This is a genomic window from Altericista sp. CCNU0014, assembly GCF_044923475.1.
Lineage (GTDB): Bacteria > Cyanobacteriota > Cyanobacteriia > Thermosynechococcales > Thermosynechococcaceae > JAAURS01.
Map to the genome: position 1 here is coordinate 3997006 of NZ_CP137338.1, position 115343 is coordinate 4112348.

General features: G+C 53.2%; 108 protein-coding genes, 1 tRNA gene, 1 pseudogene and 1 riboswitch (1 of these 111 running past the window's edge). Of the genes and pseudogenes, 51 read left to right on the plus strand and 59 right to left on the minus strand.

Annotation, left to right across the window (positions count from 1 at the left end; translation table 11 throughout):
• Window positions 1-101 precede the first annotated feature (101 nt).
• From R6H26_RS19110 to R6H26_RS19125, 4 genes are all read left to right on the plus strand, one after another.
• Window positions 102-893, plus strand: coding sequence for a PspA/IM30 family protein (locus R6H26_RS19110; RefSeq protein WP_404784672.1), 792 nt, complete (start codon window positions 102-104; stop codon window positions 891-893).
• Window positions 894-1015: 122 nt separating this feature from the next.
• Window positions 1016-2185, plus strand: coding sequence for an LL-diaminopimelate aminotransferase (locus R6H26_RS19115; protein ID WP_404791376.1), 1170 nt, complete (start codon window positions 1016-1018; stop codon window positions 2183-2185).
• A 160-nt stretch (window positions 2186-2345) separates the two neighbouring features.
• Entirely contained in the window at window positions 2346-2918 is a 573-nt protein-coding gene (locus R6H26_RS19120; protein ID WP_404784674.1) for an alpha/beta hydrolase, read from the plus strand.
• A gap of 294 nt (window positions 2919-3212) precedes the next feature.
• Complete coding sequence (locus R6H26_RS19125; protein ID WP_404784676.1) at window positions 3213-3959, plus strand: 2-phosphosulfolactate phosphatase family protein; 747 nt, start codon at window positions 3213-3215, stop codon at window positions 3957-3959.
• A 138-nt stretch (window positions 3960-4097) separates the two neighbouring features.
• Here R6H26_RS19125 and R6H26_RS19130 read toward each other — a convergent pair whose 3' ends face one another.
• Window positions 4098-5528 (minus strand): S-layer homology domain-containing protein, encoded by a 1431-nt coding sequence (locus R6H26_RS19130; protein WP_404784678.1) that lies wholly within the window; start codon window positions 5526-5528, stop codon window positions 4098-4100.
• Window positions 5529-5819: 291 nt separating this feature from the next.
• On the opposite strand from R6H26_RS19130, the gene R6H26_RS19135 reads away from it, so the two are divergent.
• Together R6H26_RS19135 and R6H26_RS19140 are read left to right on the plus strand one after the other, a co-directional pair.
• Window positions 5820-6467 (plus strand): YcxB family protein, encoded by a 648-nt coding sequence (locus tag R6H26_RS19135; protein WP_404784679.1) that lies wholly within the window; start codon window positions 5820-5822, stop codon window positions 6465-6467.
• Window positions 6464-7036: a YcxB family protein gene (locus R6H26_RS19140; protein WP_404784680.1), complete on the plus strand. Its 573-nt coding sequence runs from the start codon at window positions 6464-6466 to the stop codon at window positions 7034-7036. Before R6H26_RS19135 ends, R6H26_RS19140 begins: the two co-directional genes overlap by 4 nt.
• 109 nt (window positions 7037-7145) lie before the next feature.
• On the opposite strand, the gene R6H26_RS19145 is transcribed toward R6H26_RS19140, so the two are convergent.
• Window positions 7146-7679 (minus strand): Spy/CpxP family protein refolding chaperone, encoded by a 534-nt coding sequence (locus R6H26_RS19145; protein ID WP_404784681.1) that lies wholly within the window; start codon window positions 7677-7679, stop codon window positions 7146-7148.
• Window positions 7680-7923: 244 nt separating this feature from the next.
• On the opposite strand from R6H26_RS19145, the gene R6H26_RS19150 reads away from it, so the two are divergent.
• Together R6H26_RS19150 and R6H26_RS19155 are read left to right on the plus strand one after the other, a co-directional pair.
• Entirely contained in the window at window positions 7924-9225 is a 1302-nt protein-coding gene (locus R6H26_RS19150) for a sensor histidine kinase (protein ID WP_404784683.1), read from the plus strand.
• Window positions 9222-9857, plus strand: a complete 636-nt coding sequence (locus tag R6H26_RS19155; protein ID WP_404784684.1) for a response regulator — start codon at window positions 9222-9224, stop codon at window positions 9855-9857. The genes R6H26_RS19150 and R6H26_RS19155 overlap by 4 nt, the downstream gene beginning before the upstream one ends.
• Here the strand turns inward: R6H26_RS19155 and R6H26_RS19160 are convergent.
• Entirely contained in the window at window positions 9854-11440 is a 1587-nt protein-coding gene (locus R6H26_RS19160) for a B12-binding domain-containing radical SAM protein (protein WP_404784686.1), read from the minus strand. The two genes, R6H26_RS19155 and R6H26_RS19160, sit on opposite strands and share 4 nt — an antisense overlap.
• A gap of 355 nt (window positions 11441-11795) precedes the next feature.
• Between R6H26_RS19160 and R6H26_RS19165 the strand changes: the two genes are divergently transcribed.
• Window positions 11796-12758 carry a protochlorophyllide reductase gene (locus R6H26_RS19165; RefSeq protein ID WP_404784687.1) on the plus strand — a complete coding sequence of 321 codons (963 nt, stop codon included), beginning with the start codon at window positions 11796-11798 and terminating at the stop codon, window positions 12756-12758.
• Between the two features lie 45 nt (window positions 12759-12803).
• On the opposite strand, the gene R6H26_RS19170 is transcribed toward R6H26_RS19165, so the two are convergent.
• The 3 genes from R6H26_RS19170 to R6H26_RS19180 all read right to left on the minus strand — a co-directional run bounded on the left by R6H26_RS19170 (window position 12804) and on the right by R6H26_RS19180 (window position 19115).
• Window positions 12804-14447 (minus strand): response regulator, encoded by a 1644-nt coding sequence (locus R6H26_RS19170; RefSeq protein WP_404784689.1) that lies wholly within the window; start codon window positions 14445-14447, stop codon window positions 12804-12806.
• 7 nt (window positions 14448-14454) lie between these two features.
• Window positions 14455-17475, minus strand: a complete 3021-nt coding sequence (locus R6H26_RS19175) for a GAF domain-containing protein (RefSeq protein WP_404784691.1) — start codon at window positions 17473-17475, stop codon at window positions 14455-14457.
• Between the two features lie 125 nt (window positions 17476-17600).
• Window positions 17601-19115: a GUN4 domain-containing protein gene (locus R6H26_RS19180; RefSeq protein WP_404784693.1), complete on the minus strand. Its 1515-nt coding sequence runs from the start codon at window positions 19113-19115 to the stop codon at window positions 17601-17603.
• Between the two features lie 391 nt (window positions 19116-19506).
• Here R6H26_RS19180 and R6H26_RS19185 point away from each other — a divergent pair, with 391 nt between their 5' ends.
• The 3 genes from R6H26_RS19185 to R6H26_RS19195 all read left to right on the plus strand — a co-directional run bounded on the left by R6H26_RS19185 (window position 19507) and on the right by R6H26_RS19195 (window position 26905).
• The gene (locus tag R6H26_RS19185) at window positions 19507-23313 is read left to right on the plus strand and encodes a hypothetical protein (RefSeq protein WP_404784694.1); all 3807 of its coding nucleotides are present in this window, start codon (window positions 19507-19509) and stop codon (window positions 23311-23313) included.
• Window positions 23314-23493: 180 nt separating this feature from the next.
• The gene (locus R6H26_RS19190; protein WP_404784696.1) at window positions 23494-25860 is read left to right on the plus strand and encodes an endonuclease MutS2; all 2367 of its coding nucleotides are present in this window, start codon (window positions 23494-23496) and stop codon (window positions 25858-25860) included.
• A 286-nt stretch (window positions 25861-26146) separates the two neighbouring features.
• Window positions 26147-26905: an ABC transporter ATP-binding protein gene (locus R6H26_RS19195; protein ID WP_404784698.1), complete on the plus strand. Its 759-nt coding sequence runs from the start codon at window positions 26147-26149 to the stop codon at window positions 26903-26905.
• Window positions 26906-27011: 106 nt separating this feature from the next.
• Here the strand turns inward: R6H26_RS19195 and R6H26_RS19200 are convergent, their stop codons facing one another.
• Window positions 27012-27476: a hypothetical protein gene (locus R6H26_RS19200; RefSeq protein WP_404784699.1), complete on the minus strand. Its 465-nt coding sequence runs from the start codon at window positions 27474-27476 to the stop codon at window positions 27012-27014.
• Window positions 27477-27708: 232 nt separating this feature from the next.
• Between R6H26_RS19200 and R6H26_RS19205 the strand changes: the two genes are divergently transcribed.
• The 3 genes and pseudogenes from R6H26_RS19205 to R6H26_RS19215 form a co-directional block, all read left to right on the plus strand.
• On the plus strand, window positions 27709-28236 hold the full coding sequence (locus R6H26_RS19205) for a HEAT repeat domain-containing protein (protein ID WP_404784701.1): 528 nt from the start codon (window positions 27709-27711) through the stop codon (window positions 28234-28236).
• The gene (locus R6H26_RS19210) at window positions 28223-28840 is read left to right on the plus strand and encodes a HEAT repeat domain-containing protein (RefSeq protein WP_404784702.1); all 618 of its coding nucleotides are present in this window, start codon (window positions 28223-28225) and stop codon (window positions 28838-28840) included. Before R6H26_RS19205 ends, R6H26_RS19210 begins: the two co-directional genes overlap by 14 nt.
• Before the next feature lie 92 nt (window positions 28841-28932).
• Window positions 28933-29442, plus strand: a pseudogene (locus R6H26_RS19215) (ABC transporter permease); the annotation flags it as partial.
• A 345-nt stretch (window positions 29443-29787) separates the two neighbouring features.
• Here the strand turns inward: R6H26_RS19215 and R6H26_RS19220 are convergent.
• Window positions 29788-30671 (minus strand): IS630 family transposase gene (locus R6H26_RS19220; protein WP_404783577.1). Its coding sequence is split into 2 segments (ribosomal slippage): window positions 29788-30342 and window positions 30345-30671, totalling 882 coding nucleotides; the frame shifts between segments, so codons are not numbered across the junction.
• Between the two features lie 61 nt (window positions 30672-30732).
• Between R6H26_RS19220 and R6H26_RS19225 the strand changes: the two genes are divergently transcribed.
• Together R6H26_RS19225 and R6H26_RS19230 are read left to right on the plus strand one after the other, a co-directional pair.
• On the plus strand, window positions 30733-32247 hold the full coding sequence (locus R6H26_RS19225) for an ABC transporter permease (protein WP_404791377.1): 1515 nt from the start codon (window positions 30733-30735) through the stop codon (window positions 32245-32247).
• 3 nt (window positions 32248-32250) lie between these two features.
• Window positions 32251-33675, plus strand: a complete 1425-nt coding sequence (locus R6H26_RS19230; RefSeq protein ID WP_404784704.1) for an efflux RND transporter periplasmic adaptor subunit — start codon at window positions 32251-32253, stop codon at window positions 33673-33675.
• Window positions 33676-34298: 623 nt separating this feature from the next.
• Here R6H26_RS19230 and R6H26_RS19235 read toward each other — a convergent pair.
• Window positions 34299-35429, minus strand: a complete 1131-nt coding sequence (locus tag R6H26_RS19235) for an ABC transporter permease (protein WP_404784706.1) — start codon at window positions 35427-35429, stop codon at window positions 34299-34301.
• Between the two features lie 145 nt (window positions 35430-35574).
• Entirely contained in the window at window positions 35575-36306 is a 732-nt protein-coding gene (rpaB, locus tag R6H26_RS19240) for a response regulator transcription factor RpaB (protein ID WP_404784707.1), read from the minus strand.
• Between the two features lie 157 nt (window positions 36307-36463).
• Between rpaB and radA the strand changes: the two genes are divergently transcribed.
• On the plus strand, window positions 36464-37918 hold the full coding sequence (radA, locus tag R6H26_RS19245) for a DNA repair protein RadA (RefSeq protein WP_404784709.1): 1455 nt from the start codon (window positions 36464-36466) through the stop codon (window positions 37916-37918).
• A 92-nt stretch (window positions 37919-38010) separates the two neighbouring features.
• On the opposite strand, the gene R6H26_RS19250 is transcribed toward radA, so the two are convergent.
• The 6 genes from R6H26_RS19250 to moaC all read right to left on the minus strand — a co-directional run bounded on the left by R6H26_RS19250 (window position 38011) and on the right by moaC (window position 44203).
• Window positions 38011-39696, minus strand: coding sequence for an ATP-binding protein (locus R6H26_RS19250; RefSeq protein ID WP_404784710.1), 1686 nt, complete (start codon window positions 39694-39696; stop codon window positions 38011-38013).
• A gap of 65 nt (window positions 39697-39761) precedes the next feature.
• Window positions 39762-40661: a tetratricopeptide repeat protein gene (locus R6H26_RS19255; protein ID WP_404784711.1), complete on the minus strand. Its 900-nt coding sequence runs from the start codon at window positions 40659-40661 to the stop codon at window positions 39762-39764.
• Between the two features lie 10 nt (window positions 40662-40671).
• Complete coding sequence (locus R6H26_RS19260; protein WP_404784713.1) at window positions 40672-41361, minus strand: molecular chaperone DnaJ; 690 nt, start codon at window positions 41359-41361, stop codon at window positions 40672-40674.
• Window positions 41362-41393: 32 nt separating this feature from the next.
• Window positions 41394-42299, minus strand: coding sequence for a lysophospholipid acyltransferase family protein (locus R6H26_RS19265; protein WP_404784715.1), 906 nt, complete (start codon window positions 42297-42299; stop codon window positions 41394-41396).
• A 76-nt stretch (window positions 42300-42375) separates the two neighbouring features.
• Window positions 42376-43698, minus strand: coding sequence for a DnaJ domain-containing protein (locus tag R6H26_RS19270; RefSeq protein ID WP_404784717.1), 1323 nt, complete (start codon window positions 43696-43698; stop codon window positions 42376-42378).
• Window positions 43699-43702: 4 nt separating this feature from the next.
• Window positions 43703-44203 carry a cyclic pyranopterin monophosphate synthase MoaC gene (gene moaC / locus R6H26_RS19275; RefSeq protein WP_404784718.1) on the minus strand — a complete coding sequence of 167 codons (501 nt, stop codon included), beginning with the start codon at window positions 44201-44203 and terminating at the stop codon, window positions 43703-43705.
• A 34-nt stretch (window positions 44204-44237) separates the two neighbouring features.
• On the opposite strand from moaC, the gene R6H26_RS19280 reads away from it, so the two are divergent.
• Window positions 44238-44311: transfer RNA gene (locus R6H26_RS19280), tRNA-Arg, on the plus strand.
• Between the two features lie 202 nt (window positions 44312-44513).
• Here the strand turns inward: R6H26_RS19280 and R6H26_RS19285 are convergent.
• The gene (locus R6H26_RS19285; RefSeq protein WP_404784720.1) at window positions 44514-44849 is read right to left on the minus strand and encodes an ArsR/SmtB family transcription factor; all 336 of its coding nucleotides are present in this window, start codon (window positions 44847-44849) and stop codon (window positions 44514-44516) included.
• An 84-nt stretch (window positions 44850-44933) separates the two neighbouring features.
• Entirely contained in the window at window positions 44934-45752 is an 819-nt protein-coding gene (locus R6H26_RS19290; protein ID WP_404784722.1) for a SirB1 family protein, read from the minus strand.
• 250 nt (window positions 45753-46002) lie between these two features.
• On the opposite strand from R6H26_RS19290, the gene R6H26_RS19295 reads away from it, so the two are divergent.
• The 6 genes from R6H26_RS19295 to R6H26_RS19320 all read left to right on the plus strand — a co-directional run bounded on the left by R6H26_RS19295 (window position 46003) and on the right by R6H26_RS19320 (window position 50990).
• The gene (locus tag R6H26_RS19295; RefSeq protein WP_404784723.1) at window positions 46003-46569 is read left to right on the plus strand and encodes a hypothetical protein; all 567 of its coding nucleotides are present in this window, start codon (window positions 46003-46005) and stop codon (window positions 46567-46569) included.
• Between the two features lie 60 nt (window positions 46570-46629).
• Window positions 46630-47742 carry an S-(hydroxymethyl)glutathione dehydrogenase/class III alcohol dehydrogenase gene (locus tag R6H26_RS19300; protein ID WP_404784725.1) on the plus strand — a complete coding sequence of 371 codons (1113 nt, stop codon included), beginning with the start codon at window positions 46630-46632 and terminating at the stop codon, window positions 47740-47742.
• A 47-nt stretch (window positions 47743-47789) separates the two neighbouring features.
• Window positions 47790-48458, plus strand: coding sequence for a TVP38/TMEM64 family protein (locus R6H26_RS19305; RefSeq protein WP_404784727.1), 669 nt, complete (start codon window positions 47790-47792; stop codon window positions 48456-48458).
• Window positions 48459-48492: 34 nt separating this feature from the next.
• A complete protein-coding gene (locus R6H26_RS19310) occupies window positions 48493-49923 on the plus strand; it encodes a CHAT domain-containing protein (RefSeq protein WP_404784729.1) in 1431 nt (476 codons plus the stop codon).
• A gap of 154 nt (window positions 49924-50077) precedes the next feature.
• Window positions 50078-50863: an HAD family hydrolase gene (locus tag R6H26_RS19315; protein ID WP_404784731.1), complete on the plus strand. Its 786-nt coding sequence runs from the start codon at window positions 50078-50080 to the stop codon at window positions 50861-50863.
• Window positions 50853-50990 (plus strand): hypothetical protein, encoded by a 138-nt coding sequence (locus tag R6H26_RS19320; protein ID WP_404784732.1) that lies wholly within the window; start codon window positions 50853-50855, stop codon window positions 50988-50990. The genes R6H26_RS19315 and R6H26_RS19320 overlap by 11 nt, the downstream gene beginning before the upstream one ends.
• Window positions 50991-50998: 8 nt before the next feature.
• Here the strand turns inward: R6H26_RS19320 and ald are convergent, their stop codons facing one another.
• Together ald and R6H26_RS19330 are read right to left on the minus strand one after the other, a co-directional pair.
• Window positions 50999-52093 carry an alanine dehydrogenase gene (gene ald / locus R6H26_RS19325; RefSeq protein WP_404784734.1) on the minus strand — a complete coding sequence of 365 codons (1095 nt, stop codon included), beginning with the start codon at window positions 52091-52093 and terminating at the stop codon, window positions 50999-51001.
• Between the two features lie 22 nt (window positions 52094-52115).
• Window positions 52116-52520: a DUF2358 domain-containing protein gene (locus R6H26_RS19330; protein WP_404784735.1), complete on the minus strand. Its 405-nt coding sequence runs from the start codon at window positions 52518-52520 to the stop codon at window positions 52116-52118.
• A 66-nt stretch (window positions 52521-52586) separates the two neighbouring features.
• Here R6H26_RS19330 and R6H26_RS19335 point away from each other — a divergent pair, with 66 nt between their 5' ends.
• From R6H26_RS19335 to R6H26_RS19345, 3 genes are all read left to right on the plus strand, one after another.
• Window positions 52587-53861, plus strand: a complete 1275-nt coding sequence (locus tag R6H26_RS19335; RefSeq protein WP_404784737.1) for an FGGY-family carbohydrate kinase — start codon at window positions 52587-52589, stop codon at window positions 53859-53861.
• Window positions 53862-53956: 95 nt separating this feature from the next.
• Window positions 53957-55186 carry an ABC transporter substrate-binding protein gene (locus R6H26_RS19340; RefSeq protein WP_404784738.1) on the plus strand — a complete coding sequence of 410 codons (1230 nt, stop codon included), beginning with the start codon at window positions 53957-53959 and terminating at the stop codon, window positions 55184-55186.
• 111 nt (window positions 55187-55297) lie between these two features.
• On the plus strand, window positions 55298-56248 hold the full coding sequence (locus tag R6H26_RS19345) for a branched-chain amino acid ABC transporter permease (protein WP_404784740.1): 951 nt from the start codon (window positions 55298-55300) through the stop codon (window positions 56246-56248).
• A 413-nt stretch (window positions 56249-56661) separates the two neighbouring features.
• Here R6H26_RS19345 and R6H26_RS19350 read toward each other — a convergent pair whose 3' ends face one another.
• From R6H26_RS19350 to R6H26_RS19365, 4 genes are all read right to left on the minus strand, one after another.
• The gene (locus tag R6H26_RS19350) at window positions 56662-56913 is read right to left on the minus strand and encodes a hypothetical protein (RefSeq protein WP_404784741.1); all 252 of its coding nucleotides are present in this window, start codon (window positions 56911-56913) and stop codon (window positions 56662-56664) included.
• On the minus strand, window positions 56897-57172 hold the full coding sequence (locus R6H26_RS19355) for a BrnT family toxin (RefSeq protein WP_404784743.1): 276 nt from the start codon (window positions 57170-57172) through the stop codon (window positions 56897-56899). The genes R6H26_RS19350 and R6H26_RS19355 overlap by 17 nt, the downstream gene beginning before the upstream one ends.
• A 45-nt stretch (window positions 57173-57217) precedes the next feature.
• The gene (locus R6H26_RS19360) at window positions 57218-57460 is read right to left on the minus strand and encodes a hypothetical protein (RefSeq protein WP_404784745.1); all 243 of its coding nucleotides are present in this window, start codon (window positions 57458-57460) and stop codon (window positions 57218-57220) included.
• Between the two features lie 203 nt (window positions 57461-57663).
• Window positions 57664-58170, minus strand: coding sequence for a hypothetical protein (locus tag R6H26_RS19365; protein WP_404784746.1), 507 nt, complete (start codon window positions 58168-58170; stop codon window positions 57664-57666).
• A 99-nt stretch (window positions 58171-58269) separates the two neighbouring features.
• Between R6H26_RS19365 and R6H26_RS19370 the strand changes: the two genes are divergently transcribed.
• From R6H26_RS19370 to R6H26_RS19385, 4 genes are all read left to right on the plus strand, one after another.
• Window positions 58270-59556 carry a transposase gene (locus R6H26_RS19370; RefSeq protein WP_404784748.1) on the plus strand — a complete coding sequence of 429 codons (1287 nt, stop codon included), beginning with the start codon at window positions 58270-58272 and terminating at the stop codon, window positions 59554-59556.
• A gap of 406 nt (window positions 59557-59962) precedes the next feature.
• Window positions 59963-60901, plus strand: coding sequence for a branched-chain amino acid ABC transporter permease (locus R6H26_RS19375; protein WP_404784749.1), 939 nt, complete (start codon window positions 59963-59965; stop codon window positions 60899-60901).
• Window positions 60901-61656 carry an ABC transporter ATP-binding protein gene (locus R6H26_RS19380; RefSeq protein WP_404784751.1) on the plus strand — a complete coding sequence of 252 codons (756 nt, stop codon included), beginning with the start codon at window positions 60901-60903 and terminating at the stop codon, window positions 61654-61656. Before R6H26_RS19375 ends, R6H26_RS19380 begins: the two co-directional genes overlap by 1 nt.
• A 512-nt stretch (window positions 61657-62168) precedes the next feature.
• Complete coding sequence (locus tag R6H26_RS19385; protein ID WP_404784753.1) at window positions 62169-62630, plus strand: GNAT family N-acetyltransferase; 462 nt, start codon at window positions 62169-62171, stop codon at window positions 62628-62630.
• On the opposite strand, the gene R6H26_RS19390 is transcribed toward R6H26_RS19385, so the two are convergent.
• The 5 genes from R6H26_RS19390 to R6H26_RS19410 all read right to left on the minus strand — a co-directional run bounded on the left by R6H26_RS19390 (window position 62602) and on the right by R6H26_RS19410 (window position 66878).
• Complete coding sequence (locus R6H26_RS19390; RefSeq protein ID WP_404784754.1) at window positions 62602-62736, minus strand: hypothetical protein; 135 nt, start codon at window positions 62734-62736, stop codon at window positions 62602-62604. The genes R6H26_RS19385 and R6H26_RS19390 overlap by 29 nt on opposite strands.
• Window positions 62737-62809: 73 nt before the next feature.
• Window positions 62810-63982 carry a glycosyltransferase family 4 protein gene (locus tag R6H26_RS19395; RefSeq protein ID WP_404784756.1) on the minus strand — a complete coding sequence of 391 codons (1173 nt, stop codon included), beginning with the start codon at window positions 63980-63982 and terminating at the stop codon, window positions 62810-62812.
• A 7-nt stretch (window positions 63983-63989) separates the two neighbouring features.
• Entirely contained in the window at window positions 63990-65525 is a 1536-nt protein-coding gene (locus R6H26_RS19400; RefSeq protein ID WP_404784758.1) for an MFS transporter, read from the minus strand.
• The gene (recO, locus tag R6H26_RS19405; protein ID WP_404784759.1) at window positions 65522-66442 is read right to left on the minus strand and encodes a DNA repair protein RecO; all 921 of its coding nucleotides are present in this window, start codon (window positions 66440-66442) and stop codon (window positions 65522-65524) included. The genes R6H26_RS19400 and recO overlap by 4 nt, the downstream gene beginning before the upstream one ends.
• Window positions 66443-66611: 169 nt before the next feature.
• On the minus strand, window positions 66612-66878 hold the full coding sequence (locus R6H26_RS19410) for a hypothetical protein (protein WP_404784761.1): 267 nt from the start codon (window positions 66876-66878) through the stop codon (window positions 66612-66614).
• A 136-nt stretch (window positions 66879-67014) separates the two neighbouring features.
• Here R6H26_RS19410 and R6H26_RS19415 point away from each other — a divergent pair, with 136 nt between their 5' ends.
• Complete coding sequence (locus R6H26_RS19415; protein WP_404784763.1) at window positions 67015-67251, plus strand: DUF433 domain-containing protein; 237 nt, start codon at window positions 67015-67017, stop codon at window positions 67249-67251.
• Window positions 67252-67557: 306 nt separating this feature from the next.
• Here the strand turns inward: R6H26_RS19415 and R6H26_RS19420 are convergent, their stop codons facing one another.
• The 13 genes from R6H26_RS19420 to R6H26_RS19480 form a co-directional block, all read right to left on the minus strand.
• Window positions 67558-68097, minus strand: coding sequence for a restriction endonuclease subunit S (locus R6H26_RS19420; protein ID WP_404791379.1), 540 nt, complete (start codon window positions 68095-68097; stop codon window positions 67558-67560).
• The gene (locus R6H26_RS19425) at window positions 68087-69238 is read right to left on the minus strand and encodes a transposase (protein WP_404783408.1); all 1152 of its coding nucleotides are present in this window, start codon (window positions 69236-69238) and stop codon (window positions 68087-68089) included. The genes R6H26_RS19420 and R6H26_RS19425 overlap by 11 nt, the downstream gene beginning before the upstream one ends.
• A 23-nt stretch (window positions 69239-69261) precedes the next feature.
• A complete protein-coding gene (locus tag R6H26_RS19430; RefSeq protein ID WP_404784765.1) occupies window positions 69262-70263 on the minus strand; it encodes a restriction endonuclease subunit S in 1002 nt (333 codons plus the stop codon).
• 48 nt (window positions 70264-70311) lie between these two features.
• Window positions 70312-70719: a type II toxin-antitoxin system VapC family toxin gene (locus R6H26_RS19435; protein WP_404784766.1), complete on the minus strand. Its 408-nt coding sequence runs from the start codon at window positions 70717-70719 to the stop codon at window positions 70312-70314.
• Window positions 70720-70721: 2 nt separating this feature from the next.
• Window positions 70722-70982, minus strand: a complete 261-nt coding sequence (locus tag R6H26_RS19440; protein WP_404784768.1) for a hypothetical protein — start codon at window positions 70980-70982, stop codon at window positions 70722-70724.
• Between the two features lie 87 nt (window positions 70983-71069).
• Window positions 71070-71477, minus strand: a complete 408-nt coding sequence (locus R6H26_RS19445) for a type II toxin-antitoxin system VapC family toxin (protein WP_404784770.1) — start codon at window positions 71475-71477, stop codon at window positions 71070-71072.
• Window positions 71474-71764, minus strand: a complete 291-nt coding sequence (locus tag R6H26_RS19450; protein ID WP_404784772.1) for a hypothetical protein — start codon at window positions 71762-71764, stop codon at window positions 71474-71476. Before R6H26_RS19450 ends, R6H26_RS19445 begins: the two co-directional genes overlap by 4 nt.
• Before the next feature lie 29 nt (window positions 71765-71793).
• A complete protein-coding gene (locus tag R6H26_RS19455) occupies window positions 71794-72249 on the minus strand; it encodes an N-6 DNA methylase (RefSeq protein ID WP_404784774.1) in 456 nt (151 codons plus the stop codon).
• Window positions 72250-72322: 73 nt separating this feature from the next.
• Window positions 72323-73357 (minus strand): N-6 DNA methylase, encoded by a 1035-nt coding sequence (locus R6H26_RS19460; RefSeq protein ID WP_404784776.1) that lies wholly within the window; start codon window positions 73355-73357, stop codon window positions 72323-72325.
• A gap of 272 nt (window positions 73358-73629) precedes the next feature.
• Window positions 73630-77010: a type I restriction-modification system endonuclease gene (hsdR, locus tag R6H26_RS19465; protein WP_404784777.1), complete on the minus strand. Its 3381-nt coding sequence runs from the start codon at window positions 77008-77010 to the stop codon at window positions 73630-73632.
• A gap of 209 nt (window positions 77011-77219) precedes the next feature.
• Window positions 77220-81011: a magnesium chelatase subunit H gene (gene bchH, locus R6H26_RS19470; protein WP_404784779.1), complete on the minus strand. Its 3792-nt coding sequence runs from the start codon at window positions 81009-81011 to the stop codon at window positions 77220-77222.
• Window positions 81012-81084: 73 nt separating this feature from the next.
• Window positions 81085-81648, minus strand: coding sequence for a Uma2 family endonuclease (locus R6H26_RS19475; protein ID WP_404784781.1), 564 nt, complete (start codon window positions 81646-81648; stop codon window positions 81085-81087).
• A 102-nt stretch (window positions 81649-81750) separates the two neighbouring features.
• A complete protein-coding gene (locus tag R6H26_RS19480; RefSeq protein WP_404784782.1) occupies window positions 81751-81879 on the minus strand; it encodes a hypothetical protein in 129 nt (42 codons plus the stop codon).
• A 316-nt stretch (window positions 81880-82195) separates the two neighbouring features.
• Between R6H26_RS19480 and R6H26_RS19485 the strand changes: the two genes are divergently transcribed.
• The 5 genes from R6H26_RS19485 to msrB all read left to right on the plus strand — a co-directional run bounded on the left by R6H26_RS19485 (window position 82196) and on the right by msrB (window position 85987).
• Complete coding sequence (locus R6H26_RS19485) at window positions 82196-82399, plus strand: hypothetical protein (protein ID WP_404784783.1); 204 nt, start codon at window positions 82196-82198, stop codon at window positions 82397-82399.
• 9 nt (window positions 82400-82408) lie between these two features.
• On the plus strand, window positions 82409-83044 hold the full coding sequence (locus tag R6H26_RS19490) for a YqiA/YcfP family alpha/beta fold hydrolase (RefSeq protein ID WP_404784785.1): 636 nt from the start codon (window positions 82409-82411) through the stop codon (window positions 83042-83044).
• Window positions 83045-83419: 375 nt separating this feature from the next.
• Window positions 83420-84232 carry a DUF1517 domain-containing protein gene (locus R6H26_RS19495; RefSeq protein ID WP_404784786.1) on the plus strand — a complete coding sequence of 271 codons (813 nt, stop codon included), beginning with the start codon at window positions 83420-83422 and terminating at the stop codon, window positions 84230-84232.
• Between the two features lie 100 nt (window positions 84233-84332).
• Entirely contained in the window at window positions 84333-85274 is a 942-nt protein-coding gene (locus R6H26_RS19500; RefSeq protein WP_404784788.1) for a histone deacetylase, read from the plus strand.
• 296 nt (window positions 85275-85570) lie between these two features.
• A complete protein-coding gene (msrB, locus tag R6H26_RS19505) occupies window positions 85571-85987 on the plus strand; it encodes a peptide-methionine (R)-S-oxide reductase MsrB (protein WP_404784790.1) in 417 nt (138 codons plus the stop codon).
• A 177-nt stretch (window positions 85988-86164) separates the two neighbouring features.
• Here the strand turns inward: msrB and R6H26_RS19510 are convergent, their stop codons facing one another.
• Window positions 86165-86701: a hypothetical protein gene (locus R6H26_RS19510; RefSeq protein WP_404784791.1), complete on the minus strand. Its 537-nt coding sequence runs from the start codon at window positions 86699-86701 to the stop codon at window positions 86165-86167.
• Window positions 86702-86800: 99 nt separating this feature from the next.
• A riboswitch (TPP riboswitch) is annotated at window positions 86801-86897 on the plus strand.
• Between the two features lie 8 nt (window positions 86898-86905).
• Here R6H26_RS19510 and thiC point away from each other — a divergent pair.
• The 4 genes from thiC to R6H26_RS19530 all read left to right on the plus strand — a co-directional run bounded on the left by thiC (window position 86906) and on the right by R6H26_RS19530 (window position 90286).
• Window positions 86906-88297, plus strand: a complete 1392-nt coding sequence (gene thiC / locus R6H26_RS19515) for a phosphomethylpyrimidine synthase (protein ID WP_404784793.1) — start codon at window positions 86906-86908, stop codon at window positions 88295-88297.
• A gap of 182 nt (window positions 88298-88479) precedes the next feature.
• Window positions 88480-89202, plus strand: a complete 723-nt coding sequence (locus R6H26_RS19520) for a pyridoxine 5'-phosphate synthase (protein WP_404784794.1) — start codon at window positions 88480-88482, stop codon at window positions 89200-89202.
• Between the two features lie 102 nt (window positions 89203-89304).
• The gene (gene ndhC / locus R6H26_RS19525; protein WP_404784796.1) at window positions 89305-89667 is read left to right on the plus strand and encodes a photosynthetic/respiratory NAD(P)H-quinone oxidoreductase subunit C; all 363 of its coding nucleotides are present in this window, start codon (window positions 89305-89307) and stop codon (window positions 89665-89667) included.
• Window positions 89668-89734: 67 nt separating this feature from the next.
• On the plus strand, window positions 89735-90286 hold the full coding sequence (locus R6H26_RS19530) for an NAD(P)H-quinone oxidoreductase subunit J (RefSeq protein ID WP_404784798.1): 552 nt from the start codon (window positions 89735-89737) through the stop codon (window positions 90284-90286).
• Between the two features lie 75 nt (window positions 90287-90361).
• Here R6H26_RS19530 and R6H26_RS19535 read toward each other — a convergent pair whose 3' ends face one another.
• The 3 genes from R6H26_RS19535 to gpmI all read right to left on the minus strand — a co-directional run bounded on the left by R6H26_RS19535 (window position 90362) and on the right by gpmI (window position 92823).
• The gene (locus R6H26_RS19535; protein WP_404784800.1) at window positions 90362-90679 is read right to left on the minus strand and encodes a hypothetical protein; all 318 of its coding nucleotides are present in this window, start codon (window positions 90677-90679) and stop codon (window positions 90362-90364) included.
• A gap of 221 nt (window positions 90680-90900) precedes the next feature.
• Entirely contained in the window at window positions 90901-91131 is a 231-nt protein-coding gene (gene secG, locus R6H26_RS19540; protein ID WP_404784802.1) for a preprotein translocase subunit SecG, read from the minus strand.
• Between the two features lie 93 nt (window positions 91132-91224).
• Complete coding sequence (gene gpmI, locus R6H26_RS19545) at window positions 91225-92823, minus strand: 2,3-bisphosphoglycerate-independent phosphoglycerate mutase (RefSeq protein ID WP_404784804.1); 1599 nt, start codon at window positions 92821-92823, stop codon at window positions 91225-91227.
• Window positions 92824-93042: 219 nt separating this feature from the next.
• On the opposite strand from gpmI, the gene R6H26_RS19550 reads away from it, so the two are divergent.
• Window positions 93043-93957, plus strand: a complete 915-nt coding sequence (locus R6H26_RS19550; protein ID WP_404784805.1) for a ChaN family lipoprotein — start codon at window positions 93043-93045, stop codon at window positions 93955-93957.
• Between the two features lie 217 nt (window positions 93958-94174).
• Here the strand turns inward: R6H26_RS19550 and murQ are convergent, their stop codons facing one another.
• Both murQ and R6H26_RS19560 read right to left on the minus strand, forming a co-directional pair.
• On the minus strand, window positions 94175-95107 hold the full coding sequence (gene murQ / locus R6H26_RS19555) for an N-acetylmuramic acid 6-phosphate etherase (RefSeq protein ID WP_404784807.1): 933 nt from the start codon (window positions 95105-95107) through the stop codon (window positions 94175-94177).
• 131 nt (window positions 95108-95238) lie between these two features.
• A complete protein-coding gene (locus R6H26_RS19560) occupies window positions 95239-95553 on the minus strand; it encodes a hypothetical protein (protein ID WP_404784809.1) in 315 nt (104 codons plus the stop codon).
• Between the two features lie 338 nt (window positions 95554-95891).
• On the opposite strand from R6H26_RS19560, the gene R6H26_RS19565 reads away from it, so the two are divergent.
• From R6H26_RS19565 to R6H26_RS19580, 4 genes are all read left to right on the plus strand, one after another.
• Window positions 95892-96782 (plus strand): PRC-barrel domain-containing protein, encoded by an 891-nt coding sequence (locus R6H26_RS19565; protein ID WP_404784811.1) that lies wholly within the window; start codon window positions 95892-95894, stop codon window positions 96780-96782.
• Between the two features lie 22 nt (window positions 96783-96804).
• Entirely contained in the window at window positions 96805-98088 is a 1284-nt protein-coding gene (locus R6H26_RS19570) for a glutamate-5-semialdehyde dehydrogenase (RefSeq protein ID WP_404784812.1), read from the plus strand.
• Between the two features lie 152 nt (window positions 98089-98240).
• The gene (locus R6H26_RS19575; RefSeq protein ID WP_404784814.1) at window positions 98241-98477 is read left to right on the plus strand and encodes a hypothetical protein; all 237 of its coding nucleotides are present in this window, start codon (window positions 98241-98243) and stop codon (window positions 98475-98477) included.
• Between the two features lie 112 nt (window positions 98478-98589).
• A complete protein-coding gene (locus tag R6H26_RS19580; RefSeq protein WP_404784816.1) occupies window positions 98590-98895 on the plus strand; it encodes a hypothetical protein in 306 nt (101 codons plus the stop codon).
• A 16-nt stretch (window positions 98896-98911) separates the two neighbouring features.
• Here R6H26_RS19580 and R6H26_RS19585 read toward each other — a convergent pair whose 3' ends face one another.
• Both R6H26_RS19585 and rdgB read right to left on the minus strand, forming a co-directional pair.
• On the minus strand, window positions 98912-99697 hold the full coding sequence (locus tag R6H26_RS19585; RefSeq protein ID WP_404784817.1) for a phosphoadenylyl-sulfate reductase: 786 nt from the start codon (window positions 99695-99697) through the stop codon (window positions 98912-98914).
• 131 nt (window positions 99698-99828) lie between these two features.
• On the minus strand, window positions 99829-100419 hold the full coding sequence (gene rdgB / locus R6H26_RS19590; protein ID WP_404784819.1) for an RdgB/HAM1 family non-canonical purine NTP pyrophosphatase: 591 nt from the start codon (window positions 100417-100419) through the stop codon (window positions 99829-99831).
• 211 nt (window positions 100420-100630) lie between these two features.
• Here rdgB and R6H26_RS19595 point away from each other — a divergent pair, with 211 nt between their 5' ends.
• Window positions 100631-100810, plus strand: a complete 180-nt coding sequence (locus R6H26_RS19595) for a hypothetical protein (protein ID WP_404784821.1) — start codon at window positions 100631-100633, stop codon at window positions 100808-100810.
• A gap of 34 nt (window positions 100811-100844) precedes the next feature.
• Here R6H26_RS19595 and R6H26_RS19600 read toward each other — a convergent pair whose 3' ends face one another.
• From R6H26_RS19600 to R6H26_RS19610, 3 genes are all read right to left on the minus strand, one after another.
• Complete coding sequence (locus R6H26_RS19600; RefSeq protein ID WP_404784823.1) at window positions 100845-101624, minus strand: ABC transporter ATP-binding protein; 780 nt, start codon at window positions 101622-101624, stop codon at window positions 100845-100847.
• Window positions 101625-101628: 4 nt separating this feature from the next.
• Window positions 101629-102951 carry a branched-chain amino acid ABC transporter permease gene (locus R6H26_RS19605; RefSeq protein WP_404784825.1) on the minus strand — a complete coding sequence of 441 codons (1323 nt, stop codon included), beginning with the start codon at window positions 102949-102951 and terminating at the stop codon, window positions 101629-101631.
• A 68-nt stretch (window positions 102952-103019) separates the two neighbouring features.
• Window positions 103020-104591 (minus strand): B12-binding domain-containing radical SAM protein, encoded by a 1572-nt coding sequence (locus R6H26_RS19610; RefSeq protein ID WP_404784827.1) that lies wholly within the window; start codon window positions 104589-104591, stop codon window positions 103020-103022.
• Window positions 104592-104951: 360 nt separating this feature from the next.
• Between R6H26_RS19610 and R6H26_RS19615 the strand changes: the two genes are divergently transcribed.
• On the plus strand, window positions 104952-105161 hold the full coding sequence (locus tag R6H26_RS19615; protein WP_404784829.1) for a hypothetical protein: 210 nt from the start codon (window positions 104952-104954) through the stop codon (window positions 105159-105161).
• On the opposite strand, the gene R6H26_RS19620 is transcribed toward R6H26_RS19615, so the two are convergent.
• Both R6H26_RS19620 and R6H26_RS19625 read right to left on the minus strand, forming a co-directional pair.
• Window positions 105158-105478: a cupin domain-containing protein gene (locus tag R6H26_RS19620; protein ID WP_404784831.1), complete on the minus strand. Its 321-nt coding sequence runs from the start codon at window positions 105476-105478 to the stop codon at window positions 105158-105160. The genes R6H26_RS19615 and R6H26_RS19620 overlap by 4 nt on opposite strands.
• Window positions 105479-105702: 224 nt before the next feature.
• Entirely contained in the window at window positions 105703-106275 is a 573-nt protein-coding gene (locus tag R6H26_RS19625; protein WP_404784832.1) for a sigma-70 family RNA polymerase sigma factor, read from the minus strand.
• A gap of 215 nt (window positions 106276-106490) precedes the next feature.
• Here R6H26_RS19625 and R6H26_RS19630 point away from each other — a divergent pair, with 215 nt between their 5' ends.
• Window positions 106491-108794, plus strand: a complete 2304-nt coding sequence (locus R6H26_RS19630) for a glycosyltransferase (protein ID WP_404784834.1) — start codon at window positions 106491-106493, stop codon at window positions 108792-108794.
• 78 nt (window positions 108795-108872) lie between these two features.
• Here R6H26_RS19630 and R6H26_RS19635 read toward each other — a convergent pair whose 3' ends face one another.
• From R6H26_RS19635 to R6H26_RS19650, 4 genes are all read right to left on the minus strand, one after another.
• Window positions 108873-109772 carry a UPF0104 family protein gene (locus R6H26_RS19635; RefSeq protein WP_404784836.1) on the minus strand — a complete coding sequence of 300 codons (900 nt, stop codon included), beginning with the start codon at window positions 109770-109772 and terminating at the stop codon, window positions 108873-108875.
• A 308-nt stretch (window positions 109773-110080) separates the two neighbouring features.
• Window positions 110081-111988, minus strand: a complete 1908-nt coding sequence (gene ftsH2 / locus R6H26_RS19640; RefSeq protein ID WP_404784837.1) for an ATP-dependent zinc metalloprotease FtsH2 — start codon at window positions 111986-111988, stop codon at window positions 110081-110083.
• Between the two features lie 477 nt (window positions 111989-112465).
• A complete protein-coding gene (locus R6H26_RS19645) occupies window positions 112466-112864 on the minus strand; it encodes a hypothetical protein (RefSeq protein ID WP_404784839.1) in 399 nt (132 codons plus the stop codon).
• A gap of 62 nt (window positions 112865-112926) precedes the next feature.
• Window positions 112927-114876: a cation:proton antiporter gene (locus R6H26_RS19650; RefSeq protein WP_404784840.1), complete on the minus strand. Its 1950-nt coding sequence runs from the start codon at window positions 114874-114876 to the stop codon at window positions 112927-112929.
• Between the two features lie 101 nt (window positions 114877-114977).
• Between R6H26_RS19650 and R6H26_RS19655 the strand changes: the two genes are divergently transcribed.
• Window positions 114978-115343, plus strand: partial view of a TIGR04283 family arsenosugar biosynthesis glycosyltransferase gene (locus tag R6H26_RS19655; protein ID WP_404784842.1) — the 5' end (the start) only. Its footprint extends 369 nt past the window's final position; the window shows 366 of its 735 coding nt (coding positions 1-366); the start codon lies at window positions 114978-114980; the stop codon falls past the right edge of the window.

The following is a 115343-nucleotide window of genomic DNA, read 5'->3' on the forward strand; positions in this document are numbered from 1 at the left end:
CTAAAATGGTGGCGTGCATCTCGGCTAAAGTATCCCGTCTCAACATTTGGCGCTTAAAAATAGGCTATCGAACATTTTTTTGATGAAGGAAGAGCAACATCATGGGCTTATTTGATCGAATCGGTCGAGTTCTTCGCTCTAATATAAACGCAACGGTCAGCGCGGCTGAAGATCCAGAAAAAATGCTGGAGCAAACCGTGAATGACATGCAGGAAGACTTGGTTAAGCTCCGCCAAGCGGTAGCAGGGGCGATCGCCTCTCAAAAGCGGTTGGAGCAGCAGTACAACCAAGCGCAAACCCAGTCGGACGAGTGGTACCGACGGGCGCAACTGGCCCTGCAAAAAGGGGATGAAAGCCTCGCCCGCGAGGCGCTAACCCGCAAGCAAACCTTTGCGACGACTGCCACAAGCCTCAAGCAGCAGCTCGACCTTTCCACTAACCAAGTGGAAACCATGCGCAAGGGCTTGACGGGCTTGGAAAGCAAGATTGCCGAAGCCAAGACGAAGAAGGATATGCTGAAGGCTAGGGCTAGATCGGCCAAGGCCACCGAGCAGATCACTCAAGCGATGGGCCAAATTGATACGGCCAGCGCTCTGAGCACGTTCGACCGCATGGAAGAGAAAGTCTTAGAAATGGAGGCTCGGTCGGCAGCCGTTGCAGAACTAGCAGGGGATTCCCTCTCCGATAAGTTTGCTGCTTTAGAAGCCGGCGGCGACGTAGATTTCGAACTGGAGCAGCTCAAGGCGAGCTTAGAACCCAAGTCAATTGCAGGGACGCCTCAAGCACAAGGGGCGCTTCCTGCTGCGGATGAGGCTGCGGCCAACATTCCCGCGACGGCCATGGATGCGGAGTTCGAAAAGCTGCGCGCTGAAATCAAGCAGCCTCCGTCTTAGATGGGAGACGTCTTAGATGGGAAGCAATGCTTGAGGCGATTCACCCGAATCCTTTGCAGCTCCGTTGCGAACAGTTCGGGCAAAGGTTCACTCTGAGTTTGGGGCACGAACCCGATATCCGCATGCAGTTATCCAATCGCCTTTTATCCTTCAAGTCCAATGTCTTTGCCGAGATGGATCGAGCAAAACAGTTGGCGCGCGGTAAAGGGCAAGACATTATCGATCTCTCTTTAGGCTCCTCCGACCTGCCCGTTTCGCCTCGAATTCTGGAAGCGATTGGGCGATCGCTCTCTGACCCGAGCACCCACGGCTACCTGCTGTTCCACGGAACGCGCGCCTTTCGCGAAGCGGCAGCAGCTTGGTACGAGAAGAAATTTGGCATCGCCGTAGACCCGGAAACGGAAGTTTTATCCCTGATCGGATCTCAAGAAGGCACTGCCCATTTACCGCTGGCCATTCTGAATCCAGGGGACTACGCGCTGCTCCAAGATCCGGGCTACCCGTCCCATGCGGGAGGGGTCTATTTAGCCGGGGGGCAAGTCTACCCCATGCCGCTGACAGCCGAGCATCGCTTCCTTCCGGTTTTTGAAGATATTCCGCCAGACATCGTGCGGCAAGCGCGGATGATGGTGTTGAGCTATCCCCACAATCCCACCACGGCGATCGCAGACCTCGACTTTTTCCAGCGGGCCGTAGACTTTTGCCAGAGCCATGGCATTGCACTCGTCCACGATTTCCCCTATGCGGACCTGGCCTTTACCGAACGGCCCATGCCTTCAATTCTTCAGGCAGACCGCGATCGCAATTGCTCCATCGAGTTTTTTACCTTTTCCAAGTCCTACAACATGGGTGGGTTTCGGATCGGCTATGCGATCGGCAACGCCAACCTGATTTATGGACTGCGGCAGATTAAAACGATCGTTGACTTTAACCAGTACCAAGGCATCTTGGCCGGAGCCACCGCTGCCTTAACCCTCTGCGATGACGAAGTGCGCCAAACCGTCGCAACCTTCAAAACGCGACGGGATACGTTTATCGACGCGCTGAATGCAATAGGCTGGATGGTTCCCACGCCAGAGGCCACGATGTACGTTTGGGCGCAGCTTCCCGAGCCGTGGCAGCAGAACTCAATTGAATTCTGCAAAGCACTGGTAGCCCAAACCGGAGTTGCGGTTTCCCCTGGCGCTGGATTTGGACCGTGCGGCGAGGGATACGTCCGCTTTGCGCTGGTTCAAGACCCCCCTACTCTGAGCGTTGCGGTTGACCGAATCGCAGGCTTCCTTCATACTTGATGGAAATTTTAGGCGACTAGGAACATCGTTCGGGATTCAAGCATCCATGAGCTATGTCCCATAGCTTAAAATGTCAGCGCTGCACCTTCGGTTTAACCGAACAGTTGTTCCCCGCTTCATTCTCACTTAAAACACATTTCACTCAGAAAACATTCTTACTATGACTAATCTGCGTTCCTTCCGTCGCTTAGTAATTGGTGTTACGTCGGGCTTAGCGTTGTGCGGCATTGGGTCGATGGTCTCAGCCGAGGCCGGGTGGAGTGCCGATAAAATCACGATGAGATACGGGCCAGTTTACCGCTCGATCGCAGTAGCCGATCTCAAGGATTACGCTCAAACGGGGAAACCTTCTGCCGAGCTGGGGTCTTTCTTAGGATTGATCAAGGATAAAGATAGAGAATCTCTGACCAAAACCCTCAACATGAAATTTCCGTTCAATGTGGTGCAGGTCGATAAGCTGCTGAAAACCCCCGCCGCAGATGGACTGCTCTCAGAGGTGGCGGGCGCGACCATACTCCCTGGAGAAACCGAAGTGGTAGCTTTAAGAGGGGCACTTTTAATTGCAGCCTCTTCAAAAGAGGGGTTAGGCACCTTGAGCCTGTTAGAGTCTTACCCTACGCCTACATTGACGGTCGACCTCAAAAAACTTTTGGCTTTGATGAAAAACAGCAAGTCCTTCAAAGGACTGGGTTCCATGATGGGATCCTTTGGTGGCGCATCGGGAAGCAAATAACCCGCGCGTCTGAGAACGGTCCGATCCATCGAACGAGGCCACAGGTAAACGTCTGTGGCCTCTGTTGTCGTACCTACTATTGCTGCAAAATCCCCACTGCTTTACGGTGGTGTTGCTTACTTTTATAGACTGTATAAATTCTTTATTAGCATTTTTTGCTTCTGGAGAACGGTCAGGTTGCTCTGTTAAGAGATACCTTGGGGTATGCTATGCCATGTATCCAGTGCTGTCATGCAGTATTAAAGATATTTCAGTGGCTCTGCGGTCAGTTACGGGAACTTTTATTTATCCACCATGAAATTATTTGTCTATCACACCCCCGAGGCAGTACCCCCAACGGGCCCTTTACCTGACTGCGCGATCGCAGTGGATGTGCTGCGAGCTACTTCGACCATTGCAACGGCTTTAAATGCTGGGGCGGCGGGGGTTCAGGCATTCAGCGATTTGCAAAACCTTCTCGACGCGAGCGAATCTTGGGATCCTAACCACCGCATCCGCATTGGGGAGAGAGGGGGCAAGATGGTAGAGGGGTTTGACTTGGGCAACTCTCCTCTAGACTGCACCCCGGATCGTGTGAAAGGTGCCCGCATTTTCATCAGCACGACCAATGGAACCCGAGCACTTGCCTGCATTCAGTCTGCCAAAACCGTACTGACCGCAGCTTTTATTAATAGAGCGACCGTCGTTCGCTACTTGCTTCAGCAGCAGCCAGAAACAGTGTGGATCGTCGGATCTGGATGGGAAGGCAATTTTTCCCTTGAAGATACGGGGTGTGCTGGTGCGGTGGTTGAAGGGGTCCTAGCGGCAGGAGCGGTCTCCCTCGACGATCTGGCAGGAAATGATGAAGCTGTGGCGGCGGTGATGCTATACCGCAGTTTTCAAAACGATTTGGTATCGCTTCTCAAGCATGCGACTCACGGCCAGCGCCTCCTGGGTTTGAAACTTTACGAAGACTTAGAATACTGCGCCCAAATCGACGCGTTGGGAGTATTGCCGATTCAGCAAGAGCCAGGGATTTTAGTAAAGCACGAAGCGTTTTGAAAGGGTCTAATTGCTAGCGACGGCAGGAGCGGATCGAATAAAATGGCTCGGTAGGGAGCAGGTTTTGCGGAATCTGTACTGGTATATCCAACACGTTTCGGCAAAACCTGCATCGATCGAGTTTTAGGTAAGAATGCTTCAGCGATGCGAGAAGCGCGGAGCGATACTTAGAGCCAAATGACGATTCCCGTTCGATTGACGGGCAACTATCAGGTCGCTTTGCATCTTTAGGGGAAGTTTTGAGGGTTCGACAACCACGACATTACCGCTCTGAGTACTTCCTCCCAGCAATCCGCCTAGGGAATCATTACTACCTCCCAGTAATCCGCCTAGGGAGGAACTATTGCCACCGCCTAAAACGCCACCCAGGATAGAACCTAGATTGATACCACCACCAAAAATGCGTCCTAGCAACAATCTACCTGCAAGGGTAGAAAGACCGCCTCTGACTGAGTTAGGAGATATGGATTCTTTAGGAGTGGGCGCGAGGGGGTCTGACGTAATACTGACTGTATAGGTTTTACCGTCAACGATCAGCCGATCGGCAAAATATTGGCTACCTGCAGTTCCACTGATATTGACCGGCTGAAATCGTCCCTGGATTTGGCTGCCGACTGGGATAAGCGTCGTTCCGCTGGCATTGGCAACACTTTGGGCAACCTCAAGGTTAGTCTGCACGGTTTCGCTTGAAGCCACAATGAGTTTCACATCGTTGCCACCTGGGTATCTTGCCGTCAATGCCGTGCCGCGCGCTACGAGTTTATTGTTTTGAGAGGTGCTCGTGTTTTCAGTGGTGGTACTAGTAGTTGTGCTGTTGGTACTAGTGGGACTGCTCGAGCTGGCAGTTTGATCTTTGGCGGCATAGTTGACGATGTAAGCGACTGTTTTTGACTCCGCAGGTAAGGCAGGCAGGTTTCCTTGTTTGACGAGCGCTTGGTAGACTGCTGCGGCAACGTCTGCTCTGGTCACTTCATCGGTTGGGTTCAAAAAGGAGGTTTTAGGGTAGTTGACGACCAATTTATTTTCTGTAGCAGCAGCAATGCCGACTTTAGAATCTTCTGAAATTTCGGTACTGTCTCGATAGAAAGATAGTGCCTTGCTGACAGATTTTGGTTCGGGAAGCTGCAACCCGTTGGACAAATAAACGAGGGTCTGAGCTTTAGTAATTTTTAGATCTGGCCGGAATGTGTTGTCGGGGTAGCCGGACATAAAACCCGTGGTGTAGGCTTTATCGATGGCAGCCGCAGCCCAGTGTTTGGCGGGCACATCTTTAAAGGTTCGGCTCCTGCGAACTGCATCTTCGCTGAAGGCGTTACGCAAAATGGTCGCAAATTGGGCGCGGGTTACGGTTTGCTCGGGCTTAAAGGTACCGTCGGAATAACCGTTAATAACGCCTTCTCTAACCAATCGTTCGATGAAGGGTTTCGCCCAGTAGGAGTTTGGAACGTCGGAAAAAAATGTTCTTTGGGCGATCGCCGAACTCGGGAATAGGCTCTGTGCAACAAGGCTAGCTCCCAGAACTGTTGCAATGGAGGTATTTAAGGGTGTACGGAATAGAAACATTGTCATTTTTAATATCCTTCGGCTGAGGGGAAATGTCGAACAAATTCAGAAACCCGATGCGATCTGTAAACCATTCACGGCTCCCCCACGGATCGGGTCATTCCCACGCTGAACGTGGATTTTTATATGACTTTAGTCTGTATTGATACTTTATCAAAGGGTTTTTGCCAATCTATGCAGTCTTGGGAGAAATTTAAGAATTCTAACGATCGAGACTGTTCGATCGTTAAATTTTGCTCTCGTCACGTTCTAGGAAGAGAGGCTATAACAGATTGAAATACCGATTTATTTAATATCGTGACGATCCAGTCAGACTATCAAATCACCTTGCCAGAGTATATTGACGGCGGTCAGGCCATAAATAAAGCTAGACTTGCTAACCCTTGGATGTTGTGGGGAGTTTCAAGAGGAGTCCCGATTTTAGGGTTGCTGACCGCATTTTTCAGCTTTTGGATCGGAATTTTTGCCTTGAATCACCCGAGCGGGACTGGAATCGACAATCAGCTCCTCGTTTGGATGCAATTCGATCGACTGTCTGGAAATGATGCAGCCACCTATATTGCTCTTGGCTGCATCAGTCTTGTGGCATCCATAGTTAATTCCGTATGTCTTCACCCAAGTGTTTTCATGCGAGGGCAAAGAAAAAGCTGCGAACGGACGTGGCAAAAGAATCCTTTAATGGGCGAACGCAGGACGCTAACTGCAACAGAAATCGAACTCAGCTTAAATTCAAAATCACTGCAAATTACTTGGGAATGGGCTGCCTTAAATCGCGTTATAGAAAGCCAGATGGTCTTTATCGTCTATTGGTTTACAGGGGAAAGCAAGATGATTTCAAAACAATGTTTTGCCAGTGAGGATGAACTCGATCGGTTTCGCGACCTCGTTCGGCACCGCGTCAAAAATTACATCGATCTCACGCAAGACTCCGTACGATCTGTATGAACAGCCAACCGATCGCGATCCTGAGTTATCAACTATCTGCAAACGACTACCTGCGCGCAGCAGAAATAGCTTCTTCCAATAAAATACTCTCTCTCCTAAGTGTTACTACCTTGACGTATGGTGGGTTGCGCGATCTCTTGCGAGCCGTGCAAATTCTACCAGATGTATCTTATGAAACGATGTCAGCAAGCGATTACTGGCTTTCGAGTTTAGTGTGTCTTCTAAGCTCTTTTCTGTTTTTACACCTAGCCTTCCCGAGGTTTAGCCCTACTAAACGCTGGACTATCGCACGAACTTGGAAACGTACGATCCAGATGCAGCAACCCATTACCTTATCTATCGCTGAAGCGGGAGTAGAGTTTCAAATTCAAGGGTTTCGAGATTTCAGACAATGGCAGCACTATACTGGCTTTCGCGAAACCAAAGAGATGTTTTTACTCTTCTACTCCGGATCGCTCTATCGCATTCTCCCAAAGCGGATATTCAGCAGCCCAGAACAAATGCGCCAGTTCCAGGACTTACTCGATCGGAACGGCGTAGCATCCCAAAAGAATAGCAACATGGATTGAGAAAAGCGCAGTACAGAGCCTTGCTTCCCATGGACGCGAGGCTCTGTAGTAATCGCACAGATAAATTCGTCTAGAAACTAAATCGACGCCCTAACTTCCAGCAAATTCTTTAGAACTCCAAGCTGTTCGACATCATTTCCATTGCCTGTCTGCCACCTCCGCGCCGACGATGGCCGCGATGTTCCTGCATCAGTTGGGCTGCTTTAGCGCGCTGCTCTGGGGTCAGAACCTTCCGGATTTGAAGCATCGTTTCAAAACGGCGATCGCTGGCTTGCTGGCGCAGTGCCTGGATTTCCTTGTATTGCTGGCGAAGCTGCTCGTCGCTCGCGCTACCCGCCATGAGGGACTTTTGCTTTTCGACGGCAGCCCGCATTTGCTCGCGCAGCCCTTCAGAAGCCGATTTTTCCCCATCGCGAATCTTCTGAATTTGCGCCTTTTGATCTGCGCTGAGACCGAGCTGCTCCTGCCACTTATTTCCCCAGCCTCTTTTTCCCCAAGATCCCGGCCTTGGTGAATCCTGAGCCACGACGGCAGGAGATTCTGCCATTGCAGTTTCGTGCAGAACAGCTTGCGTCAGCGCAAATCCACCGATAGGTAACAGGACGGCAGCGCCGCTTGCCAACAATACAGAACGTAGTTTCATTTCATTCACCCAAGTATCTTAAGGAAAAAGCGACCCGTGAAAGGGAGCTGTCTTTACTCGCTCTTTCATTTTAGGAATTGCACCTATCGATCGGCTCGGATCGAAGTTCCCAACCTGGCTGTATCTAAAGACCTAACTGAAATTAGGACTTTGGTACTAGACTCAGCTCGAACAATGCGAAACCTCAGATCCTACTGAGGGTCGAGCGGCCTGGTTTATATTAAAGGCTTTAGAGACTCCTGCTGTGGAAACTGCGACTGCCCTACGACGCTGGCCTTGGCTGAAACATCCGTTTCCGCTCTTGCTTTACCTGGAGTGGGTTCTGCTGGGCATTGCAACATTGACGGCATTACCCACACCTTTTCCAGGCAGAAGGCCTAGGCTGCGGCGAACTCTAGAGGGTGGATGGGGCGGCGAACATCTTCCCCTTGGCGTGTTTCTGTGCATTGCAGCCTTGGGAATTTTAGGTCTGCGGCTCTCTTCCCAGCGATCGCAAACTCAAAAAATCCTGTTTACAGCTTTAGGTTTTGGATTGAGCTGGCTGACGATCCTATGGGGCGGACAAAGAGGGAATAGCTTTCCGGCGTTGCTGCTGGTGGTGGTGGTCCGCGCCTGTCTCTTATTCCCGTGGAAGGGACGATTAGTCACTGCAACCTTGGCCTTCGGTTCTTTTGTATTGAGATTGCTGTTGGGCTTGCGCCGCTTTCTCGACCCCGATCTCGCGCGCCCCGAGCGCATGCCGCGCAATTTATCGCCGGAGCAGGTGCAGGGCGCGGTCTTTAACTTGACCCTCAATTCGGCCCTGCTGTTTGGGTTGGTATTGGTCTTTGTCCTGATGATGGTGAGCGCTATCTTGACCGAACGCCAGAGTCGCGATCGCCTTTCCCTCGCCCATGAAAAACTCCGTCGCTACGCCCTGCTGATTGAAAATCAGGCTACGCTACAGGAACGCAATCGCATCGCCCGCGAAATCCACGACTCCGTCGGCCATTCGCTGACTGCCCAAAGCATTCAGCTTGAGAATGTGGCACTGTGGCTGTCAGAAGATCGGCAACGGGCGGGAGAACACTTACAAAAGGCGCGCAGGTTGGGCAAAGAAGCACTCCAAAACGTCCGGCAGTCCGTCGCAACCCTCCGCCAACCACCCCTTCAAGGGCAATCCTTTCGCGATGCCATCCAAAAGTTAATGCAGGAGTTCGAACGCACGACGGGAATTCAGACCGCGATTCACCTGCCCGCAACTCAGCAACTGCCGACCGAGATTGCGATCGCCCTTTACCGCATCGTGCAAGAAGCCATGACCAACGTCGCCAAACACAGCCAAGCCACCGAGGTTAGCCTTACCTTGACCCAAAGTTCCACCGCATTGGAATTAATCATGGAAGATAACGGTCGAGGGTTTGACCCCACTCAAAATACCACCGGCTTCGGGCTTCAAAGCATGCGGGAGCGGGCTGAGGCGCTGGGCGGATCGTTCGACCTCACCAGCCAGCCCGGTCGCGGATGCCGCCTGCATCTCAACATTCCCCAGGGAGGTTTTCGATGATTCGGCTTTTGCTGGTAGACGATCAGGGCATCATCCGCGAGGGACTTCGCAGCCTGCTAGAAACTAAATCAGACTTGACCGTCGTAGGCGAAGCTGAAAATGGAAAAGCCGCCGTCGAGTTAGCCCTTTCCCTGCAGCCCGATGTGGTGTTAATGGACGTGCGGATGCCGATTATGGATGGGGTTGCGGCCACCCGCGCCTTAACGGAACGAGCGCCCGATATTAAAGTTCTCGTCTTAACCACCTTTGACGACGATGAATACGTGACCCAGGCGCTCCGCTGCGGAGCCAAAGGTTACTTGCTCAAGGACACGCCCTCCGCTGAACTGGCCGATGCGATTCGAGCCATTCACCGCGGCTATACCCAGTTCGGCCCAGGGCTAGTAGAGAAGGCTTTTTCCGGCACTCCCGCTCCAGAAGAACCGCCAGAAGCCTATACGCAGCTGACCCCGCGAGAGCAGGAAGTTTTGCAGCTCATCGCGACCGGATGCAGCAATCGCGAAATTGCCGAGCAGCTCTATATTTCAGAGCGGACGGTCAAAAATCACGTCAACAGTCTGCTGCGACGGCTCCATTTGCGCGATCGCACCCAAGTGGCGATCCTCGCGGCAAAGTGGTCCCTCAGGCATTAGACGGAGACGGGATCGGGACGGGCGACTTCCAAGGGCGGCGCAAAAGCGGCCTGCTGTTTTTCCGCTTTCAGAGCTGCTAATTGGTCGTACAACTGCGCTCTCACTTCATGGCGGTACATGAAAAAGTGTTCCCCTGCGCCTAAGGCCACCAAGTAATCGAACAAGAGTTTGGGTTTGAGAAGGGCGATCGCCATTAGCTGCCCCCAAAACCGAAATCGGGTAGAGCGCAGCACCCCTTGCCGCCAGCAGATTGCGAAGAAAAGCCGAAGTTCCGTCCAAGTTAGCTTGCGACGAGTGCTGCCGCGCCAGCCATTCATGCGCGTAAAGTGACGAAACGTGCGCTTCAAGTAGGGCATCGGCTCGTAAATGTGCCAAAACGCCTCGATATACTCTTCCGTAATGTCCTCCAGAGGGCGGGTCGGAATAAAGTTCATAATAGCTCCCTGATGGAAGGTGCCAAATCCATCCAAAAGCCGACCCTCCCGCTGCAAGCGAGTCCACAGGGCCGTATTCTGAAGGGCGTGGAGCATGCTGAACTGACACTGCGGAATACCAGTTTCTTCAATGAAGGATTGAATCCTCTGTCCCGCTCCTGGCTTTTCGCCATCAAACCCCATAATGAACCCAGACATAATTTGCAGCCCGGCTCGGGTAATTTTATCGCAGGATTCGAGCAGGGACTGGCGCGTATTTTGAAGCTTGTTGATGCCCACCAGACTGTCGGTATCCGGGGTTTCAATGCCCATAAACACCATCGTAAAGCCCGCCTTTACCATCAGCTCGATCAGTTCGTCATCTTCGGCTAGGTTCAGCGAAGCTTCAGTCAGCAAAATAAACGGATAGCGGCGAGCCTCCATCCAAGGAATGAGCTGTTGCAGCAGCAGTTTGGCATTTCGCTTGTTGCCGATGAAGTTATCGTCTACGACAAAGACGTAGCGATTCCATCCCATTTGGTACAGCACCTCCAACTCCGCGAGGAGCTGCTCTGGAGTTTTGGTGCGCGGTTTTCGACCGTAAAGGTTGATGATGTCGCAAAATTCGCACTGAAACGGGCATCCGCGCGAAAACTGAACGGTAATTGCCATATAGGCGCTCAAATCCAGCAGATCGAAGCGCGGGACGGGCGTTTGGGTCACATCCGGTTTCTCTGCCGAGCGAAAGACACCCTTCAACTCGCCTCGACCTAGCGCTTCTAAAAATAAGGGAACGGTCAATTCGCCTTCGTCTAAAATGAGATAGTCAGCTCCACACTCCAGCGCAAAATCGGGAACTGAAGTCGGGAAAGGTCCCCCCACCGCCACCTTTTTTCCGAGCGATTTTCCCTTCTGGATTAAAGCGCGAAAGTCCTCTTTTTGAATGATCATTGCTGAAATAACGACCAAATCGCACCATTGCCAATCCGCTTCAGTTTCGTGACGCACGTTGCGATCTGCAAAGCGGATTTCCCAATCCGAGGGCAGCATAGCAGCGATCGTAATGAGTCCCAGCGGCGGGTTGGTAGAGCGCAGGCCAGCCAGCGCCAGCGTTTCTCGATAGGACCAAAAAGAGTTGGGTAAAAACGGCCACAGTAGCAATGCTTTCATAACTACTCCAGGAAAATTTCGGTAGGGTGTAGCGTTGAGTCGGATTAAATCCCCACGAACAAGCGTTTGATGCTTCAGAATAACGCTTGTTAAAAATTTTTAGGCGTACGTCCTATTTTACGCTGAATTTTAAGTCCGACTTCAATCTTAAGTTTTGCAAAATCAAGACCGCTCTCTAACAACCGAAACCGCTCGATCCGCGTTCGATTTTTGCAGCATTAGACCAAAGCCGTAGCACCTTTTCAGCCCCCCTTTCAATCTCCCCTCTCATCGCGTAAGACACCTTAACAAATAAGGGAGGATGATTCAGAGGTGTAAGATCGTAACAACAGTGAAGCGCTCAATAGAATTTGAAATGGAACAATACCAGAAACCAACTGCCATCATTACGGGTGCCTCTTCAGGGGTCGGTTTGTATACCACTAAAGCGCTTGTCGAAAAGGGATGGCATGTCGTCATGGCCTGCCGCGATCTGCGCAAGGCAGGAGAAGCGGCCCAATCCATCGGACTACCCCAAGGCAGCTTCAGTCTGATGCAGATTGACTTGGGCGACTTAGACAATGTGCGGCGTTTCGTCCGGGAATTTAGCGCTAGCGGCAGACCGCTCGACGCTTTATTGTGCAATGCTGCCATTTACATGCCGCTCATTAAGGAACCCCTCCGCAGTCCTGAGGGCTACGAGCTAACCATGACGACGAATCACCTGGGTCACTTTTTGCTCTGCAATCTCATGCTGGATGAATTCAAAAAATCTACCGCTATCGACAAGCGGATCGTGATTTTAGGCACCGTTACCCATAACCCGGACGAACCAGGGGGTAAGGTCTATCCGCGTCCAAACTTAGGGAATTTTGAAGGTTTTGAAGCGGGCTTTAAGGAGCCTATCTCTATGGTGGATGGCAAAAAGTTTGAGCCTGTCAAAGCTTACAAAGACAGCAAGGTGTGTAACGTCTTGACCATGCGCGAGTTACACCGTCGCTACCACAAGTCAACCAATATCACCTTCACGTCCCTCTATCCGGGCTGCGTGGCCGACACGCCTCTATTCCGCAACCACTATCCGCTCTTTCAGAAGCTATTTCCACTCTTTCAGAAATATATTACGAAGGGCTACGTGTCTCAGGAACTTTCTGGAGAGCGGGTTGCTGCTGTGATGGCAGATCCCGAATACAAGCAGTCTGGAGCCTACTTTAGCTGGGGCAACCGTCAGAAGGAAGGACGCAAGTCGTTCGTTCAGAAGGTATCTCCGCAGGCCCGCGACGATGCGAAAGGCGAGCGCATGTGGGAACTGAGCGCTAAGCTTGTCGGTCTGACGTAGCGGGCGCAATCCTCAGATTCTCCGCCTTCAATCGACAATGTCGAATCAAATATTTTGAATTAAGTGTTTAACCGTCTCTAGCAAGGTGGAGGAATCGTACGGAATGGTGAGATAGTCTGCCGCGCCTAGTTTTCGAGCGAGTTGGCGGTATTCATCGCTAGTGTGGCTGCTTAAAATCAAGACTGGAATCCGACTCCAGCGCTCGTCTTGCAGGCGTTGGCGCAAAAATTCAAAGCCGTTGAGGTTCGACATTTCCAGATCGGAAATGGTGAGGTGGATCTCCGGTTGCTGCTGTAAATGGGCGATCGCCTCCTGGCCATCCTTCGCCTGCATGACTCGATAACCCGCCTCCTGAAGGGTCGCGCTTAAAATCTCGCGCACGGTTTTGGAATCGTCTACGACCAAAATGGTCTTCGGAGTCGTTTTGGCGGGGGGTGCGGCGAAAACCGAGCTGCCTGAAAGCACAGCCCTACGTTCGTATTTTGCAACGAGCGGAACGGCACGGTCGAAATCGATCGCGGGCAGATCTGGGAGCGGACGGGACTGAAGCAAGCCGTTGACATCCACAACTTCGATCCAAGCACCGCCCTCAAGGCAAGTCCAGCCATACCGACATCGGTGGGGCGTAAAGGTAAAGCCATCCGGTTGACCGAGGGGGAGTTCTGGCTCCACGATCAATCGCTCGACTTCTAATGCCAAAGCGAGGGGCTGAGGCTCGTGTCTGAGGACTAAAATCAGTTCCTCCGGCGGCGCGTTTTCTCGTCCTAGAACGGCGGTTCCTCGCGGCGGCCAGAGATCGACAAATCGGTGGAGGACCAGCAGGCGATCTTGCCAGCGAAGGTATTCTTGCCCGTCCCGGTGCAGTCGTTGGTCGGGCTGGGGTAAGACGATTTCCGCGATGCTTTGGGTTGCAACGCAAAAAATAGCATGACGGGCTAGACCTGCTAAATGCTGGCTCAGATCGAGGGCGGCAGCGGACGATCGTTCCAGGAAATCAGTGACTTGCGGTTCGGTCGAGCGCGCCTTAGAGGATTGCGCTAGTTCCGGTTCGGACGCGCTCAACCGCTGGAGCGTCGCACCGTTGGCAACCTGAAAGCCTGCCAGCGCGACGGTCGCGATCGCGTTTGCCGCATGAGGAAACGCGGCGATCGCGCTGAGGGTTGCTTCGGCGATCGTCTTCAGCTCCGCGAGATCGAGCGAGTTGCTCCACCACTGAATCCACTGAATTTGCTGCTGCAAAAGCTGCCGCTGAGTTTTAGCTTGAAGGGGCTGGGCCAAGATCAGCTTGACAATCTCTAGCGCTTTAGGCACCAAGGCATTAAGGACAAACTCTCGTCGATTCGTGCCCTCAACGCGATCGGGCGTGGAGCGATGGACGATCGACGACCACTGGAGGCTATCGCAAAAGTGGTGGAGCAGATCCGAAACGACGGTCTCGCGGTCGGGATCTTCCTCGTAACCTTCCAAAAGCGAACCCAACCCCAGGGCTAAAAGCTGAAGGTCCACCAGCCCGACCTGACCCGCACCCTGATAAATGGCTCGGGCGATCCGGGCAATCTTTTGCAAATCGAGGGGGTTGGTTTCGCGGGTTAAAAGCAGCAGCCCTTCTTCAAATTGCTGGCACAACTCCCCCGCTTCCATTAAAAATAGCGCCGTAGCCTGGTCATCCGTTGGGAGGTCAGAGGTCATGGGCGTCTCAAGCATTCTCGCCGTCGGATAGGGACGAAAGCCGATCTAAAGTGCTGGAAAGAGCGATCGCCTGTTCGGACGCTTGGTTGGCCCGGGAAGCCACGGCCAAAACCACCTGATTGGCTGCTGCGGACGACTCGGATTGGCGTTGCGTCGATTGACGGACGGACGCGAGCAAAGTCTGAATGCGATCGTGGGCCGCAATGACCTGCTCGAAAGTTTGCTTGGTTTGCTCCAGCAGCTGCAAGCCGGGCTGGATTTGCTGTGCTTCTTGCTGCACGGCATCCACCGTCCCAGAGAGATGCGTTTGGAGCGTCCCCAAAACAGTCGTCAAGTCAGCCGTTTTGGTATCCAACTGACGGGCTAAATCCAGCACCTTCTCGCCGATGTTGGCAAAGTCCTGGGCAGAATCTCCCATGCGGGTTGCTTCTAGAGCCGCATTCATGGCCTGAAGCTTCATCTGAGACGCGATCTGATGGATGAATTGCGTCGCCTCCGAGAGCTTCTGGGCTGGGTCGCTGAGCTGCCGAACTTTTTGCGTTGTCGCGTTTAAGCTGTCCTGCGTTGCGGATAAATGCAGCTCCAGGGTTTCGACCAGACGATGCCCTTGCTGGAGCATGTCTTGGGTGCGATCTCCGCGAGCGTCTTGCTGGGCCAGGGAGGACTGTAAGGTTTGGGTTTCGGTCATCATCAGCTTGACGTGCTGGTAGAGCGCCGTCACGCTTTCCATCTGCTGGAGCATTTGAGCCGACAGCTCCTTTACGACGGGGTCGCTGTGCTCGAGCCAGTCCGAAACCTGATGTTGAAGGGCCGCGCGCTGGTGGCGCTGTTCTTCGGAGGCGGTTTCGGCAGTTTGATAAGCTCGCTCCACTTGGTCTAAAAGGCGGGCGTGTTCGAGGGCAAAGCCGACCTGCACCGCGATCTGAGAGAACAAATCGATTTCAGAGGGCTGCCAATCTCGCGGTCCAGAGCACTGATGGGCGATCAGCAGCCCGAAGAGCTGCTCGTCCTTGAGAATCGGCGCGACGAGGTTGGCTTTGACGCCAAACGGTTCGAGTTGACTGAGATGACAGCGCGTTAACCCCTCCGTCTCAATATTGGCAGTCGCCCGCACCCGCCCATCGCGATACTGGTCGACATAGCCCTCCGCAAAGCAGGGGTCTTTGATTTTGGCCCACAATGCCTTGGGGTACCCCGGCACGACCGCCTCCGCCACGACAGTGCCGTACCACTCTTCGTCAAAGCTATACACGATGACGCGATCGGCCAGAAGCACCCGACGCACTTCTGTCACTGCGGTTTTAACGACGTCCTCTTCAACCAAAGAGGTGCGGATTTGGCGCGTGATGTCAGCTAGAGCCTTGGATTGAACGCTTTCGATGCTGACCTGCTCCAACAGCCGCGCGTGGTCGATAGCAAATCCCACCTGCATGGCAATTTGGGAAAACCAATCCACTTCGGCAGGCAACCAATCGCGCGGCGCGGAACATTGGTGGGCGATCAGCAGCCCGAAGAGTTGCTCGTCCTTAAGAATGGGGGCGACGAGGTTGGCCTTGACGGCAAAGGGTTCGAGCTGTTTGAGATGGCATTGGGTCAAGCCCGCGTCGAATATATTTGGGGTCGCCTGCACTCGCCCATCTCGATACCGATCGACATAGCCCTCTGCAAAGCAGGGGTCTTTGATTTTGGCCCACAATGCCTTGGGGTATCCCGGCAGAACCGCCTCTGCAATGACAGTGCCGTACCACTGCGCGTCAAAGCTGTAGACGATGACGCGATCGGCGTTGATGGCTTTGCGCACTTCGCTGACGGTCGCGTTCAGAACGTCGTCGAGGTTGAGGGAGGTGCGAATCCGTCGCGTGACATCGATCGAGAGCTGCGATTGCGTCGCGCGCCGATCGAGGTCTCCCAGCAGTCGCGCGTAGTCTAGGGCAACTCCCACTTGCGATGCTATTTGGGCAAACAGATCGATCTCGACCGCCTGCCAAAACCGAGGCCCAGAACATTGGTTGGCAATGAGCAGCCCGAACAACCGATCGTCCTTAATAATGGGGGCAATTAAGTTGGCTTTGACGGCAAAGCGATCGAGCAGACCGATGTGGCAATCGTTCAGTCCGGCGTTGTGGATATCGTCAATGGATCGGACCCGGCCCTTGCGGTATTGCTCCAGGTAGTCGGCCAGGCAAGGATCGGCTAGGGTCGCCCACAGCATTTTGGGCCATCCCGGCGCGACCGATTCTTCGACGATCGTCCCATCTTCAGCGGAGTCGAACCGGAAGAAGGCGACTCGATCGGTCCGAAACACGTTGCGAATTTCTTCGACCGCGACCCGCAACACCTCTTCTTCAGAACGCGCTTCTCGCAGGCTTCGGGTTATCTCCATTAAGATTTTGAGCCGTTCTGCTTCCGCTTCTTGGCTCGAAAGCAGTTGGGGAAGCTGTTCGTCCAGTAATTTCAAATTGGCGTTCAGGGTTTCCAGCTCGTTTTTAGCACCCGCCCGATCTTGGAGGGAAAGGTCTTCTCGGCGCAGGCGGTTGATGAGAGCGTTAGAGGCGGTGGCGGCGGCCTCGATCTGACGGGTGGCGCGGCTGGCGAGGAAGGTTGCGATCGCCCCGGTCGCAACGGCCAGCCCCATTGCACTCAGACCCAGGGCCGTGCTGTTGCGCTGAATCTCTTTGACGGGAAGGGTTCCTCGAGCGGCGCGATCCTGAAAAGACTGACCGCTCCCGTAGAGAATACCGCCCAAAACCAGCAGCGGCAAGGCCGTCGCGGCAGCAGCGCCCAACGCGACTTGGGTGGAGAAGCTCCAGCCCGCTGCCTGTCGCACGGGCCGATCGCGCGGGCTTAAATCCCGAGCCTCTGAGGTTTCCTCTAGACGACGGGCTGTGTCCGAAGGGTTGGGGGGTTGGGGGTTGTCATTCATTTTTTGCAACAGCTCGTTGAATGCTGGTGTCCCGTTGGAAGATGGCTCCAAGGGCGGGATGGAGGATCGGGTCGTCCGAGGATCTGGAGCAGAGGGCTGATTCATGGCGATCGCCTGATTTCAATAGACTCGGACAGAATGCTATCGACCGTGCGGACTAAACCACTTGGCACATTTGAATCGATCGCATAAAGCCTTAATTTTTATCCACTGTAGCGCCAGTCTGTCCCTTAAGACTGAAAATCGCTCAAACGGGAGCAGGCTTTGAGGCGCTCCATTAAAGTGACAAATCCCAAACGCCACCATCCGCGAACGTCCTGCTCTACCCCCTGGCGATTCAACGCATGGATGCAGCAAGTCGGCAAATGTCCCAATGGCGCTCGATCGGTAAAGGTGAGTTCGGCATAGTTCAGCCAGCGGCGGTCCTCGCACCAGCCGACGCGATTGGCAAAGGTTTGCCATAGGGGAAAGTCAAACTCGGCGGTGCCGCCCAGTTCGCGATAGAGCTGTTGCTGCACGCGCAGGCCGAAGCGTCCCTGGCTGTGGGTCTGCCACAGTCGATCTAATGCATCCAAGACGGAGCAGGGCAGCGTCTCGAGAGCGTCGAGGTTGAGACAGCCCTGGGCGATGCGGTGGGTCAATTGAAGCAACAGCCGCCAGGTTTCACCATCGGCCTCCCGATACTGTCGGGCCGCCAGCAAAGTTTGCAAGTGCGTGTAATCTGGCATCCAGTCTTCGACAGGAGGGCCTGCGCGTCCGGCAAGCGGCACGCGACAAATTTCAGCAGCGGCGGCCAAATCTTCTAACGCAGCTTGGGCCGAAGCATAGCGATGGCTCGCATCGGTCTGGAGCAGGTTCTCAAAGACTACCGCTAACCCATCGCTCAGCCCCTGAATGGCATTGTCCAGACACCACTCCCCCCGATCGTTGAGGAGCGGGTCCGCTCCATACTCGTCGGGAAAGCTCCCAGTCAACAGCCGCAGGCACGTCAACCCCAGACTGAACAAGTCGCTGTTGGGGTAGACCTGTCCTTTCATTTGCTCTGGCGGAGCGTAGCCTGGGGTTGCCGTTTTGGGCGTGCGGCGATCGAAGAGGCGGGTATAGGACTGATGAGAACTCCCAAAATCAATCAGCACGAGCGTTCCATCCACTTTGCGGATGATGTTGCTCGGTTTGATGTCGCGGTGAATGACGCGCTGGTCGTGGATGAATTGCAGCACTGGTAGCAGCGACTTGAGCATTTGGATGATTTCGGCTTCGTCGAAGCATCCCCGCTGCTCGAATTCTCGCCGGAGGCTGCGCCCTTCAATGTATTGTTGGACGATATAGAGGCGACCGTCCTGTTCTAAAAAAGCTTTCAGCTCCGGGATTTGAGGGTGATTGCCCAAGTCCTTCAGCAGGAAGGCTTCTTGGGTAAAGAGGTCGACTGCTTTTTGATAAGTAGGGTTATCTTGCTGCTGGGGTAAAAATTGCTTGATGACGCAAGGGGTTCCCAAGCGGTGCTCGTCAACGGCCTTAAAGGTCGAAGCAAAGCCCCCCACTCCAATGGACTGAACGGCTCGGTACCGTCCCGCCAACCGCAGGTCCGACCCGCAGCGCTGACATTCGTCTAGGTGCCCTGGATTAGAAGCCAGGCAGTTTGGGTCCAAACATTGGCTGAGATTTAAGGCAATCACGTTATCGCGATCTGCGTATAGATCTGTCTTAGCTTCCCCAGCATTAAAATGAATGGGCGTTCGAGTCATACGATCTCCCCCCTAAAAAAGCAAACTGCTTAACGCATTTATCCTACCGTCCTAAATTGGGTTAAATGCAATCTTAATCTCAGCAAATAAACGATAACGAGCAAATTTTATAAGAACCTCGAAAGAAGTTCCTCAAAATCATAGCGGATGGGGAGAAGTAGCACTGTTTGCTATAAGACCTAATTTACAGAGATTAACGGTACTTATCTGAGGTTCATCTGGAGGAAAGAGTCGCGATCGCGCGTCCGAACCCAAGCAGAAGACCCATTATGTCTGCATTGCTAGCGTATTCTCTCGTTCCTAACGCTTTAAAAATTGGCATATCAGCCGCCAACCCAACCGCGACCGCACAGTAGTCTAAAGGATAATTCTGCTTTGAGGTCGGTGTTGCATGACCTATCCCGAACCCGAACGCTATATCCCGGTCCAGCTGCGGTTGCTGGCGAGCCATCCCGCCCTCTTGGAGGGGTTAGACAACTGGCTCAATTTGGGGCTGATCTCGGATCGAGAAGTGCAGGTTCTTTGCCAACGCTATCTCACTTGCGTCCTCTCAGAACGGAAAACTGCCCCATCCACCCCCGCCAGTCGGCCCGCGATCGCCGATGCAGCGACAACCCCAGCGGCGATCGCCGAGCGGCAAGTGGCGATCGCCGCCCCTCAAGCCTCCGCCCCTCCTCCAATCCCCAAATCTCAAGGCTGGGTCAGCCAATTTTTGCAGAGCCTCATCAACGAAGTCAGCGTTATTTGGCTGCTGTGCTTAGGCGTATTTCTGGTCGTGGCATCCTCAGCAGTCCTGGCAGCAAACCAGTGGAACAACCTCTCGCCAGCAGGACAGTACGGAATTCTCTTGACCTACACCTTGGCGTTTGCCGGATCCAGCGTGTGGACTGCGACAAAACCCCAGCTTCAAATCACGGCCCGAATGCTGCAAGTCGCGAGCTTACTCCTCATTCCGGTCAATTTCTGGATGATGGACGGGTTTCGATTGCTGCACGATCCTGGAGGAATCGCAGTCGCGGCGATCGCCGCTGTGGTGCTATCCGCAGCAGTCCTGCTTCTCATGCCGCGACGCCTCCATCCACGTTGGATTGCCGCTAACGTCCTCGGATTGAGCTGGCTGCATTGGGGCTGGGGTTGGGAGGCCGTTCCGGTCGTTGCAACCTATATCGGCTGCGTGGGGACGGCAGCGGTGCTCTTGGGACAGCAGCGGGCAGAGCCGACCGAAGATTCGCAAACGGCTGGGTGGAGCAGAATTTCTGCCGCCAATATCGCGTTGCCCTTTGCCGTATTGCTGCTGCTGTTTCGAGCTTTCGCGATCGCGAAGGTCCCGCTCGCACAATTGGGGTTGGCCTTTGGCCTCTGCGGTTGGCTGCTGTGCCGACAGACCCGATTCCAGCCATCTCAACGGATTTGGGCCTCGATCGGACTGGGGTTACTGGCGATTGGATGGCTGGTCTGCGTTGGGGCGGCGGTGCCTTGGCAGGCGCTGCTGGTCTGCGGGTTGGGGCTGTGGCTGCTGGGCGATCGCCTCCTGCTCCATCGCAACCCTGGGGATCTGATCGGCATTTTTGTCGTAGGGTTGTTGGGCCTGCACAGCCTGGTGGGGCTGAATCCTCTCGTGCTGCGGGAGGCGTTTGTGGCAGTCTGTACGAAATGGGTCGGACCTCAGGGGCTTCCGGCAGCGCTTTGGGGCGTGGGTCTGTTTCCCTATCTCTGGGGATTTTTGAGGCTCGCTGCTGCTCTGCGCCGCGCTCGACAGCCGCACCTCGTGCGGGTAGCTTACGGGCTGAGTTGGGTGCTGGGCGTTTGCCTGGTCGGATTGAGTGCCTTGAATCCCACCTTGCGATCGCTCTCCCTCTGGCTGGCGCTGTTGACCTTGGGCGCGACGGTACGCCGACAGCCCGTTCGCGAGGTTTTGGTCTACGTCAACCATTTGTTAGGGGTTGCAGCCGTTTTCTCGACGCTCGATAATATCGCGCCCCAGCTCGCGATGTACCAGTGGGGCACAGCCGCAGTGGCGGGGGCGATCTTGGAATGGATCGCACTGCTGGCCCTCGCCCGACAGCCGCTTTGGCAGCGGAGTGCCTGGTTTGTCGGACTCGGTTTGGCTGGGTTGGGTTACGTGCTGGCGATCGTATCCGTCGAGCCAGCACCTGGCCTGTGGGGCAGCGCAGCATTGGCGATTCCCACTGCTTTGACCGCGCTGACCTTTTTTCCTCAGTTCGGGTGGCCCCGTCAAGCCATCGGCCTCGGCGCTATCAGCACGATCGCCGTTCAACTTCTGACCTTTGAGACGCTCGTACCGCGCTTGGTCGGACTAGCTTTGGGGATTGTCCTTACAGCCATTCATACGGCCCGCATGCCCAATCCTTTATTCGCGGCGCTGAGCGTGGGCTTTGGTCTGACGTTCGGCTACGCGGTGGGCTGGGAAGTATTGCCCCATACGTTCCAAAACTGGATGTTGCTCTCGGTGGGGTTGTTGTGGAGCGCGATCGCCCTCCGTCACGGGCTATCCTACGGACGCTGGAGTTTCAGCCTGCCGTTTCAACTGGCGCTGGACGGTTGGGCGATCGCCCTCACCGTCTGGATTAGCTTTCCTCTCGCGGCCCTCAGTCTTTGGGTGACGCCAGGTTCGAGCCTGTGGATTGCACCTCAACTCTGGGCCTATCCGCTCTCGGGCGGGCTGATGACAGCCGCTTCCATTTATCGCTACGCGCAGGCACCCGCTCAGGGTTGGTGGGTGGGGATTGCCTGGACGGCGGAAGTGCTTTTACTCAGCGTTCTGAAATATTACTTGCAGTTGCCGTTCTACAGCGTGGCGATCGCCACGCTGGCCTTGGGTTTGCTGAGCGTATTGCTCGGAGAGTTCTGGGTCCGGCGCGCGGGGCAATCTTACCGTTGGAGTTGGAATTTAATTCCCTTGGGTTACGGCGTTGTGGGATGGCTTTTGGGCCATACCGCTTGGACGGCGGAGACAGGTTTTTACACCCTGGCGCTGGCAGCGATCGGGCTGGGCGTGGGTCGCCGACAGCCACCGCTGCTGCCCGTTACGATTTTGGGCGTGTTGGGCGTTTCGCTGGGCGCCTTCGAACTCGTCTTATATCCGCTCCTCCAGGCTCGGGGAGGACAGCCTGGAGATGGCTTGGTCGTTTTGAGCGCTGTGGCGCTGGGACTCGCTTTGGTTTACCGCGTCAGCCATCGATGGGGGGAGCGGTTGCTCAACCTGCCGCCCGGCGGACTCGCAATTTTGGCCCACGTTCATTGGGGTGTGGGGACTTTCCTGGCCACCATCGCCCTGCCGGAGTTGAGCGGGATGGGGGAACGGCTTTGGGGGGCAGAGTTGCTGCTCTTGGGCGGATACGCGCTTTGGCAGGGGAGGCAGCAACCCATCTGGATTTATGCAGGTCTCGTTCAGGTGCTGATGGCTCTGGGTCAGACGCTCTACGATTGTTTGCCATCGGCGCAAGTGCTGCCGTGGGCGGGGGCGATCGCCAGTGCGGTCGCGCTCGGCATCTACAGTTTGCCGTGGCAGCGCTGGGGCTGGGCGCAACCGCCATTTACTCGCGTGGCGATCGCCCTTCCTGCCGCAGTCGCCCTGACGAGCGCGTTCCAAATTAATACCAGCAGCCTGCTCTCGATCGGCGGCTTTTACGGTTGGATTGCATTCGCCACCCAGATCGCGCGACTCAGCTATCTCGGTCTACCAGCCGCCAACTGGGCTGCACTTAAATTGTTGGGAGAACTTCACTTAACGTCCCCGGTCTGGACGGTGGGCTTAGTGGGCCTATCGCTGTTGTTTGTTGCCCAAATCGACCCTGCCTTTCAGGCAACAAGCCGACGAGACGTTCGACATCTTTTGCGCTGCTTTGCCGTCGGATTGGTCAGCGTGACGGCGTTGTACGAGTCGGATGTTTATTTCTGGTCTGGGGTTCTGACGATTGGCTTTAGCTTGGGGCTGGTGCTATTGGGGTTAGTCCTGCGGGTGCGTGCTTTTCTCTACGTGGGCACGCTGACGTTTGTCTTCAAGGTGTTGCGGCTGATCTGGTTGTTTGTGGCTCGCGAATCCCAAACGCTCTGGATTCTGGCTTTTATTCCAGGGCTTCTGATTATTTGGATTGCGATGACGTTTGAGGCGCGGCGATCGCAGGTAACGGCCCTGCTGCAATATTGGGTAACGGCGCTGGAAGAGTGGCAATAATTGTTTTGAGGTTTGCAGTCAATTACGATGGGAGAAGCCCGATTAGTCAAGAAATTTCGTCAATGGGTCAAAGAGCGTGCGACTCCGTAACCCATTTGCAGAAGGGCGGTCAGGAGTCTCAGAGATTGTTAGGATTTGAGGAGAACTGTTTGTGCCTTCAAGCCCTGAGACGCTGTTGTAATGCCCGCAAAAACCCTTGAGCTACTAGAATGGTCTCGACTGACGTATCACGTATCTACCTTTGCGGCCACTAAGCTGGGAAGTTTGGTCGTCCAGCAGCTAGCACCGCCGCTGGAAATGGCAGACAGCCAACGCCTCCTCCAACAAACCCAAGAAATGGTGGAGCTAGAGTCTCGCACGGGGAGCTTGAGTTTCGATGGCGTTCGGGATATTAGCGCGTCCTTGGAACGAGCGGGACGGCACGGCATCTTAAGCGGCATGGAACTGCTCGATATTGCCACTACCCTCGCGGCAGCCCGTCAGCTTCGACGGGTCGTAGACCGCTTTCCTGACTTAGAGACCATTAACGCCCTCGTGTCTGAGCTGCGAACCTTTCCCGAGCTAGAGCAAGAAATTCATCGCTGCATTGACGACCAAGGCGACGTAGAAGACCGCGCTAGCGAAAAGATTGCCGAAATCCGCGATCGCCTGCGGAAGAGCCGCCAGCAGGTGCAACAAATCCTCCAAAGCATTTTGCAGCGCAAGGCAGGCGCCCTTCAGGAACTCTTGATTACCCAGCGCTCCGATCGTTTTGTACTGCCCGTTAAGGCGGCGCAGAAAGATGCTATCCCTGGAATCGTCCACGATTCTTCTGCCAGCGGCGTGACTTTGTACGTCGAACCGCAGTCCACAGTCAATCTCAATAACCAACTGCGTCAGCTCGCCCGTCAAGAACAAGTCGAGTCGGAACGCATCCGACAGGCACTGACGGAGAAGGTGGCAGCAGTTTTGCCAGAGTTAGAGTTGTTGCTGGACATCGTGACTCAGCTCGACTTAGCCGTCGCCCGCGCCCGCTATAGCCTTTGGATTAACGGCAACCCGCCAATCTTCGTCGATCGCACGCGTCAAGCCATCCATCTCCGACAGCTGTACCACCCGCTGCTGCTGTGGCAGCAAAAGCACGAGCAGGGTGCGGAGGTGGTGCCCATTGACGTGACGATTCGGCCCGAAACGACTGTCGTTGCCATTACAGGTCCCAATACTGGCGGAAAAACAGTCACGCTCAAAAATCTGGGTTTGGCGATCCTGATGGCTAAGGCAGGACTGTTCGTCCCTGCCAAAGAACCCGTCGAACTTCCCTGGTTCGATCGAGTATTGGCCGATATCGGAGACGAACAGTCCCTCCAACAAAACCTGTCTACCTTTTCGGGCCATATCCGCCGCATTCAAGCAATGGTGGAAACTCTCACGCCCAGTTCCCTCGTGCTGTTGGATGAAGTGGGCGCCGGAACCGACCCCTCCGAAGGCACTGCCTTGGCGATCGCCCTCCTTCGCTACTTAGCGGACCGCGCCCAACTCACCATTGCCACTACCCACTTCGGCGAACTCAAAACCCTCAAGTACCAAGACCCCCGTTTTGAAAATGCTTCCGTGGAGTTTAACGACGAGACGCTAGCACCCACCTATCGGCTGCTGTGGGGCATACCGGGACGCTCCAATGCCTTGGCGATCGCCCAGCGGTTGGGGTTGCGGGCTGAGATCGTGGAACAGGCCCGAGCTTCGATTCACCATGACAACAGCGATCTCAACGAGGTTATTGCAGACTTAGAACAACAGCGCCGCACTCAGGAAGATAAAAACAAGGCTGCCGGTCATTTACTCAAGCATGCGGAGTCGCTGCATCGAGAACTGGAGCGCAAAACCGCAGAGTTAAAGGCCCGCGAGCGCGATCTCAAGCAGCAGCAGGAACGAGAAGTTCAGGCCGCAATCCAGTCTGCCAAGGCAGAAATCGCCCAGGTGATTCGCACCCTTCAGCGCGGCCCGCAGACGGCTCAGGCTGCGCAGCAAAGTACGCAAAGTTTGGAAGGAATTGCGCAACAGGCGCTACCAAGCGCGGCCAAAAAGGCAGTTGACCCCAAAGGGTATATGCCGAAGGTGGGCGATCGCCTGCGGATTCCCAAGCTAGGCAGTACGGCGGAAGCAATTAGCCCTGTGACGGAAGAGGGGGAACTGACGGTGCGCATGGGCCTGATGAAACTGACGGTGCAGTTGGCGGAAGTAGAGTCTCTATCGGGCGAGAAGGCGGAGCCGATTGCCAAGGTCAAGCCCGCGCCGCCGCCTGCGCCAGAGCCGCCCCCCGTGCAGATCCGCACGTCGCAAAATACCGTGGATATTCGCGGACAGCGGGTGGCAGATGCAGAAGGGATTTTGGAAAATGCGATCGCCAGTACTCAAGGCCCGCTCTGGATTATTCACGGACATGGGACGGGCAAGTTACGGCAGGGGGTGCAGGCGTTTCTGACGAGCCATCCCAGAGTGGAGCGGTTTGAATTTGCGGAGCAGAGCGATGGTGGAACTGGGGTAACGATTGCTTATTGTCGGAGTTAATTTAGCGAGAGGGCGGAAATGGGAGTTATGGGACGATTCGGCGGTTGCCGAAGTAGTTCGCATGTTTTGCAAAGATCACTGTTGATGATGCTTCCTCACAGGTTCCTCAGAGTTAGGCTGTAGCTTAAAGCCAGAGCATTTAGGAACTTATTGTGCCATAAATGTACCAAACAGTTCGTGGAGGAACCTGTGGAACAATTTCCAGGCAAGGTTGTTCCATTTCGCTGAATCGAAAATGAAGACGCAAAAGTGCATGGAGTCTTCGGCATAATAGCAAAAGAGTCCTATGGATAGGGTCAGTTCGTCGACGGCACAACCATTTTTAACACCAGAAACACCGCCTGGAACGGTCTTTTGCGTCCGCAATGTTTCTAAGGTTTATCGGATGGGCGAAGTAGAGGTTCGCGCGCTCAGTTCTGTGGATTTAGAACTGTATGAAAAGGAATTGGTGGTGTTGCTGGGGCCTTCCGGCAGCGGAAAATCGACCCTGCTGAATATTTTAGGTGGATTGGATATTCCTTCGGCTGGACAGGTGTTCTTTCGGGGTCGCGAACTGACGTTTGCAGGGGATGCGGAGTTAACCCGTTTTCGGCGAGATCGTATAGGATTTATCTTTCAGTTTTACAATTTGATCCCAAGCCTGACGGCAAAAGAAAATGTGGCGTTGGTGACGGAGATCGTGCGCCGCCCGATACGTCCTGAAGCCGCTCTAGAACTCGTTGGACTGGGCGATCGCCTCGACCATTTCCCGTCCCAACTTTCCGGCGGCGAACAGCAACGGGTGGCGATCGCGCGTGCCATTGCGAAGCGTCCAGAAGTATTGCTCTGCGATGAACCAACGGGCGCTTTGGACTACTCGACCGGGAAACTGGTATTAGAAGCTCTCGCACAGGTCAATCGGGAGTTGGGAACCATGACGGCAGTGATCACCCATAATGCTGCGATCGCGGGGATGGCGGATCGGGTGGTGACGATGCGCAGCGGCGAAATTGTGCGGGTGGAGCAAAATCGTCGCAAATTGACTCCGGCGGAATTGGAGTGGTGAATGGTCGATGGGTCTGCTGATGAGTTTTGGAGGGGCGATCGCCTATCGTAGACGAAGAATCATTGAGCTTAGTAAGGTATAGATACTGAAATCGATAGTATTCAGACTATTCAGATTGTTTATGCTCAATAATTTTTTGATTCTCAACATTTGCCGCAACGCCAGAGACAGGGGCATTGAAGGTCATTTCAGTTCTAACCTGTGCAGTATTTAATCGTTCAAAAAGTGGCTCATCATCAATCATCCAAATACCTTTGCTGCGAATTGTTACATAGCGAAAGTGAATATCTTGAGCATAGCGCTTGGTTGTAACTTCTCCTTCTTCTTCCATAGGAGCTACAACTCGGACAACATCTGGAATGGAAATTCCTAAGCACTCACCAATAAATTTAGGGGTTACATCAAAGCAGTTGAATCGTTCAGGATGGCGAGCATGATATTGATACAGAATTGCCAGCACTGCTTGTCTTAAAGCGCGATCTGTTGCAGATTTGGCATCAAAGCCATCTATCGAAATGTACTCTTCTTTAGAAATATCCTTGTGAATTGGTCTAAACGATTGATCAATCAACCTTCTGCTGTCAAGCTCAAAAGCCCTAATGCCAGTATTCTAATCGATAAAAATTGGCGATCACTCCCCTAATCTGTTGAAAACTCCAGCAACGTCAAATAACTCAGCCTCAACCCCAGCATCATATTGACCTGAAAATGTCACAATGATATTCGACGGCCCAGTTTACAGAGCAGCCGAAACCAGCCAAGGAGACCAAACTATCCAACCCACCAAATCAGGAATAAACCCAATGACCACCTTAATCACCCTCGAACTATCAGACGATGTCGTCCAGCAGCTTCAAGCCGAAGCGCAGAAACAAAACACAACCCTAGAAAAACTTGCCATTCAGCGCCTCGTCCAACCCCACAACACCCATCCGCAAACCCAAAACTCACCAACCCCCACAGAAGGACATTTGGACCAAGATATCCCCCTCGCCCAGATGTGCAACCGAATTTACGAAGCCAATCAAACCGGACTAGATCGAATCCAAGCAACAGCAACCCCATTAACCCGTCAAATAGCGGACTCACTACTGCGCCAGAAAATCATCGATCGGATTGAGATTGATGAAATCCAAACCGATGTCATGACCTTATATCTGCCAGAGAAACCTTTGCCCACCCCGCAATTTGGCATCAAAAACTATCTCCAGGATTTCCCAACTGACGATCCAGAATTAATCCCCATTCTGCAAAAACTTCAAGACCCCGACCCCAACATTCGCATCCAAGCGATTAACGCATTGGGAGAGCGTTGCCGTGAACTTGCGTGAGAAAAACATTGCACTCTTTGAAAGCATTCTCCGCACCGATCCCGAACCGACAGTCCGAATAACTGCGATTCAAAGTCTCGTTATCCTGTGTTGCTACTATTCTTACAACCCTGAATCTCTCGCAAAAGCCGCCACTACAGACCCAGATCCTCGTGTCCGTAGTGCAGCAATCGAAGCCATTACATCCCTCTGTGTCCCCTCAAGCTCTATATCAGAGAAACCTTTAGCCCAGCCTACAGTTCAAATGACCTTCAACGCCCCAGTCTACGGTGCAGCAGGCAACATCGAAGGCAACCAAATCATCAACGTCTCAGATCAAAACTTTGACGCTCTCCTAAACGACTACAAGCAATTCTTCAACGACCTCCAGCAAAAATATCCTGCCCAAACTCCCGAAGCAGCCCTTCAACCCATTATCGACGCCGAATTCCTAGAAATTAAAAAAACTCACCCCCAACGTTGGAAAAACTTTCTAAACCTCAAACGCCTCTGGAACGGCGGTAAAAAAGCAACTTTCAAAATGGGCGAACACTTTACCGAAGAGAATCTGTGGGGCAAAATGGCGATCGCATTCCTAGAAAGCATCACAGAAGATTCGGAATAACGTCCCTAAACCTCACAGCTTCCTCAAAGTCGCTGTCTACGATCGATTGAGATAGAAACAGCTTCGGCTCCATCCCAATTCGACCTGTAGCCATGCGATCGCTCGACAAAAAACTATGGCGAGACCTCCTGCGACTGTGGGGACAGATTCTGGCGATCGCCCTCATCGTAGCCTGCGGGATTGCCATGTTTGTGGCGATGCAGAGCAATTATGAATCTCTGAAACTCTCCCAGGCCAATTATTACAACCAATATCGGTTTGCCCAAGTCTTTGCCTCCCTTAAACGCGCACCTGAAACGATCGCCGAACAGATTCAAGCGATTCCCGGCGTAGCGCAGGCTCAAACTCGGGTGCAGATGGACGTGACCCTGGATGTGCAGGGGCGATCGGAGCCTGCGATCGGGCGGCTGATTTCGATTCCAGAACAGCAAGCCCCGATGCTGAATGACCTCTATATTCGGCAGGGACGCTACATCGAGGCGAATCGGCGCGATGAAGTTTTAGTCAGCGAAGCCTTTGCCCAAGCCAATCGCCTGCGGTTGGAAGATACCGTGGGCGCGGTAATCAACGGACGCTGGCAGCGGTTGCGGATTGTCGGATTTGCCCTCTCGCCGGAGTATGTTTACGAAATCCGAGGCGGGGATGTTTTCCCGGACAATCAACGGTTCGGGGTGTTCTGGATGGGCAGAGAAGCCCTGGGCAATGCGTTAAATATGGACGGAGCATTTAACGATGTCTCTCTGACCCTACTACCTAAAACTAACCCCGCAGAAGTGATTTTCCGGCTCGATCGATTGCTGAAGCCTTACGGCGGGGTTGGCGCGATCGCACGGGAGGATCAGATTTCCAACCGTTTTCTCTCCGATGAAATTGTCCAGCTCCAAGGTCATGCTAAGATTATCCCCGCCATTTTCCTAGGAATTGGGGCTTTTTTGCTGCATATAGCCCTACGCAAATACGTTAGGACAGTTCTTAAAAGCGGCATCGACACAATCGCGAAAGCAGTCAAATTCATCCCATCGTTGCTTCATCCAGTTTTTGAGTACAAACCACCAATTCTCAATCTTGTTCAAGTCTGGGGAATAGGCAGGTAGATACCAGATCTCGCATCCTGCGGCTGCCACCATATCATCAATCGCTTGAGAGGAATGGAAGCTTGCATTATCAATGATGATGATATCCCCTTGGTTCAATTGTGGGAGCAAACAATCCTCTAGCCACATCTCAAATAAGTCTCGATTGCAGGTTCCATCAAAAGTCATTGGTGCAAAGATATCTTTTTGTCGCAGTGCAGCAATCCAACTGACGCGTTCGGTGCGCTTGCCTGATTTAAGTGCATGGAAACGTGCTCCTACCTCACAATACCCATAAGCGTAGTCTTCTCGATTATCTGTTCCTGCTTCATCGACATAGACGAGCTGTTGAGGCAGTGTGGTCTTTAATCGCTCCTTAAAGGCGTCTCGCTGAAGTTCATCGCGTTCTCGGTACCCGTAAGTCTTTTTTTTCGACTCAATCCAATCTTTCGAAGGGCATCACTGATGTTTTGCTGACTCACGTTGTCTCCCCAGAGCTTTGCCATTTGCGCTTGGGTCTTCTCTCCATGCTGTTTTGCAAATTCACGAAACCGTTCCCAGTCTGTGATTTTATGGCAGCAGCCTTGTTGATAATGGGTAATGGCGTGACAGTGACCCACTTCTTGTTTTCGTTTAAGCCATTGGTCCAGGGTATTTCGACTGATGTTCATCATCCGAGCGACTTTTGTTTTCCCTTCTCCTCGCTCCACCGCAGCGATCACTTTTTGACGAAAATCTTCACTGTAAGGGGATGGCATTAGTGCTCCTGGCTTTGCATTTTCTCCTAAGATACGTCCTTAGACGACCTCGTAGGGCTATATTGTCCTTACCCGCCTGATTAGTACCCAGCGGGATCAGATTGCTGTCCTGAAAGCCTTTGGCTATAGCAACTGGGCGATCGGTCGGCATTTTCTGAAGTTTGTTTTGGCGATTGTCTTGCTAGGGGCAGCGATCGGGACGGGGTTCGGATTGTGGTTGGGAAACTCCCTCACCCAGCTCTACGGTCAGTTCTACCACTTCCCCATCCTGCGCTATCAAGTTGGTTCCGCTACCATTGTGGGGGCGATTGCTATTAGTCTGAGCGCAGCCTTACTGGGAGCCTTCGGAGCCGTCCGACGGGCTGTGACCATGCCCCCCGCCGAAGCCATGCGTCCAGAACCGCCGACTCAGTTTCGCAGAACCTTGATGGAACGCCTGGGATTACAAGTGTTTTTATCCCCCGTAGGGCGGATTATTCTGCGCAATCTGGAGCGCAAACCCCTGCAATCTATTTTCTCGATTATTGGGATTGCCCTGGCGGTAGCGTTGCTGGTCTCAGGACGCTACTCCCAGGATGTGACGCAATATCTGATTGACGTGCAGTTTAACACCATCCAACGGGACGATGCCATGGTGACGTTTATCGAACCGCGTCCCGCCCGCACCCGCTACGAAGTTGCCCAACTTCCCGGCGTATTGTACGCCGAACCCTTTCGGGCAGTTGCGGCCCAATTGCGATTCGGTCATCGCAGCCATAAAGTCGGCATCCTCGGATTGAATCCCGGTGGGGAATTGCGTCATCTGGTCGATCGCCAGTTACAGCCCGTAGATCTCCCGTTGGATGGGATCTTGCTCTCGACCAAACTAGCGGAAATCTTGAAGATTCAGCCTGAACAAACCCTGACCGTTGACGTCTTGGAAGGTAAAAGGCCGTTATTGAAAATTCCAGTTGCCGGATTGGTGGATGAGTTAGTCGGACTCTCAGCCTACATGGATATTCAAGCCCTCAATCGTTTAATGCAGGAAGGCGAAACCATCTCAGGCGCATTTTTGGCGGTCGATGAGTTACAGCTCGATCCGCTGTACAAACAACTCAAACAAACTCCAGCAGTGGCAAGTGTCGCCTTGCGAAAAGCAGCGATCGCCCAGTTCCAGAAGACCATTGCCGAAAGTCAGGGCGTGGTTACGAGCATCCAGGTCATCTTTGCCTGCATTATTGCCTTTGGCGTGGTTTACAACTCTGCCCGGATTTCCCTGTCGGAACGCAGTCGAGAGCTGGCCACCCTGCGCATTATCGGCTTTTCTCGGCCCCAAATTGCGATGATTTTATTAGGAGAACAGGCAGCGCTGACCCTAGCGGCAATCCCCGTGGGCTGCGCCATGGGGTACGGAATTGCGGCCTTACTCTCCAAACTGCTGGATACCGAACTCTACCGATTGCCCTTGGTCGTCAGGAGTGCCAGTTATGGCTTTGCCGTCGTTGTAGTGCTCCTCGCCGCAATGATTTCAGGTGCGATGATTCGGCGAAACCTAAATCGACTTGACTTGGTTGCTGTCTTGAAAACAAGAGAGTAAGTCATGGTTAAACTGCTTCCCCATCTCTCCCATCTCCTCCCTAAACCCTCTCGCGACGGTCAACCCTCTCCGCCACCGGAAGCGCCGGAGCCCCGTCCGCCTCGAAAATTCCCCTGGAAGCCCGTTTTCTATACCCTACTGGGAGCAAGTATCTGCGCTGGATTAATCTGGGTATTTCGTCCGATTCCGATTCCAGTAGACACAGCAACCGTCGAGCAAGGAGAACTTCAGGTGACGGTGAATGCGGAGGGCAAAACCCGCATCCGCGATCGCTTCACCATTGCCGCTCCCATCAATGGCTACCTCGATCGCCTGCGGTGGGATGAAGGAGATTGGGTTCAAGCGGGGACAGTGGTCGCTCGGATTGACCCCATCGCCATGAGTAGTGCGGTCAACGAAGCGTTAAGTCAAATGGCCGAATGGCGCGCGCAACGGGCAGGGGTCGCCACACAGCGCCCTAAGGCCGCTAGCCTAGAACAAGCGCAACTGCGAATCCAGGCAGCCCAAGAAAGTCAACGACAGGCCATAGCCAGAGTCGCCCAAGCCCAAGCCATGCTGGCACAGGCTAAACGAGATCGCCAACGCGCCCAGGAACTCGCGCAAGCCGGAGCCATCCCCCGCCAAAACCGCGAAACGGCTGAATTGACCGAAACTACCCGTGCCAAGGAATTAGAAACCGCCATCCTAGCCGAAAAAACCGCCGCCGCCGAGGTAGACGTTGCGCGGGCCGCCCTGAACATCTTGCAGCAAGAAAGAACGGATCCGGACTACTTGCTTAAGGTCTACGATGCCCGGATTGCAAGTGTAGAAGCCTCCCTCCAAAAACTCAGAGATGAAGCAGGTCGCACCGACATTCGATCGCCTGCCAGCGGTCGGATCTTACGCATTCATCAAAAAAGTTCGCAATTTACGACGGCGGGGACGCCCCTCCTGGAATTGGGCAATCCCAAACAGTTGGAACTGATTATCGATGTGCTGTCTACCGATGCCGAACGGATTCGTCCCGGCGATCGCATCTTCGTCGATCGAGGCATAGAAAACAAACCCCTCCAAGCCAAAGTCAAACGCATCGAACCCTCGGCCTTCACAAAAATTTCTGCCCTTGGGGTGGAAGAGCAGCGCGTTAACGTGATTGGCGAATTCATCGATCCACCTGCATTCTTAGGTGATGCCTACCGGGTCGAAACGCGCACGGTGGTCTGGCAAACCGATCGCGCTTTGAAAATCCCTTTAAGCGCCTTATTCCGGTGCGAGCAACAATGGTGCGTGTTTGGCGTGAGAGCAGGAAAAGCGGTGCAGCACAGGGTGGAGATTGGACAACGGAGCGATCGCGCGGCTCAAATTAAGCAGGGATTAACCAAAGGAGAACAGGTGATTCTGCACCCGACGGAACAAATTACAGAAGGGATAGGAGTCAACCCTCGCTAGGGCCAGAAAACTAGAAATTCAGCACTACCTCAACTGACCGGATCGGAAAATTCTCAGCTCATGCTCTAGATCTGTTGGATTAGAATTAAATCTCACAACCAAACTCAAAGCGATTAATGAATAATCCAATCACAACATCATGCATTACAACTGATTTGGAAATGGCAAGTTGGACAGAGCACAGGTTCTACCACCCTTGGGATTGATGACCTCAGAGGCAGTTTGAAAAGTTTCTTAGACATTACACTCGCCCCCCTAACCCCCCAATGCTGGGGGGAAATAAACCTAGTTGTCGGAAATGACCCTAGTTTTCTGCGTTCTCCCCCCAGCATTGGGGGGCGGGGGGGGCTAATGCAGGGACGAACGAAGCTTTTAAAACAACCTCTCAGATTTTCTGACTATTATCTTCCAATTCCACAGATTTAGAACATGACTAGGTTTCATGAATTGAATGTGGTGATTCTCATGAAACCCTTTCCTGGTATCCTTTTGCAACCTTTTGTCCTGTACTAAGAACTATTGCATGCAAACGGCAATTGTTGAAACCCAACACCGAGCAGCCTGAAGGCTCGACGATCGCGTCTGACGCAGAATTCGACTGCATCCCATTTTCGGCAGTGATATTAGCGCCGCACGCTCCGAGGATCTAGGGCATCTCTGAGGGCATCGCCCAATAGGTTAAAGGACAGCACCGTCAGCACGATTAAAATAGCAGGCGGCCACAGCAGCCAGGGTTGAAATACCAAAATCGAAGCATTGGTGGCCAGAGAGAGCAAATTCCCCCAGGACGGATCGGGTTGCTGAATGCCCAATCCAATCAAACTGAGCACTGACTCCGCCCCAATAAAGCTTGGAATGGAAAGCGTGGCTGAAATAATGACAAAAGTCGCGGTCTGGGGCAAAATGTGGCGCGCGATGATATACAGCGGCTGCCCTCCCACGGCTCTAGCAGCCTGAACGAATTCCCGCTGCTTTAGAGACAGAACTTCGCCTCGGATGACGCGGGCTAGGCTCGTCCAGCTCACCAAGGAAGTAATGAGGACGATCAAGATAAAGCGATCGCTGCTGCTGAGCGTTTCGGGCAACACCTTCGCTAGGGCCACAATTAAGTAAATAGAGGGGATGGTCATCAAGACCTCCACCCCGCGCATCAAAACGCTATCGACGACACCGCCGAAATATCCCGAAATGCCGCCTATCAGCATCCCTAAAGGGAAAGAAATGGCGACGCCCAATAACCCGATGCTGAGGCTGACCCGACCGCCGTATAGCAATCGACTGAACTGATCGCGGGCTTGCTCGTCAGTGCCGAGTAAATTGAGTTTGCCGGAACCAAGAGTGCCAAACAGGTGGCGATCGCCCTTAAAACCGGGAAACACCACGACCTGGTCGATTTTGGGGTCCGACAGCGACCATTGGGTTGGAAGCGGGAGCTGAAGCTGCAAAAAATTGTACGCAGTCCCCTTGACAAACAGCCTGACCGGAGAAGGACGCGTTCGATCTTCCGCGATCGAACGCCTGCCCGTATTGACATCCACAGGACCTTGCGTTGTAGGGTAAACATGCGGTCCTAGGCCCCGCTCCGCAGTCCAGTAAATATGAGTGGGCGGCAACAGCGACCCTTCCAGTTGCGAAGCGTAGGGATCGTAAGGTGCAAAAAAGTCAGCCCCAATCACTGCAATGTAAAAAACCAGCAGCGTTAAAATGCCAAAGCGGGCAAGGGGATTCTTTTTAAGTCTTTGCCACCAAGTCATGCGCTTAAATCTAAAGGAACCGCTATGAAACTTTAAATGGAACGGCAATCCCAAGAATCAGGTTCGTACGCTGAGAGTAGAGCTGCTGAGATTCCTTGCAATGGGAAAAGCTCGTCGATCTGCGAAATCGCACCCGCCGCTCCCATCAATTAGACTCATTGGCATCCAAAATCCGCTGAAACAGATACCCCGTCCCCCGTGCCGTGAGGATCAGCTCGGGGTTGCTGGGATCTTCTTCCAGCTTGGCTCGCAACCGCGAGATGTGAACGTCCACCACGCGCGTATCGACATGGCGCTCTGGCGTATAGCCCCATACCTCTTGCAAAATCTCAGCCCGCGAAAACGCTTCGCCAGAACGGCTCACCAATAGCTCTAGCAGGCTAAACTCCATCCCTGTCAAACGGATGCGCTCGTCCCCTTTATAAACCTGCCGCTTATTGGTATCGATACGGATACTCGTGACCTGAATAACACCAGAGCTAGGAATCCCAGGACTTCCATTTTTAGTGACACGGCGCAGCACGGAGCGAATGCGCGCCTCTAATTCCTTGGGGGAAAAAGGCTTGACCACGTAATCGTCAGCCCCTAGTTCTAGACCCGTGATGCGATCTGCCACATCTCCCAAAGCCGTTAGCATAATGATAGGAACGTCCGATTCCTTGCGCAGCTCTTGACAAACCCCATAGCCATCTAACTTCGGCATCATGACATCTAAGACCACCAAATCCGGCACTTCATGGTGAAAAACTTCGATGGCCTCTTCTCCATCAGCTGCGGTAACGACATCGTAGCCAATCATCGAAAGTCGGGTTTCTAGAATTCGGCGGATACTCGCTTCGTCATCCACCACTAAAATTCTTTCTTTATGGTTTTCCAACTGACTTAACGCTCCTTAAAGTCTCGGCTGTTTTAAAGGCTAATTTTTCGACCTCTATGATTAAGTTACCATGAAGTTTGTTAAGAATAAAAATTCACAAAGCCTTTTGCATAAGAGGTTTGAGGGATAAAGGACTTTAATTTTATTTAAGATTTGCATGGCAAAAACGCGTACGAAATTTGTTTGCAATGAATGCGGAGCCGAATCGGCTCAGTTTTTTGGCAAATGCCCTGCCTGTAATAGTTGGGGTACTTTGGTCGAACAAGCGGTAGCGGCATCCTCGGGAGCGATGGATGGGGGGCGCCTAGGTTCGGCACAGCGGCATTCTAGCCGGAGCGGGTCTGTACCGGAACCGCAAGCCGCATTGACTTTGGCACAAATTGTCGAAGTCTCTACGCAGCGCTTTAATTCTGGCTATTCTGAGTTGGATCGGGTATTGGGTGGCGGTATCGTACCGGGTTCTCTGGTTTTGGTGGGAGGGGACCCCGGCATCGGAAAATCGACATTGCTGTTGCAAATGATGAATAGGCTGGCAACCCAGCACCGCGTGCTCTACGTCTGTGCCGAGGAGTCGGGGCAGCAGGTGAAGCTGAGGGCGCAGCGGCTGGGGACGGCACATTTGATGGCTGCGCCTCTAGCGACACCTCCCCCAGCAGATAAGGCCGATTTATACCTGCTGCCAGAAACCGATCTGGAGGTTATCGTGCAGGAGCTAGACGCGCTCCAGCCTCAGGTGGCGGCGATCGACAGCATTCAGGCCATTTATATGCCCACAATGACGTCTGCTCCTGGCTCTGTGGCCCAAGTGCGCGAATGTACGGCAGCGTTGATGCGATTGGCGAAGCGACAGCATATCACATTATTTATTGTGGGGCACGTCACCAAGGAAGGGGCGATCGCCGGGCCGAAGGTCCTGGAACATCTCGTGGACACGGTTCTGTACTTTGAGGGCGATCGCTTTGCCAGCCATCGGCTCTTGCGCTCGGTCAAGAACCGCTTTGGGGCCACCCACGAGGTGGGCGTGTTTGAGATGAGCGACAAGGGCTTGGAGGAAGTGCTCAACCCCTCGGCGCTGTTTTTAGGCGATCGCGGCGAAGCAACGCCGGGAACCGCGACCATCGTGGCTTGCGAGGGCACCCGTCCCATCGTGGTAGAGCTGCAGGCACTGGTGGCCCCCACGAGCTACGCGTCGCCCCGGCGCTCGACAACGGGGGTAGAATACAATCGCTTTTTGCAAATCTTGGCGGTACTGGAAAAGCGGCTCGGCATTCCGCTCTCGAAGCTGGATGCCTACGTTTCCTCGACGGGAGGGCTTAACGTGAGCGAACCGGCGGCAGATTTAGGCGTGGCGATCGCCGTGGCAGCCAGTTTCCGAGATCGGCTGGTAGATCCCTATACGGCGATCGTGGGCGAGGTAGGATTGGGTGGGCAGGTGCGCTCCGTCTCCCAGCTGGAACTGCGGTTGAAAGAGGCTGCCAAGCTGGGATTTAAGCGAGCCATTATTCCCAAAGGTCAAGCGCTAGCAGATACGGGCCTGGAGTTGATTCCCGTGGGGCGAGTGGCCGATGCGATCGTGGCGGCACTGCCCGCCCAGTCGAGGTCTAGCGATTAGCCTCAATCTTTCAGCCGATTTTTAGACGAAAAGTTACCGTGGGGGCGCAAGGCCTTACGCCCCTATAAAATCGCTGTACGACATCTAGGTTTTTAATCAATGGAAACGCCCCGCACAGTCGTCGGTCGGCGCTGTCCGGCCACTGGGGCTTTAGCGGCAACCCGTTCGCGCTGGCGGTGGCTCAGAAAATGATCTTGCCAGAGCGCTGGCGCATTGAGCGTTTCGCCGCCATGGTCGGTCAACCGCTGGCGGACTTGGCACAGAACGGGAGTATTGACGCAAAGTCCCGAGATAATCACTTGGCCCTTAGTCAAGGCCGGAAGTTCCTTGAGCAAATCGCGTCCAGCCGCTTCTACCCCGTACTTCAGGCTTTCTTGATCCACGGGATTGACGATACGCATAATAAACTGGCTCATGCACTGGGACAGCACGTCGGAATCCAGCTTGCCGGGGCGCTGAGTGATCAACCCCACCCCCAAGCCAAACTTTCGCCCTTCGCTCAAGATGGTGCGGATAACGGCCTTGCAGCGGGAGGGTTCGTGGGCGGGGGCGAAGCGATGGGCTTCTTCCAGCAGCACGAAGACCGGGTAAGGCAGATAATTTTCATCCCCTGGCTCGTGTTTTTCTTTGACCGTATTGACGCGGGCTTGGTTCGTCTGGCGCAAAAGAGCGGCGCAAATCACCTGCTGCTCGTCCTGGCTAATTTCATTCATTTGGAGCACCGTCACCTGTCCGGGCTCAAACAGATCCCTGGGACCGAGGTGCTCGAAGGCATGGAAATAATCTGACAGTTCCAACTTGCTCAGTTTCCAATCCAAGGCATCCGCAGAAGAGCCTTGCTTTTCATTGCCGTTATCGTCCTGCACGATATCGGACTGAAACACCGCATGGCGAAGGTCGTTGATATCCCAGCGATCGCCCTTCTTCGACTTGCGCATCAGGTTAAACGCCTTATTGAGGATCGACTGCTGCCGCTCGCTCATTTCCGGCAGCAAGGCCATGACATCGCCGTAGTCCAGCGACGAATAGCGGATGCGAATGTCTTGAGGGTGCAGAATTTTAACTTTGGGTTCGTAGCCATCCTCGCCCCTGAAGGCAGGATGCCCGCGCATTCCATCCAACGTGCCGTACTCGCCGTGGGGGTCGAAAATCATCACCGCCGCTCGGTTGTGGGGGCGCATCAATTCCTCAATCAGCACCCCTGCCGTATAGGATTTGCCCGATCCGGTGCCCGCCAAAATGGCCATGTGGGTGCTGACGAGCTCTTTTACATCCAGCGAGATCGGCACTGACTGTCCTTCTCTGAGCAGCAAGTGACCGACATGAGCAGAACCCACCGCACCCATGGGCTGCTTGTTGAGGATGCCCGTCAAAAAGCGATCGTCAGCCAAATAAACCCTAGCGCCGGGTTCGGGGGGGCGGCGGGGGTTCATAAAACCCAGGCTGGGATGGAAATAGCCAATCACCTCAACGGCCACTTCGTAGATTTCAGGGCTGGGGTACTTAAATCCAATCAGGGCAGCGATGGTACTGGGGTCTACTTCGCTATCGGCAAAAATGCGATCGGGGAGGTGATCGACTAGGCGGCAGGTCGAGATTTTCCCCAGAATGTTGAGAATTTCATCATCGGCACTGTCTAGGCGATAGTACACGAACTCGCCAATTTTAATGCGATCGGTTTGGGCGGTGATGAAGACGTATTGGTTTCCGCTTTCCCCTGGCCCTTTAACCGTGCCGATGACGTGCAGGATGTCCTTGGGCAGCAGGGTAAGCGTCATGAATTCTCCTCAAGCGGTACGGTAATCGATGTTGCCAGATAGAACGAAATCCCAAAATCCTTCGGTTATCGAACGTCGTAGGGCGTATCGTCTTGGGCCAGACAGTGTTTTAAGAAAGTCTCGTAGCGTTTCGCATACTGCGGATTCCGCTGCTTGGCCTTGCCGATCGCCGCGATCGCCGCAGGGAGGTCGCCCAGTTGGCAGTGGACGTAGCCTAAGCCGTAATAGCTATGGGCATCCCGATCGTCGATCGCGATCGCCCGCTGAAAGGCCGCGATCGCCTTATGATAATCCCGTTGCTGAATCAGCGATAGCCCCATGCCATAGTAGGCAAACGCATCCTTGGGGTCAAGGCGCGCCGCTTTCTGAAAAGACGATACCGCTCCCGCAAAATCTCGGCTACCATACAGCACCGCCCCGAGATTGCTGTAAAGGGTCGACTGAGTGGGCCGCAGCAGAATCGCTGCGTGCAGAGACGCCACTGCATCCTGAAAATTGGCAAGGCGGTACTGCGCGACCGCCAAAGCGTTCATTGCTTCCACGGAATTCGCATCTTTTTGAAGCACCCGTCTGAAGTTCTCGAGCGCGCCCTTAAAATTTTCTTGGTTTAGCTTTAGCAAACCGCGCTGGAGCCAGACCTGCGTCCAAGACCGATCCGAGCCAGATTGTACCAACGTAGTCTTGGAGGACTGAGGCGTTTTGAGGCCGGACGCAGACTGGACGGTCGTGAAGTCTTCCAGGAATTCGTCGCAATCCTGAGGTGGCTGCGACGGCGAACTCGCGGGGTTGGGCGACGGCGGTTCGCTGCCTGCGGGCGCATCGGAATTGTTCGCGCTTTCTAACTGGTTGGCTAAGGCTAAACCCTCCTTAAACAAGTGACTTGCTCCCACTAACGCATTTGGGTCTGAGCTACGCGCGATCGAGTAGAGTAAAGGCTTTTCTGTAATTTGAACTGGATATTTCATCGTTTTTACCTTACCCCGTGCGCGTCTTTAACTCATTTAAGCGATGCTGTGCCCGATGGATTTGTTTGTCCAGTTCGCGAGCCATCTCCATCAAAAGATCCCGTCCCAGTTGTTGACTTCGCTTTGCCTTCATTTGTAACTGAAAAATGTCCGTTTTTTCTAGTCCTTTAATTTTTTGCTCGATATTAGCAAGGCGCTGTTCGCTTTGAGCAATTTTTCGGACAGTACGAATCAGTTCGGCGGCGAGATCTTCTCCTTGAATCGATTCGGGACAATTCAACCACTCAAAGAACAGCTCCTGAAGTCGTTCGAGATCCCCACATTCGTAGGCTCGGTTGGCTTCTGCCATGAATAGCTCGCGTTTTGCGCGCGCTTCCGGCTCGGTGGCCAAGTCAGGGTGAATGGCTTTGGCCAGTTGTCGATAAAGCTGTTTTAACTCATGAGTCGGCTTAAAGGAATGGGCTGAGGCCAGATAATCCATATATTCTTCAATTTGAGCTTCGATGCGCTGCAGTTCTTGCTGCCGCATTCCCACTACCTGTAGGTAAACGCGCTCGAAAATATGGAGTTCGGCCTGAAATGTTGCCAACTCCAGCTCGCGTTCTGCTAAGCGGGTTTCGAGATCCGCTAATTCAGTCCGCTTTTTCTGGAGTTCTCGCTCTTCTGGGCTGGGTTCTCTAACTAAGCCTTCACCTGTCATTGCTCGATTTGCCCGCTCGACCCTCAACTAGTCTATACGCTCAACTCCTTTGCCAGATCGTCCAGTGCGGTTTGCATCGAACGGCGCACGTTTTCGTAGCAGTCATTCACGTAGTCTTCGTCTTGGGCCGCATCGGGTCCATAGCGATCGAACACGATCGGTGGGCAGACCCTAGTATGAATCCTCGCAGGGAGGGGTACATGGGGGAGGGGGCCAACGGCCACTCCCCACGGCAAACCTAAATAAATCGGACATACTTCTGGATCGATGCCGAAGAGCCAAGGGAGTCCGAGTTGCTGCCGCAGCGCCTGAACCTGAGGGTAAATATCGGTCAGGACTAAGAAGGTTTCGTGGGCGCCGCAGGAGATGGCCGGAACGATGGGCACTTCTTCCCGCAGGGCGAGTTTGACAAACCCTTGGCGACCGTTGAGATGGATGTCATGGCGCTGGGGATAGGGCCGAAACACGTCCTGAATGCCACCGGGATAGACCAAGACGCTGGCACCGGAACGCAGGGCGGCGATCGCCGTTTTGGGATGGGCCTGCACGGCACCGCCCTGCACCGCCAGACGGGCCAGCGCGGGCATTACCTGCCAAACCTTAGGATGCATGAGTCCGTAGACGGGCCGCTCTAGACCAAATCGCCAGTACCAGTCCACCATCATCATGAACATATCCGGGGCTGCCATCCCGCCATTATGGGAGCCGACGTACAGGGTTTTATCTCTGGGGGAAACGTGCTCCCAGCCGTCGGTAGAGACGCGAAAGTAGTAGTAATAGAGCCATTCCCACCAGGGCATGAGCTGCTCGATCGTATGGGGGTCGCGATCGGTCAGGGACCATCCCTTCAGTCGGTCTGGTGGAGTCTGTTCTGCTTTGAAATAGAGTTCGGAAACGGTCTTTAGCGCTGGAATGACGGAAAGAAAGGGAGGCCGCATGATTGATGCCAAGACGTAGTAAAGCGCGCGACAAGGATTAAAGGCTTCGCAATCGTAGCACGGTGGCGAGTTTGTCTCAGAGAGCGTTGGCCACCAAGGCTGCGATGCCGAGGCTCGCAACGATCGTGCAGGGCACCGCCGCCATCGCGCGAGGCTCGTCGATGTCGCTGAGCTGGGTGCAACCGACGTACAAAATTAAGACGCTGTAGCAAACGGCAACGATCCTGAGGAGGGCTCCGCCGATTCCCAACTGAAAACTGCTGCCTAGGGCCAAAACGGCCATGGGCAAAGCGGCAACCCCTGCCAAGAAAAAATCGGCTGCAACAGAGCCGCGCCCGCGAGCCAGCCGTCGGACGATCGCGCTAGCCAGAACTAGACCCAGGTAAGCGGCCATCCCGATCGCCCCAACCTTCCATAACTCATCTCTGACATATCCCAAGGGTGTACTCTGCTGACCTCCCCTGCTGAGAACGAGACTTCCCACTGCGCTGAGTCCGTAGAGCAGTCCCGTCCAAGCCGCTGGAGCGGGCGTCAACCTGGCAAAGGTTGGCAGCAGGTTGTCGCTCGGGTTAAAGATGAGGCTAGGGATGCCGCCCAAGGCTAATCTCCAGTAGCTTTTTGCAGGCGGGCTGGAGGCTGAGGGCTTTGGGACAGCAGCGGGGGTGGGTGGTTGTAAATCGCGCATCAGAATCTCCGCTTGCTGAACCTGGGTCCAATTTTGTTGGGCGCCGAACAGCTCGATGGCTTTGAGCAAGTCTGGGTAGGCCAAAGCAGCATCTTTCAGCTCGAGCCGCGCTTGGGCGCGGCGATAGTAAGCTTGGGCGAAAAAGACTTCTAGGGCGATCGCCTTGGTATAGGCTTCCACGGCACTCTGGGGATACCCGAGCCGCAAGCGCGCGTTGCCTTGATAGAGGTACGCCTGGGCTGAATTGGGGTTTCTCTGCAGGATTTGGTAGCAGTCTTCTAACGCCGCCCGATCGTCCTTCAGCGCGTCGTAGGCTTGGCAGCGGCCCAGATAGGCTTCTGTTCCCCCTGGAAACAGCGCGATCGCCTGGGTAAAGTCTGCGATCGCGCCGCGGTAGTCCCGCTGGGAGAGTTTGTCAAGCGCCCGCAAATAAAAGGCTTGAGAGGACTTGGGCTGCGGGGCTGCGGCGGCGGTCTCATCGGGAGGTACGGGTTCGTTGAGTTCCTTGCCGTCGTAACGCGATCGCCGTTGGGGGTCGCCGAGCACTTCGTAGGCTTCGGAGAGCTGCTTGAACTGCGCGGCTGCCGCAGCGTTATTGGGATTTAAGTCGGGGTGCACCTGGCGCGCGAGCCGCCGAAATGCTTTTTTGATTTCGAGTGGCGTGGCGTGTTTGGACACCTGTAAAACTGCGTAATAATCGAGACGTTCCGCCATGGGTTTAAGATTCAGCCTGCCATTTGCCAGATTTGCCGCCAGATTTAGACATCAAGCCAATGGATTCAATGGTAATGGCTTTGTCTAGGGCTTTCGCCATATCGTAGAGCGTCAGGGCAGCCACGGACACCGCCGTCAGCGCCTCCATCTCTACGCCCGTTTCGGCTTTAGTGCGAACTGTGGCCTGAATGGCGTACCCCGGCAGCGTTGGCTCGGAGGCGATCGAGACTTTCACGCCGGTCAAGGGCAATGGGTGACACAGCGGGATGAGGGATGAAGTTTGCTTTGCAGCCATAATGCCCGCCAGCCGAGCAGTACCGAGCACGTCGCCTTTGGGTGCGTTGCCTCGCTCTATGGCGTGGAAGGTCGCCAGACTCATGCGGACTTTGCCCTGGGCAGTCGCTTCTCGCACGGTCGATGGCTTTTCCGAAACATCGACCATATTGGCCTGACCCGTTTCATTGAGATGAGACAGGGATAAATCTCGATCGGAATCTTTTGCCATTGCGAACCAGTATGCTATAGTTTTAATTCTGGATGGGCTTGTAGCTCAGTGGACTAGAGCACGTGGCTACGGACCACGGTGTCGGGGGTTCGAATCCCTCCTAGCCCGTTTTTCCATCCTGCAAAACTATTATCGCACGCGATACCTGCTGCTTGAATGCGTTAGTTTTTTGACGCGTTTGAAAGGCAGGTTTAGTTTTTTGGAAGATCATTAAAGTAGGCTATTCCCGAAATAGAAACGACCAACCATTCTGTAGGGGCGTAAGGGCTTGCGCCCCTACGATTCGGTATTCTCTTTTCTAGAAATTACCTTAGTTGTGGCCTGCTGTTTGGTAGCCTACGGGCGGGCATATTTCGCTGAAACGCCGATAGTTTGAGAGGTATTTTTCGAGGCGAACGAACTGCATGATATTGAGGCTGTAGTAAATCCAACGGCCTTCGTGACGCGCGTTGACCAACTCGGCATCCTTGAGGACTTTGAGGTGAAAGGACAGCTTAGATTGGTTGGTATCGAGGGCCTCGCAGAGTCCTCCCACGCATAGCTCCTGTTGCTGAAGTAACTCTAAAACCTTGACGCGTATGGGATCTGACAGGGCGTGGAAGCCGCTGGAAATTTCATCAACGGGAAGCTCGTAAGTCGTTGCCATTAGTGGAGTATTAAAAACAGCTCTGAATCGATCGGTTTTATAAAAAAGGTTGAGGGCAAACACCCTACTCAGTTGTAACCTGAGTTATAAATTTTGGGTAATGCGCTCCAACAATTGAAAAATTAAAGGTCGGTCTTGAGCCTGAGGGATTTTTCCCAAGTAGTCCTCTAGGTCCTGGCGAGCCTCGACCCAGCGTCCTAATTGATAGTACAACACCCCGCGATCGCGGCGCTCCATCGCGGCGTCCGGGTCGACCAGCAAAATTTGCTCGGAGGCGGCCAAGCACTTGTGGAGATCTCCTCGGTTGAGGTAGATGTGCTTGAGATTGTTCAGCATCCGCACCAAAAACTGCTGGGGAGAGATCGGCTCAAAAAATTCGGGCCGCAGTTCGACAGGCTGCTGGTAGATCGTCTCCAGGCGTTTCTTGCAGTCCTCAGGAAACAAAATCTCGCCCTGATGGAACGGATCTACCCACAGCTCCATGTCTTCCCGGTCGGGCCGAATCAAAAAATGTCCTGGGAAATTAATGCCCGTCATCGGGAACCCAATGCGACGCGCGATTTCGAGGTACACCAAAGACAGGGTAATCGGGATGCCCGTGCGGCGATCGAGCACCTCGTTCAAGAAGCTATTGCGAGGGTCGTAGTAGTCCCGTTCGTTGCCGTAAAATCCGAGGGTTTCGAAGAGATAGCGATCGATCGTCTGCAGAATCTTAAGCGGATACGGATCTGGAGGAAGCTGTCGAGCTACCTCTTCCGCCATCGCGTCCAAGCGCTGGAGATAGGGCTGAATCTCTAAGTCGGGATACTCTTCCAACGCAATATAAAGCGCTGCCTCAGCCAAGCAAAAGGGCGCATCTCGATCGAGTTGGCGAAGGTACTGGCGCGTCTGGGAGAATTGCATGCTTCAGTTACAGCGTTGTAGGGGAAAGCCTGGCGCCACGACAGAATTACCGATGGGATTCATCTCTGAAATGGCTTTAAGCGATTGATGGAGAGGGTTACTCCTATTTTAGCCGCCCTGCGGTATTTCTCTTTTACATCGAATAGATCGAAGGACGATCGGGAGATCGAGCTGCAAAACCCAGGCAAGACGTTTTAAGATCGGCAAAGGTGCTGAAATAGAAGAGTCTCATAGGAGGTGGCGACGTGCCATGGTGATAGACGAAATCGATCCAATCCTCGCCTCTCTTTACAAATCGGGCATACAGGCGATCGAACCTGGACTTTGGCAAGTCGAAACATCTGCGTACCGTCTTTTGGTGCTCTTGTCCGAAGATCGATCCTGGCTGCGAATGATGGTTCCGATCGTGTCGGCAGCCGAGGCAGAACCGTTTTGGAAAGAGCTATTGGAGCATAATTTTGACGATACGGGCGAGGTTCGATACGGGCTGCATCAAGATGCGCTGTGGGCGGTCTTTCAGCATGCCTTTCCCTCGCTGACTGCGGAAGACTTTGTCGCGGCGATCGCCCAGCTCACCAATCTCCAGCAACGCGGACTCAACGACTGCTTCGATCGGTATGCCGACGAGCAGGTCGCGCTCATCGTTCGAGCTGCAAAACAGCAAAAGATGTCCTTAGACGCGACCGTCCAAAACCTAGACCGCTTCTACCAAGAGGGCGTGATGGGCGATCTGGACAGCACGCCTGAGGCTCGGGCCGCAACTTTAGAGGCTTGGCGAAATCGCCTGCAACGGTTGTGGCCTGAAATTGAAGGCTGAGAGACTTGGGATGAAAGACTTTGGATGAGACAACTTTAAAGTGCAGGAGTTTCAGACACCATGGATGTAAAAGCGGCGATCGCCCTAGAAGCAGGGCAGCCCCTCGTCATCGAGACCGTTCGGCTTGAGGGTCCTAAGGCAGGGGAAGTGCTGGTTGAAATCAAGGCCACGGGCGTTTGCCATACGGATGCCTACACCCTCTCTGGAGCAGATCCGGAGGGGTTATTCCCCACCATCTTGGGCCACGAAGGTGCGGGGGTAGTAGTAGAAGTGGGGCCGGAGGTGAAATCTCTAAAGGTCGGCGATCGCGTGATTCCGCTCTATACCCCCGAGTGTCGCTGCTGCGAGTATTGCCTGAGCGGTAAAACCAACCTATGCCAAGCCATCCGCGCAACCCAGGGCAAAGGATTGATGCCCGACGGCACCAGCCGATTTTCACGCAACGGTCAAATGTTGCACCACTATATGGGCACCTCCACCTTTGCCAATTACACCGTCTTGCCAGAAATTGCCGCAGCCAAAATCCGCGAGGACGCCCCCTTCGATAAAGTCTGCCTGATCGGCTGTGGGGTCACGACAGGAATTGGCGCGGTTATCAACACGGCCAAAGTCGAAGCAGGGGCAAGCGTAGTGGTATTTGGATTGGGTGGCATCGGCCTCAATATCATCCAGGCCGCGCGCATGGTTGGGGCGGACCAGATCGTGGGAGTCGATCTCAATCCCGCTAAAAAGGCCCTCGCCGAAAAATTTGGCATGACTCACTTTGTGAATCCAAAGGAAGTTGAAGGGGATTTGGTGCCCTACCTGGTGGATCTGACGAAAGGTGGTGCGGACTATAGTTTTGAGTGCATTGGCAACGTGGACGTGATGCGTCAAGCGCTAGAGTGCTGTCACAAGGGCTGGGGCGTGAGCACGATCGTCGGCGTTGCGGGAGCGGGCCAAGAAATCAGCACGCGTCCGTTTCAGTTGGTGACGGGTCGCGTCTGGAAGGGGACGGCGTTTGGAGGTGCAAAGGGACGCACGGATGTTCCTAAAATTGTGGACTGGTACATGAACGGCAAAATCGACATCGATTCCTTGGTGACCCACACCATGCCCCTCGATCGCATTAACGAAGCCTTCGACCTCATGCACGAAGGGAAGTCTATCCGCAGCGTTGTAACGTTTCCCTAAAGTGACAGAAGAATCCGACAGGACTGAGCTAAGGACAAAAAAGCTGCATGAATAAGGCCGCAAGAAAAGTACTTCAATTCTTTCTAATCGTTGGGACGGTGGCCCTTAGCATCTGGCTTTTACGCACTTATGGCTTTGACGTTGAGACTCTGCGCTTGAAAGTAAAATCCCTAGGGATTCTGGCTCCGCTGGTCTTTTTTGGACTGCGCTTTATCAGCGTTGTGATTCCAATCGTTCCAGGTACGGCTTTTGCCTTTGCCTCAGGGCTGACGCTAGGCTTAACTGAGGGGTTGCTAGTCATTGTATTGGCAGACTTTTTGTCGTGCAGCCTCAGCTTCTATCTATCGCGTCGCTACGGTCGAGGGTTGGTCGAACAGCTGATCGGCCAACGCTTCATGAATCGAGTAGATCGGTTGGGCCAACAGCATCTAGAGCGAAATTTTCCGCTGTTAACGGCCTTTCTGATGACGGGGTTTTTCGATTTTGTAAGTTACGGCGCGGGTCTAACCCAAACGGCTTGGTCGCGGTTTTTAGGGGCGCTCTGCATCAGTATTCCGATCGCCCACACTCCAGCGGTAATCGTGGGAGCAAATCTTTTGGAAAAACGTCAAAGTTACGGGTTGCTGGGCATTGCCCTTGCGATCGCCTTTGGCGTTGCGTTAATTACTGGAATGCTCCAGCGCAAAGGAGCAGCTTCCGACGAGCGATCGCGATAGAATCTGAACTTTTACGGACAGCAGCAGCAACACGATGAAAGCATTGCAGTCACAAAAAATACTCGCTTTATTTTTGGGCATTTTCTTCAGTACGGCCTTTGCCCTCAAGCATCCCGATCTCGTTACGGCAGCAGAGCGTTCTCCCTTAGCAGATGGCGGGGCTGGCACGGCGCGACCGATCGCGGCATCCCCTACAGCGGCCAAACCCGTGGGACTAGATGCGGTTCAGCTGGGGCGATCGCTCGATCGGGGCGATGTTGCTGGAGGCATCCAACAGATCGAGCTGGGCTGGAAGCGACAATTCGAAAATTACTATCAGGGCAAATTGACGAGCCGTCTTCTGAATGTCGAGCAAATCGTTCGAGTGCTAGAAAAAAATCATCGCGAATCAGGCCAAAAGGCAGCACTCATTTACGCAGTGCCAGCGACCAACCATTTAGAACTGATCCTGGTGGCTCCAGGCGGTCCTCCAGTGCATCGACGGGTAACGGCAGCCAATCGAGACGCGCTCGCTGCGATGACCAAGGCTTTCCGCAACGAGGTCGCAAATCCCTCAAATTTCAATGGCGCTTACTTGCCCTCTGCTCGGGCGTTGTATCAGTGGACGATCGCGCCGCTAGAGCCAGATCTCAAAGCTCGCGGCATTAACTCGCTTATTTTTTGCTTGGGTAAGGGGTTGCGGGGCTTGCCGCTAGCGGCGCTGCACGACGGACAGCAGTTTTTGGTCGAAAAATACAGCCTCTCTATTATTCCGGCCTTCAACTTGTTGGACAATCGCGTTTCTAAACTTCAGAATGTTTATGTTTTGGCAATGGGGGCTTCGGAATTTAAGGATAAAAGCGCGCTGCCAGGGGTACCCTTGGAGCTATCGACCATCGTGAATCGATTGGGAAGGGGCGAGCGCTGGCTGAACCAAGACTTTACCCTCGCGAATCTCAAGGCCCGACGCGACATTTATCCGTTTGAGATCGTCCACTTTGCAACCCACGCAAAATTCCTCCCTGGAGACGTCACCCAGTCTTACATTCAGTTTTGGGACGACCAGCTGAGGCAGGATCGGTTCAAATCGCTAGGTCTGCGATCGCCCGCGGTACAGCTTTTAGTCTTAAGTGCCTGCCAAACTGCCTTGGGAGATGCGCAAGCAGAGCTGGGCTTTGCAGGGTTGGCGGTACAGTCCGGCAGCAAAGCCGCCCTTGCCAGTCTCTGGGCTGTCAGCGATACGGGAACGCTCGCGCTCATGTCTGAGTTTTATCGCCAGATCCCCTCCGCATCGATCAAGGCAGATGCGCTGCGCAAGACTCAGATTGCCATGCTCAAAGGCAGATTGAACCTTCGCGGCGCCGCTCAGCCGTCCCCCAGCCGCACCGGACAAGCCCCCACTTCCGCCAACGCCGCTCCTGAGGTGGTTGACTACACGCATCCTTACTATTGGTCTGCCTTTACGCTGGTGGGGAATCCTTGGTAGTCCGCCAATACTTGGAGAAATTTGGGCGCTCGATCGCCTTCCCAAGGGCTTTAGCTACAATCAGTCTTTCTTATAGCCCTGTAAAATCTCCCCAATTTTTACAATAAGTTGTTAATGTAAAGTAACGAAATGTTTCAATCCTTGAGTAAGGGTTATGTCGATCGGGTTTGCCGAGGGTGCCGCTGAGTCATCTAATCCTGTCGGTGCAGGGGGCTATGGGTGTGGGGTATCGATGAATCTAACGGTGTTTTGCGATCTGGATGGACCGTTGATCGACGTTTCGCGCCGCTACTACAAAACGTACCAGTTGGCGATCGCCGAAACGCAAGCCTATTTCCAAGTCCAAGGGCGATCGCTGTTGCTGACACCCCTCAGCGAATCTCAATTCTGGCAGATGAAGCAGGAACGCATGCCAGATGAAGACATTGCGTTCTGCTCCGGGCTTCGCTACGAACAAATCGACCTGTTTTTGTCAAACGTTCTCGAAATCGTCAATCAGCCGATCTTGCTCCAAGAAGATCGGCTTCAACCTGGCGTGCGGCGTTCTTTAGAGCAACTGCGCCAACGCGGAGTGCGGCTGTCGCTGGTGACGCTACGCTGCCAGATGGAGGCGCAACAGCTTTTGCAAGAGCTGAACTTGGCCCATCACTTTGACTATATCTGCGGTGCGGAAGATCGATTTTCAGCCTATCAAAACTATGCGGCGGGGAAACAGGCAATCTTAGAAAACCTCATTCGCAATGCAAACGATGACTCAAGCCAATTTTGGGTGATTGGAGATACGGAAGCGGACGTGCTGGCAGGGCAAGCGCTGGGATTGTCGACTGTAGCGCTAACCTGTGGCATCCGCAGCCATGCCTATCTCCAGCGCCTAGAACCCACGACCGTGTTGCCCGATCTGCCCGCTGCCGTCTGCTACCTATTGGCCAATGCCAAGTAGAGGACAAAACCCCTACACTGGGACTTTCGATCCATCCAAGAGCGGCGATCGCGCCTGTAAAACCCGCTTTTTCACCCTGTCGAATCTTCTGCAAATTTTTCGAGCCGACGCGATCGCGTTTCAGTAATTCTTTTCCTACAGATCTGGAAAGACTTCTTGCACGGCAGGATGAACCAAGCGATGGTTTTTTACATTCAGTCCTTTTGCCAACGCGGCATCCGTGGAAAGCGCTTCGAGACCTTCATTGGCTAACTTCACGACAAAAGGTAACGTGCTGTTATTGAGAGCCTGAGTTGAAGTCCAAGGCACCGCTCCAGGCATATTGGGCACCCCATAATGCAACACGCCCTCTTCTACATAGACCGGGTTAGTGTGAGACGTGGGGCGGAGCGTCTCAATGCAACCGCCTTGATCGACCGCCACATCCACAATGACCGAGCCATTATGCATTTCCCGCACTAGCTTTCGCTTCACGAGGGTGGGCGGGCGCTGACCGGGCACGAGCACCGCACCCACCAACAAATCTGCCGTAGGGACCGCTTCGGCGATCGCGCTCGGATGGCTGTACAGCAGCTCCACCCGCGATCCAAACAGCGCTTCCAATTCCGTCAGACGGTTTACATTTACATCCAGCAGCGCGACTCGAGCGCCCATCCCCACTGCAATCCGCGCCGCTTCGGTACCCACCACGCCGCCGCCTAAAATAACCACTTTGCCGGGTTTTACCCCCGGAATACCGCTGAGCAAAACCCCGCGCCCGCCCTGCTGCCGCTCCAAAAATCGCGCGCCAAATTGAATCGAAAGCCGCCCTGCAATGACGCTCATGGGGGCCAGCAACGGAAACTGGATCCGCCCGCCCGCAGAAACTTCAACAGATTCGTAGGCGATCGCCGTAACCCCAGACTCGATCAACTGTTCCGTCAGCTCGCGATTGGCAGCCAAATGCAGATAAGTAAACAACACCAGATCGCCGCGCAGAAAGCCGTACTCTGCGGCCAGCGGCTCCTTCACCTTAACGACAAGGTCCTGCTGCCAGGCGATCGCCGCATCGGACGCGATCTGCGCGCCCGCTTGGACGTAGTCTGCATCTGTAAACCCAGCACCCAAACCCGCCGTCGTTTCGACCGCCACTTGATGGCCTTGCATGCAGAGCAATCGAACGCTGCTGGGCGTCAAACCCACGCGAAACTCTTGGTCTTTAATTTCTTTAGGAACGCCAATGTTGGTCATATTTTCTCAGCGTGCAGAACGATTAAGGCGATTCTATGGTAGACCGCTGCTTTCTCGAAAACAGTTGCCTCAGAACATCTAGCCGCGAACAGTCCCAGTAATCGAGGTGAGATCGAACCAAGCCCGTATCGTCGAGCGCGAGCTCGCTGCGGCCCGAGATTGCCATCTCCGGCTTCCAGGGCAGGGGAGCGATCCAGCGGAGCGTCCACGTCGTTTCGATGCATCGGTCCATCTCGTGGATGCTATGCAGCTCCATCTTCACCGCATCAAACCATCGCGCAATGAAATGAATCATCTTGCGATAGCGCGCCACGCCCTTAAAAGAAGTCAGCGGGTCTTGAAAAAAAACATCTGCCGCATACAGCTCGTAGGTTTGATCTTCAGGAAACCTGGCATAATCCGCTTTAAGGGCTTCAACGATATCCACTCGCTTATCCTGTTGAACTCTACATCCAGCCGTAACCGCGCTTAACTCTAAGTTAACGAATTTTCGATGAAGGTTTGCGTAGGACTCGATTTTGGTACCTCAGGCGCACGAGCGATCGCCCTTTCCCCCACCGCCCAAATCCTGAACGAACAGGCGATCGCCTACTCCACGCCCCAAGAGGCGCGCGATCCGCTGGTTTGGAAAGCGGCGCTGTTCGAGCTGATCGGCGGCATCCCCCAGGAACTGAAGTCGCAACTTGAGGCGATCGCCATCAACGGCACCTCTTCGACGGTATTGCTGTGCGATGTCCGAGGGCAGCCCCTCCTCCCACCAATGATGTACGGAGACAACGGCGATCGCGCCCTACTCCAACAGCTCGAGACGGTCGCGCCTCCCCACAGTTGCGTCCTCAGTGCCAGCTCGAGCCTGGTAAAGCTTCTAACCTTTCAAACCCAACCAGAGCGGGAAAAAGCTCGATATTTTTTGCATCAAGCTGACTGGTTGGCCTTCCTGCTCCACGGACAATTAGGCATCAGCGACTACCACAACAGCCTAAAACTCGGCTACGACCCAGCGACAGAGTCCTACCCCGCCTGGTTTGCAGCGCCGCTCCTTCAGCCCCTCGCCACCCTGTTGCCGAAGGTACTGCCCCCAGGAAGTCTCATGGGCAGGGTTTCTCCGGCGATCGCCGCGCGACTGGCGCTGCCTTTGAGCTGTCAACTTCGGGCAGGCACCACCGATAGCATTGCAGCCTTCCTTGCCAGCGGAGCCGTAAAACCGGGAGAAGCCGTCACCTCCCTGGGTTCCACACTGGTCCTCAAGCTGCTGAGCCAGCAGCGGGTAGACTGTGCCGAGTACGGCATCTACAGCCATCGACTGGGGCATCTGTGGCTCGCAGGCGGCGCATCCAATACAGGCGGTGCAGTACTCGCTCGCTTTTTCTCGGTGGAAGCCCTGACGCAGCTCAGCCAGAAGATCGACCCCACCCGCGAAAGTTTGCTCCATTACTACCCGCTCCTAACGCCAGGGGAACGATTTCCCGTCAACCAGCCGGACCTGCAGCCACAGTTAGAACCTCGCCCTGCCGACGATGTTGAATTTTTGCAGGGTCTGCTCGACAGCATGGCCCGCATTGAAGCGAAAGGGTACGCTTTGCTAGAGCGGTTGGGCGCATCGCCGCTGCAACAGGTCTTGACGGCAGGCGGTGGCGCTAAAAATGAGATTTGGCGTTTAATGCGGCAGCGGCATCTGAAGGTGCCCGTTTGCGCCTCGCCCCACCAGCAGGCCGCCTACGGAACGGCACTTTTAGCAGCAGGCCAAAGCGCCAGAACGTCAGAATAGGGGGTTGTTGCTAGCTCAACGCGCGGAATAAGGCACATTCGCTTTATTCTTCTGTTATAGACCTATCGGAAACGATCTAGATTCTTCATAGCATTATGCGCAAAACATATCCTTGCATTGCGTTTGTAGCACCCTGTGTTTTCGCCCTTGCAGCTTGTACTGGCAGCGGCCCTCAATCTGGGGGAAACAGCAGCCCTGGCGAAAGCGGCTCGACGGGGAAGGGCAGCGCAACGGCGATCGCCATTGGAGTTGGAGTCGCTCAAACCAGCAACGTCGCCCTCCTCGGCCAAGAGCAAGTCACGGGAGCCAAACTTGCGGAAAAGTATTTCAACGAAAAAGGCGGTATCAACGGCACCCCCATTAAACTCGTCTTTCAAGACACGGGCGGGGACGAAGCGGGCGCGATCAATGCCTTTCAAAGTCTGATCGGCAAGGATAAAGTGGTGGGGATTGTGGGACCGACGCTATCCCAGCAAGCCTTCAGTGCCAACCCCATTGCCGATCGCGCGAAGGTACCCGTTCTCGGCCCTTCCAACACGGCTAAAGGCATTCCGCAGATCGGGGAATTTGTCGCCCGCGTTTCCGCTCCGGTTTCGATCGTGGCTCCCAATGCTGTAAAAGCGGCGCTCGAGCTCGATCCCAAGATTAAAAAGGTAGCGGTCTTTTTTGCCCAAAACGATGCCTTCAGTAAGTCCGAAACGGAGATTTTTCAGAAAACCGTAAAGGAGCAGAAACTGGACTTGGCGACCGTACAGAAATTCCAAACCACAGACACCGATTTCCAAACCCAGGCGACCGCTGCCTTGAACCTCAAACCGGATTTAGCCATTATCTCGGGGCTGGCAGCAGACGGCGGTAACCTCGTGCGCCAACTGCGCGAGTTGGGTTACAAGGGCACTATTATCGGCGGCAACGGCCTCAATACCTCCAACGTACTGCCCGTATGTAAGGCCCTGTGCGACGGCGTGCTGATCGCCCAAGCCTACAATCCAGAGTATGCCAGCTCCATCAATCAGGCCTTTCGGAAGGCTTACCAAGCGCAATCTAAGAAAGAGCCGCCCCAGTTTAGCGCTCAAGCATTTACAGGGGTGCAGGTATTTGTAGAGGCGCTCAAGGCGATCGACGGGCAAAGTAAGGTCAGCCAAAAACCGCTAGCGGAACTGCGAGTCGCGCTCAACCAGCAGATCCTCAAAGGCAAGTACGATACGCCCTTAGGCGAAATTTCCTTTACCCCAGAAGGCGAGATCGTCCAGAAAGACTTTTACGTGGCCCAGATTAAAATGGATGCCAATGGCACCAACGGTAAGTTTGCCTTTTTGAAATAATTAAACTTTCCAGGCGGGGTTCGGCTTCGCTCACCCCTCAAACCTCGGGTTGGCGAGGGGTGAGCGAAGCCGAACCCCGCCGCACTAGTTCATCACGATCGATCTTTTCAAATGACTCTTACGCTGTTTCTCCAAAATATTCTCAATGGTCTGTCCGTCGGGAGCGTTTACGCCATCTTTGCCCTGGGTTACACCCTCGTGTTTTCCATTCTGGGCATCATTAACTTCGCTCACGGCGCGGTGTTTACCCTGGGCGCGTACTTTACCTACATCCTGATGGGCGGTGCCTTTGGGTTTAATGGATTGCTCGCTAATCTGAAACTGCCCCTAGAGCTGCCCTTTGCCTTAGCAGTCGCCATCAGCGGCACGCTCTCCGGCCTGGTCTGCATCGCGATCGAGCGTTTCGCCTTTCGTCCCTTGCGACGCCGGGGTTCGGACCCTCTCTTGACCGTGGTTTCAAGCTTGGGCGTGGCGTTTGTCATTGTCAACTCGATCCAATACCTGGTCGGGGCTGAAACCTATACATTTCCAGCCAATACCTACGGCAGCCTTCCGGCAGCGGTGAATTTCGGCACTGCCGAGAACCCCATCCCCATCCGCACGGTGCAGATTATTATTTTTGCCGTGTCTGCGGTCATTCTGACGGGGCTGACCTATTGGGTCAACGCGACGAAGTACGGCAAAGCGATGCAAGCGGTAGCGGAAGATCCGGTAACGGCCAGTTTGCTAGGCATCAACACCGATCGCTTTATCGTATTCACATTTTTTGCGAGCGGTTTTTTGGGCGCTCTAGCCGGAACGCTGGTGGGTTCTAGTGTCAGCATTGCGGGACCTTACTTTGGCATTGGCTTTGGTCTCAAGGGGCTTGCGGTGATCGTGCTGGGCGGGTTGGGGAGCATTCCGGGGGCTGTGGTGGGGGGCCTAGCGATCGGTATTGTTGAAGCCTTTGTGCCGGGCGATTTTTCTGCCTACAAGGACGCGATCGCCTTTGGGATTTTGTTTATCATGCTGTTGGTCAGGCCCCAGGGCTTGTTGGGGCGATCGCAGGTTCAGAAAGTGTAGCGCGCAGTGCCCGAGAGCAGGGCAGTATAATTGCCTTACAGTACAGCGAGCGATTATAGCTTGCGGAAGCGAACGATGACCCCTGCAAAAGCCAGCCTCTACAGCACAGATCGGCTTTTGAACGAAGATTTTTTGCCATGACATTTTGCCGTGTCAGTTAGCTAGAGAAATAGAAAGAACTCGTACTCTGGGCATCCTAAATAACGGCCTGGAGTTGAGCCGACGCAGATAGACTCTGGAACCTGGTTGACTGACAAAGGTTTGGCTTAGATCGATTAGAAGTCTTTTATAGCAAGGGTTACAGCTTTTGTTCGTCAACTTTATGTTTCTGCCGCTTGAAGTCTATGTCAGGCAACGGTTTCAGGGCCTTGGATTCATGTTTTGTCAGTCAACCAGCTCTGGAACTCAGCCGATTACTTTAATACGTTCGGCTCCAACGACTGGTTAGCTGACTGGCGCTGAGCAACCTGCATCAATAGTCGTAATGCCTCGTTTACAGAGTCTTCCGTAGGAAAAGCTTGAGCTACGTCAGAATCAAGAAGAACTAGATTTGTACCTGCTCGATAACGTTCAACATATTTTCCCCTTACGCCCCCACTAAGATGAGAGAAGTCATACTCAGGACGTAACTCATCTTCCATTTCGGCATCAATTTCCCTGTTCATAGAACCTCCTTTCTGGTCGAGTCGCTTTTCGGGCACTAATAATTCGTATTGTTTCTCCTCGGTCAGTATGAGCAACCATTAGAAGCTGTCCAAACCTAGATACACCAATAATAACGTAACGGCTCTCTCCTATCGAATGATCTGGGTCGGGAAAGGCTACTGATAGCGAATCGTTAAATACAGTCGCCGCTTCTTCAAAGGAAACACCATGTTTCCCAAAGTTTGACTCAGCCTTGTCTGGGTTCCACTCAAATTCCATGCGAAACCGTTCACTAATCCACCAACTAAGTCTACCAACTAATTTTTAGTCATAATCAAGATAAATTTCATCTTTACGCAAAACTCTTACAAAGCACCCTGAAACACGATCTAGCAAAACATCAAATTCGCTGTTTGGTATTCTCAGATCGAATGGAATCATATAAATTGGGAGTTCTGTTTGCCTTCCACCGTCTGCTAATCCAATACCAGCACAAAGAATAACTGTAATCTCTCCATTTCGCAGGCATCCTAGAACTCTTGCTGGATAACGCCAATATTCAGACATTTCTGATATCAAGAGAGCACCAAATGCAAGTAGAAAACTTCTGACTTAAAAAAAACTTCAAGCCATCAACCTAACTCCTGGAAGGAAGCCAGCTAACGGCCTGCGCGTCACCGGACGGCAGCACACTTTGTATCATAACCGATAGCGTATACCTCCGTTCCTGTGCACGTGCTGGTTAGGCATTTAAACTTTTCAGCAACTTCTCATGACATTGTCCTTCCACCATCTTGGTTCCGATCAAACCATACATCAGCAGACAGTTTAGTTGCAGGCTTAGAGCCATCATAGTAATTCACATCAACTGTCTCTCCCAAAAGACGAAAGCGCACTCGATTACCATCAACCTCAACAACCTCAATTATATTTTTATCTGTTCCTTCATGTTCACAGTAGTAAAAATTGGTAATCCAGCCATCTCTGCTTTCATCATAGGATTCTGGAATGACTGCCGTAAAACCTGGTTTTATTAATTCCACCTGCAAACCCTGTTCTACTAAATTGAGTTCCCAGTTCGGCTTGGCATGTAAAGGTTCTGTATCTTTCTGCTGCTTGATAGCTAGTCCCATAGATAAAGCAATCCACAGATTCATCATGCCATTTTCTTTGTCTTTGTAAAGATTCCATTCAGCAAGTTCTACTGGGTATATTTCAATCCCATTGAATCTTTCAAGAATGAGAACTGGATTTTCAGGCGATGATGCTAGCTTCATAACCGTTCTTTAGTCTTTTGCGGTTAGTGTCCTGAGTTTTTCGCCATAGAGGCCAAAGCGTGAAAAGGTCTGAGGATAAGAGATTCAGGCCAACAGAGAATGGATATCGTCACACGCAAAGCCCAAATACTGCGGGTTCAAACCCAAAATCCATATCCAGAGTTGAACGAAGTCCTACAGGAAAAACTGAATACAGAGGTTCTGGGGGTTACGCAAAGCGTCTTAGAAGCAGCTCTGTGCGAAGAATTACAAGAGCATCTCAATCAGCTTGCGGGAGAACGACCTCGTCGGTCTGGCTACTTCAAGCGAGTCCTTGATAGCGAATACGGGCGCATCGAATCCTTGTCGGTACCCAAGCTGCGCCATGGGAACAGAGACCGAGACTGGCAAATCTTGGGGCGCTATCAACGGGGCCTTGGCAGTCTATTAAACTTTTGTCTAAGTCTGTATGTCATGGGCCTGTCCTTGCGAGACTTGCAAGAAGCGCTCTATCCATTACTCGGGGCTGTATTATCGGTCAATGCCATCAACCGAATCACAGAAGCCGCTCAACAGCAGATGAATCAACGGCGCACGGCAAAAATTACCACTGCTGTACCCATTTTGCTTGTCGATGGTGTTTGGGTGAGAATTCAATATGCAAGCGGGGAAACCTTTGAAGACCAAGCTGGACATGTGCGCGCCTTGCGTCAAGCCGAAGAACGGGTTGTTTTAGTGGCAATGGCCATTTATCCAGATGGCACTCGTGAAATCTTGCACTATGAGATTGCCGAGAGTGAATCTCAATTCGCCTGGGAGTCTTTTTTCAAGGGTTTACAGGAGCGTGGATTGAAGCTTGATGGGGTTGAGGTTGTCGTCAGTGATGGGACCAATGGATTGCCCGCTGTGCTCAAAGCCTGGGTACCTCAGGCCCAGCATCAACTGTGCATCACTCATAAAATCAGGGCAATGCTGCGTCATCTGGGCTATGAGAATTTATCCATCCAAGATGCGCAAGGTCAGACCCTAGACCTTCCAGAAGCAAAGAAGCTTCGCTATACCCAGATTAAGACTGACGCCTATGACATCTATAAAACCGATGATTGGATGGAAGCCATTGAGCGATTGGTGGTCTTTGTCGGGACTTGGCAGTCTGTTGAACCTAATGCCATCCGCTCCTTTTTGAGAGATATTGTTTTGACCTTTAATTTCTATGATTTGAACCCATCCTTATATCCACTCGTCCGAACCACTAATGCGCTCGAACGATTGTTTCGAGAGTTTAGGAACAAGTCCGATGAAATTGGTGCGTTCCCCAATGAAGACAGTTGTTTGACCATTTTCTTCTTGGTCTTACAGCGTGACCATACCAAGCATGACCGTCTCAAATCTGTGGCGAAAAACTAGGGACACTAACTTTGCGCCAGTCAGAGTATCTAGAAATTGCAGTTTTCTACAAAATGTATGCCTAACTATTTATTCAACCGCGTACAGCGGTCTAACACACGTAGGTGACATGTTATCCTGCATATTGCAATCTAACTCCAAAATGCAGGATTTATACAGCTTTTGCAATCTAACTCCACGTCCAACGGAGTTAGATTGGACTTTTATCAATAAACCATAACCTCACTGGGTCAAAATCCTGCCAAACAGGGAATTCTCGAGCGCAGCGGTTTAACATTCCTCCATAGCGTATTATCTATAGTCAGTCACTTCATCTGAGTTCGATATTTGACGCACAAAAAATGCACGATCGAGAGAGACAAGGCATGAGAAGCTCAAATGAACACTCATACAGCAACTTCAATTGATGGCTGACTTTATTGCCACTTACGGCGCTCTTCTGATTTCAATGCTGCTGGGAGCAATGTTGGGTTTGTCCCTATACCTACCGCTAATGGCGGGCCAGCTTTCCCTCGCCAGCCCCGGCTTCTATGCTTTGGGGGGCTACGTTGCCGCCATTTTCTCCACCAGAGTGCCCCAACCCGCCACAGGCGAACTGTTTCCGCTGTACTGGCTATTCCTGGAAATGGCGATCGCCGCCATCCTCTGCGGCATCCTAGGCATTCTCGTAGGGGTTCCGGCCCTGCGGCTCAAAGGGATTTACTTGGCGATCGCCACCATCGCCTTTGTCGAAATTCTGCGCATCCTGTCGCTGAATCTAGACATAACAGGCGGAGCCGTAGGCATCTTCGGGATTCCGCAACCTTTTAACAGCGCCATTGAATACCTGTGGGTCGTGTTGCCCCTGTTGCTGCTGAGCGTAGCCTTTGTCTATCGCCTCGAAAAAATCCGCGTGGGTCGCGCCTTTGTCGCCCTGCGCGAAGACGAGCTGGCCGCCGATGCGATGGGCATTAATCCTACTTACTATAAGGTCTTGGCCTTTACCCTAGGCGCAATTTTGGCGGGCGTAGCCGGAGCCGTGAGCGCCCATTTCCTAAACACCTGGAACGCCCGTCAAGGCACCTTCGATGCCAGTATTATTTACCTAACCTTTGTCCTCATTGGCGGCTCCCGCACCTATCTAGGGCCAGTTTTAGGCGGAATGCTGTTTACAGCACTGCCGGAAATCTTGAGGGCGGTGGGCGATGTGCCGGGGCTGCCTTTATGGTTAGGGCAATTTCTAAAGGAGGGACGACTGATCGTGTTTGGACTGCTGATCGTGTTGGGTACAATTTTCTTCCCCCAAGGATTGGTTACGCCCGGACTATTTCAACGCCCCAAGCTCGAGCGGGAGCGGCAAAAATAATGTTGGAAGTACAGCAGCTCACGCGACGGTTTGGCGGATTGGTCGCGGTCAACCAGGTCTCTTTTAGCATCCAGTCAGGGGAAATTTTTGGGTTGATCGGGCCGAATGGCGCGGGTAAAACGACGCTCTTTAATTTGGTCACGGGCTTAATTCCACCGACAAGCGGTCGAATCATGTTTGATGGCGTGCCGTTGGATCGACAACAGCCCTACCAAATTGCCGCCAAAGGCATTGCCCGCACCTTTCAAAATATCCGCCTTTTCAAAGATCTCTCCGCTCAGGAAAACGTCTCGATCGCCCAACACGTCCACACGCGCAGCGGCGTACTGACAGGTGTTTTAGGGCTGTCCCCCGCCCCGCAGGAGGAGCGCGAGATCCGCATCAAGGCGACTGAATTATTGGAACTGGTGGGGTTGCAGGATCGCGCCCAAGAGAAGGCGCAAAACCTATGCTACGGCGATCAGCGTCGACTCGAAATCGCACGCGCCCTGGCGCTTCAGCCCAAGCTGCTGCTCCTAGACGAACCCGCTGCTGGCATGAATCCCAACGAAAAACAGTCCCTTAGCGCCTTTATCCGCGATCTCAGAGATCGGTTTGACCTGACGGTATTGTTGATCGAGCATCACGTGCCGCTGGTGATGGGCCTGTGCGATCGCATTGCAGTCCTCGATTTCGGGCAGATCATCGCCCTCGGAGAACCCGCTCGAGTTAAAAACGATCCTGCCGTAATTGCAGCTTATTTGGGAAATGAATAAACTCTCATCTTGACCTCCGAGAGACTCCCGACCACAGCGCGGTAGCGCTTGGCGGGAGAGGGATACTTCGACAGGCTCAGTAACAAGGAGCGGCAATGTAGCGAAGCGGAATTGCCAAACTCTTGCTGTATAATAACTTTGGTCGTTGACCCACCCGCGACAACGGAGACATAAAGCCTAACACCAAAGTTTTTCTGCACCCGCAGAAAACGGCGAGGAAAAGTTGGTAGACCGGGAAAAGATTGACGGGCAATGGTAATACATCCCCGATTGACGCAAAATCCATAAACATTTGTTTGTGACTCAATAAAACCGCAGGGCTTGCGGGGCTAGTCTGTGGAGCGAACATAAGACCAAAACTCCTAGAGGGTAGAGGCAGTTGCGATGAAGCAGAAACTCAAATCGTGAGGTTTGGGAATCCCCCACCACACCGTTAGGTTGGTGGCGGGAGGATGTCAATGTCTGGGTTATTCAGTCCGTGAAAACACTCAAACGATTCGGGTTGTTTCTGCGTGGTCGCATTACAAACTCAACTCAAGTCAATCGCGTACGGGAGCGATGCGTATCGACAAGCGGCTCGGATTCGATATCGCTTGTTTTATCAAGCGCACGACATTTCGTTTGAATCGATTTTTGACGCGCCGGAAGATCGAGATCTACATCTCGCGATCGTCGAACGTTCGAGCAATTGCGTTTTGGCCTACGGTCGGTTAAGGCAGCACAGTTTTAACGAATTCCAGATTTACCAAATGGTTGTCTTGCCAGAGTTCCAAGGGCAAGGACTGGGAGCGCGCATCCTTCAAGGCTTGACCGCAGCCGCAATCGATCGGGGAGCCGCGCTTTTGCGGCTCGACGCCAGAGTGGAGAAAGTACCGTTTTATCAAAAGTTTGGGTTTGAGTCTTTTGGCAACGTGTTTCCCTCATCTATGACGGGCGTACCGCACATTAGAATGCAGAAGAAGATTGCCCAGTAGCTTTTTTCACAGAATAATCCAGCTTGTGTGCAGCATAGATAAGCGCTACTTTGAGCTCGTCCATCTCCACGTCTGGTATTTCCTCTAGAATTTGCTCAGCACTCAAACCTGCGGCAAATAAGTCTCTAAGACATCGGAAACTCGAAAAGATCCGAGCCTAGCTAGCAGAAACGAGCAACCTAGCGTTCGATCGGTACTGCCTTCGGGACCTGAAAAAGCTGCGCGTAAAATCGCTCCAGACGATCGATATTGGTCGTCAGCGAATACCGATCTAACACTCGAGCGCGCGCCTTTTTGCCGAGTAACTCGGACATTTCGGGCTGGTGGGCAAATAAGGGGAGCAGCGTCTGAAGCTCGCTCCGCGCCCGCTGCGGGTTTAAAACGATTCCAGCCCCGCCGCTTAAGACCTCGCCATCGGCACCCACATCCGTTGCCATGCAGGCCACACCGCATCCCATAGCCTCCAAGAGCGACAGGGATAGCCCTTCCACAAAGGATGGCAAAATAAATACATCGGCGCCGCGCAAAATATCGATGCGGCGCTGTTCGTCTAGAATATTGCCCATCCACAAAATATTGTGCTCGGGGCCGTAAGCGGGCATGAGAGAGGTGAGTAAAGAACCATCCCCTACCAGCACTAGCTTGCAGTCGTCGGGCATTGCTGCCTGCCGCCACGCCCTCAGCAAAGCTTCGACATTTTTTTCGACGGCAATTCTCCCTTGATAGACAAAGACGCGGTTCGCATTGATTTCATCGCTAAACCGAGATGGCCCTGGGGAATACTTCTGGACATCGACTCCATTTGGAATGACGATCAGCCGTTCTAGGGGCACTCCCAAACGGTGCAACAGCTCTTTCTGCGCTTCGCAAAAGATAATAACCGCGTCGTAGTTGGCTAAAAAGGGCGCGTAGAGCTGGTACATAAACTGCTGCGTCCCCGAAGACAAGTTGCGATGCTTGTGGCTGAAGGGCGGGTGAAACGTCGCAACCAACGGCACCCCTAGCTCCTCGCAAATTTCCGGCAGGACAAAATCGAGGGGAGAGAGGGTGAGAGAGGCGTGCACCAAGTCTGGCTTTAGGTCCTGAAGGGACTGGGCCAACACTTTACTGGAGCGCAGGCTGGGGATGGTATAAATTTGAGACTTATAAATAAATGGCAGCGTCACTTCTTGACACTCTGCTTGTAAGGAACGAGGCGTGGGATCGTTCCCGGAAAATTCAACCTCTTCTTCTTGAGCAAAGTGAAGGAAACTGACTTGATAGCCCCGATCTAAAAGGGCATTCGTGACTTCTCGACTGTAGGTGACATTGCCGCAGGCAGGCGACCGTTTTCCAATCCAAGCAATATGCATTTAAACCTTAAGCAGATTCGCGGGAGGTTAATTCAGCCGTACCGGAAATATACCAGGTTAAGAGACCCCCTGTCACAACCAGCGCAGCTAAGCTAAGCAGCACCCACTGGAGGCCAAAGAAGGTTTCGGCAACGCCTGCCAGGGCTAGGGGTAAGCTGAGGGCAATGTTGACGGCATTGTTCTGAATTCCAAAAACTTTACCCCGCAATTCTTCTGGGGTTTGCTCTTGCATGGTGGTTTGCATGGGTACGCCCACCAGTGCGGCAAAAACGCCAATGGCGGATAGAAGCTCTAAAGAAAACCAGAGGTGCTGGGTTGTAAAAGCCAGCCCGAAGAATGCCGCTCCCATGCCTAGGGATCCGCAGAAACTCAAGATGCGGTACGAAACGCGATGGACGATCCGGTTGAGTACGGTGATGCCTACCACCATCCCAACGCCTCCTGCGGCCAGCAATATCCCAAAGTTTGTCGGATCTTCGAGTAAAACTTCAGCCATCCGCACGACCAGCACGGCGAGTGCGGCAAAAATTGAAAACAAGATGACGAGTTGGATCAGTGCGGCTTTGATGCGGCGGTGGGCGTTAATAAACCTCAGTCCATCTTTAATGTCAGCCCAGACCTGACTCATCTCCGTGACTTGGGGACGGCTGACTTCATTAGTGGACAAAAACACGAGCAGCAGTCCGGCGATCGCATAACTCCCCCCCACGACTAATTCGCGGCTGAAGGATCCCAGCCAGGGCAGATGGCCCAGCAGGGCTGTCGAAACCTCAAGCAGCGGATCGCCTGCCGCAAATCCCACGACCACCGCCAACATCATCGTAAAGGTATAGAGCGAATTGGCGCTCAGGAGCTGCGGTTTATCCACGATGAGCGGAATCGTAGACTGCTCTGCTGGGGCAAAAAACTGCGTCAGGGTAGACACCAAAAACGTGACCCCTAAAACCATCCAAAAGCCAAGGGGGACCTGTAAAAAGTTACCGTAGGACTTGACAGTCCACAGCAGCAAGGGCAGCACCAGCACCAGCCCGCCCCTGAGGACATTGGTGAGAATCATGGTCCATTTTTTAGACCAGCGATCGACCAGCACCCCGGCAAAGGATCCGAATAGGACTGCCGGAATGGTAAATGCCACCATTACAGACGAAACCCAGCCGCTTACGGTCTGGCCTTCTGCCTGAAACTGGGTTGTAATCAGCGCGATCATGAGGACGAGGTAGACTTTATCGGCGAGCTGGGAGAAGACTTGCCCCGCCCACAAAAATAAAAAGTTGCGGTTTTGGAGGACTTTCCAAAAACTGGGCTGAACCTCGCCGAAGGCAGCGTCTAAAATTGTATCCATAGGCGATTCAGAATTATGTCCGACCTCGCTGAGTTCTGCTTTGGTTGCGTTGCCGATCGTGCTCCTATTTGTATCGCTCGAGCCAGTTAGGGGAGGCCGGGACGCACCTGGAGCGCCATTGGGCGATCGCTGCGCCCCTGGAGTCCGCAGTGGCGAGTTGAGGGTATCTTGCTGGGAAGACGAGTCGGGCGCACGAGTCATGGGCAAGCAGCAGCAACGGTAATGGAGTCAGACTGAACCGAAAACGAGCGATTGGGGGAAGGCGGAAAACAGCTCTCCAGTAAGGCTGCCGAACGAATGGGGCGATCGGTGTGGTACTGCACGTAGTGTCGCAGTGCCTGTTCTACCTTAAGCCATTCTCGAGGAGAGTCTGCGAGGGCGAGGAGTTCGGGGGGAGGGGTATGGGCTTGAGGTAAGGCTTCCCGCACCCGAAAGAGTTGCTGCAGGAGCATCAGTTCCGGTGCTGAAAGGGTGAGGGCGCTACGCTGGGACGATGGCTGCCCGTAGGCTGAGGGTTGCTCTTGGGCGTTGAAGCTTCGAGCGGGTAAGACCTCATCCGTGGGCAGGACGACGCCCCCCGATAAGGGGCTAAAAACTACCCTACCACTCCCAATTGCTCCAGGATCGACAATCTGACCGGATAGGCAGCATCGATCGACTTGGGGCAGAATGCCACCCAAATGGAGCAGTTGGACGATGCCGTATAAGAGATGAACGAGGGGGGCTTGACCGGGTTCGCTGGCCGCCAGATCGGCGAGGCGCTGGCACAGCCAGTCGAATACTTCTCCGGTGGTGTCGTGGCTGGAGGTTTGGTTCAGGATCGTTTCGGCCCAGTATTGCCCGACCGTCAGTTTTGCTAAGTTGCGGCTTAGGGCAGGATAGGACTCGATGGTTTCTGCTTGGGCAATTCGATCGAGCGATCGCCCTTTGCTCAGCATCAAATGGTTTACCACAAACAGCTCGCCCCGCCCGCCTAGTTTAGACTTAGGCTTGCGAGCGCCGGAGGCCACTGCCCGAACCAATCCAAATTCGCGGGTGAGGATGGTCAAGATCCGGTCGGCTTCGCCTAGGGGAACGCTTTTGAGGTTTATACCTGTAGCTTTGTAGGTTTGACTCATGCCGAGATAGGGCTAACCTGCAGTTTGAGAATTTAGAGTTCGCGGTACTGTCCGCGATAGACGCAGAACCGAGGTTCGGATCGGCTCTCTCTAGTGTAGGTTAGGACTTACGCAAGCAGGTTTGTCTCGATCGATCTCTGAGCTGGGCTGAGCTCGAAGAGACGCCATATCAAAGATTGGCGAGTGGAGCGAGTTTAAGATTTTTCAATAAAAGCCGAGATATTTTGACGGGACACCCGCGCTCTAGCTGTCCCCAGATGAGCCGGGCTAGCTCGCTGAAATTGGTCAGCAATTGCCCCCCTTGCGTTTGCTCGGGCAAGGCGATCGCGGTTGCATCGATACGGGACCGAGTCCGGTTGGCGATCGCACTTCCTTTACTTTTGATAAAAAGGTTTTTGCTCGACCTTTCGGTTTGTGGCAGCGATCGACCCAACACCGCCTAGTCTTGCGTTCTGGAGCGAATCGTTTGCCGGGATTATTATCCACGAGGATATAGCTATGCTTGAGGTGCGCTCATATACTACATCGCTCAAAATTCTTGGATCGCTAATTGATTAAATTAGCAAAGATTTATGACTGAGCCATTATTACAGAGAATTTCAATTAGCCCAGATATCTGTCATGGGAAGCCTTGTATTCGAGGCTTACGATATCCAGTTGAGTTTATTCTGGAGCTTCTTAGTTCTGGGATGACCCATGAAGAGATTTTGGCGGACTATGACGACTTAGAGGAAGCGGACATTTTAGCAACCTTATTGTTTGCAGCTCGTCTTAGCCAAGTCAAGAGTGTTTATCGATTGGCATCATGAAGTTTCTTATTGATGCTCAACGCAACGGCTCCCTTCTCCTTGATTTAGAGTAAGTGGAGGTAGCTTAATGAACCCGATTCAGTTTCGGAGGTTACTAACAGGCTCAGTAGATCGAAAATTACGGCTTTCCCAGAAGATTGTTACACTCGATCCCCCTCAATCCCCTTAACTTCAAGCACTTTGAAGCAATCCCATAATACGGGAATCCCCTGAACTCAGAATGCAAGCACGGGCGACAGCCGACCGTTCTTTATCTGCTTGCAGCATCTCTCGAATGGCTGATCTGCCAGGAGTTGGTCTGCTTTTTTAAGAAGCTGTTTTACGTCGTTTGGGCTTGGTCTGCTTGGCTTCTGCGTTGGTACGCAAGCTTTTGATTCGCTCTAGCAAGACGGATGCGGGTTCGTCGTTAGGGTCTTGGGGGACTAGTTCGCCCTGAAAGGCTTTTTCTAATAGTGCTGGGGTGAGTCGATCGCATTTGGCACGAGCTTTTTGATAGCGGGATTCTAGGCGATCGGCGAAGGCAAAGAGTTTTTCGACACGGTGGACAATTTCCTTTTGTTCTTCAAGGGGAGGGACAGCCAAAGGATAAGGATTAAGGATTTCAAGTTTTATATTTGGCTGTCCGCCACCAGCGTATGAAATTTGCCGTAAATCTTCTTTTCGATGGCGCAGAAAAAACTCAATGTATCGATTGCTAATTTCATTACCAGTTTCAATGCCTACCATACTATCGGTAAAGCACATATCGTAAGCCAAAAGACCTGTGTTACCAATTGTGGCTCCTACGATAGCAATAACACTTAGTGGTGCAGAAAACTCAAAGGAGCTGAAAGCTTTAGAAGACAGTCACCTTGGCAAACTCAATGCGAGTGTTCATCGCATCTCGCTTCTTGAGAGAGGCATAAGCAGGTGGTGGATTACATCGTGGCAAATATCTCAAGGGTGGCAGCGGTAATCTTTGATAGCACAACTGATTAATCCGTCTTAGCCCGATTTGCAGAAAACTCAATCCCCTGTGAGCATGCCAATCAATGGACTTTAGTGCGCCTTGAGCGATCGTTTCAATGGCAACGCAAATGGCAATAATGGTCGCAGCCGCCAGTAACATCAGCAGTCGGCTTAAAGCATGGGCATCTCTGAGTTTAGAACGAGGCAGTTCAAAGGCGGCAGACTTGTAATCCTTGAAATGGGGTTCAATGCCACCAAAACGTTGACCATATAGCGCGAAGGTTTGCACAGAAGGCGATTTATCTGTAATCACAGCCCAAGCCTCCTGGGCGATGGATAATCGAGCGGTCGCCAAATGACAGTGGATATCTTCAAGAATCGTGACATCAGAAAATAGAAAAGCTTGTTCAGGCTCTGGCAGCAGGTCAGCAACCGACTCGGTTTGAGCATTAGACAACGTGACCCTCAAATCGGATTTAGCGCGAATTGCCCAAGACCATTGATGGCTCCGTAGCCAACGAATTAACTCACCATGCTCAAAGCCTCGGTCAGCCAATAGTGTGATTTGACAATCAGCGGGTAAGACCGTCTCAGCCACATCCAGCACTGAGCAATAGTCCGCAAAAGCGACCGTAGCACTGCCATGCTTGAGCACCTTTTGAGCCAAAGGAAAAGAGCGCCCTCCCCAGGTCAGACAGACCTCTATCAGGCAATACTCATCCCACAGCATGCTTGTATCCAGGGTCAATGTCGTCGCCATGCCCGCCCACGCTTGAAGAAATTGAAGCAGTAATGGAACATAGAATGTTTCTGAGGTGATCTTGGGATTATGAACGAAGTAGCTCAGTCGTTCCATGTGAGAGCGGGCTTTACAACGACGATGACTCAAATAAGTCAGCCAATGGCTTAAGCTGCCACTTTGGGCTTGGAGGATTGCAGCGATGTTTTCAGCAAACACAGTAAGGTGACGTTTATCTTTGGGTGTGACCCATTGACTCAGTTGAGTTTGCAGTTGACGATAGAGTTGAGGGGTTGACATAGGATTGCTCTGAGTTTGGGAACTTAAGCATCACATTGAATGCCCCTCTCTGTCACCTTTGACAGATTTGAATATTGCCTGCTGGTAAGGTCTTCATGACTTTTCTGCACCATCAAGGCAATAACAACTGTAGCTTTAGGAAATTTCTTGCTTACAGTTAGCCCTTTTTCATTAAGCGTCTGCTTGTGAGCATCGATCCATCCACCTTCGCTAGGAAGATCACCGATTTGAATGAATGGGTGTTTACCGTTGAAATAAGCCGGATCATTTCGAGGTCGGACAGAAAATCTTCCTCTTGAACATTGAGCGTAATTTCCAAGTGCGTCCCACTTCCAGGTTTCTGGTAATAACTGCAAGTTTTCGTCTGAATCAGCTATTTTGAATCTTTTCTCTTTGATTAAACTTTTTTCAGGCTCTACAACAGAATATTTTTCTCGCCAGTCCTCGGTCAGTTCTCCTGATGTTGCTGCGGCGAGGACAGATTGGCGGAAGCGTTTGAGGAGGAGGGGAATGCGATCGCATCTCTCCCGACAAGCATCTACCTTTGCTAACAGGCGATCGAGCTTATCCGCAATCCGTTTCTGTTCGTTGAGGGGGGCGAGGGGAATTTGGAATTTAGATATTTGTCCCAAATTCAAATTCTGAAGCCCCATCCCTCTCCGAATTGCTTGAATATTCTTTTCAATTAATGGAGAAGATAAAAAATGAGCAATATATTTTGGTAAAATTGGTGGAATAAGTCGAATGATGGATATTGCTTGATTAGTGTTAGAAGGAAGATCATTTTCATATACAATCGCTACTCTTCCTAATGTTCCAGCAATAGAGAAAAGTACATCATTTTCTTGAAGACGAGATCTTGATAAAGCCTCATCCGCATTTTTGTCAATAAATCCACAAAGTTTGTGATTAATGCGTTGAGCAGATAAACTTTCGACCTTGACAAATAAAATACCTTTAGTGGTAAATTTAAATCCCAAGTGATGTAGGCGTTGTTCCTTTTGTAATGCGATAAGTGATTTCATCAAGGAAAACTTCTTGCCAACCCTGAGGTAATTCTATAAATTCTTCTATCACGCTTCAATCTCCCAATCTTCAAGCTGCAAGCCCTCAACACGAATAAATTCTCTGGTGTTGTGGGTTATGAGGGTGAGATTATGGGTGAGGGCAATGGCGGCAATTTGCAGATCATTGGGGCCAATCGGAGTCCCTTTTGTCGCTAAATCTGCACGGATCTGTCCATAGGCGATCGCGGCTTCGTCATCAAAAGGCAAAGAAGTAAAACAATGGAAGAAACCTTGTTGTCTTTCTAAATTGCGAGTAGGATTTTTGCTTCGCATTGCACCATAAAAAAGTTCTGCTTTGACAACAGAACATACCGCCATCTCATCAGTTGGAGTAGCGAGGACACGATCTCTAATTCGCTCAGAGTGACCGTTAATATACATCACACAAACATTTGTATCTAGCAAGTAGAGCATTGCTAATCAAAAGCCCCTTCCATATCGTCATCCAGGGCCGAGCAAACCCCTCCATGATTGATCGCAAATTTGTCATCAACAACAATTGGATCATCTGCACAAATGCCATAGAAATCTGCTAATGATCGTTCAGTTTTTTGGGATGTCTGTACAGATTTGTAAGTCACCATCGCTTCTACTTCGCTCTCTAAAATTCCGATGGGAATATCGAGATGCAGAATCCCATCTGCCCCAACATGCTGACGCACCTTAATACTTTGCATCGTTTTACTCCTTACCATAATTGCTGAACAGGGTAATTCTCAAATTTGCCATCTGCATAAAAATCCATTCACTACATATACTAAACATCAATCATCCTGAATTGAGGTTACTTTAATATCAGATACTCGGTGCATTGGCTTGGTTCGTCGTTCAGTCGTCACCAATTCTTCAGCGCCCATAAGCAATGCTGCCGCAACATGCAGCGCATCTACCGCCGATAAACCATACTGGCTAGCAATTTGATACCCATCCTGAACCAGTTTTTCAAGGTCATTCGCCCAATACTGAACCGAATCAAAAAAGCTTTGATAAAACTCAACTTCATCATTCTTTTTGTAGCAAATAGCCTTTGGCAACACCTCCAAACGCACAAAAATGCTAGAAGCAAATTCCCTTGATTCATCTTCAAGAATAGTCAAAGCTCTTTCTGAATATAAGTCCGTACCTCGTGCAGCAGACACCAAAATTCCTGAATCGACAAACGTTCGAGTCACGTCTCAACTTCCTTGAATCGATTGCGTTGTTCGTCAATTTCCCTGTCAATATCTTCAGCCGTCAAAAGCGGCTCTCCAGACGCAACTATTTTTGCCCGCAGTTCTCGTAATCTCTTGCCCAAAGGAGTTTTGGGAACAGAAGACACTGACTCTACTTGAGAAGGGTTACTCGCTACGCTTGGTGTCAAAATAATCTGGTCACGATCTCGCCGAATTTCAACTGCTTGGATCCCAGTCAAAAATTCTTTAGGGATAATTAATCCTTGCTCAGTCACATTTACTTTCATACCTTTTCTCCTATGTTCTCGATTCTTGCTTATAAAATGATTTCCTCGCCCAATTCTGCCAAAATGCCCTGGAGTTCTGCGATCGCCGCCTCCAGTTCAATCACCGCCTCCTGAGCTAATGCTGTAGGTTCCGGCAACTCCTCAGATCCATTCTCGCTCTCATCCCGGAGCCAAGCAATGTCTAGGTTCTCATTGCGATCGGCAATCCAATCGCGCTTAAAACACCGGAATCGGCCTTGATCCCCCGTATCTTGGCGCTTGGCCAGACTGGCAGAGCGTCCCAGCGAATCGTCCCCAAACGCAGCCTCAAACTCTGCAAAATGTTGACGGGTCAATTGCGTGCGCTTGCCAAACTGCGGCATATTCGCCCGCAGGTCATACACCCAAACCTCTTTTGTATTGCCCCTTTCCGTCTCGCCACGGGTAAAAAACAACACATTAGTTTTAACGCCCTGAGCATAGAAAATCCCCGTCGGCAGCCGCAAAATCGTATGCAGATTGCACTTATAGCACTACGGATTTTGCTTAGGACGCACTGCTTAATCAAATCCTTACTGCTCAAAGCGGGCTATTTACAAACGTCTTAACATGCTCTCGTAGGGCTATATCCATCAAATCAGCGCGGATCTGTTTGCCCACATTGCCCTCAAACAGCACATTGTCCGGCAATACCACCGCAGCCCGTCCCCCAGGCTTCAAACCTCGATAAATATGTTGCAAAAAACAAAACTGCTTATTGCTCGTTGGAAACGTAAAATCTGTGCGAGTGGGCAACCCGCCGCCCTTTTTTGTCCCAAAGGGCGGATTTGTCAACATCAGCGTCGCACCAATCTCGCTCAGCGCTTCGCCATCAGAACCCAAGGTATCGCCATAGCGGATACCGGAAGCCTTCGGGTCAGAATCCAACCCATGTAGCATCAAATTCATCAACGCCAAACGGTGCGTATCTTGCACATGCTCCATCCCGTAGAACATACCGCGACGATACTTCCGTTGTTGAGCTTCCGTCCAGCTATCCGAGTCGCTGTGTTCGCGAATATAGCGATTCGCCGCAATCAAAAAGCCACCCGTCCCCGCCGCCGGATCTTGAATGATATCTTCTAGCGTCGGGCGCATCACCGCCACCATGCTATCGATTAAGGGACGCGGCGTGAAATACTGCCCCGCACCAGATTTCTTTTCATTAGCATTCTTCTCCAACAACCCTTCATACAGATCGCCCATACCTTCTTGACGGGCGCTGTACCAATCCAGCTTGTCAATTTCCGACACCAACGTCGAGAGCGTAGCGGGTTTGCGAATAAAAGAACTGGCATTGGCAAAAATTTCCTTAACCAACCTAGAGCCAGCACTGCCCAAGTGAATCAGCAGAATTTTGTAAAACTCCATCCGATCCGGTGCCGCTTTAATTTCTAAATCATTCCAGCGGTAGCCTTCGGGAATCTGATCCTCTGTCCCCGTCTCCTTTGCCATCTTCAAAAACAGCAGGTACGTGAGTTCGGTCACATACTGGTGATAGGTCACCCCGTCATCCTTGAGGATGTTGCAGAGGTTCCAGAGCTTAGCAACAATGTCGTGAGTGGTGGTACTCATGCAAACAGTAGGTATTGAGGACTTAAACTTCGGTCATGAGCCATACCTCGGAGATCCCCCTAAATCCCCCTTAAAAAGGGGGACTTTGAGTCTATTTCCCCCCTTTTTAAGGGGGGCTAGGGGGGATCTCCGAGACTTTGCGACATATAAAATCTATTTCAAACAGACTCTTAGAGAAATGCATCCAAACCCTCTGTCGGTTAATTGATCGAGCACAGCACACCTCCAGAACGAGTAAGGCATCTCACTCTATCGTTATCGCTGACCCTATTTCAAGCCGCAGGCGTTTGCCATAGCGAATCGTTAAAGGTTTCCAGTACCTGCTGGAGCTGACCGTCAAACATCCGATCCAGCCGCGTAAAACCGCCCCCCTCGCGCCGAAACACCAAATCAGGGTCATCCAACGCCTCCCGATCCACCACCAAATTCGCCTTTGTTTGAGCTGCAATTTTTTGCAACCACTGCCGCTGGGGTGTCGTCCAGGTTCTAGACGAGAGCATTCTTTGCAAAGCGCGATCGACCCTCTGTTCATAAGGCTCCAGTGCATCTCCGATCGCCGCCTGCCGAATATAGCCCACAATCCGCGCCGCGATATCCTGATTCGTCATCTCCCGCCAAGCCGTAGCCAAGTTGGTTTCCGTAAACCCCCGCTTATCCAACTCCAAAGCCAGTTCGCGCAATTGTTTTCGGGTCAAGTCTCTGGGACGGGTCAACACCGTCATCAACGCAGGCAGGGTATTGCTGTTACTGCGGATAAACTCAGTAAACTCCTGAAGGTAATCTTCCGGCTTTTTAGCCGTCCCATACCCCCGCTCGATACTGTGTAACGCATCCTCGTGGTCAGAAATAAAGATCATCGGAGCAGTCCCCTCGCCCTTACGATCTAAAATCTCGCCAAGGTTAGGATTCTGGGTAAACCAGGCGGCAATATTCGCCAAAGGCATCTGACGCAATTCCCGGATAAAGGCATCAGGCGGCATCCCTGCTACGGTTTCAAAGTCGTTCAGAGCCGTTTCGCTCAAGTACCGCTTCTTTCGCTGGAGCTTCGCAATGAACTGATCCCGCACCAGCGATCGCGCTTGGTCTCCAATCGCATCCGTCATCTCCCGTGCCAGTTGAGTAAACGAGATCTTAGGATCCACCACTACAGGCTGCATGGCAGTTACAGACTGAAGCGCCTCGTAGAGCTGCACGGCATCGAAAATACGAAATGCCTCCTTGCCGATGGATTCGCATAATCGAGTTGCGCGACCTAACATCTGGTCGTACAAAATACGGCTGTTGATGCGTCTCAAAAACACCAGATTGCAGATTTCCGGTACGTCAATCCCCGTCGTCAACAGATCTACCGTCACCGCAACATTGGGATTCCGTTCATTTTTGTAGCGCCGAATCAGTTGTAAAGGCTTGTCGGTATTACCCGTAATCTTAATCACGGCATCGTCGTCAACGCTTCCATACAGCGATTGGAACGCTTGCTTCATCAATGCGACGACTAAATCGGCATGGGCATCGTTGACACAAAAAATCAGCGTTTTCTGACGCGAACTCGGATCCAATTCCTGTGCCAAATGCTCGCAGACCACGCGATTAAAGGATTCCGTAATCACCTTGCGGTTAAAGGCTTCAACCTCAATCTGAATCTCGTCTGGCGTTGTAAACAAATCAAGCTGATTTTTCTGAACGTTGTAGACCTTCACCGCTTCACCAACCCGCCAATTGATGCCGCTGGTGGAGAGTTCAGTATGAATCCTGACGGGCGGCTCATGATCTACCAAATAGCCGTCAATCACTGCTTCCCGATAGCTATAGGTATAGACAGGAGCGCCGAAGACTTGCGACGTATGCAGTGCAGGAGTTGCAGTCAGGCCAATCTTAACGGCATCGAAGTAATCCAACACCCGTCGGTACTTGGAAATGTAATCATCAAAGCTACGGAAGGTCAGTTCTGCATCGCCCAGCTCGCGATCCAACAAATATCCGCGATGGCATTCATCGACAATAATGCAATCGTACCGATCGATGGGCGGCGGTGCTGTGTCCTCCCCAGCATAGAGAATGCGCTGAACCATGCCCTGCACCGTAGCGATATGAACGGCAGTTTCAGTATCTGGGGTTTGCTCCTCCAGTTCTTTGATTCCAAAAATATCGGCGAAGGTCTGTAAATTCTCCATCCGCGTATCTTTGAACGCATTTGCCGCCTGCTCGCCCAGCGCTGAGCGATCGACCAGAAAGAGTACCCGTCGAAATCGCTGCGCCTTCAACAATCGGTAAATCAGGGCAATGCAGGTTTTGGTCTTGCCCGTCCCCGTCGCCATCGCCACCAAAAGCTCGCGCCGATTTTCTGCAATTCCGGCCTCAATGGCACGAATGGCCGCCTGCTGGTAAGGTCGCAGTTGCAGGATATAGTCAAACCCCTGAGACGAGAGCGACTGGTGTGCCACCACCACATCTCGCTTCAGCAAAGAAACCAAACCCTCTGGGGTATACCAACCATCCAGGGCATAGGATAGATTTTCAGAACGGCGGACATCGCAGAACCAAATACCGCTATGGGTTTCGAGCTGCCGCAGATAAGGTCTGCCATTGGCAGAAAACGTAAACGGGATTTTATAATCGCCCCAAGTACCGCCAGGACTCTGATGTTCAGCCTCTAAGCGAAAATCTCGGCTGTAACGTTTTGCCTGCTGAAGCGCCCCGGATACGTTTGCATTTTGTCGCTTGGCTTCAACCGTCGCCACAGGCATCAACCCCACAAACAACACATAATCCGCAGGCCCGCTGCTCGTCGGCCACTCGGCGATCGCCTGATTTTTTCCCTTTTCCGGTCGAATCCCTTTTCTGTAGTTCAAAGTTACAGAATCGGCCTCCCACCCCGCTTGCTCTAACTGTTCGTCAATCAGTTCTCTCGTACTCGCCTCATCAAGCTGAACAGATTCCGCAGCTTGGTTTGCCGCCTGGATGTAGTTTTTTAATGATTTTCCGGGTTGGGATGCTGCAACAGTTTGCTGCTCCGCAAGACGCCGTTCGAGCTGAGTCTTAGCCTGCTCCGCTTCAGCAGCCATCTGCTCCCAAAATAGCTGTTCTTCCTGAGTGGTCTTAAGGGTGGCCTCCGTCTTGGTAAGGCGCTGTACCGTATCCTCATGGGTCGATTGATAATCCGCTAGAGTCTGAGCCAGACGAGCAAGCTCCATACGCAACTCTACACTTTCGTCTTTCGGCGCGGTAGGCGGAATAAAGGGACTAGACTTAAACGCCGGATTCTTAAAAGTACGGTGAAACCAAAGTCCAATCTGCCAAGCAATTTTGAGATTACCAAGGGCTATTCGGTGGTCGCCCATCAGGGCATGGTTAGCCGCATTTCCAGAACGCCGAATTTCCCCAAACAATTGAGCCACTTCACGTGGGAGAATGCCTCGATCCTGCAAACGGCGCAGCAGATCGTACTGAGATTCTTCTGCCGAAACAAACAAACCCACCCGCGAAGCCACAAGCTGCGCCAGAAGTTCGGCAAGCTGACGCAGTTTTAGCAGGCATGTGTTTGGATCTTCAGCAAAGTACTTTTCCGCCAGCATGCCAAGACGCAGAAGCTGTTCATCATGCTCTTGCAGATGGGCAAAGTTTGTTAGGGGAAGAGCTGGTTGCGATGACATTGGCTCAAATAACATTCTGAGTTTATTATTCCCGGTTTATCCCATCCCAACCCGCAAAGCAGTCGCCAATGTAGAGGAAAGCAGAGCTGCGAAGCGCAAGCGCAACAAAGCCTCGCATCCTCGCTTCTCTGCAACAGCATCCTGACCAGAACTGCAACCAATTCGTCAGAAAAGCTGGCGATCCTGGGCTTGTATAATGCGATTGAGTTTTAGCGATGAACACCTTCTAGCTGCTCATCTGCCACATCGTACAACGATCGCAGCTCCCTCAACTTCTCTTCATCGGGCTGCCAGAACCCGCGCCCATTGGCTTCCAGTATTCGCCCCACAATATTGCGAAACGCTTCGGGGTTGGCTTTCCTTAATTTTTCGGCCATTTCAGCATCTAAGGCATAAGTGTCTGCAGCTTGGTCGTAAACCCAGTTTTCATGGAACTTAGTAGTCCCGCTCCAGCCAATCAGGGCGGTCATGCGCTGGGAAATTTCGTAGGCTCCGCCGGAGCCTTGGGCGGCCATTGCGTCGGCCCATTTGGGATTGAGGAGTTTGGTGCGGTACTCCATCCGCAAGAGTTCTTCGAGTTTGCGCGGGGTGATGTCCTTTGAGAAACTTTCGACAAAGCTGGCGGTGACGGTTTTGTTTTGCGTTTGCTCGGCAGCGTTTTTGAGCGCTCCGGTATTGGCGTAGTATTCCTGGATGTCAGTGAGACCGTACTCCACAGAATCGATCTGCTGCACGATGCGTCCGGTACTTTTGAGAAGGGTGTCTAGGATTTCGGGGCGGAGTGTGCCTTTTTCGTTGCGTCCGTAGCTGAAGGCGTTGCGGCTTTTCCATGTGCCTCCTAACTCATCCCCAGTTTCCCAGCTAGAATCCGTAACGCGATCGTTCACCAGGGAGCCGAACTCGCCCGATGGATTGGAGAACAGTCGGGCGGAGGGGTTTTCGACGCCTTGGGCTTGGAGGGCGATCGCATGTTTGCGCACAAAATTCAGCTCCTCTGGCTCATCGGCGGCGGCAGCCCGTTGGAACAGATCGTCCAGTAGCTCGATGATATTGACAAAACTATCGCGGAAAATGCCGGAGAGGTTGGCGAGGATATCGATGCGGGGACGACCCAGTTCGGCAAGGGGTTTTAGCTCGTACCGCACGATGCGTCCGGTACCTTCTTTAATGGGTTCGGCTCCCACTAGCTCTAGTAAAATGCCGAGGGATTCGCCCTTGGTTTTGATGGCATCGAGTCCCCAAATCATGACAGCCATTGTTTCCGGGTAGGTACCGTGTTCTTGGAGGTGTTGGGCGATGAGCTGTTGCGCGATCTGGCGACCGCGTTCGTAGGCGGCGGGGGAGGGCATTCGGTAAGGGTCGAGGGCATGGATGTTGCGTCCGGTGGGCAATACGCCGGGACCATCGCGCAGGAGGTCGCCGCCAGGAGCGGGAGGAATGTATTCGCCGTTGAGTCCGCGCAATAGATTCGCGAGTTCGTCGGTGGTTTGGGAGAGACGTTCTCGGATGGCGATCGCTTCTTCCAATCTCTCTGATAACTGTGGGTCGATCTGCAATTTCGAACCTGGACGATCCAGATGGAATTGCGCGTGGAATGCAGCCAATGCCCCGGCGCTATTTTGTCCGTGGGCGATCGCCTCAACTGCAACTCCAGGCACATCCCCGCCAAAATAGGCATCCAAATAACTCAAAAGCGCTTCGGGATTGGGGGCCTCACCCAAAACATGCAAACCCGATGAAAAGAGACGATTTTCCAGCACTAGCAAGTAGTCGTACAGTTCTACCAAGTAATCTTGAAATGCATGGGCGCTAAACATCCGCGCGTTTTCAGGCGTAAACTCGATACCCAACCGCCTCGCTTCAGCAAAGGGACAATCGGCATTCATTCCAGAATCGACAATTTTTTTGCAAATTCCTTCTCGCAGCACGTCGTTCTTCGCTGGATCTTCGCGGTATTCCGAAATCAAATCCTTGAGCGCAGCCAATTCCTTGTAAAGATCGGCTCGCCCGTAGGGCGGTACGTTATGGGAGACTAAAACGCCGTAACCGCGACGCTTTGCTAAAACAGATTCAGAAGGGTTGTTGGCAGCATAAATATAAAGGTTGGGTAGATTCCCCAACAACACGTCAGACCAGGAGTAGCCCGTATTTCCGAGGGGCGATCCGGGAAGCCATTCAACAGTTCCGTGCATCCCAAAATGGATGACCGCATCGGCTTGGAAGTCATTTTGCAACCACTTATAAAACGCCGCGTACTGCGGATGGGGCGTCATATCGCGCTCGAACATCAGGCGCATGGGGTCGCCCAAGATCCCGAGGGGCGGTTGCACGCCAATCCAAACATTGCCAAGCCGCACTCCGCCGAGGTAAAAGTCTTCGTCAATGGTTTTGATACCCGTTCCAGTCAGGGTTTTCCATTGTTTTTCAATGCGATGGGTTAACAAGTACCCCAACCATTTCTCTAGCTTTCGGACATTGACCGTAGCAATATCTCGGCGGCGCTCAAAGTCTTCTACAGAACCGGGATGTTCGGTGTAAGCGTTATCGGCTTGCCGAACTTGCTCGATGAGATCTTCGCCATCTTCGGGTAAGTCGCCGACGGTATAACCCTGGGCTTTCAGCGCTTGGAGGAGTTTGAGGAGCGATCGCGGGACGTTCAAGAGCGCTGCCGTGCCCGTAGCCCCGTAGCCCGGCGGAAAGCCATAGAGCACAATCGCAATCTTGCGCTCGGAGAGAGGTTTTTGGCGGAGATCGATCCACTGCTTGAGGCGATTCGTCAGACGCTGAACCCGTTCGGGAATCAGATAAATATCGTTCCCGACTAGACCGCCCAAGGGAATGGTATCGATCGCGCCATCCAGTTCTGGCAAGGCGTACAGCACCACGCTCTGCAATCCGCCGATGCCCTGCCGCGTCCAGCTGTGGATGTCTTGAATCAGCAATGGAGCGGCGACAATGTAGGGAACGTTCTTGGCCTGAAGAATGCGAGTGGCAACTTCCACCTGCCGCCCCGCTTCCATCGAGCCAGCAGGGCCGCCCACCAACGGAAAGCCAATGGTCGAGACGATCGCATCCACGGATACCGCTTCTTCGGAGAGGGAAAGCGTCGTCTTAATGCCTTGGTTTCGCTGCGATCGCTCGAACGCCGTGGTCATCAAGTCCCGCACGGCCACGTGTCCTTCCACCCCATTGATAAAAATCGGCACGGGCAGAAGACGAGCGGCTTCCATCTGTCGGATGAGCTGCGGGATATAGCGCTGCTTGGTAATCACGTGCTTGCGGTACAGTAAAATTCCAACCGAGGCCCAAGTGCGAGACTCGGGTTTAGTTTGGCGATACCAGGCGAGATAAGCCTTAGGCGATTCGAAATAGCCTTGATAGTCGGGATGCAGCAACCCAATATTTGGCGTTTCGAGCAGGGGTGGAATATCCCCCACGGGCAAGTTCAGATACTTTTCCGCTAGAGTCCAGAACATCGCTGCTACATTTTCGGGACCGCCTGCATTCCAGTAACCGTAGATAATCAGCCAGTTACGCAAATCTTGAACTTTGCCAACGGGAATATACTTCAGCAACTTTGGCCCGACCTTGAGAAAGCTGATATAGCCTGCCAGCTTATCTTCTTCCCTGCCGTTGCCAAATTTATCGAGGATGAACTTGACGGGTTTTGGCATTCCTTTGGGTTTATCGCCGATCGCGAATTGGCCCAGTTGGGTCAGGCTCATCAGCTCCAGCGCCGATTCAAATACGAGACGGATGGGGATGTGCTGGGTGCGATCGCGCAGCCACAGGACTTGGTCGTAGTCGAACACCAAGCTGGCGAAAAACACATCGGCATTCTTCAGGGCGGCTTCGATGGCATCGGGGGTTGCGACAATATCGCGATCGCTGAAGATCCGAACGTCGAGATCGGGACAGCGGGCCGTAGCCAGTTCCGAAGCTTGACGGTACAGCTCGATATTGAACGACTCAAATCCTGCGATGAGAACAATCCGCGCCATACCCGTCGCCTGCAATATTTGTTTACATGCCGATCTTACTCAGATTCTAAGTAATGGAGGGGATGTCGTGCCTTCAGCGTTCTAATCCGGCCTGTTGAAACACCTGTTGAGCTGTAAGTTCTAAGCCAGGGAAAAGCGGATCTGTGAGGAGGCGATCGCCGCGATAGGTCACGGGTGCAGTGTCTGGGGCAAAAACCGTGATGCTTTTGGCCTTAGGGTCTACCACCCAAACTCTCAGAACTCCTGCATTTAGGTAATCCGTGGCTTTTTCAGCCATTGCTCCAAAGGTTTGGTCTGGCGAAATAATTTCAATGGCAAGTTCTGGCGGGACTGGACAAGGACCATCCTCAAATTCATCTAGGGTCAATCGCTCTTTGGAAATATAGAGTAAATCGGGCACAGGTACCCAATCTTTTCCATTACGGGTTAAAACAATGGCCCATTCGATGCCAACCTCCCCTTTGTCTTGTCCCCATAGGGTTAACAGAGTGAAGAGCGACCCTGTAGACCTTGAATGAAATCGTTGAGGTAGCACTTTAGGAACGGCTTCTCCATCAATCAGTTCGTTGTATGGCTCGCCTTCGGGGAGAGCGAAGAATTCTTGAAGTGTGAGTTTACGAGTGACAGCCTGGGTCATGATAGTTACTCGTCTACGGAGCTAGTTTTAGTTTAGCGGGGGATAAGGAAAGGCGATCGCGTGCAAGAGAATGGCAGAGTTAGATGAAAAGAGCAGCCTGATTTATTGAAGTGCGGAAATGGGAAGGGCGATCGCCTTGCAGAGAAATAGGGCGATCGTACTCCAAAAATCGCACTGCCCAGATTCATGTCTTGCGCTGAGAATATCGCGTTCGTGAATCCGATGCGTCAATATCTAGAACCCCTAATCCTGGAAATCTCCTCCGACGGCGAAACCAGGACAGCAGCAATAAGGCCAATCCGCGCCATGCTTGACCTGAAAGTGTTATACCTTACTAAATCTTCATCAGGTTTCCAGATCGGAGCTGAATCGGATTTCAAGACTTGCGAAATTGTGCATACATACATATGATGCAACATTGAAGACTGTCGAACGTCATTGAGCGTTGGTGAAGCCCTGCAGGGGATCCCATTCGCTCGCCGAAGACGCGAAGCGTCGAGCTAAAGTCTGAATAATAGATTTACAACGATCGATTGAGGAAGAATTGATGCTACAGACGCTTTGGGCTGAGGTCAAGCAAGGAAAAATCGAACTATTAGAGCTTGCCGATCTGCCTGAAGGCACAAAGGTTTTAGTTACCTTATTGCCAGCGTCTGAAGCGGATCGGTGGGTTCAAAAAACGACTACCGTAACCGATTCCATTTGGGATGATATTGAGGATCGGATTCAGATTCCTACCCGCTCGGAGTAGCGCCCCTGCATGAACTATCTCTACCTGCACGGTTTCGCTTCAGGACCGCAGTCCGTTAAAGCCGTCGACCTGCGCGATCGCTTTGCCGCACGAGGCATCGATCTAAAGGTACCCGACCTCAACCAACCCGATTTTTTCAATCTCACGCTCACTCGCCAAATTCAGCAATGCGAAGCCATTCTTGCCGCAGACTCCGGCGCTTGGACGATCGTCGGCTCTAGCTTAGGCGGACTAACTGCGACTTGGTTAGCCCAGCGCAATCTCAAGGTGGAGCGATTAGTGTTGCTAGCCCCAGCCTTTGAATTTTTAGCCTACTGGCAGCAGCAGCTCGGTTCGACACAACTCGAACAATGGGAGACAGACGGCTCCCTCGATGTTTATCACCATGCAGCAGAGCGATCGCTGCCTCTCGGCTATTCCTTTTGGGCAGATGCCAGCCAATATTCAGATGCAGAACTCGACCGAGCTACGCCAACGCTCATTTTGCACGGAACTGCCGACGAGGTCATTCCCCTTGAAGCCAGCCGTCGCTATAGCGCCCAAAGGTCCTGGTGCACGCTCGTCGAATTGCCAAGCGACCACGGTTTAACCGATCGACTGCCAGAAATTTGGGAAGCGACGCAGCACTTTTGCGGTGTGGTTTAGCCATACGCTTCCCGCTCTTTAACCAGCCAGAAGCGAGTGCTTGCATCCGGCATATCCTCTGGTGCAGTAGCATTCAATACGGGAATCCGGCATTTGGCGGTTGCGCTACAGCTTCATCCCAACGCTAGACTAAAAGAAAACGTACAGTCCGAAGTCCCCAGGGGCAAACCTGAGGCACTCAAAACCATACAGTCAGCCCCACTGAGCATCATGAATAAGAAATCTTCTTCAATGTTAAAAACCTTTACTCGGATTTGCCTATCCCTTGCGCTTGCGATCGGCTTGGTCTTTTCGCAGTCTCACTCGGCTCTAGCGGCTAGATCTGGAGGTGGCTTTGGCGGGGGTAGTTTCCGCAGACCCTCAGCACCTACTCGCATGGCTCCATCGCGTCAGCCAATATCGGGACCTTCTGGGTATGGCTACGGAGGCGGCTATGGTGGTGGGTTCGGCTTCCCATTTTTGCTGCCCTTCATGTTTGGCGGCGGCGGTTCGCTCTTTACGATTTTGATATTTATCGCGCTCGCCAATTTCATCTTCTCCAGTTTTCGCAATGCCGCTAGTTCTGAAGGTGGCGTTCCCGTCAGCGAGCAAGATTTAACCAACCCTCCAGTTTCCGTCAATACGCTGCAAATCGGGTTGCTAGCGGAAGCCAGAGCCCTTCAGACCGATTTAGACAGAATTGCGCTCAATGCCGATACGAGCAACTCTGCTGGCTTGGCCGAGGCTCTGCAAGAATCGACCCTAGCGCTCCTGCGCCACCCCGAGTACTGGATCTACGCCAGTGCTGAAGGCCAGCAAACTCGGTTGATGTCTGCGGAAGCAGAATTCAACCGACGCACCCTTTCAGAGCGCAGTAAATTCCAAGAAGAAACGCTCTCCAACTACAGCGCCCAGTTGAAGCAAAAATCCACTACCGCTACATTGCCAGCCGAGGACAGTGCTAGCGCTCTGCTCAAACAAGGCCCCGGAGAATACATTCTGGTAACGCTGATCGTGGCATCCCAGGGCAAGCTAGAGTTACCTAAAATCCGATCGGCTCAAGACCTGCAAAGGGCACTAGGACAAATGGGTGGAGTGGGTGCCGAAGATCTCTTAGCAATGAGAGTTCTATGGACACCTCAAGCCGAAGGCGACGCGCTTACCAGCGACGACTTACTGGCAGCTTACCCTAACCTTCAGCGGATTTAAGCAGTACGCTTGCCCCCAGGGAAGCCTCTCAAAGGGCAGTAACTCAAACCTAAACCCCCTTTCACCAAAAATGGTGGGAGGGGGTTTGAGGCAAGAAATCATGACTGCGATCTCGATCGCCAATAAAATGCAAATTTTTTACAGCGATATATTTCTGGAACATCAAACAGGCTTTGGCCATCCCGAACGTCCCGAACGCGTCAGGGCGGTGGCAAAACACTTGCAGCAGTCCCCCTGGGCAAACCGCCTGGACTGGAAGACTCCCACTAGCCTCGCGTCTCGCGACCCGCTGCCCTGGATTCTAAAAACCCATAGCCCTGACTATATCGAACGGGTCAGAAGATTGGCGGTGCAGGGCGGGGGAGAACTCGGCCCGGATACCCCGATCTCTCCCCAAAGTTACGAGGTCGCTTGCTTAGCGGTCAATGCCTGGTTAGATGGCATCGATGCGGTTGTAGCCTTGCAGCAGCCTGCTTTTGTGCTGGCTCGTCCGCCCGGTCACCATGCCTTACCGAATCAAGCCATGGGATTTTGTATTTTTGGCAACGCGGCGATCGCCGCCCTTTACGCCCTCGCCCAACCCGGCATCGCGCGCGTGGCCATTTTGGATTGGGACGTCCACCACGGCAACGGCACCGAGGCGATCGCGGCAGGTCATCCAGACATTGCTTATTGTTCGCTGCACCAGTATCCGTTCTATCCCGGCACTGGTTCGGCGCAGAACAACGGCTCGCGGCTGCTCAATATCCCCATAGCAGCAGGTAGCACGATCTCCAGCTACGAAGCCGCGTTTCAAGACCGAGTCATGCCTTTTCTCAAGACCTTCGCGCCCGACCTGCTGATCGTGAGCGCCGGGTACGATGCAGCGCAGGCAGATCCATTAGCCGAAGTGAACCTCAATCCAGTCGATTTCGGGCCGTTGACCGCCTACTGCTTGGCTTTAACGCCTAAAATCCTGTTTGGGCTGGAGGGGGGCTATCACTTAAATAGTCTGGCGGCGGCAGTGGAAGCAACTTTGGCCGTTTGCCTGGGGGAGGCTTAGAAAAAATTTAGGCCTTTATCAGGGGAAACTCAGGGCGATCGCCCACAATCGAAATCAGTCCAGTTCCGTTCATCGAAAAGATTTTTCGCGCAACTTAGCGTCTATTCCTGCCCTTCCCTCCGATCTTTGTAATGATATATTAAGAGCCTTCTGTTCCCCTTGGCAGCGGAGTCGCCTTGGCACGCTGCAATCTTGTTTTCATCCAACCCATGAACAAACGTACATTTTTAACCGCAGGCATTACTTGGCTTGGTTCCACCTTTATTCTCAATCAATGGTTTAGGAGATCGTCCGCTATGGCAGCCTCACAAAAACAGTTTGAAGTCACCAAAACCACGGAAGAATGGCGTCAAAGCCTTCCCCCAGAAGCTTTTCGCGTTCTCCGGGAACACGGCACGGAGCGTGCCGGGACTAGCCCTCTCGATAAGCAATACGGCAAAGGCACCTATGTCTGCGCCGGGTGCGGTCAAGCGCTCTTTACTTCAGATACAAAGTTCAACAGCGGCACGGGCTGGCCCAGCTTTTTCGACCCCATCGAAAATGCGGTAGAAGCTTCCGTAGACCGTGCGTTTTTTATGGTCCGCACCGAAATTCACTGCAGCAAATGCGGCGGACATTTAGGCCACGTTTTTGACGATGGCCCCGCACCCACGGGCAAACGTTACTGTATGAATGGCGTATCTATGAAGTTCATCCCTGAAGGCGAAGCCTGAGCTCGAACCCTCGGGAACGCTCCGCTAACGGGGCTACAGGAACAAAGTCTGCCTTTGGACTAAATTCAATTTCTCTTGGTCCGCGCTAGCGAAGCCAGCCGTAAGGCTTAGGCGGACATCGTTCTTGTAGCCGCGATTTCAATCGCTAGGATATTCGTGCAAGAGGTCTATTAACCTCTAATCGATTTGCGTGTTTTTCAGCAACTGAAAGGCAGCTTGGATGACGCCAGCCGCCTTTTGGTCGAGACGCATCCAATCCACCTCGCCAAAGGCATCGAATAAGCTGGCGTCTGGCGGTGCTGTGTCTAGGTCAATCTCTACAAAATCCGCCCGTTCGATCTGCGGACTATAGCTTCCCAAGCAGATCTGATAACACAACTCCCAAAGATTCATCGTCCTAGTCTTCTCGCCCTTCTCCAGATGCAAAAGGTAGACCGGAATCGGTTGGGGTAAGTCTTCTAACTGGCGCTCGATGTCCGCCCGATCGGCCTTTGCAGCTTCCTCCAGTTTGTCGTAAAGCCAAAGCACCTCTGCTTTCGTTTCAGGCGCGATATTTTCAGACCAAACATAGGTCGTTTCATAGTGCCCCTTCCAGTCGGATTCCTCTAGCATCCGGCGCAGGTGGTCCATCACGCGAATAAAGGTCGGCTGCATCAGCGCTGCGGCGCTTTGACGCAGAGGTAATTCAGGAGAATTGGCAGCATCGAAGGACATAGTCAAACAAAAGCTTCCGAAACGCATACCTTGAGCGTTGCATCGATGGGGTCTTCCCGTCAGGCTGCTTAGGAAAAGTTTGTTCTTGGTGCTACGATCTGTTCTAGCTAGGGGTGCTTGAGCAGTCAAGCTGAGATTACACCCTTAGAACCTGAGTCCGGCTAATACCGGCGGAGGGAAGCTGTTTATTCTAAGGAACTAAATATGCGAAGCGAATGGATCGCGAAACGCCAAGGGCACACCAATGTGTCCCAGATGCATTATGCCCGTCAGGGCACGATTACCGAAGAAATGCATTACGTGGCCCGGCGGGAAAATTTACCCCCAGACCTGATCAAAGATGAGGTAGCGCGGGGGCGGATGATTATTCCGGCCAATATCAATCACACCAACTTAGAACCGATGGCGATCGGGATTGCGTCTAAGTGCAAGGTCAATGCCAACATCGGCGCGTCGCCCAACTCGTCGGACATGAAGGAAGAGGTGGCTAAACTGCACCTCGCGGTTAAATACGGCGCAGATACCGTTATGGACCTGTCCACCGGAGGTGGGAATCTAGATGAGATCCGCACCACCATTATCAATGCGTCGACGGTGCCCATTGGTACGGTGCCTATCTACCAGGCTCTCGAAAGCGTCCACGGCAATATTGAAAATCTGACCGCCGATGATTTCTTGCACATCATTGAAAAACACGCCCAGCAAGGCGTCGATTACCAAACCATCCATGCTGGGATCCTAATCGAGCACTTGCCCCTGGTACGCAACCGCATCACGGGGATTGTTTCGCGCGGCGGCGGTATTTTGGCCCGCTGGATGCTCCACCACCACAAGCAAAATCCGCTCTACACCCATTTCAACGAAATCATCGAAATTTTCAAAAAGTACGATGTGTCCTTTAGCTTGGGCGACTCGCTCCGCCCGGGCTGCACCCACGATGCCTCCGACGAAGCCCAGTTGGCTGAGCTGAAAACCTTGGGCCAGCTTACCCGCAAGGCCTGGGAACACGACATCCAAGTCATGGTCGAAGGCCCCGGTCACGTCCCGATGGATCAGATCGAGTTCAACGTGCGCAAGCAAATGGAAGAGTGTTCCGAAGCGCCGTTCTACGTGCTGGGACCGCTCGTCACCGATATTGCGCCGGGCTACGACCACATTACCTCTGCCATTGGGGCTGCGATGGCGGGCTGGTACGGTACGGCCATGCTCTGCTATGTCACCCCTAAGGAACACTTAGGCTTACCCAATGCGGAAGACGTGCGGAATGGGCTAATTGCCTATAAGATTGCGGCCCACGCGGCAGATATTGCCCGCCATCGTCCGGGGGCGCGCGATCGCGATGACGAACTCTCCCATGCCCGCTATAACTTCGACTGGAACCGCCAGTTCGAGTTATCCCTCGACCCAGAACGGGCCAAGGAATACCACGACGAAACCTTGCCTGCCGATATCTACAAGACCGCCGAGTTTTGCTCCATGTGCGGACCTAAATTCTGCCCCATGCAAACCAAGGTGGATGCAGATGCCCTAACGGAACTGGAGAAATTCCTAGCGAAAGATCTCGATAAAGTTGCGGCGGCGGTTCCATCGCTCTAAAGCACTTTATGTCAGCATGAAAAAAGAGTAGCTCTTGACGGGCTGCTCTTTTTAGATGGGTTCTCGAGGTCAAATGGGCTGAGACCCTTAACCCTGACAATTGTTTGCTAGATTAACGATCTAGAGTGCCTTTTGCACCCTTTCCCAACTGGACACCCTACGTTACACGAGAGGATCGAGTTTTGCCTACTCTTGGAGTCAACATCGACCACATTGCTACTCTGCGTCAGGCGCGCCGTACCGTCGAACCCGATCCGGTGGCAGCAGCGGCGATCGCCGAACTGGCTGGCGCGGACGGGATCACCTGTCACCTGCGGGAAGATCGCCGCCACATTCAAGACCGAGACGTTCGGCTTTTGCGTCAGACCGTGCGCACCCGCCTGAACTTAGAAATGGCTGCCACGACGGAAATGGTGGACATTGCCCTCGCGCTGAAGCCCGACTACGTCACCCTCGTGCCAGAACGCCGCGAAGAAGTCACCACCGAAGGCGGACTAGACGTAGCCGCACAGCTAGAAGTTTATACCTCTGTCGTCAAACAGCTTCAGGCTGCTAGCATTCCAGTCAGCCTATTTATCGATGCCGATCCGATGCAACTAGACGCTGCCGCTAGCACTTCGGCTCAGTTTATCGAGCTGCATACGGGCACCTATGCCGAAGCCAAAACCGAAGCGACCCAGCGCAAAGAACTAGAAGTATTGGCCGCAGGCTGTCGTCATGCCCTCGATCGCGGCCTGCGCGTCAATGCAGGTCACGGCCTGACCTACTGGAATGTCCGTCCGGTGGCCGTTTTAGAAGGCATGGAAGAGCTAAATATCGGCCACACGATCGTCAGCCGTGCCGCCCTCGTCGGGCTAGAGCGGGCAGTGCGAGAGATGAAGCAGGCTATCCTAGGGCAAATTTGAGGTTGGCGATTAAAAATCCCTTTGCTTCGCGGGTATCGGACAGCCCCGCGAGTCCTTATAATGTAGGGCGAACCTGCGTTCGATCGCCAAGGGAATGACTGCGTGTTTGTTTTAAGCGGCTACGAATATCTTCTCGGATTTTTAATCATTTGCAGCCTGGTTCCAGTGCTTGCTTTGACAGCATCTAAGCTGCTGCGCCCCAGCAATCGCGGTCCCGAGCGCCGCACCACCTACGAGTCTGGGATGGAGCCAGTGGGCGGTGCTTGGATTCAGTTCAACATTCGCTACTATATGTTTGCCCTGGTCTTCGTCATTTTTGACGTAGAGACGGTCTTTTTGTACCCGTGGGCGGTGGCATTCCATACTCTTGGCGTGCTTGCCTTCATTGAAGCGCTTATTTTTATTGCCATTCTGGTCGTGGGTTTGGTTTATGCCTGGCGCAAAGGCGCTCTGGAATGGTCTTAGTAATCCACGATTCTATAGGGGCGAAAGGCCCTGCGCCCCTATCTATCCCTGAAGGAGCTGTGTTGTCATGATATCTGAAACGCCCGAATCCAAGCAGCCTACTAGCCCAGAAACGGCTATTGTTCAAGAAAGCCCGATTCAAGAAACGGGTCCCCTATCGCGGCGGCTGACAGCGGATGGATTTATTCACGAGTCTTTGGGGATCGACCATCTCGGCATCGAAATTCTGAAGGTCGACCGAGAGGTTTTAGTACCCTTCGCCACAGCCCTCTATGCCTACGGATTTAACTACCTTCAGTGTCAGGCCGGATACGATGCAGGCCCAGGCCAAGATTTGGTGAGCATGTACCATCTCATTAAAGTCAAAGACAACGTCACGCAGCCAGAAGAGGTACGCGTCAAGGTCTTTTTGCCCCGCGAGAATCCGACGGTTCCCTCTCTCTATTGGATCTGGAAAACCGCCGACTGGCAAGAGCGCGAAACCTACGACATGTACGGCATCGTCTACGAAGGCCATCCAAACCTGAAGCGTCTTCTAATGCCCGAAGATTGGGTCGGTTGGCCTTTAAGAAAGGACTACATCAGTCCAGATTTTTACGAGCTTCAAGAGGCGTACTAGGGTTAGTCGATTTGTACGACAGAAGGGGAGCGAGATCGATTTCGATCTCGCTCCCCTTTTCTACATTAGAACCCCTCAGAGCCGTTCCTCTTCCAACAACGCAGCGGCAATCGCGCAGCAGCCAAAAGCTGCCAGCAACGGCACGGGTGACAGCGTACGGACGGTCAGAAAAACGGATAGAAGCGACAGGCCAATCGAAGATAGGCTGAGCAGGCACACGTGGGGTGACATTTCCCGCTCGCTGTAAAATCCCTCCAAGGCATGGGTGGGTACGGGCACGGGCAAAACCGAACCCGGCGGGAACGCCCAAAATTGACGCTGTTCCACAAATAAGTCTGTCCAGCCATGCTCCTGGCACCACTGCTGAATGTATTGGTGAAGGACTCTAGGCATTGCTACTACTCGTCAAGATGATAGATGAGGTGCTTCTGCGGGACTGTTGCAACGATCGAATTTCGAACGTGAAAGAACGCAAAGCTACACGCAGTTCCCTTATCCTACGAGCCTAGCAGAGGCGTAAAACCTCGTCCCCGTCCCACAATAAATCTTAATTTCAAGGCGCTTCGGCTCGATTCAAACTGCTGAATCCAAGCCTTTAAAGACCTCAGCCCGCTTTAACGACTCAGCCAGCCTGCGCTCAAAACCACCGTCAAGGCCATAAACAAAACCGTAAGCGTCCAAGTGATGCGGTTTAGGGTTGTTTCAGCACTTTTAGTACTGGTAAAAAGCTGAGCTTGACCGCCAATTGCCCCCAATCCATCTCCCTTGGGGCTGTGGAGCAGCACTAGAACGATTATCCCGAATGCAGAAAAGGCCCAGATACCCTGAAGAACTTGAACGACCATGCTATTGCCTAATTAAACCGTGTCTTTAAAGGTTAACAGATGAAAGATTAACGGGCGTGCCAATCTCAGCCCTAATTCTTGGCGCAGCACGCGCTAAAGTCGAATCCGTACGGGCCCTTTATTGGAACGAATTTCTATTTCAGAAGACTGGAGTAAAGAATGTCCCGTCATTTCGTCCGGCTGGGGAAGGTGCAAAATTTCTAGAATCGTTGGGGCAATGTCGGCAAGGCAGCCGTCGGTACGAAGCAAAACGTCGGTTCCGTAGCCTGGAATCTTCCGCTGTTCGCCTTCCACTAAAATAAACGGCACGGGGAAAGTTGTATGGGCGGTCCAGGGATTGCCGGATTCGTCCCACATGTATTCGGCATTGCCGTGGTCGGCTGTAATGAGCGTGGTGCCGCCCACCTTAATGACCTGCTCTAACAACTGGCCGACGCATCGATCCACCGTTTCAATAGCCTGTACCGTCGCATCCATGTTGCCGGTATGTCCGACCATGTCTGGGTTGGCGTAGTTAATTACGACCAATGCATACTCCTGCTGCTGGATCGCTTCGGCTGCGGCGATCGTCACCTCTTTAGCCGACATCGCTGGGGATTTGTCGTAGGTGGGCACCATGGGACTGGGGACGAGAAATCTGTCTTCCCCCTCCAACGGATCTTCGATACCGCCGTTAAAAAAGTACGTTACGTGGGCGTATTTTTCAGTTTCGGCAACCCGAAACTGTTTTAAGCCGTTGTTTGCAATAATTTCACCCAAGATGTTATCCAAGCTTTGAGGCTCAAACGCCACTCGGATGGGCAGTTGGGGGTCGTACTGCGTAAAGGTGACAAAGGACAAGGGTTCAATTAAAGTTCGCTCAAACCCCTTAAAGTTAGGATCGACAAACGCTTGGGTCAACTGACGAGCGCGATCGGGTCGAAAATTAAAGAAAATGACTCCATCTCCCGACTCAACTGCGCCCGGAGCAATGCGCGTGGGGAGAATAAACTCGTCGGTAACTTTCTGGCTGTAAGCTTCTTCAAGCACGTCTTGGGGAGATGGCCCCAGTACTTCGCTATCTTGAGTCATGACCTCATAGGCCTTTTGAACGCGATCCCAGCGATGATCGCGGTCTAGGGCATAGTAGCGACCGCTCATCGTGACAATGCGACCCACCCCAACGTGGGAGATTTCGGCCTGAAGGCGCTGAATTTCTTCTATGCCGCTGGTCGGCGGGGTATCGCGGCCATCCAAAATGGCGTGAATGCAGACGTCTTGAATGCCATGCTTCTTAGCGAGTTCTAGCAGCGCGAACAGGTGACTGAGATGAGAATGCACGCCACCTTGGGAGCACAGCCCGATCAGATGAAGCTTCCGATGCTTTTGAACGACGGCCTCGCAAAGTTCGACAAGGGCTGGATTTTCGAGCAGGCTGCCGTCTTCGACCGCATCTGAGATCCGTACCAGTTCTTGCGGAACCGTGCGCCCTGCACCGATGTTAAGGTGCCCGACTTCCGAATTGCCCATCTGACCCTTAGGCAGACCGACGGCCTTCCCTGAGGTTTGAATGAGCGTACTGGGATAGGCGTGCCAAAGACTATCCATCACAGGCGTATTGGCCTTGGCGATCGCATTTCCGTCTGTTTCCTCACGGTAGCCCCAGCCATCCAAAATCACGAGGACCACCGGAGACACTGGAGTCGGAGCCATAGAGGTCTTTTTCCGTATAAGTTGTGTGATTTTGTTGCAATAATAACATTCCTCTTCCCCGTTCTCCTAAATAACGCTGAGAGATTTGTTGGGAATTGTAGATGTTTTCCCCTCTCGGGGTGCGTTGAGCGTTATAAGAAGAGAGCAGCAGTCGGCTTTTCGGCTATTTCAGCGCGTCTGTTAAATTCGCTTCTCTCTATTTTTAACGATAGGTTTTTCATGAGCAGCCCTTTTACCTCTTTGGGGAGACGATCGCGAAGTTTATGTCTGTGTCTGTGCCTTGTAGGGATGGGGCTGTGGATCGCCGATTCATCGCTGAGCCAAGCTCGGGCAGAAGCGAAGGAAGCGGCGATCCCGACATTCACTCGCGCTCAACTCGGGCTGCTTCGGAAGCTGCGATCGGCCAATATCATTTACCTCGGCGAGACCCACGACAGCGCGGCAGATCACGAGGCGCAGTTGGGGATCGTTCGGGCGCTCCATAGCGAGCATCCTAAAATGGCGATCGCCATGGAGATGTTCCAGCGGCCCTATCAGGTTTATTTGAGCGGTGCCTCAAGCGAGGAGGATTTGCTCGCCCAGACGGAGTATCGCAAGCGCTGGGGCTTTGACTGGAATTTGTACGCGCCTATCGTGCGGTTTGCCAGGGCCAAGGAAATTCCGCTCTTGGCCATTAGCGCCCCGACGGAGATAAGCCGCAAGGTGGCAAAGTTGGGGTTGGGGTCCCTCGAAGGAGAAGATTTTAAGTGGATCCCGCCTCGCGCGGAGATCGACACGACGAACGCGGCCTACCGCGCCAGAATGCTGAAGGTTTACGAGTCCTTCCATGCAGGCAAGGGCAAGAGCGATGGCTTTGACCGATTTTTCCAGACGCAGGTGCTCTGGGACGAGACAATGGCAGAGGCGATCGCCGAGTATTGGCTGAAACATCCCGACCGTAAGATTGTGGTGCTGGTGGGGCAGGGGCATGTGTTGTTTGGCGATGGGGTCCCGAGCCGAGTGGCCCGTCGTCTCAAGGCAGCATCGCGCCAAGATTGGAAACAGTATTCGGTTTTGATTAACCCACCGGAGGAAGTCAAAAATTTGCCTTCGCGGGCGGCGGATTTTTTCTGGTTTTCGTCAATTCCGAAGTGAAATTTGAAAACGAGTTCGGGTGCGTGACAGTATGCGCAACGATATCCGGCACGATCTGCAACCAACGTGTAAAAACGATTCAGCATCTGCCCTGTCCCCACCGAGGACTTGCGACATAACTCCGGATTCACCAGCAGAGCGATCGAAAAGTTCTAGACAAGAGGGTTAGCGGATCGCCCCTATTTTCTGTCCTGCATCGCTTGTAAGAGGATACCCCCTACAAGCTGGTCTGAATGGCTTGACGTAAATTGCCCTGACAGGTCGCCAACCGTTGCTCGCCCGTCGCTGCATCCAGCCCAGTCCAGTGCATGAGAAGGGCCAGTTTCACGCGGCGATCGCTCCTTTCCAGCAACGCCACAGCCTCCTCTCGATCCAGGTCCGTTAAATCTCGAATCATCCGCACCGCTCGATCGTAAAGCTTTTGATTGGTAACCGACACATCCACCATCCGATTACCGTAAACCTTGCCCAGCAACACCATCGTGCCCGTGGACAGAATATTCAACGCGACCTTCGTGACAGTACCCGCCTTCAAACGCGTCGAGCCTGCCAGCAACTCCGGCCCCACCAAAAGCCGAATATCTACATCTACGTCAATCTCGACCTGCGCTGCAGGCACGCAGGCCATAAAAATGGTGGTGGTTCCCTGGGTCCGGGCTGCCTGCAGCGCGCCTCGAACGTAGGGTGTCGTGCCCCCTGCAGTAATGCCGACGAGTACATCCTTAAACGTGATGCCGTGCTCTGCCACGGCTGCGGCTCCATCCTCCGCCCGATCCTCCAACGCCTCAGAACTGCGCAAGAGCGCAGGCGCGCCCCCGGCCAAAATACCTTGAACGAGTTCCGGCGGGGTACAAAACGTCGGCGGACATTCGGCAGCATCGAGCACCCCGAGGCGACCGCTGGTCCCCGCTCCAATGTAAAACAACCGCCCACCCTGACGCAGTGCCGCTGCCGTCTTTTCTAGAGCTAAGGCCAGCGCTTCCCTGGCTCCGGTAACTGCCGCCAAAACCTTGGCATCCTCTTTGTTAAACAAATCTACAATTTCGATCGGCGAAAGCCGATCGAGATTTTGACTGTCGGGATTGACCTGTTCCGTGAGTAAATGGCCCCTCTCTTGAAGGGGGTCGAATTCCGTCAAAGGTGTGCTCAAGGCTCCGTATCCGCCGCGCGATCGACAACACCCATTACCCTACCATGCAGTATTCCCAAGCCATGCCAATCGCAAAAGCCACACTCTAGAGCGCGACCTCGAACGATCCCCTTCAGTTTTTGGATTGCAGCTTAGAGATAGTACGATGACTCGACGAGATCGAGCTGTTGGCGTAAATTTTTAGGCAACGCAGCGCGCTCCTCTGGCGAGATTTCGTGGTACGCCTGGGCTAGCCGGATCATCTCGAGATTGTGCTGCGCCTGGAGTCGCTCAACCTGACGGTGAACCTGCACGAGCTTCTGAGTTGTTGCGTGAAGCGCCCGCTGAGAGGCATAGGGCGATGCTGTTTTTGAAGGATCGTCCCCCGTCAAAAGCACCCATGCTTTTTGGAGCCAGCTTCTGGCTTTAGGGCCGGACGAATCGATTTGATGATTGTCGCTAAACATGGCTAGGTCTCCCGCATTGGATTGAAGCTACCTTCCGCTTCTCTCAGTATGCCCGAGCTGCCTATCGGAGCGATCGCTTTACCCCCCAGAATCACATTAAGTATGCTTAAGAAGTAAAATAAAGTTTAAGACTCAAAATGAAGAACAGTATTTTAGACCTCTCTAAAATCTCAACCGCATTCGATAGAAGAAAACCGAACTTGCTAAAGTAGTGTGGAACGGGACAGTAAAAAGTATCAATGACAAAAGTCGTTGAAAGTCGTTTGCTCGACCGCAAAGTATCTTCAGCCCGTCTAGACCGCAAACCCTTGCCCCGGAGTTCGACTCAGGATTCAGAAATGGCTATATCTGAACAAGTTCAGCAGCGATCCGATTTAATCGGCACCCAGGTGATTACCCGCAATACCGGTAAAAAGCTAGGCGTGATCAATCAACTATGGGTCGATATCGATCGGCGCGAAGTGGTGGCCCTAGGGTTGCGCAGTACGCTGATCACCGGAGAGCAACGCTACTTATTTCTGGAAAACGTGCGTCAGATCGGGGATGTCGTTCTGGTGGACGACGACGATGCCATTGAAGCGGTAAATCCCCTCAACTACAGCACCCTGATCGGCCATGAAGTCATTACCGAAGCCGGAGAGGTTTTGGGTAAGGTGCGGGGGTTTAAGTTCGATACGGTCAGCGGCGAAATTACCGCCCTTGTCATCGCTTCCCTGGGGCTACCGTTGATCCCATCCCAGCTCATCAGTACCTACGAGCTGCCCGTCGAGCAAATTGTCAGTACGGGACCCGATCGCATTATCGTCTTCGAGGGAACTGAAGACAAAATGCAGCAAATCACCGTAGGCGTCCTGGAGCGCCTCGGGCTGGGCGGCGCCCCGTGGGAAAACGAGGAAGAGGACTACATCCCCACCCGCACCCCCACGAGCAACCAACTGGGGTCCGGGCAGCGCGTCGCGCCTTACGTTCCGCCTGCAACTGCCGCTCCCGCCCGCGATCGCTGGGATGAGGAGGATGAATGGGAGACCGTCCCAGCTGGCGGTCGCAAAACTGAAGAGCCAAAGCGCGCCTATGCCCCGCCCCCTGGAGACCAGAGCGAGGTAAAACGCTGGGAGGACGATTTGGAAAAAGATGCCTGGGACGATCGACCAGAGGAAGAATACAAAGCACCTCCGCTAAAACTGCCAGAACGCCAAAAGATTGCCGAGTACGAACGAGAAGAGTCCTAACGCACGCCGCTTTTGTTTAGCAATGTCTTTAATCGAGCAAGCCCAACGCACTCGCCTTGCCGCTCAAGGCTTAGCCACTCAGACGACCGCAGTCAAAAATCAAGCCCTAGAGGCGATCGCCCAGGCCTTGGAGTCCTCCAGTCCCGAGATCGTGGCCGCCAATGTCCGGGATTGCGAATTAGCCCAGGCGAACGGCCTTGCTAGCGCTCTCTATGCAAGATTGAAGCTGGACGCGGGGAAATTAGCAGCGGCGATCGCCGGAGTCCGCAGCGTGGCTGCCCTCGCCGATCCGGTCGGAGCAGTGCAGATCCATCGAGAACTCGATCGAGGGTTGGTGTTAAAGCGGGTATCCTGCCCCTTGGGCGTGCTCGGCATTATTTTTGAAGCCCGCCCCGATGCCGTGATGCAAATTTCGTCCCTGGCGATCAAGTCCGGCAATGGAGTTTTGCTCAAAGGCGGTCAAGAGGCGCTCCATACCTGTCAGGCGCTGGTAAAAGCAATTCAAGCGGGGTTGGCTCAAACCCCCATCGATCCGGCTGCGGTGGCCTTGCTAACGAGCCGCGAGGAGACGATGGAACTGCTGAAGCTCGATCGCTATGTCGATCTGATCGTTCCCAGAGGTTCCAACAGCTTCGTCCAGTTCGTGCAGGACAATACCCGCATTCCAGTGCTGGGCCACGCCGAAGGGATTTGCCACCTCTACATCGACCGCGCCGCAGATTTAGCCAAAACCATCCCGATTGTGGTGGATTCTAAAACCCAGTATCCTGCGGCCTGCAATGCCATTGAAACGCTGCTGGTACACCGAGATGTGGCCGCTGCAATGCTTCCAGAAGTCGCCCAGGCATTGATTGCTAAGGGCGTCGCGCTGCGGGGCGATGCCGAAACGCAAGCGATTGTGGCGGTAGAGGCCGCCACGGCAGAAGATTGGGCAACGGAGTACGGGGAGCTGATTCTATCGATTCGCGTCGTGGAGTCGTTGGACGCGGCGATCGCCCACATTAACACCTACGGATCCGGGCACACGGAGGCGATCGCAACCGAAGACGATCGAGCCGCCCAAACCTTTGCGGATCTCGTAGACGCTGCGGGCGTTTTCCACAATTGCTCGACTCGCTTTGCCGATGGATTCCGCTACGGATTTGGGGCAGAGGTGGGGATTAGCACCCAGCAGATGCCGCCGCGAGGCCCTGTGGGACTGGAAGGGCTAGTGACCTACAAATATCGACTTCAGGGGCAGGGCCACATCGTCGAGACGTACTCCGGTCAAAACGCTCGCGCCTTTACCCATAAAGCGCTGGATTGACATCGCGCATTACAAAACGTAATAGCCATTCTCAGAAAAGTCAGGCAAGATCTAGATAAGTACCATTAAGGCCAAGCGCTAAATGAGGGGTGAAAGCCATTGGAAGGGCAGTCCTTAATTTGTGGTACCTGCAATTCTAAGGAGGTTGGATCGTGGCTACTCAAGTCAATGCTGCACGGCTTCATAAAGAAATTTATGCCGAACAAGACCGTCAACTCCGGCTACAGGCCATCCAAGACCCTCAACGGTTTGTTCGCCTTGCCGAGCAACAAGGTTATAGAATCAACTCCAACAACTTGGCCAGTGAAGTTGCCAAACTTTCTGACTCGACGATCGCCGCAATCTGGAATCCCGGCATTGGCGATCGCCGTCATTTAGTTCGCAGATAAACGCGAGCCTCAACGTTTGCTGTCTCCAAGCAACCGCGATTCTCTTGAGAACGCGGTTTTATTGTTTTTACGATCGGGGCAAGCTAAGGAGAGAACTTGAGGATACTAGATCGTGGGATGGGTAATGGTATGCGGGGGGATTGTCATTCTTCTTTGTGCATTTCTATGGCAAACAAGCCGTAGGGCGCAGAAAGGGAACCTTGGCAAAGTCATAGACTATAGCGCCCAAAATCGCGGGAGCAGGCGTCAGCAATGGCAAAACGACTCTGCCAGCGAAGTGAAGCTAGAACGGCTCGTCGGGGCTAAAACCGCCGATCGTCTCATCGTCAGCCTACTGCTCGACCATCCACGTCGTTCGCGAGCGTGGTGTGCCGATAAGGCGCTGCAAGATTTAATGCGCGATCGCCAACGAGGTTAGTCTCGCATCCAAACTGTTACAGAGAACTCGAATCCAAGCTTTTCTCCTCGCTGATGGTTGCGGGTAGGTGAAGCCCGCATTCTTGCTTTATCCCCTGGAAACGGGTTTGGCGCTCGTGCTCGTCTTGCTCGGTCATGGGGCGGCTAGAGTGCCAATCCCCAACGGTGGCGTAACCCTTTTCTTTAAGGGGATGGTAAGGAAGGTCGTGTTCCTCAAGGTAACGCTGGACATCTGCCGTCGTCCAATTCAAAATGGGAAGCACTTTATAAAGCTGTTCTTGGCGCTCTAAGACGGCGAGGGTTTTGCGATGATTGGTCTGCTCGGCGCGCAGTCCTGCAAACCAAGCCGTTGCGCCAAGCTCCCGCAAAGCTCGCTGCATTGGCTCTACTTTGCGCATTTGGTCGTAGCGATCGAACGCTTCTACATCGTCCTGCTGCCACAGGCGACCGTGAATGGCCTCCATCCGGGCGGGGCTGATGGCGGACTGGTACACGTGGATATTGAGGTTAAGATCGGCAATCAGTTGTTCGGCAAACCGATAGGTAGCTGGCGGCAAATAGCCCGTATCTACCCAAATAACCGGAATGTTGGGAATCGCGCGGGTTACCAAGTGAAGCATCACCGCCGCTTGAATGCCAAAGCTGGTACTCATCACTACGCCGTCGCCAAAGGTATTGGCAGCCCACTCAATAATCTCAAGCGCGCTGAATGGTTCTAATTTTGCGTTGAGTTTTACGAGATCGAGGGCTTGGGGTTGGGTTAAGGTTTGACTAGTCAAGTGGAGTAACTCCTTTTCTGCCATTGCGTTGAAAGAATGCGGGGCGTGGAAGGTCAAACGAGATGAGGGCGATCGGCAAACAGCGAGATAAAACCCAGCGACGGGCGGTAGCGGGGATTCCCCCTATTTCTGAATAAGCATAGCCAAAATCGACTTTATTCGGCAGTCGCAATAACCGACAGCTTTTGAAGCTGGGGCAGTAAGGCGGCGATCGCCCTGCCTCTGTGGCTGATGTCTCGCTTCTGGTCTTTGGACATTTCAGCATAGGTCAGTCCCATGGAGGGCACGTAAAATACGGGATCGTAGCCGAATCCACCCCGTCCCTGCATTTCGTACAAAATTTCGCCGGGACAAATCCCCTCAACCTGACCGACAATCTCGCCGTCGGGACGGGCGAGAGCGAGGGCGCAGACGAACTGGGCCGAACGTTGGAGGGTATCGCCCAGCTCTCGCAGCAGCCGCGCGATGCGATCTGCATCGTCCCGACCGTACCGCGCGGAATAGACTCCAGGGGCACCGTTGAGGGCAGCCACCTCTAGGCCGGAATCATCGGCGATCGCCCATTGACCCAACTGCTTTGCGACTTGAGACGCCTTGAGGCGAGCATTTTCCATAAACGTTTGTCCCGTCTCCTCAACCTCAAGATCGCTCGGCATCATTTGCAAGCTCCAGGATAGGCCGCTGAGGTGATGCTGAAATTCTTTCAGCTTGCCGGGATTTTGCGTGGCAACTACAAGGGACGTCACGAGGGTTGGATCGATTAACAAATTCAAATAAACCAAACTCTAGTATCTCGCGTTGTAGCCCAACGTAGCGTTGAAAGTTGTAACATTTGCGTCACAATCGTGCTTCAGCGTCGATCGCGTCGAAAAACCATTCGATGTCAAAACCATTCAATGCCAAGGCTGCAAAGGTCTTGATAAAATAAGGCTAACTCATCTGAATCGGAGGACTACTATGAGCGGCTTCATCACCATCCTTCTACTAGCAGTGTATTTAGGGGGTGCCTGGAAATTCTGGACGGGATTTGGGCGAACCCACTACAGCCAATCTCGCCCCGTCTTGACCTTGCTTTGGCCGGTGCTGCTGTTCAGCTCTTCCTATCGGCAAAATTTCAGGCGGGCGCTCAAGGGATAGCTGTGAGTCCGCGAGGGCTGCCTTTCTTTGCTGGCTACTGCCCTAGATAAGCCTCAAGGACCTTGGCATTGCTTTGAACTTCAGCGGGCGTGCCATTCATCAAATTTTGACCTTCCGCCAGCACCCAAACGCGATCGCACAGGGACATAATCACTTCCATGTTGTGCTCGATCACCAAAAATGTAATGCCCTGCTGATTCCAACGTTTGATATGCTCGCAAATTTGTTTGATCAGCGTTGGATTGACGCCAGCGGCAGGTTCGTCGAGCAAAATCAGCTTGGGATCGGTCATTAGCGCGCGTCCCATCTCTAAGAGCTTGCGCTGTCCGCCAGACAAAGATCCAGCGTAGGCGTGAATCATGTGGCTCAGGCCCACGGACTCCAGAATTTCAGCCGCCCGCGTTCTGAGTCGCTTTTCTTCGCTTACAATGCTGGGCCGCTGGGCGAAGATCCAAGTATTACTGAGTTTCTCGCCCGTTTGGTGAGGCGCTGCCAAGAGCAAGTTGTCCAGCACCGAGAGCTTAGACAGGACGCGCGCCACCTGAAAGGTCCGTACCATCCCTTGAAGGCAAATATTGTGGCACGGCAGCGCGTGAATGGGCCGCCCGTCAAAAACGACGGAACCGCGATCGGGAGAGATGAAGTTACACAGCAGATTAAAAAGAGTGGTTTTACCCGCACCATTGGGACCGATCAGTCCCACGATCTTGCCTTGCTCGACCTCGAGATTGACATTCTGGACGGCGTTGATGCCGCCAAAGGATTTACAAAGGCCATTGGCAGACAGCAACGGTGGAAGCGAAGTCGCGGTCATAGGGTTATCGTCCAAGGGATAGCTCGTCTTTCTTGCCTAAAATACCTTGCGGTCGCCACATCATCAACACGATCATCAGCAGCCCGATGACCATGACGCGAAAGGCCCCCAGCCGCGCATCGTCTAGCTGCAATACGGCAGGGAGCAAAAATCGGGTTGCAGCATCGTAGGCCCAGAAAATCAACGCCCCTAGTAGCGTCCCGACGTTGTTGCCAGATCCGCCCAGCACGACAATAATCCAAGCTTGAAACGTCAACAGGGAAATAAATCCGTCTGGATTAATGAAGGTGAGCTGCCATGCATAGAAGGAACCCGCCAATCCCGCGATCGCCCCGCCAATCATCAGCGACTGCAATTTATAGCGAAATACGTTTTTCCCCAGCGCCTTCGCCACGTCTTCGTCTTCTCGGATGGCCTTGAGGACGCGCCCCCAGGGGGAATTCACGAGGGCCTGAAGCCGCCAGAATACAAGCGCCACGCTGACGACCAACAGCCACATCAGTCCGGCTTTATAGGTGTAGTCCCACAGGCCGATGACATTTGCCCAGTAGGCCATCATCGCGACGCCAAAGGTGAAGGTTGCAGCAGCGATCGCCAGAGGGGTGCTCGATGGCTGTTGCCGAAGCTGCACGAGAGGCTGTTTCAACTGAAGATACGGCATGCCTGCGCCCAACGCCAGCGGCACAATGCTGGCGAATAAAAAGCCAAAATCCACGCTAAACCCAAGCCAGAGGGTGACGGCCAGCAGCACCAGACACAGCCCGTAGCCCGAGAATGCCAAGATCGATCGGCTGCGAGACAGAAGGCGGACTGCGGGCGCAGAGCGGACTCCGGGGGAGGGGCGATCGCCCGTCAGCAATTGGCTCACCCAGCGCCAAAGGTGCCACAGCCCGAGGCCAAAAATGCCCGTGAGCACCCCAATCATCCCGACCTTGACGGCGAGATTCGGGTCTAGCTTATCGAGGGGTAGCGGATAGCCGTAAACGCCACGGGTTCCCTTGGTCAGCCATTCCTCGTTGAGCGCGATCAGGCGCACCACCTCCGCCACGCCAATGGTGACGATCGCCAGGTAGTCTTCCCGCAGACGCAAGGTGGAGAGTCCGATCAGCAGCCCTAAAAGCGCCGCGCAGAGTCCCCCAGCAAGGGTCGCTAGAAAGATGGGGACGCCATTGAGGGTCAGCAACACCGTCACGTAAGCTCCCAAGGTCAGAAAGGCGACGTGACCGAAGTTAATCAGTCCGGTGAAGCCCCACTGCAGGTTAAGCCCCAGGCTGAATAGGGCGTAGGTGGCAATAAAGATGGAAAGGGAGGTTAAATAGCCGACCATGTGTTTTTAAAAATTGCCGATCGCAAGCAGGGTTGCTCTAAAAGCATATTCGACATCAGGCCGCACCATCAGGCTACATCCAAAGCTCGGCTGCGCTGCTGAAGCCTTTGTTCTGCGAGGTAAACCTGAAGCTGCGCTTCGATTTGTTCCTTCACGATCTGACGATATTCTAGAAAGTGTTCGCCCAAGGCGCAAATGCCAATGTATGGCTCCCACACCTTTGGGTTGTGACGCAGGATGCCAATCAGATTGGCCCAAAACTGCCATCGCGTTTTACGCACCACGCCTTGGCGCCAACAAATCGTCAGCAGCGCTTTGATATTGACCCAACTCACCTCGCGCACGCGGCTGCGACACTTGGGCGCGCCCAATTTCAAAAAATGGCGATAGGTGCGATCCAGGTAGCTGGCGGGGTCGTATAGGGTCCAGAACGCCTCTACGTACTCCTTGGCAATATCCTCGAGAGGGCGGGTGGGGATAAAGTTCATGAGGGTGGTTTGGTTCATGCCGGAGTCTCGATCGAGCAGGCGACCTTCTTTTCTGAGGCGGTGTTCGAGCGCCGTATCCGGGAGGGCCTGAAGCATGCTGAACATTGCCGTGGGGATGGTGGTTTGCTCCACAAAACGCACGATGCGATCGCCCGCTCCCGCTTTCTCGCCGTCAAATCCAATAATGAAACCCGCCATCACCCGCAGCCCCGACTTAACGATGGCGTCTACGGAATCGGTCATGGAGTCGCGGTTGTTTTGAAACTTTTGCGTGAGGGCCAGGCTGGCTTCGTCGGGGGTTTCGATGCCCAAAAAGACGGCATTAAAATTGCATTCCACCATCAGCTCCATCAGTTCTGGATCGCTGGCAATATCGATGGAGGCTTCGGTGTTGAAACGGAAGGGGTATTGATGCTCTGCCATCCACGGTTTCAAGGCTTTGAGCAGCAATTTGACGTTGCGCTTGTTGCCGATGAAGTTGTCGTCCACCATAAAAATGCTGCGCCGCCAGCCGAGGTCGTAGAGGCGTTGGAGTTCGGCCAAGAGCTGCTCTGGGGTTTTGGTGCGGGGCTTGCGACCGTAGAGCACGATGATGTCGCAGAATTCGCACTGAAACGGACACCCCCGCGAAAACTGCACTGAAAGGCTGTCGTAGGCGTTAAAGTCGAGCAGATCGAAGCGAGGAATGGGCGTCGTCGTAACGTCCGGCTTCTGTCCGTCGGAGCGGAAGGTGCCGGATGCTTCGCCGTTCTGCACGGCCTCAATAAACAGCGGCAGCGTAATTTCGCCTTCATCTAAAATCAGATAATCTGCGCCGGAGGTGGCCGCTTCTTTAGGTAAGGCCGTCGCGTAGGGGCCTCCCACGGCCACCTTTTTGCCGCGCCGCTTTGCTTCTTGAATCTGCGCTAGAAAATCCTGTTTTTGCACGATCATGGCCGAAAGAATGACTAGATCGGCCCAATCCCATTCGGCTTCTGTGATAGAGCGGACGTTGTGGTCTACCAGCTTGAATTCCCAGGTTTGAGGCAGGATGGCAGCGACGGTTGCCAACCCGAGGGGCGGTAGCATGGCCTTACGCCCGACTAGCTCTAACGCTTTCTCGAAGGACCAAAAGCTTTTGGGGAATTTGGGGTATACCAGTAGGACTCGCATGAGCTTTCAATCCTTTCTTAAACGATCTGCAAGGGATGAGGCTGGGCGATCGCCCGCTTATCCACGCGTTTATCTAGCAAACACTAACATTGAGTGTGTTTATTATGGTGGGTGACGGTCATTCTGGCTAGCAACTGCTTGCCTAACGGAACATAATACCCCATCTAAATCAATCGGCGAGCGGTCGCGATTGGCATCGAGATCGGACGCGGCGATCGCCCTCCCTGCCCGTGATGTTGATGCGTTAGCCTAAGCCGCGAGCGCGAGGTTGCAACCCGAGGTGGCCGATCGGTTAAAACAGAAGAGTCAACCTGTGTTAGCCCGATATTTTTGGGAAGCCTCCGCGCGCCTGCACGAGCAATGCTATCGGCAGCTTTTGCAAGGGCGATCGGTTTCGGAAACGAGCGCGAGCTGAATGAAACAGTTTCAACAAATGGGGAGGTTCCGATGCCAGAACTGCGGTTTCAGATCGAGTGGCCCGATGGGACGCAGGCGGTTTGTTATTCGCCTTCCCTGGTCGTCAAACAGTACTTCGCACCGGACCAAAGTTACTCGCAGTACTTGAGTTAAGCGAGCAATTCGTCATCCAGGGAAGTCCGCAGAAACAACAAACAACCCCGATCGGTCTTGGGTTGGTGGACAGTACCAGGAACCGATGTAATGCGATCGCCCGGTTGGTACGAGCGATCGCCGATGTTCAGATCTCCCTCTAGGATGACGATTTCTTCATCTCCAAAATGGCGGTGTTTCGGGAAGGATGCGTTGCTCCAACTTCGAACAAAACACTGGATCTCTCGTTTTTGCAAATCGACCGAGAGGGTGCCCAATAAGGTCCCAGGCACGGATAAATAGAGCGCGGCAAGTTCGGCAAAATCGCGGTCGTTCATACAATTTCCAGGCCTACTTCAATTCTAGCGTTCCTCGTTCTAAATCAGAGATCCGTGCGAGCGATGCATGCGTATATCTGTTTGGAATACATTCGTCGAGCGTTTGGAGGATTGCGATATACCTTGGTTTACCCTATCCTGTCGCAACGGGACATGGCCCTCAAAGAGGCTGTTTGATGGAGCGGACACCATCTGCGGATAGCACGGCGCGCAGCGAACCCAAACTAGGACGTCTCGGCCTCCAGCGTCAACTTTAGCTTGCTCAAACCCAAGCGAACCCTGGTTTTAACCGTGCCCAAAGACAGTCCCGTCTGCGCTGCAATTTGACTCTGAGTCAACCCTTGATAGTAGGCCAGCTCGATCGCCAGTCGTTGTTCGTCTGGGAGGTTCTTCAGCGCGCTTGCAACGCGATCGCGACGTTCGGAAATCATCGCCTCTTCAATGGGCGAGACCTCCGACGCCGGGATCTGGATTTCATCCGCGTCGTTGAATGCTGGGGCAGACGCGCGATTCCTTTGTAACTTTCGCAGCCGATCTAAGACGCGACTGCGGGCTAGCATAAACAACCAAGTATCCGCTCTCCCCTTTTGCTTGTCGTAGCGGCCTGCAATGCGCCAGACTTGCGCAAACACATCCAGAACGACTTCCTCGCTTTCCTCGATCGACCTCAAGCTCTTAAATGCGACGGAGTGGATGATGCGAGCGTAACGATCGTAGAGCGCTGAAAGTGCGGTTTGGTCGCCTTTGGCAATTCTGGTCAGCAAGGAGGCATCATCAACGACAGGTAGAGGCTCCATCGATCGGGCAGCGCAAGCTTAGGAGGATTTAGGAATTGTAGTCCAATTTCTGAAGGAGACAAAACCCACGCCTACTGCCAGGTAGAAGCGTAAATATTTATTGAGCGCAGACCCTTTGCCGAGTATCTCCAACAATCTCCAGATGATAGTAGTTACAGCTCGCACGATAGTTCTTTGCGCTTTCAAACTCATTGACGATCTAGAAGTGAGAGAACATGAACCATCTTTCCGCATCGACCTCAATGACCCGCAGTCGCCGCCGCATTAACCCTCCGCACATCGCCACCTTGGTCATGCTCGGGGCAATTGGTATAGCGGGACTGGTGGTGGGAGGCTGGTTTGCAGGTCAGGGCACCATCCGCACTATCTTTGCCAACCTCAATCAGATGCAGCAGAACCCGCCCTTGTGGCTCGAAGCGCCCATGGCAGTGGGGCAATATTTGCTTTTCTGGACGGTTGCGTTGATGGTAATAGTTCTGATTGTGACTAAAATTTCACCCCGCCCTCAGCTTTGGTCTAGAACCCTAGTGGTGGGTATTTTATTGATACTTGCAATTCGCTATTTAACCTGGCGATCGCTCTCTACCCTCAACTTGAGTACGCCCCTCAACGGCGTGTTTAGCATCGTAACCTTGGTGATGGAGTTTCTGTTGCTTGGAGGCAGCATCATTCAGCTCGCCCTGCTGCTGCGAGTGCGCGATCGCCGAGCCGAAGCAGATCGGTTCTCTACCAGCGTCTTAAACGGCTCCTTTACGCCCAGTGTGGATATCTTCATTCCGACTTACAACGAAGCACCCTTCATTCTGCGCCGCACTATTATGGGCTGTCAGGCGATCGACTACGAACAAAAGATCGTTTACTTGCTCGACGATACCCGACGACCGGAAGTGGAAAAACTCGCTAAAGAGCTAGGGTGCGAGTACCGAACGCGTCCCGATAACAGCAATGCAAAAGCAGGCAACTTGAATCACGCCCTGACTCATACGCGCGGAGAACTCATCGTTGTATTTGATGCTGATTTTATTCCCACCCAAAACTTTTTAACGCGAACGGTTGGGTTTTTCCAAGATCCCCAAGTTGGCCTCGTCCAAACCCCACAGACTTTCTACAACCCCGATCCGATCGCCCGCAATCTGGGTCTTGAAGATGCGCTCACGCCGGAGGAAGAAGTCTTCTACAGACAAATTCAACCCATTCGGGACGGGGTGGGAAGTGTCATTTGTGCGGGAACGTCCTTTGTCGTGCGACGGTCGGCCCTGAACGCGACAGGGGGATTCGTGACGGAATCCTTGAGCGAGGACTACTTTACCGGAATTCGTCTGGCCGCGAGCGGTTATCGGGTTCTCTACTTAAATGAAAAGCTGAGTGCGGGCTTGGCTGCCGAAAATATTGCCTCTCAAGTTTTGCAGCGGGTGCGCTGGGCCCAAGGGACGCTCCAAGCCTTTTTCATCAAAACCAACCCGCTCACGATTAAAGGGCTGAATCCGATTCAGCGCCTAGCCCATCTAGAAGGAATTTTGCATTGGTTTTCCAGCTTTGCCCAGATTTGGTTCCTGTGTTTGCCAATCGCCTATGCCTTTCTCGGCGTCCTGCCCGTCCGCGCGACCAGTATTGAAGCCTTCTATTTCTTTTTGCCGTTCTACCTAGTGCAGCTTACGACCTTTGCCTGGTTGAACGAACGCGCTCGGTCGGCAGTATTGAGCAATATTTACACCATCGTGTTATCCGTTCCCTTGGCCATTACGGTGTTCAAGGTTTTTCTGAATCCCTTTGGCAAAGGATTTAAGGTGACTCCCAAGGGAAGTACTAGCGATCGCTATTCATTTAATTGGGGGTTGGCTGTTCCGTTGATCGTCCTGTTTGGTCTGAGTGCGTTCAGCCTGTGGGTCAATGCGGGCACTTATATGATGGTTGCGCCTTGGAGAGCCGATATGCCGTTGGACTGGGTCGTTCGTTGGAAAGGAGTAGGGCTGGGCTGGATTTGGAGCACTTACAATCTCCTCACGGTCGGGATTGCTTTGCTCATTCTGATGGATGCACCTCGGCCATCACCCTACGAGTGGTACGGTCTGCGACGGACCGTACGCCTTCAAGTCTCGGATCGAATTTTTTGGGGGACGACCACCGCACTTTCAGAAATTGGTGTAGAAGTCGCGCTGACCCAAGCTGACTTTCAGGACCTGCCCGACCGTTCGGCTCAAGTAGAACTACTAGAAGACTCCCTCGCGCTTCCAGGAAAGATCGTGGCAATGGCTGCGGGCGAAGATTGTCTGAAGGTTCGAGTGGCTTTTGACACGCTGACCTTAGATCGACAGCGTCGGCTGGTTGAGGTTCTGTATTGTCGTCCCGGACAATGGAAAAGTCGTCTTTCCCCCGATGAACTGACATCCTTGGGCTTATTGTTTAGAACCCTTCTAAAACCACGATTTTTGTTTGAAAGGAAGGCTGTTCTCAAACCGATTGCGGTCAGCAACTATGTTGGAGCTAGAGTGCAGGACAAGTCCCAAATGCATCTTTAGAATGGCTATACATCAGGATACGTTTGGAAAGTCTGAAAGTCTCCCCAGCGTTCTATAAGACTACCGAAGGTAGAAAATTCAACCCGCCTTGCTATTCGCTAGCGGCTCCTTTCCCTCATCGATCAAATAAGCTGCCCCCGCTCCAATTAACTCCGCCGCGATCGTCACCAGACGATAAACCGTCACGCAGCCCAACAACAAACTAGGCGATAGAGACCCGTTAAGAACCTGCAATGCAGAAGACTCAAACACCCCCAACCCTCCTGGGGATGGAATAACGAGGCTCAAAACCCAAGCAAAGCTAAATCCGCTCATCAGTGGTTGCAACAACCCCAAAGTAATGGGCGTAAAAGCCAACACAATACAGATAAAAGTTATACTTCGAAGCGCCATAAACGCCAACGCTCCCAATAATACCGACAGCGGATAGCGTCGCATTGCCCCCACAGTGGATTCTTTGCCCTGACGCCTGCACCAAAATCGCCAAAGTCGATTCAAAATGCGAGGATGCACCGCCAGCAAAATAACCATCAACGCCAAAATCAAAAGATTAGGCGCGGAACCGTGCCCTAGAGCCAATCCCAGCCCCCCCGCCATAATGAACAGCGGCTCCAGCATCACGCTCAGCGTGGCAAACTCCAAACCGATGCCGCGTCGCTGGGCTGCTCTGACCCGTCCGTACAAGTGCCAGATACTGCCAGGTACGTACTTAGCAGGCGCATTCTTCAAGAGCGTGATAATGGCCCAGCGTTTTGGGACGGGGTGCCGCAAAAGCTCCAGAATCAAACCCCAAACCAAAGCAGACCAAAGCTGCGCGCAGACCGCAATGACGATCGCCAGACTGACGTAAATCCAAGCCTGAGGCTGAAGGTGCAACTCGCTCACACCCTGCCAGTGCGTCAGGAGCGCCTTGCCCAAAAAAAGTCCCGCTGCAATTAAGATGCCCCATCGCATTACCCATTGAAGGATACGCCCCATGCGTTACTCCTTGTTGAAAGCTCTTTAAAGGTTACGTTTAGCATTCCCAGTAGCACAGCCAAATGACTGATTTAAGCCGGAAAGATATACAACGTGACGTTGCTTTAGAGATATTTGTCTCCATCCGCTTCAACTGAGCCTTTAGAATGCCATTTTGGACTGAGCATCTGACTCACCGCAACCGAACAGACTAAAGTTGCCAAAGCAGATTCGACCCTGACATTATAAAGAAAATATAAAAAAGGGAGTCTGACTTGCAGACTCCCTTTCTCATAAAACATTTAACTCAGCGATGAGCGATCTCTACCTTATAGTTGAGGCACAAAGGACTCTTTATCTGGTACGACCGTGTATTCCGCCACAATTTGACGGAATTCTTCTCCATCAATTGTTTCCTTCTCGATCAGCAAATCGACTAGGCGATCGATGACCGTGCGATTTTCGCGCATGATGCGGATGGCATCTTCGTAAGCATGCTGAATCAGTTCTCGCACTTGGGCATCGATCCGCGCAGCAATCTCTTCAGAATATTCAGAGCGGCTCATCCAATCGCGGCCCAGAAAGACTTCGCCGGACTGGCTTTCAAGAGACAGCGGCCCCAAATCGGACATCCCAAACCGAGTCACCATTTGACGCGCCATGCCCGTCACCTGCTGGAGGTCGTTCCCCGCTCCGGTGGTCACTTCCGAGTCCCCAAAGATGACGTACTCTGCGGCACGTCCCCCTAGAGCACCCACCATCCGCGCCATAATCTGCGATCGCGAGATCAGCCCCTGATCTTCTGCTGGCGTAAACCAGGTCAGCCCGCGCGCTTGACCGCGCGGAACCAGCGTTACCTTTTGAAGCGGATCGTGATTTTTGACTAGCGTTGCCACAATCGCGTGGCCGACTTCGTGATAGGCGATCAAGCGCTTTGCCTTGCCGTCTACCAAAGGCGTGCCTTCCATCCCCGCAATGACGCGGTCTACAGCATCGTCAATCTCCAGCATGGTGACCGCTTCCTTGCGACGGCGGGCGGTCAGGATAGCTGCTTCGTTGAGCAAGTTAGCCAGGTCAGCACCGCTGAAGCCAGGCGTGCGCCGGGCGATCGCCTCTAGAGAAATATCCTCAGCCAGTTTCTTGTCGCGGGCGTGTACCTCGAGCACCGCTAAGCGACCTTTAATATCCGGCGTATCCACCATGATTTGACGGTCGAAGCGACCGGGACGGAGCAGCGCGCTGTCTAGCACGTCGGCGCGGTTGGTGGCCGCTACGATAATAATGCCGGAATTGCCTTCAAACCCGTCCATTTCCGTGAGGAGTTGGTTGAGGGTTTGCTCGCGTTCGTCATTGCCACCGCCAATGCCAGCACCCCGCTGCCGACCCACAGCATCGATTTCATCGATAAAGATAATGCAAGGTGCGTTTTCCTTCGCTTTCTTAAATAGGTCGCGCACGCGGGACGCACCCACGCCCACAAACATTTCGACGAATTCCGAGCCAGAGATACTGAAGAACGGGACGCCAGCCTCTCCGGCGATCGCCTTGGCCAACAACGTCTTACCCGTCCCTGGAGGGCCGACGAGCAACACGCCCTTCGGAATCTTGGCACCCACGGCAGTAAAGCGCTCTGGCTTTTTCAGAAAGGTGACGACTTCTTGCAGTTCTTCTTTGGCTTCTTCGATGCCAGCAACATCGTCAAACTTCACGCCCGTCTTTGCATCCATTTGAAAGCGCGCCTTGGACTTGCCAAAGTTCATCGCCTGGCCGGGCCCGCCCGGTACGTTGCTAGAGCGACGGAACAAGAAAAACAGCCCCGAAATCAACAGCACGGGGAAGATGAGGTTGCCCAGCAAACCCAAAATTGCACCATTGTTGCGAATGGGATGAACGTCTAGATCGATGCCCAAATCCCGAAGCTTTGTAATGAACTGAGGAGTGGTACCGGGGAGGTCGACCCGCGCCCGCTGGATGCGATCGCCCAAGCCAGAGATATCTTTATCGGAGTTGGTTTCAACGATGGCGGTACGGCCCCCGTCAAACAAGTCAACCTTGTCGATGCGTCCTGCATCCAAATACTCTAAAAACCGCCCGTAGGTCATGCGAGAGTTCGCCGTGTTTCTGACGGAACTGTCCGCTGCGGGCACGGAGGCAAAGAAGCCTTGCCAAATAAAGAAACCTACAATTAGGACAGGCAGCGTCCACAACAGTGCCGTTTTCCAGGAAAATTTCTTCATATGTTCGCTGAACCTCTTTGATAATGACGCTTCTAGAGCTTGGACAAACGTACCTTACAAGAAGCCTAAACTTGCTCTAGCCAGCTTCGAGACCTCGATCTCGAAGGAGACACGGGATTTAAGCGCGTGGACTGGATGGCTCCAGTACTCCAAACAAAAATGTTAAGTAAAGTTTCTTAATTAAATTTAACTTAATTCTCAGATACAGAGCAACTAATTTTTCCGCCCTCCGCCCAAAAGTCAGGCTCAAGCTCTACCGACATCCTATCGCTAACCCGGCCTAGACGGTGTGGAGATAGAGTCCGGCAGCTCTGGCAACGCTCAAACGCGGCTCTCAATTTGAGTTGGGGATGGACCAAAGCCAACATTGGTGCAATGGGTGCGGCATCTCAGACAAGACACTGCGCGTAGAGTCTCTGGGGCGCAAGGCCTTGCGCCCTTACAGAATGTTTATTAGTTTTTATTTCGGGAATGGCTTTACCAAAGAATGTCAGACTGCGGTGCAGGCGAATTTACGTTTGCTGTAATGGGTTCAGCCGCAGGCGATATCTTTTGCGGCACTTCAACCTTTTTGAGAGCAGGCGTTGAGTTTACTTCTACGCGGAATTTAGATGAAGGGGTCGGTTTAACTGGCGAAGCGGTGCGGTCCTGGCAATTGTTCTTGACTGCGTAGGCCACATCGATCGCATCCGAGACGGACCAGCTTCCAAAGGGAATCGATTCTCCGCCATTGAGTGCAATCGTCGTCGAATGTCCTTGCCGCGCGGTGCAGGTCAGTCTGACTTCGCCCGCTCGGACTGGCGTCAGGAACGAGAGGGCCACCATCCCGGTCAAACCAACAGAGGCGGCGATCGCCCTTAAATTTTGAGTTACCATGACCGATCTCTCCTAACGCTGCAACGAGATAGACCTAAATTCCCGAACTTATCCCTACCATTTCATAAAGTTCGCATGGCAGGTGCGATCGAGATCGGCGTTGCGATGTGAGGCTCGTCACGGTCGATCGGATTTTTTGGCCCAGGGGAAGTGGAATCGGGTTGCAAAGCAGCAACGTCTCGGAGAAACGCGGGCGCTTTTGGAATGTGGAGCAGGTAAACAATGCGATCGTCGGCTTGCCACTCCTCATCTGCTCTAGCAAGCCGCAAATAATTTTGACGAATTACCAGCACGGGAATCAGCTTGCCAATTTTAGTTAAAGCATATAGATGCACGCATTGGCGCTGAAACTGTTCCGCGTCTTCTTCAAGCATCGCTTCGCCAATTTTGACTTCATCTGCTGCAATATATTGACTCCAATCTTTGACAGAGACTTGCGATGAAAAAGCTCGCATCACTTCCGTGCTAGAAAGCTTGCCGGTAGGGACGGTCAGTTGCGAATCCACGGGCGCTTCCGGCAACACCGCCAATACCCGTGGCGGACGAAATTCTTCTAAAACCCGCTGAGCGAGGACGGAATTGACCTCGGGATTGCTCGTCACGGTTAGAAAAGAGCCAATCCGCGCGACACCCGCTTCGCTGAGGGCTGCCATATCCAAAGCGCTGGTCAGCACGACCGACAGGTTTTCGGATTGGGCTTGAGCGCAATAGTCGGGGTTGGCGTCGATCATGACGACGGATTCCCCGCGCTCTTGAATCAGGCGAGCCACCGTCCGCCCCAGCGGATTGCAGCCCACAATCATCGCACCGGTTGCTTCAGTGGCCTGCACCTTCAGCCAAATCGCGACCCATCGCGCCGTTAAGCCTTGCAGAAACACGGTCAAAATAATGGTCAAAAATACGAGGGCTTTAATGGCATCGCCCCCATTAATGCCCGCTTTGGTGAGCGCAATGGAGAAGAGAGACGCCACCGAAGCCGCCACGATCCCCCGCGGCGCGACCCACGCGAGGAATGTTTTCTGCCGCCAGTTTAGATCGCTATTCCAGGTGGAGGCGAGTACGTTCAGGGGCCGTACGATCAGCATTAAGCCCAACACAGCTGACAGTCCCGGCCACCCTAAGGCCAAGACCCCGGCGATCGATAAATCTGCAGACAACAGAATAAACAACACCGAAACGGCCAGCACGCTCAGTTGGTTCTTAAACCGCCGAAGCAGGCGTTCCTCTGGCAACCCTGCCGATCTCACCACTACGCCCATCGTGACTGCAGTCATCAAACCGGATTCGCTAATGAGCGCTTGAGAGATACCAAAGAATCCCCATAGACCCGCCAGCACGGTTAGGTTTTTGAGATCGTCGGATAAAAATCGAGCTTTTTTGAGGACAAAACTGAGCGACCAACCGCCGCTCGCCCCAATCAGACCCCCTAAACTCAGCCGCGAGACCAATCCCCCGATCGCCACAACCGGATCGGCATTGCCGCGCAGCACTATATTCAACACCACCACTGCCAAAATCGCCCCAACGGGGTCGATCAAAACCCCCTCGCCCTCGAGCAGCGTGGCAATCCGCCGCTCGGCTCCCACCTGAAGCAGCAGCGGTGCTACGACCGTCGGTCCCGTCACGACCACCAGCGAGGCATAGATAAAAGCAGCAGACCACGGAAATTCGCCCAGCCAATGGGCCGCTGCACTACCGCCCAAAAGGGTGATCGAGGTCCCTAACAACACCAGATTGCGCAGGCTACCGGAAACTTCTTTAATTTCTCGGAAGGTTAAGTTGAGTCCCCCCTCGAACAAAATGATGGCAACGGACAAAGATACGATGACCTCTAATCCCTGCCCCAACAGGTGCGGATCGAGAACGCCTAGAGCACTTGGACCCAGCGCGATGCCAATGACGAGCAGAAAAACGATGCTGGGAACTTTGAGGTAGGCGGCAACGATCTGGGCGGCAATGCCTGCGGCCACAGTCATTACCATCAGCAGCGTCAGTTCGAGGTTCCCTTCCATTAATATCGAATCCGCAGGACTGTGTTGATTGTAGTGGAGCGCTGAGGTTCGATTAGACTCGAGTAGGTTGCAGCAGTACGGCATGCTTCCCCTAAGTCTGGATGAGAACAGCCAATCGAGTCATGCATCAGAACTGGGAAACGGCAAAGATTTCCGTCATCATTCCAATGCTGAATGAAGAAACGAATATCGAACTGGCGATCGCCAGCACCCGCTCTGCACCCGCAGTAGAAGTCATTGCGGTGGATGGCGGCTCTGCGGACGGCACCGTCGCGCTAGCAAAATCTCTGGGCGCGACGGTGCTCTCGACAACGACAGGGCGCGCCCGCCAAATGAATGCGGGCGCTAAAGCTGCCACGGGCGAAATTCTCCTCTTTCTGCACGCCGATACGCGCTTGCCCGTTGGGTTTGCCGATCTAGTCCGCGCGGCATTGGCTTCTGAGGGCGCAGTTGTGGCCGGGGCTTTT

Bases quoted from the DNA above. Each gene is read 5' to 3' on its own strand.
- hsdR (WP_404784777.1), bottom strand. From the start codon at position 77,010: ATGTCATCGCAACCAGCTCTTCCCCTAACAAACTTTGCCCATCTGCAA.
- R6H26_RS19380 (WP_404784751.1), top strand. From the start codon at position 60,901: ATGTTGGAAGTACAGCAGCTCACGCGACGGTTTGGCGGATTGGTCGCG.
- R6H26_RS19185 (WP_404784694.1), top strand. From the start codon at position 19,507: ATGACCTATCCCGAACCCGAACGCTATATCCCGGTCCAGCTGCGGTTG.
- R6H26_RS19350 (WP_404784741.1), bottom strand. From the start codon at position 56,913: ATGAACAGGGAAATTGATGCCGAAATGGAAGATGAGTTACGTCCTGAG.
- R6H26_RS19250 (WP_404784710.1), bottom strand. From the start codon at position 39,696: ATGACGCTTACCCTGCTGCCCAAGGACATCCTGCACGTCATCGGCACG.
- R6H26_RS19605 (WP_404784825.1), bottom strand. From the start codon at position 102,951: ATGGTCGGCTATTTAACCTCCCTTTCCATCTTTATTGCCACCTACGCC.
- R6H26_RS19535 (WP_404784800.1), bottom strand. From the start codon at position 90,679: ATGCCTAGAGTCCTTCACCAATACATTCAGCAGTGGTGCCAGGAGCAT.
- R6H26_RS19320 (WP_404784732.1), top strand. From the start codon at position 50,853: ATGCCAAGTAGAGGACAAAACCCCTACACTGGGACTTTCGATCCATCC.
- R6H26_RS19140 (WP_404784680.1), top strand. From the start codon at position 6,464: ATGAACAGCCAACCGATCGCGATCCTGAGTTATCAACTATCTGCAAAC.
- R6H26_RS19160 (WP_404784686.1), bottom strand. From the start codon at position 11,440: ATGAAAGCATTGCTACTGTGGCCGTTTTTACCCAACTCTTTTTGGTCC.
- R6H26_RS19440 (WP_404784768.1), bottom strand. From the start codon at position 70,982: ATGCAAAGTATTAAGGTGCGTCAGCATGTTGGGGCAGATGGGATTCTG.
- R6H26_RS19530 (WP_404784798.1), top strand. From the start codon at position 89,735: ATGATATCTGAAACGCCCGAATCCAAGCAGCCTACTAGCCCAGAAACG.
- R6H26_RS19340 (WP_404784738.1), top strand. From the start codon at position 53,957: ATGCGCAAAACATATCCTTGCATTGCGTTTGTAGCACCCTGTGTTTTC.
- R6H26_RS19170 (WP_404784689.1), bottom strand. From the start codon at position 14,447: ATGACCTCTGACCTCCCAACGGATGACCAGGCTACGGCGCTATTTTTA.
- R6H26_RS19295 (WP_404784723.1), top strand. From the start codon at position 46,003: ATGGTGATAGACGAAATCGATCCAATCCTCGCCTCTCTTTACAAATCG.
- secG (WP_404784802.1), bottom strand. From the start codon at position 91,131: ATGGTCGTTCAAGTTCTTCAGGGTATCTGGGCCTTTTCTGCATTCGGG.
- R6H26_RS19415 (WP_404784763.1), top strand. From the start codon at position 67,015: ATGACTGAGCCATTATTACAGAGAATTTCAATTAGCCCAGATATCTGT.
- R6H26_RS19460 (WP_404784776.1), bottom strand. From the start codon at position 73,357: ATGAGTACCACCACTCACGACATTGTTGCTAAGCTCTGGAACCTCTGC.
- R6H26_RS19305 (WP_404784727.1), top strand. From the start codon at position 47,790: ATGAATAAGGCCGCAAGAAAAGTACTTCAATTCTTTCTAATCGTTGGG.
- R6H26_RS19315 (WP_404784731.1), top strand. From the start codon at position 50,078: ATGTCGATCGGGTTTGCCGAGGGTGCCGCTGAGTCATCTAATCCTGTC.
- R6H26_RS19650 (WP_404784840.1), bottom strand. From the start codon at position 114,876: ATGGAAGGGAACCTCGAACTGACGCTGCTGATGGTAATGACTGTGGCC.
- R6H26_RS19375 (WP_404784749.1), top strand. From the start codon at position 59,963: ATGGCTGACTTTATTGCCACTTACGGCGCTCTTCTGATTTCAATGCTG.
- R6H26_RS19130 (WP_404784678.1), bottom strand. From the start codon at position 5,528: ATGACAATGTTTCTATTCCGTACACCCTTAAATACCTCCATTGCAACA.
- R6H26_RS19365 (WP_404784746.1), bottom strand. From the start codon at position 58,170: ATGAAGCTAGCATCATCGCCTGAAAATCCAGTTCTCATTCTTGAAAGA.
- R6H26_RS19425 (WP_404783408.1), bottom strand. From the start codon at position 69,238: ATGTCAACCCCTCAACTCTATCGTCAACTGCAAACTCAACTGAGTCAA.
- ftsH2 (WP_404784837.1), bottom strand. From the start codon at position 111,988: ATGAAGAAATTTTCCTGGAAAACGGCACTGTTGTGGACGCTGCCTGTC.
- moaC (WP_404784718.1), bottom strand. From the start codon at position 44,203: ATGGCAAAAGATTCCGATCGAGATTTATCCCTGTCTCATCTCAATGAA.
- R6H26_RS19630 (WP_404784834.1), top strand. From the start codon at position 106,491: ATGAACCATCTTTCCGCATCGACCTCAATGACCCGCAGTCGCCGCCGC.
- R6H26_RS19430 (WP_404784765.1), bottom strand. From the start codon at position 70,263: ATGAAATCACTTATCGCATTACAAAAGGAACAACGCCTACATCACTTG.
- R6H26_RS19610 (WP_404784827.1), bottom strand. From the start codon at position 104,591: ATGCGAGTCCTACTGGTATACCCCAAATTCCCCAAAAGCTTTTGGTCC.
- R6H26_RS19255 (WP_404784711.1), bottom strand. From the start codon at position 40,661: ATGAAATATCCAGTTCAAATTACAGAAAAGCCTTTACTCTACTCGATC.
- R6H26_RS19570 (WP_404784812.1), top strand. From the start codon at position 96,805: ATGTCTTTAATCGAGCAAGCCCAACGCACTCGCCTTGCCGCTCAAGGC.
- R6H26_RS19190 (WP_404784696.1), top strand. From the start codon at position 23,494: ATGCCCGCAAAAACCCTTGAGCTACTAGAATGGTCTCGACTGACGTAT.
- R6H26_RS19310 (WP_404784729.1), top strand. From the start codon at position 48,493: ATGAAAGCATTGCAGTCACAAAAAATACTCGCTTTATTTTTGGGCATT.
- R6H26_RS19435 (WP_404784766.1), bottom strand. From the start codon at position 70,719: ATGCTCTACTTGCTAGATACAAATGTTTGTGTGATGTATATTAACGGT.
- R6H26_RS19370 (WP_404784748.1), top strand. From the start codon at position 58,270: ATGGATATCGTCACACGCAAAGCCCAAATACTGCGGGTTCAAACCCAA.
- radA (WP_404784709.1), top strand. From the start codon at position 36,464: ATGGCAAAAACGCGTACGAAATTTGTTTGCAATGAATGCGGAGCCGAA.
- thiC (WP_404784793.1), top strand. From the start codon at position 86,906: ATGCGAAGCGAATGGATCGCGAAACGCCAAGGGCACACCAATGTGTCC.
- R6H26_RS19495 (WP_404784786.1), top strand. From the start codon at position 83,420: ATGGCTCCATCGCGTCAGCCAATATCGGGACCTTCTGGGTATGGCTAC.
- R6H26_RS19155 (WP_404784684.1), top strand. From the start codon at position 9,222: ATGATTCGGCTTTTGCTGGTAGACGATCAGGGCATCATCCGCGAGGGA.
- R6H26_RS19485 (WP_404784783.1), top strand. From the start codon at position 82,196: ATGCTACAGACGCTTTGGGCTGAGGTCAAGCAAGGAAAAATCGAACTA.
- R6H26_RS19395 (WP_404784756.1), bottom strand. From the start codon at position 63,982: ATGCATATTGCTTGGATTGGAAAACGGTCGCCTGCCTGCGGCAATGTC.
- R6H26_RS19180 (WP_404784693.1), bottom strand. From the start codon at position 19,115: ATGACTCGAACGCCCATTCATTTTAATGCTGGGGAAGCTAAGACAGAT.
- R6H26_RS19300 (WP_404784725.1), top strand. From the start codon at position 46,630: ATGGATGTAAAAGCGGCGATCGCCCTAGAAGCAGGGCAGCCCCTCGTC.
- gpmI (WP_404784804.1), bottom strand. From the start codon at position 92,823: ATGGCTCCGACTCCAGTGTCTCCGGTGGTCCTCGTGATTTTGGATGGC.
- R6H26_RS19120 (WP_404784674.1), top strand. From the start codon at position 2,346: ATGACTAATCTGCGTTCCTTCCGTCGCTTAGTAATTGGTGTTACGTCG.
- R6H26_RS19625 (WP_404784832.1), bottom strand. From the start codon at position 106,275: ATGGAGCCTCTACCTGTCGTTGATGATGCCTCCTTGCTGACCAGAATT.
- R6H26_RS19115 (WP_404791376.1), top strand. From the start codon at position 1,016: ATGCAGTTATCCAATCGCCTTTTATCCTTCAAGTCCAATGTCTTTGCC.
- R6H26_RS19355 (WP_404784743.1), bottom strand. From the start codon at position 57,172: ATGGAATTTGAGTGGAACCCAGACAAGGCTGAGTCAAACTTTGGGAAA.
- R6H26_RS19205 (WP_404784701.1), top strand. From the start codon at position 27,709: ATGACCACCTTAATCACCCTCGAACTATCAGACGATGTCGTCCAGCAG.
- R6H26_RS19550 (WP_404784805.1), top strand. From the start codon at position 93,043: ATGAGCAGCCCTTTTACCTCTTTGGGGAGACGATCGCGAAGTTTATGT.
- R6H26_RS19635 (WP_404784836.1), bottom strand. From the start codon at position 109,772: ATGGGGCGTATCCTTCAATGGGTAATGCGATGGGGCATCTTAATTGCA.
- R6H26_RS19560 (WP_404784809.1), bottom strand. From the start codon at position 95,553: ATGTTTAGCGACAATCATCAAATCGATTCGTCCGGCCCTAAAGCCAGA.
- R6H26_RS19595 (WP_404784821.1), top strand. From the start codon at position 100,631: ATGAGCGGCTTCATCACCATCCTTCTACTAGCAGTGTATTTAGGGGGT.
- recO (WP_404784759.1), bottom strand. From the start codon at position 66,442: ATGAGTCAAACCTACAAAGCTACAGGTATAAACCTCAAAAGCGTTCCC.
- R6H26_RS19615 (WP_404784829.1), top strand. From the start codon at position 104,952: ATGCTATCGGCAGCTTTTGCAAGGGCGATCGGTTTCGGAAACGAGCGC.
- R6H26_RS19110 (WP_404784672.1), top strand. From the start codon at position 102: ATGGGCTTATTTGATCGAATCGGTCGAGTTCTTCGCTCTAATATAAAC.
- R6H26_RS19620 (WP_404784831.1), bottom strand. From the start codon at position 105,478: ATGAACGACCGCGATTTTGCCGAACTTGCCGCGCTCTATTTATCCGTG.
- R6H26_RS19565 (WP_404784811.1), top strand. From the start codon at position 95,892: ATGGCTATATCTGAACAAGTTCAGCAGCGATCCGATTTAATCGGCACC.
- msrB (WP_404784790.1), top strand. From the start codon at position 85,571: ATGGCAGCCTCACAAAAACAGTTTGAAGTCACCAAAACCACGGAAGAA.
- R6H26_RS19450 (WP_404784772.1), bottom strand. From the start codon at position 71,764: ATGAAAGTAAATGTGACTGAGCAAGGATTAATTATCCCTAAAGAATTT.
- R6H26_RS19335 (WP_404784737.1), top strand. From the start codon at position 52,587: ATGAAGGTTTGCGTAGGACTCGATTTTGGTACCTCAGGCGCACGAGCG.
- bchH (WP_404784779.1), bottom strand. From the start codon at position 81,011: ATGGCGCGGATTGTTCTCATCGCAGGATTTGAGTCGTTCAATATCGAG.
- R6H26_RS19400 (WP_404784758.1), bottom strand. From the start codon at position 65,525: ATGACTCGTGCGCCCGACTCGTCTTCCCAGCAAGATACCCTCAACTCG.
- R6H26_RS19510 (WP_404784791.1), bottom strand. From the start codon at position 86,701: ATGTCCTTCGATGCTGCCAATTCTCCTGAATTACCTCTGCGTCAAAGC.
- ald (WP_404784734.1), bottom strand. From the start codon at position 52,093: ATGACCAACATTGGCGTTCCTAAAGAAATTAAAGACCAAGAGTTTCGC.
- R6H26_RS19235 (WP_404784706.1), bottom strand. From the start codon at position 35,429: ATGACTTGGTGGCAAAGACTTAAAAAGAATCCCCTTGCCCGCTTTGGC.
- R6H26_RS19165 (WP_404784687.1), top strand. From the start codon at position 11,796: ATGGAACAATACCAGAAACCAACTGCCATCATTACGGGTGCCTCTTCA.
- R6H26_RS19645 (WP_404784839.1), bottom strand. From the start codon at position 112,864: ATGGTAACTCAAAATTTAAGGGCGATCGCCGCCTCTGTTGGTTTGACC.
- R6H26_RS19585 (WP_404784817.1), bottom strand. From the start codon at position 99,697: ATGGCAGAAAAGGAGTTACTCCACTTGACTAGTCAAACCTTAACCCAA.
- R6H26_RS19290 (WP_404784722.1), bottom strand. From the start codon at position 45,752: ATGCAATTCTCCCAGACGCGCCAGTACCTTCGCCAACTCGATCGAGAT.
- R6H26_RS19230 (WP_404784704.1), top strand. From the start codon at position 32,251: ATGGTTAAACTGCTTCCCCATCTCTCCCATCTCCTCCCTAAACCCTCT.
- R6H26_RS19260 (WP_404784713.1), bottom strand. From the start codon at position 41,361: ATGACAGGTGAAGGCTTAGTTAGAGAACCCAGCCCAGAAGAGCGAGAA.
- R6H26_RS19125 (WP_404784676.1), top strand. From the start codon at position 3,213: ATGAAATTATTTGTCTATCACACCCCCGAGGCAGTACCCCCAACGGGC.
- R6H26_RS19265 (WP_404784715.1), bottom strand. From the start codon at position 42,299: ATGCGGCCTCCCTTTCTTTCCGTCATTCCAGCGCTAAAGACCGTTTCC.
- R6H26_RS19285 (WP_404784720.1), bottom strand. From the start codon at position 44,849: ATGGCAACGACTTACGAGCTTCCCGTTGATGAAATTTCCAGCGGCTTC.
- R6H26_RS19175 (WP_404784691.1), bottom strand. From the start codon at position 17,475: ATGAATCAGCCCTCTGCTCCAGATCCTCGGACGACCCGATCCTCCATC.
- R6H26_RS19360 (WP_404784745.1), bottom strand. From the start codon at position 57,460: ATGTCTGAATATTGGCGTTATCCAGCAAGAGTTCTAGGATGCCTGCGA.
- R6H26_RS19145 (WP_404784681.1), bottom strand. From the start codon at position 7,679: ATGAAACTACGTTCTGTATTGTTGGCAAGCGGCGCTGCCGTCCTGTTA.
- R6H26_RS19195 (WP_404784698.1), top strand. From the start codon at position 26,147: ATGGATAGGGTCAGTTCGTCGACGGCACAACCATTTTTAACACCAGAA.
- R6H26_RS19345 (WP_404784740.1), top strand. From the start codon at position 55,298: ATGACTCTTACGCTGTTTCTCCAAAATATTCTCAATGGTCTGTCCGTC.
- R6H26_RS19270 (WP_404784717.1), bottom strand. From the start codon at position 43,698: ATGGCGGAACGTCTCGATTATTACGCAGTTTTACAGGTGTCCAAACAC.
- R6H26_RS19490 (WP_404784785.1), top strand. From the start codon at position 82,409: ATGAACTATCTCTACCTGCACGGTTTCGCTTCAGGACCGCAGTCCGTT.
- R6H26_RS19500 (WP_404784788.1), top strand. From the start codon at position 84,333: ATGACTGCGATCTCGATCGCCAATAAAATGCAAATTTTTTACAGCGAT.
- R6H26_RS19475 (WP_404784781.1), bottom strand. From the start codon at position 81,648: ATGACCCAGGCTGTCACTCGTAAACTCACACTTCAAGAATTCTTCGCT.
- R6H26_RS19600 (WP_404784823.1), bottom strand. From the start codon at position 101,624: ATGACCGCGACTTCGCTTCCACCGTTGCTGTCTGCCAATGGCCTTTGT.